General features: G+C 70.7%; 102 protein-coding genes, 1 tRNA gene and 1 riboswitch. Of the genes, 61 read left to right on the top strand and 42 right to left on the bottom strand.

Going from position 1 to position 109,955, the window contains the following annotated elements:
* A partial coding sequence (locus ABT057_RS35235) for an alpha/beta hydrolase family protein (RefSeq protein WP_352347935.1) occupies positions 1–1,147 on the bottom strand: 1,147 nt, incomplete at its 3' end.
* A gap of 270 nt (positions 1,148–1,417) precedes the next feature.
* A complete protein-coding gene (locus ABT057_RS35230) occupies positions 1,418–1,804 on the bottom strand; it encodes a hypothetical protein (protein ID WP_352347934.1) in 387 nt (128 codons plus the stop codon).
* Between the two features lie 125 nt (positions 1,805–1,929).
* Between ABT057_RS35230 and ABT057_RS35225 the strand changes: the two genes are divergently transcribed.
* Both ABT057_RS35225 and ABT057_RS35220 read left to right on the top strand, forming a co-directional pair.
* A complete protein-coding gene (locus ABT057_RS35225; protein WP_352347933.1) occupies positions 1,930–2,823 on the top strand; it encodes a helix-turn-helix domain-containing protein in 894 nt (297 codons plus the stop codon).
* Positions 2,780–2,908, top strand: a complete 129-nt coding sequence (locus tag ABT057_RS35220; RefSeq protein ID WP_352347944.1) for a DUF397 domain-containing protein — start codon at positions 2,780–2,782, stop codon at positions 2,906–2,908. The genes ABT057_RS35225 and ABT057_RS35220 overlap by 44 nt, the downstream gene beginning before the upstream one ends.
* Here the strand turns inward: ABT057_RS35220 and ABT057_RS35215 are convergent.
* A complete protein-coding gene (locus ABT057_RS35215; RefSeq protein WP_352347932.1) occupies positions 2,905–3,717 on the bottom strand; it encodes a hypothetical protein in 813 nt (270 codons plus the stop codon). The two genes, ABT057_RS35220 and ABT057_RS35215, sit on opposite strands and share 4 nt — an antisense overlap.
* Before the next feature lie 296 nt (positions 3,718–4,013).
* Positions 4,014–5,144: an FAD-dependent oxidoreductase gene (locus ABT057_RS35210; protein ID WP_352347931.1), complete on the bottom strand. Its 1,131-nt coding sequence runs from the start codon at positions 5,142–5,144 to the stop codon at positions 4,014–4,016.
* Between the two features lie 106 nt (positions 5,145–5,250).
* On the opposite strand from ABT057_RS35210, the gene ABT057_RS35205 reads away from it, so the two are divergent.
* Positions 5,251–5,856 (top strand): TetR/AcrR family transcriptional regulator, encoded by a 606-nt coding sequence (locus ABT057_RS35205; RefSeq protein ID WP_352347930.1) that lies wholly within the window; start codon positions 5,251–5,253, stop codon positions 5,854–5,856.
* On the opposite strand, the gene ABT057_RS35200 is transcribed toward ABT057_RS35205, so the two are convergent.
* Together ABT057_RS35200 and ABT057_RS35195 are read right to left on the bottom strand one after the other, a co-directional pair.
* Positions 5,853–7,259 carry a purine-cytosine permease family protein gene (locus tag ABT057_RS35200; RefSeq protein ID WP_352347929.1) on the bottom strand — a complete coding sequence of 469 codons (1,407 nt, stop codon included), beginning with the start codon at positions 7,257–7,259 and terminating at the stop codon, positions 5,853–5,855. The genes ABT057_RS35205 and ABT057_RS35200 overlap by 4 nt on opposite strands.
* A 90-nt stretch (positions 7,260–7,349) precedes the next feature.
* A complete protein-coding gene (locus ABT057_RS35195) occupies positions 7,350–7,721 on the bottom strand; it encodes a PLD nuclease N-terminal domain-containing protein (protein WP_352347928.1) in 372 nt (123 codons plus the stop codon).
* An 88-nt stretch (positions 7,722–7,809) separates the two neighbouring features.
* On the opposite strand from ABT057_RS35195, the gene ABT057_RS35190 reads away from it, so the two are divergent.
* The 9 genes from ABT057_RS35190 (at position 7,810) to ABT057_RS35150 (ending at position 14,954) form a co-directional block, all read left to right on the top strand.
* A complete protein-coding gene (locus ABT057_RS35190) occupies positions 7,810–9,261 on the top strand; it encodes a menaquinone biosynthesis decarboxylase (protein WP_352347927.1) in 1,452 nt (483 codons plus the stop codon).
* Complete coding sequence (gene mqnP / locus ABT057_RS35185; protein WP_352347926.1) at positions 9,258–10,160, top strand: menaquinone biosynthesis prenyltransferase MqnP; 903 nt, start codon at positions 9,258–9,260, stop codon at positions 10,158–10,160. The genes ABT057_RS35190 and mqnP overlap by 4 nt, the downstream gene beginning before the upstream one ends.
* A 116-nt stretch (positions 10,161–10,276) precedes the next feature.
* The gene (locus ABT057_RS35180; RefSeq protein WP_352347925.1) at positions 10,277–10,933 is read left to right on the top strand and encodes a UbiX family flavin prenyltransferase; all 657 of its coding nucleotides are present in this window, start codon (positions 10,277–10,279) and stop codon (positions 10,931–10,933) included.
* 68 nt (positions 10,934–11,001) lie between these two features.
* Complete coding sequence (locus ABT057_RS35175; protein WP_352347924.1) at positions 11,002–11,457, top strand: Lrp/AsnC family transcriptional regulator; 456 nt, start codon at positions 11,002–11,004, stop codon at positions 11,455–11,457.
* A gap of 44 nt (positions 11,458–11,501) precedes the next feature.
* Positions 11,502–12,665 (top strand): aminofutalosine synthase MqnE, encoded by a 1,164-nt coding sequence (gene mqnE, locus ABT057_RS35170; RefSeq protein WP_352347923.1) that lies wholly within the window; start codon positions 11,502–11,504, stop codon positions 12,663–12,665.
* Positions 12,666–12,708: 43 nt separating this feature from the next.
* Entirely contained in the window at positions 12,709–13,233 is a 525-nt protein-coding gene (locus tag ABT057_RS35165) for a GNAT family N-acetyltransferase (protein WP_352347922.1), read from the top strand.
* A 99-nt stretch (positions 13,234–13,332) separates the two neighbouring features.
* On the top strand, positions 13,333–13,638 hold the full coding sequence (locus tag ABT057_RS35160) for a DUF4229 domain-containing protein (protein ID WP_352347921.1): 306 nt from the start codon (positions 13,333–13,335) through the stop codon (positions 13,636–13,638).
* A gap of 238 nt (positions 13,639–13,876) precedes the next feature.
* Positions 13,877–14,530, top strand: a complete 654-nt coding sequence (locus tag ABT057_RS35155; protein ID WP_352347920.1) for a TetR/AcrR family transcriptional regulator — start codon at positions 13,877–13,879, stop codon at positions 14,528–14,530.
* A gap of 70 nt (positions 14,531–14,600) precedes the next feature.
* Positions 14,601–14,954, top strand: a complete 354-nt coding sequence (locus ABT057_RS35150) for a hypothetical protein (protein ID WP_352347919.1) — start codon at positions 14,601–14,603, stop codon at positions 14,952–14,954.
* A 21-nt stretch (positions 14,955–14,975) separates the two neighbouring features.
* Here ABT057_RS35150 and ABT057_RS35145 read toward each other — a convergent pair whose 3' ends face one another.
* The 3 genes from ABT057_RS35145 to ABT057_RS35135 form a co-directional block, all read right to left on the bottom strand.
* Entirely contained in the window at positions 14,976–16,289 is a 1,314-nt protein-coding gene (locus tag ABT057_RS35145; protein WP_352347918.1) for a DUF6716 putative glycosyltransferase, read from the bottom strand.
* A gap of 208 nt (positions 16,290–16,497) precedes the next feature.
* Entirely contained in the window at positions 16,498–17,334 is an 837-nt protein-coding gene (locus ABT057_RS35140; RefSeq protein WP_352347917.1) for a MaoC family dehydratase, read from the bottom strand.
* Positions 17,334–18,641 (bottom strand): 3-oxoacyl-ACP reductase, encoded by a 1,308-nt coding sequence (locus tag ABT057_RS35135; RefSeq protein ID WP_352347943.1) that lies wholly within the window; start codon positions 18,639–18,641, stop codon positions 17,334–17,336. Before ABT057_RS35135 ends, ABT057_RS35140 begins: the two co-directional genes overlap by 1 nt.
* Positions 18,642–18,742: 101 nt before the next feature.
* Between ABT057_RS35135 and ABT057_RS35130 the strand changes: the two genes are divergently transcribed.
* Positions 18,743–20,077, top strand: coding sequence for an acetyl-CoA C-acetyltransferase (locus ABT057_RS35130; RefSeq protein ID WP_352347916.1), 1,335 nt, complete (start codon positions 18,743–18,745; stop codon positions 20,075–20,077).
* A 243-nt stretch (positions 20,078–20,320) separates the two neighbouring features.
* Positions 20,321–22,249, top strand: a complete 1,929-nt coding sequence (locus ABT057_RS35125; RefSeq protein WP_352347915.1) for an AMP-dependent synthetase/ligase — start codon at positions 20,321–20,323, stop codon at positions 22,247–22,249.
* Positions 22,250–22,294: 45 nt separating this feature from the next.
* Here ABT057_RS35125 and ABT057_RS35120 read toward each other — a convergent pair whose 3' ends face one another.
* Together ABT057_RS35120 and ABT057_RS35115 are read right to left on the bottom strand one after the other, a co-directional pair.
* Entirely contained in the window at positions 22,295–23,248 is a 954-nt protein-coding gene (locus ABT057_RS35120) for an aminoglycoside phosphotransferase family protein (RefSeq protein WP_352347942.1), read from the bottom strand.
* Positions 23,245–24,855, bottom strand: a complete 1,611-nt coding sequence (locus ABT057_RS35115; RefSeq protein ID WP_352347914.1) for a PE-PGRS family protein — start codon at positions 24,853–24,855, stop codon at positions 23,245–23,247. The genes ABT057_RS35120 and ABT057_RS35115 overlap by 4 nt, the downstream gene beginning before the upstream one ends.
* Before the next feature lie 262 nt (positions 24,856–25,117).
* Between ABT057_RS35115 and ABT057_RS35110 the strand changes: the two genes are divergently transcribed.
* Both ABT057_RS35110 and ABT057_RS35105 read left to right on the top strand, forming a co-directional pair.
* Positions 25,118–25,678: a DUF6817 domain-containing protein gene (locus tag ABT057_RS35110; RefSeq protein WP_352347913.1), complete on the top strand. Its 561-nt coding sequence runs from the start codon at positions 25,118–25,120 to the stop codon at positions 25,676–25,678.
* 28 nt (positions 25,679–25,706) lie between these two features.
* The gene (locus ABT057_RS35105) at positions 25,707–26,198 is read left to right on the top strand and encodes a peptidylprolyl isomerase (RefSeq protein WP_352347912.1); all 492 of its coding nucleotides are present in this window, start codon (positions 25,707–25,709) and stop codon (positions 26,196–26,198) included.
* A gap of 207 nt (positions 26,199–26,405) precedes the next feature.
* Here the strand turns inward: ABT057_RS35105 and ABT057_RS35100 are convergent, their stop codons facing one another.
* Positions 26,406–26,609 (bottom strand): cold-shock protein, encoded by a 204-nt coding sequence (locus ABT057_RS35100; RefSeq protein WP_004984723.1) that lies wholly within the window; start codon positions 26,607–26,609, stop codon positions 26,406–26,408.
* A 284-nt stretch (positions 26,610–26,893) separates the two neighbouring features.
* Between ABT057_RS35100 and ABT057_RS35095 the strand changes: the two genes are divergently transcribed.
* Entirely contained in the window at positions 26,894–27,742 is an 849-nt protein-coding gene (locus ABT057_RS35095) for a menaquinone biosynthetic enzyme MqnA/MqnD family protein (protein ID WP_352347911.1), read from the top strand.
* A gap of 28 nt (positions 27,743–27,770) precedes the next feature.
* Here the strand turns inward: ABT057_RS35095 and ABT057_RS35090 are convergent, their stop codons facing one another.
* Entirely contained in the window at positions 27,771–28,904 is a 1,134-nt protein-coding gene (locus ABT057_RS35090) for a Kelch repeat-containing protein (RefSeq protein ID WP_352347910.1), read from the bottom strand.
* Positions 28,905–29,136: 232 nt separating this feature from the next.
* On the opposite strand from ABT057_RS35090, the gene ABT057_RS35085 reads away from it, so the two are divergent.
* The 4 genes from ABT057_RS35085 (at position 29,137) to ABT057_RS35070 (ending at position 33,488) form a co-directional block, all read left to right on the top strand.
* Positions 29,137–30,846, top strand: coding sequence for a serine/threonine-protein kinase (locus ABT057_RS35085; RefSeq protein WP_352347909.1), 1,710 nt, complete (start codon positions 29,137–29,139; stop codon positions 30,844–30,846).
* A gap of 55 nt (positions 30,847–30,901) precedes the next feature.
* Positions 30,902–31,708 (top strand): prepilin peptidase, encoded by an 807-nt coding sequence (locus tag ABT057_RS35080; protein ID WP_352347908.1) that lies wholly within the window; start codon positions 30,902–30,904, stop codon positions 31,706–31,708.
* 126 nt (positions 31,709–31,834) lie between these two features.
* Positions 31,835–33,034: a cyclic dehypoxanthinyl futalosine synthase gene (mqnC, locus tag ABT057_RS35075; protein ID WP_352347907.1), complete on the top strand. Its 1,200-nt coding sequence runs from the start codon at positions 31,835–31,837 to the stop codon at positions 33,032–33,034.
* Positions 33,035–33,041: 7 nt separating this feature from the next.
* Positions 33,042–33,488: an imidazolonepropionase-like domain-containing protein gene (locus ABT057_RS35070; RefSeq protein WP_352347906.1), complete on the top strand. Its 447-nt coding sequence runs from the start codon at positions 33,042–33,044 to the stop codon at positions 33,486–33,488.
* A gap of 28 nt (positions 33,489–33,516) precedes the next feature.
* On the opposite strand, the gene ABT057_RS35065 is transcribed toward ABT057_RS35070, so the two are convergent.
* Positions 33,517–34,551 (bottom strand): chitinase, encoded by a 1,035-nt coding sequence (locus ABT057_RS35065; RefSeq protein ID WP_352347905.1) that lies wholly within the window; start codon positions 34,549–34,551, stop codon positions 33,517–33,519.
* A 307-nt stretch (positions 34,552–34,858) separates the two neighbouring features.
* On the opposite strand from ABT057_RS35065, the gene ABT057_RS35060 reads away from it, so the two are divergent.
* Genes ABT057_RS35060 through ABT057_RS35045 form a run of 4 tightly spaced genes read left to right on the top strand, consistent with a single transcriptional unit; the run spans position 34,859 to position 39,731 of the window.
* Positions 34,859–35,251, top strand: a complete 393-nt coding sequence (locus ABT057_RS35060) for a hypothetical protein (RefSeq protein ID WP_352347904.1) — start codon at positions 34,859–34,861, stop codon at positions 35,249–35,251.
* A gap of 18 nt (positions 35,252–35,269) precedes the next feature.
* Complete coding sequence (locus ABT057_RS35055; RefSeq protein WP_352347903.1) at positions 35,270–37,654, top strand: bifunctional polysaccharide deacetylase/glycosyltransferase family 2 protein; 2,385 nt, start codon at positions 35,270–35,272, stop codon at positions 37,652–37,654.
* The gene (locus ABT057_RS35050) at positions 37,651–39,012 is read left to right on the top strand and encodes an acyltransferase family protein (protein WP_352347902.1); all 1,362 of its coding nucleotides are present in this window, start codon (positions 37,651–37,653) and stop codon (positions 39,010–39,012) included. Before ABT057_RS35055 ends, ABT057_RS35050 begins: the two co-directional genes overlap by 4 nt.
* 23 nt (positions 39,013–39,035) lie before the next feature.
* Complete coding sequence (locus ABT057_RS35045; RefSeq protein ID WP_352347901.1) at positions 39,036–39,731, top strand: demethylmenaquinone methyltransferase; 696 nt, start codon at positions 39,036–39,038, stop codon at positions 39,729–39,731.
* 135 nt (positions 39,732–39,866) lie between these two features.
* On the opposite strand, the gene ABT057_RS35040 is transcribed toward ABT057_RS35045, so the two are convergent.
* Positions 39,867–40,208, bottom strand: coding sequence for a PASTA domain-containing protein (locus ABT057_RS35040; protein WP_352347900.1), 342 nt, complete (start codon positions 40,206–40,208; stop codon positions 39,867–39,869).
* Between the two features lie 119 nt (positions 40,209–40,327).
* On the bottom strand, positions 40,328–40,870 hold the full coding sequence (locus ABT057_RS35035; protein ID WP_352347899.1) for a GNAT family N-acetyltransferase: 543 nt from the start codon (positions 40,868–40,870) through the stop codon (positions 40,328–40,330).
* Between the two features lie 70 nt (positions 40,871–40,940).
* On the opposite strand from ABT057_RS35035, the gene ABT057_RS35030 reads away from it, so the two are divergent.
* Positions 40,941–42,227 carry a geranylgeranyl reductase family protein gene (locus tag ABT057_RS35030; RefSeq protein WP_352347898.1) on the top strand — a complete coding sequence of 429 codons (1,287 nt, stop codon included), beginning with the start codon at positions 40,941–40,943 and terminating at the stop codon, positions 42,225–42,227.
* 229 nt (positions 42,228–42,456) lie between these two features.
* Here the strand turns inward: ABT057_RS35030 and ABT057_RS35025 are convergent, their stop codons facing one another.
* On the bottom strand, positions 42,457–43,263 hold the full coding sequence (locus ABT057_RS35025; RefSeq protein ID WP_352347897.1) for a C40 family peptidase: 807 nt from the start codon (positions 43,261–43,263) through the stop codon (positions 42,457–42,459).
* Positions 43,264–44,018: 755 nt separating this feature from the next.
* Between ABT057_RS35025 and ABT057_RS35020 the strand changes: the two genes are divergently transcribed.
* The 15 genes from ABT057_RS35020 (at position 44,019) to recQ (ending at position 62,293) form a co-directional block, all read left to right on the top strand.
* Positions 44,019–44,378, top strand: a complete 360-nt coding sequence (locus tag ABT057_RS35020) for an NADH-quinone oxidoreductase subunit A (RefSeq protein ID WP_007383963.1) — start codon at positions 44,019–44,021, stop codon at positions 44,376–44,378.
* A gap of 13 nt (positions 44,379–44,391) precedes the next feature.
* Positions 44,392–44,946: a NuoB/complex I 20 kDa subunit family protein gene (locus tag ABT057_RS35015; protein ID WP_055635348.1), complete on the top strand. Its 555-nt coding sequence runs from the start codon at positions 44,392–44,394 to the stop codon at positions 44,944–44,946.
* Positions 44,947–45,002: 56 nt separating this feature from the next.
* Positions 45,003–45,749 (top strand): NADH-quinone oxidoreductase subunit C, encoded by a 747-nt coding sequence (locus tag ABT057_RS35010; RefSeq protein WP_352347941.1) that lies wholly within the window; start codon positions 45,003–45,005, stop codon positions 45,747–45,749.
* Positions 45,746–47,068, top strand: a complete 1,323-nt coding sequence (locus ABT057_RS35005; protein WP_352347896.1) for an NADH-quinone oxidoreductase subunit D — start codon at positions 45,746–45,748, stop codon at positions 47,066–47,068. Before ABT057_RS35010 ends, ABT057_RS35005 begins: the two co-directional genes overlap by 4 nt.
* A complete protein-coding gene (gene nuoE, locus ABT057_RS35000; protein WP_352347895.1) occupies positions 47,065–47,952 on the top strand; it encodes an NADH-quinone oxidoreductase subunit NuoE in 888 nt (295 codons plus the stop codon). Before ABT057_RS35005 ends, nuoE begins: the two co-directional genes overlap by 4 nt.
* Positions 47,949–49,298, top strand: a complete 1,350-nt coding sequence (nuoF, locus tag ABT057_RS34995) for an NADH-quinone oxidoreductase subunit NuoF (protein WP_352347894.1) — start codon at positions 47,949–47,951, stop codon at positions 49,296–49,298. Before nuoE ends, nuoF begins: the two co-directional genes overlap by 4 nt.
* A complete protein-coding gene (locus tag ABT057_RS34990; protein ID WP_352347893.1) occupies positions 49,295–51,799 on the top strand; it encodes an NADH-quinone oxidoreductase subunit G in 2,505 nt (834 codons plus the stop codon). Before nuoF ends, ABT057_RS34990 begins: the two co-directional genes overlap by 4 nt.
* Positions 51,796–53,157 carry an NADH-quinone oxidoreductase subunit NuoH gene (nuoH, locus tag ABT057_RS34985; RefSeq protein WP_352347892.1) on the top strand — a complete coding sequence of 454 codons (1,362 nt, stop codon included), beginning with the start codon at positions 51,796–51,798 and terminating at the stop codon, positions 53,155–53,157. Before ABT057_RS34990 ends, nuoH begins: the two co-directional genes overlap by 4 nt.
* Positions 53,150–53,761 carry an NADH-quinone oxidoreductase subunit NuoI gene (gene nuoI / locus ABT057_RS34980; protein WP_352347891.1) on the top strand — a complete coding sequence of 204 codons (612 nt, stop codon included), beginning with the start codon at positions 53,150–53,152 and terminating at the stop codon, positions 53,759–53,761. Before nuoH ends, nuoI begins: the two co-directional genes overlap by 8 nt.
* The gene (locus tag ABT057_RS34975) at positions 53,758–54,609 is read left to right on the top strand and encodes an NADH-quinone oxidoreductase subunit J (protein WP_352347890.1); all 852 of its coding nucleotides are present in this window, start codon (positions 53,758–53,760) and stop codon (positions 54,607–54,609) included. The genes nuoI and ABT057_RS34975 overlap by 4 nt, the downstream gene beginning before the upstream one ends.
* The gene (nuoK, locus tag ABT057_RS34970) at positions 54,606–54,905 is read left to right on the top strand and encodes an NADH-quinone oxidoreductase subunit NuoK (RefSeq protein WP_003974374.1); all 300 of its coding nucleotides are present in this window, start codon (positions 54,606–54,608) and stop codon (positions 54,903–54,905) included. The genes ABT057_RS34975 and nuoK (ABT057_RS34970) overlap by 4 nt, the downstream gene beginning before the upstream one ends.
* A gap of 15 nt (positions 54,906–54,920) precedes the next feature.
* The gene (gene nuoL, locus ABT057_RS34965; protein WP_352347889.1) at positions 54,921–56,834 is read left to right on the top strand and encodes an NADH-quinone oxidoreductase subunit L; all 1,914 of its coding nucleotides are present in this window, start codon (positions 54,921–54,923) and stop codon (positions 56,832–56,834) included.
* A 5-nt stretch (positions 56,835–56,839) separates the two neighbouring features.
* The gene (locus tag ABT057_RS34960) at positions 56,840–58,411 is read left to right on the top strand and encodes an NADH-quinone oxidoreductase subunit M (protein WP_352347888.1); all 1,572 of its coding nucleotides are present in this window, start codon (positions 56,840–56,842) and stop codon (positions 58,409–58,411) included.
* A complete protein-coding gene (gene nuoN / locus ABT057_RS34955) occupies positions 58,408–60,057 on the top strand; it encodes an NADH-quinone oxidoreductase subunit NuoN (RefSeq protein WP_352347887.1) in 1,650 nt (549 codons plus the stop codon). Before ABT057_RS34960 ends, nuoN begins: the two co-directional genes overlap by 4 nt.
* Positions 60,058–60,256: 199 nt before the next feature.
* Positions 60,257–62,293: a DNA helicase RecQ gene (gene recQ / locus ABT057_RS34950; protein ID WP_352347886.1), complete on the top strand. Its 2,037-nt coding sequence runs from the start codon at positions 60,257–60,259 to the stop codon at positions 62,291–62,293.
* A 69-nt stretch (positions 62,294–62,362) separates the two neighbouring features.
* Here the strand turns inward: recQ and ABT057_RS34945 are convergent, their stop codons facing one another.
* The 8 genes from ABT057_RS34945 to fahA all read right to left on the bottom strand — a co-directional run bounded on the left by ABT057_RS34945 (position 62,363) and on the right by fahA (position 71,734).
* Positions 62,363–65,122, bottom strand: a complete 2,760-nt coding sequence (locus ABT057_RS34945) for a fumarate reductase/succinate dehydrogenase flavoprotein subunit (protein ID WP_352347884.1) — start codon at positions 65,120–65,122, stop codon at positions 62,363–62,365.
* Between the two features lie 26 nt (positions 65,123–65,148).
* On the bottom strand, positions 65,149–65,916 hold the full coding sequence (locus tag ABT057_RS34940; protein ID WP_352347882.1) for an ABC transporter ATP-binding protein: 768 nt from the start codon (positions 65,914–65,916) through the stop codon (positions 65,149–65,151).
* Positions 65,900–66,763, bottom strand: a complete 864-nt coding sequence (locus ABT057_RS34935) for an ABC transporter permease (RefSeq protein WP_352347880.1) — start codon at positions 66,761–66,763, stop codon at positions 65,900–65,902. Before ABT057_RS34935 ends, ABT057_RS34940 begins: the two co-directional genes overlap by 17 nt.
* Entirely contained in the window at positions 66,760–68,103 is a 1,344-nt protein-coding gene (locus ABT057_RS34930) for an ABC transporter substrate-binding protein (protein WP_352347878.1), read from the bottom strand. Before ABT057_RS34930 ends, ABT057_RS34935 begins: the two co-directional genes overlap by 4 nt.
* Before the next feature lie 15 nt (positions 68,104–68,118).
* Positions 68,119–68,346 carry a 4Fe-4S dicluster domain-containing protein gene (locus ABT057_RS34925; protein ID WP_352347876.1) on the bottom strand — a complete coding sequence of 76 codons (228 nt, stop codon included), beginning with the start codon at positions 68,344–68,346 and terminating at the stop codon, positions 68,119–68,121.
* 118 nt (positions 68,347–68,464) lie between these two features.
* Positions 68,465–69,253 carry a GntR family transcriptional regulator gene (locus ABT057_RS34920; RefSeq protein WP_352347874.1) on the bottom strand — a complete coding sequence of 263 codons (789 nt, stop codon included), beginning with the start codon at positions 69,251–69,253 and terminating at the stop codon, positions 68,465–68,467.
* A gap of 206 nt (positions 69,254–69,459) precedes the next feature.
* Entirely contained in the window at positions 69,460–70,398 is a 939-nt protein-coding gene (locus ABT057_RS34915; protein WP_352347872.1) for a M56 family metallopeptidase, read from the bottom strand.
* Between the two features lie 121 nt (positions 70,399–70,519).
* The gene (gene fahA, locus ABT057_RS34910) at positions 70,520–71,734 is read right to left on the bottom strand and encodes a fumarylacetoacetase (RefSeq protein WP_352347940.1); all 1,215 of its coding nucleotides are present in this window, start codon (positions 71,732–71,734) and stop codon (positions 70,520–70,522) included.
* 577 nt (positions 71,735–72,311) lie between these two features.
* On the opposite strand from fahA, the gene ABT057_RS34905 reads away from it, so the two are divergent.
* Positions 72,312–73,148 carry an HAD family hydrolase gene (locus ABT057_RS34905; protein WP_352347870.1) on the top strand — a complete coding sequence of 279 codons (837 nt, stop codon included), beginning with the start codon at positions 72,312–72,314 and terminating at the stop codon, positions 73,146–73,148.
* Positions 73,149–73,171: 23 nt separating this feature from the next.
* Here ABT057_RS34905 and ABT057_RS34900 read toward each other — a convergent pair whose 3' ends face one another.
* Positions 73,172–73,651, bottom strand: coding sequence for a transglycosylase SLT domain-containing protein (locus ABT057_RS34900; protein ID WP_352347868.1), 480 nt, complete (start codon positions 73,649–73,651; stop codon positions 73,172–73,174).
* A gap of 21 nt (positions 73,652–73,672) precedes the next feature.
* Positions 73,673–73,801, bottom strand: a riboswitch (cyclic di-AMP (ydaO/yuaA leader).
* 518 nt (positions 73,802–74,319) lie between these two features.
* Between ABT057_RS34900 and ABT057_RS34895 the strand changes: the two genes are divergently transcribed.
* The 4 genes from ABT057_RS34895 to ABT057_RS34880 all read left to right on the top strand — a co-directional run bounded on the left by ABT057_RS34895 (position 74,320) and on the right by ABT057_RS34880 (position 78,835).
* Complete coding sequence (locus ABT057_RS34895) at positions 74,320–75,330, top strand: polyprenyl synthetase family protein (RefSeq protein ID WP_352347866.1); 1,011 nt, start codon at positions 74,320–74,322, stop codon at positions 75,328–75,330.
* Between the two features lie 256 nt (positions 75,331–75,586).
* The gene (locus tag ABT057_RS34890; RefSeq protein ID WP_352347864.1) at positions 75,587–76,855 is read left to right on the top strand and encodes a LolA family protein; all 1,269 of its coding nucleotides are present in this window, start codon (positions 75,587–75,589) and stop codon (positions 76,853–76,855) included.
* A gap of 89 nt (positions 76,856–76,944) precedes the next feature.
* Entirely contained in the window at positions 76,945–77,913 is a 969-nt protein-coding gene (locus ABT057_RS34885) for an ABC transporter ATP-binding protein (RefSeq protein ID WP_352347939.1), read from the top strand.
* Positions 77,900–78,835 (top strand): ABC transporter permease, encoded by a 936-nt coding sequence (locus ABT057_RS34880; RefSeq protein WP_352347862.1) that lies wholly within the window; start codon positions 77,900–77,902, stop codon positions 78,833–78,835. The genes ABT057_RS34885 and ABT057_RS34880 overlap by 14 nt, the downstream gene beginning before the upstream one ends.
* Here ABT057_RS34880 and ABT057_RS34875 read toward each other — a convergent pair.
* Both ABT057_RS34875 and ABT057_RS34870 read right to left on the bottom strand, forming a co-directional pair.
* Positions 78,825–80,027 (bottom strand): amidase family protein, encoded by a 1,203-nt coding sequence (locus ABT057_RS34875; protein WP_352347860.1) that lies wholly within the window; start codon positions 80,025–80,027, stop codon positions 78,825–78,827. The two genes, ABT057_RS34880 and ABT057_RS34875, sit on opposite strands and share 11 nt — an antisense overlap.
* Positions 80,028–80,098: 71 nt before the next feature.
* Entirely contained in the window at positions 80,099–80,623 is a 525-nt protein-coding gene (locus ABT057_RS34870; protein WP_352347858.1) for a DUF6668 family protein, read from the bottom strand.
* Positions 80,624–80,821: 198 nt separating this feature from the next.
* On the opposite strand from ABT057_RS34870, the gene ABT057_RS34865 reads away from it, so the two are divergent.
* Positions 80,822–82,054, top strand: coding sequence for a tetratricopeptide repeat protein (locus tag ABT057_RS34865; protein WP_352347856.1), 1,233 nt, complete (start codon positions 80,822–80,824; stop codon positions 82,052–82,054).
* A gap of 11 nt (positions 82,055–82,065) precedes the next feature.
* On the opposite strand, the gene ABT057_RS34860 is transcribed toward ABT057_RS34865, so the two are convergent.
* The 9 genes from ABT057_RS34860 to ABT057_RS34820 form a co-directional block, all read right to left on the bottom strand.
* Positions 82,066–82,953: a M28 family metallopeptidase gene (locus ABT057_RS34860; RefSeq protein WP_352347854.1), complete on the bottom strand. Its 888-nt coding sequence runs from the start codon at positions 82,951–82,953 to the stop codon at positions 82,066–82,068.
* A gap of 308 nt (positions 82,954–83,261) precedes the next feature.
* Positions 83,262–83,738 carry a VOC family protein gene (locus ABT057_RS34855; RefSeq protein WP_352347852.1) on the bottom strand — a complete coding sequence of 159 codons (477 nt, stop codon included), beginning with the start codon at positions 83,736–83,738 and terminating at the stop codon, positions 83,262–83,264.
* 77 nt (positions 83,739–83,815) lie between these two features.
* Positions 83,816–84,766, bottom strand: coding sequence for an EamA family transporter RarD (rarD, locus tag ABT057_RS34850; RefSeq protein ID WP_352347850.1), 951 nt, complete (start codon positions 84,764–84,766; stop codon positions 83,816–83,818).
* A gap of 168 nt (positions 84,767–84,934) precedes the next feature.
* Positions 84,935–85,789, bottom strand: a complete 855-nt coding sequence (locus tag ABT057_RS34845; protein WP_352347848.1) for an SDR family oxidoreductase — start codon at positions 85,787–85,789, stop codon at positions 84,935–84,937.
* Between the two features lie 234 nt (positions 85,790–86,023).
* Complete coding sequence (locus tag ABT057_RS34840) at positions 86,024–87,085, bottom strand: 2-oxoacid:ferredoxin oxidoreductase subunit beta (RefSeq protein WP_352347846.1); 1,062 nt, start codon at positions 87,083–87,085, stop codon at positions 86,024–86,026.
* On the bottom strand, positions 87,078–89,027 hold the full coding sequence (locus ABT057_RS34835; RefSeq protein ID WP_352347844.1) for a 2-oxoacid:acceptor oxidoreductase subunit alpha: 1,950 nt from the start codon (positions 89,025–89,027) through the stop codon (positions 87,078–87,080). The genes ABT057_RS34840 and ABT057_RS34835 overlap by 8 nt, the downstream gene beginning before the upstream one ends.
* A gap of 342 nt (positions 89,028–89,369) precedes the next feature.
* Positions 89,370–90,029, bottom strand: coding sequence for a LuxR C-terminal-related transcriptional regulator (locus ABT057_RS34830; RefSeq protein ID WP_502974015.1), 660 nt, complete (start codon positions 90,027–90,029; stop codon positions 89,370–89,372).
* Positions 90,030–90,302: 273 nt separating this feature from the next.
* Positions 90,303–91,700, bottom strand: a complete 1,398-nt coding sequence (locus tag ABT057_RS34825; RefSeq protein ID WP_352347842.1) for a sensor histidine kinase — start codon at positions 91,698–91,700, stop codon at positions 90,303–90,305.
* A 168-nt stretch (positions 91,701–91,868) separates the two neighbouring features.
* On the bottom strand, positions 91,869–93,017 hold the full coding sequence (locus ABT057_RS34820) for a sensor histidine kinase (protein WP_352347937.1): 1,149 nt from the start codon (positions 93,015–93,017) through the stop codon (positions 91,869–91,871).
* A gap of 318 nt (positions 93,018–93,335) precedes the next feature.
* On the opposite strand from ABT057_RS34820, the gene ABT057_RS34815 reads away from it, so the two are divergent.
* The 11 genes from ABT057_RS34815 to htpX all read left to right on the top strand — a co-directional run bounded on the left by ABT057_RS34815 (position 93,336) and on the right by htpX (position 104,617).
* Positions 93,336–93,770 carry an NADH-quinone oxidoreductase subunit A gene (locus ABT057_RS34815; RefSeq protein WP_352347840.1) on the top strand — a complete coding sequence of 145 codons (435 nt, stop codon included), beginning with the start codon at positions 93,336–93,338 and terminating at the stop codon, positions 93,768–93,770.
* Entirely contained in the window at positions 93,761–94,363 is a 603-nt protein-coding gene (locus tag ABT057_RS34810) for an NADH-quinone oxidoreductase subunit B (protein WP_352347838.1), read from the top strand. Before ABT057_RS34815 ends, ABT057_RS34810 begins: the two co-directional genes overlap by 10 nt.
* Positions 94,360–95,718, top strand: coding sequence for an NADH-quinone oxidoreductase subunit C (locus ABT057_RS34805; protein ID WP_352347836.1), 1,359 nt, complete (start codon positions 94,360–94,362; stop codon positions 95,716–95,718). Before ABT057_RS34810 ends, ABT057_RS34805 begins: the two co-directional genes overlap by 4 nt.
* Positions 95,715–96,683 carry a complex I subunit 1/NuoH family protein gene (locus ABT057_RS34800; RefSeq protein WP_352347834.1) on the top strand — a complete coding sequence of 323 codons (969 nt, stop codon included), beginning with the start codon at positions 95,715–95,717 and terminating at the stop codon, positions 96,681–96,683. Before ABT057_RS34805 ends, ABT057_RS34800 begins: the two co-directional genes overlap by 4 nt.
* A 2-nt stretch (positions 96,684–96,685) precedes the next feature.
* Positions 96,686–97,339, top strand: a complete 654-nt coding sequence (locus tag ABT057_RS34795; RefSeq protein WP_352347832.1) for a NuoI/complex I 23 kDa subunit family protein — start codon at positions 96,686–96,688, stop codon at positions 97,337–97,339.
* Positions 97,336–98,034 carry an NADH-quinone oxidoreductase subunit J family protein gene (locus ABT057_RS34790; RefSeq protein ID WP_352347830.1) on the top strand — a complete coding sequence of 233 codons (699 nt, stop codon included), beginning with the start codon at positions 97,336–97,338 and terminating at the stop codon, positions 98,032–98,034. The genes ABT057_RS34795 and ABT057_RS34790 overlap by 4 nt, the downstream gene beginning before the upstream one ends.
* Positions 98,034–98,447, top strand: a complete 414-nt coding sequence (nuoK, locus tag ABT057_RS34785) for an NADH-quinone oxidoreductase subunit NuoK (RefSeq protein ID WP_352347828.1) — start codon at positions 98,034–98,036, stop codon at positions 98,445–98,447. The genes ABT057_RS34790 and nuoK (ABT057_RS34785) overlap by 1 nt, the downstream gene beginning before the upstream one ends.
* Positions 98,444–100,438 (top strand): NADH-quinone oxidoreductase subunit 5 family protein, encoded by a 1,995-nt coding sequence (locus ABT057_RS34780; protein WP_352347826.1) that lies wholly within the window; start codon positions 98,444–98,446, stop codon positions 100,436–100,438. The genes nuoK (ABT057_RS34785) and ABT057_RS34780 overlap by 4 nt, the downstream gene beginning before the upstream one ends.
* 6 nt (positions 100,439–100,444) lie before the next feature.
* A complete protein-coding gene (locus ABT057_RS34775) occupies positions 100,445–102,019 on the top strand; it encodes a complex I subunit 4 family protein (RefSeq protein ID WP_352347824.1) in 1,575 nt (524 codons plus the stop codon).
* Positions 102,016–103,539 carry an NADH-quinone oxidoreductase subunit N gene (locus ABT057_RS34770; RefSeq protein ID WP_352347822.1) on the top strand — a complete coding sequence of 508 codons (1,524 nt, stop codon included), beginning with the start codon at positions 102,016–102,018 and terminating at the stop codon, positions 103,537–103,539. Before ABT057_RS34775 ends, ABT057_RS34770 begins: the two co-directional genes overlap by 4 nt.
* Positions 103,540–103,753: 214 nt before the next feature.
* The gene (gene htpX, locus ABT057_RS34765) at positions 103,754–104,617 is read left to right on the top strand and encodes a zinc metalloprotease HtpX (RefSeq protein WP_352347820.1); all 864 of its coding nucleotides are present in this window, start codon (positions 103,754–103,756) and stop codon (positions 104,615–104,617) included.
* A gap of 159 nt (positions 104,618–104,776) precedes the next feature.
* Here the strand turns inward: htpX and ABT057_RS34760 are convergent, their stop codons facing one another.
* Together ABT057_RS34760 and ABT057_RS34755 are read right to left on the bottom strand one after the other, a co-directional pair.
* On the bottom strand, positions 104,777–105,178 hold the full coding sequence (locus tag ABT057_RS34760) for a YccF domain-containing protein (protein WP_352347818.1): 402 nt from the start codon (positions 105,176–105,178) through the stop codon (positions 104,777–104,779).
* A 534-nt stretch (positions 105,179–105,712) separates the two neighbouring features.
* On the bottom strand, positions 105,713–106,966 hold the full coding sequence (locus tag ABT057_RS34755; protein ID WP_352347816.1) for an APC family permease: 1,254 nt from the start codon (positions 106,964–106,966) through the stop codon (positions 105,713–105,715).
* Between the two features lie 189 nt (positions 106,967–107,155).
* Here ABT057_RS34755 and ABT057_RS34750 point away from each other — a divergent pair, with 189 nt between their 5' ends.
* Positions 107,156–107,422: a GlsB/YeaQ/YmgE family stress response membrane protein gene (locus ABT057_RS34750; protein ID WP_352347814.1), complete on the top strand. Its 267-nt coding sequence runs from the start codon at positions 107,156–107,158 to the stop codon at positions 107,420–107,422.
* Between the two features lie 131 nt (positions 107,423–107,553).
* On the opposite strand, the gene ABT057_RS34745 is transcribed toward ABT057_RS34750, so the two are convergent.
* Positions 107,554–108,042, bottom strand: a complete 489-nt coding sequence (locus tag ABT057_RS34745; protein WP_352347812.1) for a YajQ family cyclic di-GMP-binding protein — start codon at positions 108,040–108,042, stop codon at positions 107,554–107,556.
* A gap of 223 nt (positions 108,043–108,265) precedes the next feature.
* On the opposite strand from ABT057_RS34745, the gene ABT057_RS34740 reads away from it, so the two are divergent.
* Positions 108,266–108,347: transfer RNA gene (locus tag ABT057_RS34740), tRNA-Tyr, on the top strand.
* Between the two features lie 87 nt (positions 108,348–108,434).
* Here the strand turns inward: ABT057_RS34740 and ABT057_RS34735 are convergent.
* Positions 108,435–108,707, bottom strand: a complete 273-nt coding sequence (locus tag ABT057_RS34735; RefSeq protein ID WP_352347810.1) for a hypothetical protein — start codon at positions 108,705–108,707, stop codon at positions 108,435–108,437.
* A gap of 107 nt (positions 108,708–108,814) precedes the next feature.
* On the opposite strand from ABT057_RS34735, the gene ABT057_RS34730 reads away from it, so the two are divergent.
* Positions 108,815–109,027, top strand: coding sequence for a hypothetical protein (locus ABT057_RS34730; RefSeq protein ID WP_352347936.1), 213 nt, complete (start codon positions 108,815–108,817; stop codon positions 109,025–109,027).
* 36 nt (positions 109,028–109,063) lie between these two features.
* Here the strand turns inward: ABT057_RS34730 and ABT057_RS34725 are convergent, their stop codons facing one another.
* Positions 109,064–109,720: an SDR family oxidoreductase gene (locus ABT057_RS34725; RefSeq protein ID WP_352347809.1), complete on the bottom strand. Its 657-nt coding sequence runs from the start codon at positions 109,718–109,720 to the stop codon at positions 109,064–109,066.
* Between the last annotated feature and the right edge of the window lie 235 nt (positions 109,721–109,955).

Below are 109,955 nucleotides of genomic sequence, written 5' to 3'. Positions count from 1 at the left end.
CCTCGTACTGGACGTACTTGGGCTTGTGCCCGGTGCGCCGAGAGTGCGTGCCGGGCGTCGCGACGGGGCGAACGTTGCCTGCCGCGGCACTAGGACCTTTCACCGGCTCGACCACGCGCGTGGTCGAGGCCACCCCCGGCAGGGCGCGCTCTCCCGTGAGGACGCCCTCGCCGCCGCCGTCGCCCTTGAGGTGCTTCTCGAAGAACGCGGTGGCGTACGCGGTGAGCGCGTTCTGCTGGGTCGCGGGGGCCAGTTCGCGGTCGGGGCAGGTGCTGTCGTCCTCGCCCAGCGCGGCGGGCGGGGTCCACCGCGTGTTGAAGTAGTTGTGGTTCGCGTCGCGCAGCGAGACCGAGTACGCCGGCTCGGTCGTGCGCCCCTCGGCGTCGTCCAGGTACTCCTGGCCCGCCTCCCCGACGGCGCCGTCACAGCCGGAGGTCACCACGGCGACCGGCGTCCGTGTGACGAGCGTGTCGCTGTCGTCCCCCTCCGGGTCGTCGAACTTCACCGGCGCCAGCGCCAGGACGGCCCCGACCCGGACACCGGCGGGGACCTCGCCGCGGTGCTTGTCCGACGCCTGCCACATCACCGCCTTGCCGCCCCGGGAGTGCCCGAGGGTCCCGACGCGCCGCATGTCCACGTGCCCGCGCAGTTCGGGGAGCCGCTTGGCGAGGACGCCGCCGCCGTTCGCCAGCTGCCGCCACAGCCGCAGGTGTTCGTTGATCAGCCGGGCGCGGTCCCCGTAGTCGAACGACGTCATGTTGATGCCGTCCGCGCTCAGCGACACGACGACGAAGCCGCGCTCGGCGAGGCTCTCCGCCAGGTACTCGTAGCCCCGGTGGCTGGGGTACGGCTCGCCCTTGTCGCAGGGCCAGGCCTCGGCCGACGGATCGGTGCAGGCGTACCAGGAGCCGTGCGACAACACCACCAGCGGCAGTCGGCCGCTCATTCGCGCGGGGCGGTGGACGACCGCGCGGACCTCGCTGACCGTGCCCGTCTCCGGGTCGGTGAACGCGGAGTCCCCCAGGTCGTAGGCCTCGGTCACGGCGGGCGCGGCGCCGCTGTCCGCGGCGACGGCTCCGTCCGTGCCGGTCAGGGCCGCCCCCAGCAGCAGGGCGGTGACGAGGGCCGCGCGCGTCGTGCCCCTCATGCGCTTCAAGTGCTTCATGCCCTGGAGACGCCGCAGGGGGCACATCGGTTGGGACCGGTTGTGCGGAGGCTAGTGCCGCGGCAGGCAACGTTTGCCCGGCAAGGAGCGGCGTCCGGCGCGTGCTCTCGGCGTGCCGGGTGCAAGCCCTCGTACTGGACGTACTTGGGCTTGTGCCCGGTGCGGCGGTGGGGGCCCCTCCCGCTCGAGCGAAGTCGAGAGTGGGGGAGCGTGCCGGGCGTCGCGACGGGGCGAACGTTGCCTGCCGCGGCACTAGTCCTCGAGGCCAAGCAAAGCCGTGTGGTAACGGCGTTGATGGCGGCGGAGCAGGACGTTCGCGTCGGTCTCGGCGCTGCGGTCGTGGCGGGCGCGGGCCTGCTCGCGGAGGGCGGCGAGATCCGTACAGGCCCCGCAGTCCCGGACGGGGGCGGGAGGGCCTTGCAGGGAACGGTCGTTGGCCGCGCGCACGCTCGCGGTGAGGCGTTCGCCGGGCGTGGCGGGGCGGAGCGACTCCGGCGGGGCCTCCCACTCCCGGCCGCCGCCGAGGGGCCGGATCAGGGCGTAGGGCCCGGACTTGCCCTGGTACTCGCCGACCTTGTCCGAGGCGGGGTCGTAGACGACCGTTCCCGTTTCGAACTGGCTCGCGGTGTGCTCTTTCATGCCCCGTCCGTTTCCTCTCCGTACCGACTTCGTCACTCTGGGTGTGTCCAGCGTGACGTGCGGGCACGGTGCGTATCAATGCCCGACGCGTGCCACTGGGCGCCTGTCACGGAAGGGAACGACCTGTGACCACCAACGCCGTGCTGTTCGGTGAGCTGTTACGCCATTTCCGCGAGGGCGCGCTGCTGACGCAGGAGGCGCTGGCGAGGGCGATCCCCTGCGACCGGTCGCTGGTGGCGCGCGTGGAGGCGGGGACACGGGTCCCGCAGGAGCCGTTCGCGAAGAAGTGCGACGAAGTGCTGTGCACGGGTGGGGCGTTGGGGCGGCTGTGGGGCCGGGTGGACTGGTATCCGCAGGTCGAGCATCCGGACTGGTTCGAGCGCAGGGCGAAGATGGATGCGGAGGCAGTGGCTCTGCGGGCGTACCAGACGCAGGTGATGCCAGGCTTGTTGCAGACTCCCGACTATGCCGCCGCGCTGTTCGCCCGTCGTCTGCCGCACCCCGTGGACGTGGAGGAGCGTGTCCGTGCCCGGCTCAGCCGCCAGCAGCGCTTCTACGCCGAGGGCGGCCCCTACTACGTCGTTGTGCTGGACGAGACCTGCCTACGGCACATGGTGGGAGGCCCCGAGATCATGCGAGGCCAGTGCGCGCACCTGCTGAGGGTCGGGAAGCTCCCCAACATCCGTGTACAGGTTGTCCCGTTGGACCAACCCGGAGTCGACCGTCCCGACACGTCACTGTCGTTGATCAGGCTGCCCGACGGGCACGAGTGGGTCTACTCCGAGTCACTGGACCGTGGCCACTTCAGCGATGATCCGTCCGTCTTCCTGGCTCACAGTCAGACCTATGATGTGCTCAGGGCCGACGCGCTGTCAGCCGCCGACTCCGCTGCCCTGATCAGCGACGTGATGGAAGGGTACGGGCATGACGACCTGGATCAAGAGCAGCTACAGCGGAGCCAACGGCGGCGACTGCATCGAAGTAAGCCCCGATTTCCCCGCCGTCGTCCCCGTCCGTGACAGCAAGACCCCGGACGGCCCGGTGATCGTTGTTCACCGGGCCGCCTGGGGGGCGTTCGTCGCGGCCGTCCGCGCCGGAGGCTAGTGGTCCTCGGCGATACGGGTGGCGATGCCGTCCTTGAGGGTGACCTCGGCGGTCAGGCTGCCCGCCTTCGCGGCCGTCTCCAGCTCGTCCTCCGTGCACGTCGTGGCGCTCTGCCCCTCCGCGTCGCCGCACATGCCGCCCGCGCCCAGGATCTCGGTGTCCTCCGACAGCCAGAACTGCTGCTCAGGCTTGTCGGTCCCGTCCGACACCTGGTACTTGCCCGGCGCCAGGTACGTCACCGCTCCCAGCCAGGTCCCGCTCACACCGTCGGACGAACCGCTCGAGGACGACGAGCCGCCGGTGACGGAGGAGTCGGAGGACGAACCGCCGGTGGAGGAGGAGCCGGAGGACGAGTCGGAGGACGAGCCGCCGGTGGCGTCGGTCGTGCCGGAGCCGGAGTCGGCGTGGCGTTCGGTGACGGTCACGGCTATGCCGTCCTTCATCACCACGTCCGCCGGCACCGCACCGCTCTTCGCGGCCTTCTCCAGGTCCGCCTGGGTGCACGCTTCGACGGCCTGCCCCTCGGCGTCGCCGCAGACCCCGCCGGAGCCCCAGATCTTCGTGTCCTCCGCAAGCCAGAACGCCTGGGTCTTGCCGTTGGTGGTGACCGTGTACTTGCCCGGCGCCAGGTAGTCGACCGTGCCGTTCGCGAACGTGCCGCTCACTCCGCCCTTGTTCGCGGCCGCCGTCGCCGCGGTGTCCGCGACATTGCCCTGGGCGATGTCGTCATTCTGGCAGGCCGTCATCAGCAGCGTGCCGGCGACGGCGGTGGCGGCGATCAGGACGGTGCGGAGGCGCAGAGAAGACATGGCGAATCAACCTTTTCAGGACTGGTGAGGCGAGTGATTCAGTCGGCAACCTGTGAGCCGCTGTGGTTGAACCATGCCTCAGCCCAGAACGCGATCACCAGACCAGTCCTTGATCCACGACGCTGCCGTGACAGAACGCGGACACAGCAACGTCGGTGTTTTACAAGGCAGTTGTCACCGGCGCGCCGGTTGGACAACGCCGACCGTCGCGGGAGGCGCGGAGCCCGTGTCTCGGCCTCGGGAGTAGACCTCGTCCGGGGTGCGGTCGACGGCCATGGTTCCGCTCCTCGCGGTCGTCACCGGGGTTCCCCGCCTTCGGCGAAGTCGGGGACCTCGGTGGACAGCAGGAACTCGGCGCCGTGCTCGAGGGTCTTGGCGATCTCGACGGAGCGGGGCAGCATGATCGACTCGTAGGCCTGGACGGCCTCGTCGACGGTCGCGGAGCCGGCGAGCGCGAGGGCGAGGTCGCAGGCGTCGAGCATGGCCAGGTTGACGCCGACGCCCAACGGAGGCATGAGGTGGGCCGCGTCGCCGAGCAGGGTCACGGTCGGCATGTGCTCCCAGGTGTGCGGTACGGGCAGGGCGAACAGCGGGCGGTCGACGTAGGGGCCGTCGTTGTCGCTGATCACCTGGCGCCAGCGGGGCGACCAGTCGGCGTACTCGTCGAGCAGACGGGCACGGATCCGCGCGGTGTCCCCGATGGTCAGGCCACTCGTGGCGAGCCAGTCGGCCGGGACCCGGCGTATGAGGTAGACGCGGATGTGGTTTCCGCTGTTGCGCTGCGCGAACATCCCGCGGTTGCCGTCGGCCGCAGCGGCACTCCCCTGGCCGACCAGTTCGGCGAGGTCGGGGTGCCGGGCTTCGGCGTCGTCGAACCAGGCTTCCAGGAAGCTCACCCCCGTGTACGCCGGCACGACGGGGGACACCGCGGGCCGCACCCGGGAGAAGGCACCGTCGGCCCCGATGACCAGGTCGGTCTCGACGGTCTCGCCGCCTGCGAAGTGCAGCCGCCGCGGCCCGTCCGCGGGCCCGCTGATCGTGTCGAGGGCGTACCCCCACCGCACGGTTCCCGGTAACAGCGAGCCGAGCAGCATTTCACGGAGTTGACCGCGGTCGATCTCCGGCTTGAACAGGTCGTCGGCCTCGGGCGTGTGGTGGAAGAGGGTCTTGCCGCTGGGGTCCGTCTGGCGCATCTCCTGCCCCTCCGGACGCGCCAGCCTGAAGAACTCCTCGAGCAGGCCTGCCTCGCGCAGGGCGATCTGGCCGTCGTCGGCGCGCAGGTCGAGGGTGCCTCCCTGGTTGCGCGCGTCCGCGCTCGGATCCCGGTCGTAGACGGTCACCTGGATGCCGTGCCGCTGCAGGATGCGCGCGCAGGTCAGGCCGCCGGGGCCGGCGCCGATGACGCTGATTCTGGCGTGGGTGCGCATGTCTCTTCCTTTCGTCGGGCTTGCCGCACGCCAGAAAAGCAGACTCGGTGCAAAAGTGCAACGAGTCAACTTACTGCCCGATGCCACTGTCGGATATGCTCACCTCATGACGCAGCCCGTCCTCGGCCGGCGCGAACGCAAGAAGGCCGCCACCCGGCAGGCCATCGCCGACGCCGCGCTCCGCCTCTTCCTCGAGCGCGGCTACGACCAGGTGAGTGTCCGCGACATCGCCGACGCGGCCGACGTCTCGACCACCACGCTGTTCAAGCACTTTCCCGGCAAGGAAGCGCTGGTCTTCGACGAGGACGAGGGCCAGGAGGCCCAGCTGATCGCCGTGGTCCGTCGGCGTCCCGCGGGCCAGGGCATCGTCGACGCCCTGCGCGAGCACGTCCTCACCACGTGGCTCCCTCTCGCGGAGCACCCTCAACTGGCCGACTTCACCGACCTCGTCAACTCCACGCCGGCGCTGCGCCGATACGCCGAACGCATGTGGATCCGGCACACCGACGCCCTCAGCCGAGCGATCGCCGACGAAGCGGGCGTGGCGCACGACGACCTGGCGTGCGTCACGCTCGCCAGGTTCGTCCTGGAGATCCCCACGCTCGCCCGGGACAGACCGAACCGCCGCGCCGCCGTCGAGACGATCTTCGGCATCCTCGAACACGGCTGGACGGAGCCGAGCCCGCCGAGCCCGGGAACCGCCTCCGGCTAGACCGACTGGCCGCGCGTCGCCGTACGGCCCCGCAGTGCCGCGTACACCCCCGCGCTCACCAGGAACCCCACCAGCGGGGTGATGTCGCCGAAGGACGGCCAGTGTTCGGGGACGTAGCCGACGTACTTCTCCTGGTTGGAGAAGAGGGGGACCGACACCGCCACGCCGATCAACAGGGAGGCGACACCGGGCCAGTTGGTGAAGGTGCGGTCGGCCAGGCGGGCCGACAGCGCCTCGTCCGTGGCCGTGCGGGACTGCAGCCACCGCTCCACCAGCACGACCCCGAGCCACGGCGCCACCCAGTACGCGATGATCAGCAGGAACGCCTCGTACGCCGACCCCGCGTCCGACAGCGACGCCCACGCCGCCGCCGTACCGGCGATCCCGGACACCACGACCAGCACGCTGCGGCTCAGCCAGGCGGGGAGCTTCAGGCCGAAGGAGGTGATGGAGATCGCGCCGGAGTAGATGTTGAGCGCGTTCGCGGAGATGGCGCCGAGGATGATGGCGAGGAGGACGAGGTCGCCGAGCCAGCCGGGGAGGTGGCCGGTGAAGGCCGCCGTGGGGGTGGCGTCCTTCGGGGCCACGATGGTCGCCGAGGCCGCGCCGATGATCGCCACGAGAGCGACGGACACGAACAGGCCGACGGCCGGGTAGAGGACCGTCCTGAACTTGTTCGCGGTGCGCGGCAGGTAGCGGGAGTAGTCCGTGGCATACGGGTTCCAGCCGGCCGCGTAGCCCCAGGCCGCGCTGAACGCCAGCAGGAACCCGCCGATGCCGCCGCCCGAGCCGCCCCCGCCGAGGTCGGCGTCCTTGAAGGTCCACACGCCCGCCAGCAGGAAGATCACCGCGAGGGCCGGGAAGGCGTACTTCTCAAAGGTGTGAACGAAGTTGTGGCCGATGAAGCCGATCAGGATCTCGGCGACCACGACGAGGAGCAGGGAGGGCAGCGGCCGCAGTCCGGTGAGCGTGTTCAGGGCGAAGGCCGCGCTCACGCTGTTCACCGCGAACCAGCCCACGCCCGCGATCAGGCCGTTGGCCGCGGCGGGCAGGATGTTGCCGAAGAAGCCGAAGGAGAACCGGCCGATCACCATCTGGGGGACGCCGAAGCGCGGGCCGTCCAGGGACAGCACACCCTGGGTGATCGCGCCGACGGCGGTGCCGAGGACGATGGCGGCGGCCGCCTCCCAGAAGCTCAGCCCGAAGAACAGGACCGATATGACGCCGATGAAGACGGTCGCGAACTCGATGTTCGGGGAGGCCCAGGTCCACAGGAGCTGGAGCGGGGAACCGTGGCGTTCCGCGTCGGGGATCGGTTCCGAGCCCGCTGTCTCGACGGCGATGACCTTGTCACCGTAAGCGGGGGCGAGGGTGCCGGCGGAGTCGGCGGGTGCAGTCGTCATGCGAGGTAAGTGTCCGGCTCCCGGTGGGTCCGGCCCAGGGGCGCATTGTCCGCTTCGGGGGGCTCGACGGCGTACAAGCTGTAGGGCGGCTCAGCCCTCCTTGGGGTCCTCGCCCGACTCGCGGCGCTTGAGCTCCTCCTCGCGGCGGCGCAGGTCGTTCTCCCAGTTCTTGAGGAGCTGCTCGTCGGACCTGGCCTTGTCGTCCTTCAGGGACTTGAGGAACTCGGGGTTGTCGTCGGGCGCGACCCACCGCGCCGGGCCGCCCGCCGCCGCGGACCGCCGGGGCCGGCCCGCGACCAGCCAGGCGACCGGCCCGATCAGCACCTCGCCGAACAGCAGGATGACGAACACCCACGCCAGCTTCGGCAGCCCGCGCACCTCCTCCTCGGGCGTGTTCAGGCAGTCGATGAAGGCATAGATCCACAGCGCCAGGACCAGCAGGAACGGCAGATACCTGAGCATGGTGGTGGGATCTCCCAGAAGACGGCGGCAGGACGAGGGACCGCCCCGGTGACGGGGCCAGGGTAGCGGGTGGCCGATACTGGGACACATGGCTTACGACGATCTTCGTTCCCTGCTCAGGGCACTGGAACGCGAAGGCGACCTCAAGCGCGTCAAGGCCGAGGTCGATCCGTATCTGGAGGTCGGGGAGATCGTCGACCGGGTGCAGAAGGCACAGGGCCCCGCGCTTCTCTTCGAGAACGTGAAGGGGTCGAGCATGCCCCTCGCGATGAACGTCTTCGGCACCGACCGGCGGCTGCTGAAGGCGCTGGGGCTGAAGTCGTACGGCGAGATCAGCGAGAAGATCGGCGGCCTGCTGCGGCCCGAGCTGCCGCACGGCTTCGTGGGCGTGCGCGAGGCGTTCGGGAAGCTCGGCGCGATGACGCACGTACCGCCGAAGAAGGTGAAGGAGGCGCCCGTGCAGGAGGTCGTCCTGCACGGCGACGACGTCGACCTCGACGCCCTCCCCGCCCTCTTCACCTGGCCGCAGGACGGCGGCTCCTTCTTCAACCTGGGGCTCACCCACACCAAGGACCCGGAGAGCGGCATCCGCAACCTCGGGCTGTACCGCCTCCAGCGCCACGACAGGCGCACGATCGGCATGCACTGGCAGATCCACAAGGACAGCCGCAACCACTACCAGGTGGCGGCGAGGAAGGGCGAGCGGCTGCCGGTCGCCATCGCCTTCGGCTGCCCGCCCGCCGTCACCTACGCCTCAACCGCCCCGCTCCCCGGTGACATCGACGAGTACCTGTTCGCCGGCTTCATCGCGGGCAGGCGGATCGAGATGGTCGACTGCAGGACGGTGCCGCTGCAGGTACCGGCGCAGGCGGAGGTCGTGCTGGAAGGGTGGCTGGAGCCGGGGGAGATGCTGCCGGAGGGCCCGTTCGGCGACCACACCGGCTTCTACACCCCGCAGGAGCCGTTCCCGGCACTGAAGATCGACTGCGTGACGATGCGGAAGCGCCCGCTGCTCCAGTCGATCGTGGTCGGCCGCCCGCCGACGGAGGACGGGCCGCTGGGCCGGGCCACGGAGAGGTTCTTCCTGCCGCTGCTGAAGATCATCGTCCCGGACATCGTGGACTACCACCTGCCCGAGGCCGGCGGCTTCCACAACTGTGCGATCGTCTCGATCGACAAGAAGTACCCCAAGCACGCGCAGAAGGTCATGCACGCGGTCTGGGGCGCCCACATGATGTCCCTGACCAAGCTGATCGTGGTCGTCGACTCCGACTGTGACGTCCACGACCTGCACGAGGTCGCCTGGCGGGCCCTCGGCAACACGGACTACTCCCGTGACCTCACGGTCGTCGAAGGCCCGGTCGACCACCTCGACCACGCCTCCTACCAGCAGTTCTGGGGCGGCAAGGCGGGCATCGACGCGACGAGGAAGTGGCCCGAGGAGGGCTACACGCGCGACGGGGGGTGGCCCGACATGGTCCTCTCCGACCCGGAGACGGCGGCGAAGGTCGACCGCCGGTGGAAGGAGTACGGCCTGTGAGTTCCGCATCCGCAGCGCTCCCGCAGCCGGGACGCACCAAGGCCTTCCTCCGCCTGGTGATGATCGAGCACTCGGTCTTCGCGCTGCCCTTCGCCTACATCGCCGCGCTGACGGCGATGTTCCAGCTCGACAGGAACATCCACTGGGGGCGGCTGCTCCTGGTGACCGTCTGCATGGTCGGCCTGCGTACCTTCGCCATGGCGGTCAACCGGATCATCGACCGCGAGATCGACGCCCGCAACCCGCGCACGGCCCACCGCGAGCTGGTCACCGGCGCGATGTCGGTGAAGCACGCCTGGACCGGCGCGCTGATCGCCGTCGCCGTCTTCCTCGGCTCGGCGGCGATGCTCAACCCGCTCTGCCTGGCCCTGGCACCCGTCGCCGTCATCCCGATGGTGGTCTACCCCTACGGCAAGCGGTTCACCAACTTCCCGCAGGCCATCCTCGGGCTCGCCCAGGCGATGGGCCCCGTCGGCGGCTGGCTGGCGATCACCGGGGAATGGTCCTGGGACGCGGTGATCCTCGGCCTCGCGGTGGGCGTCTGGATCGGCGGCTTCGACCTGATCTACGCCTGCCAGGACGTCGAGACCGACCGCGAGATCGGCGTGATGTCGGTCCCCGCCCGGTTCGGCATCCCGGCGGCGGTCCGGGCCGCGCGGGCCTGCCACGCGGTGACGACCGCCCTGTTCGTCTGGTACGCGATCGCCACCGGCGCCGGCGCGTTCCTCTGGCTGGGCCTGCTGATCGTCTCCGCCGCCTTCGTCTACGAGCACTCGATCGTGCGACCCCACGACCTGTCCCGACTCAACAGGGCGTTCTTCTCGGTCAACGGCTTCATCGGGATTGCCCTGTTCGGGTGCGCGCTGCTGGATCTCCTGGCCCGGGGTCTGAGCGTCTGAGTACGGTCCGGTCCATGGACCGCCTGCCGTTGACGGCCACCTGATGCCCCACCCGTCCTGAAGACCTCCCCTCCCCCCGGTACGCTCAAGGTGTGAACGCAGGAGAAACGCAGCGTGTGCCTTGGATCGTGGGGGTGTCCGGGGCGTCCGGTACGCCGTATGCCGCCGCTGTGCTGCGGGCGCTGCTCGCCGGGGGCGAGAGCGTCGACCTGGTGGTCAGCCGCGCCTCCCGCCTCACCCTGCTGGACGAGACCGGGATCTCCTTCCGGGACGCGCACTGGCGGGACGACCTGCGGGAATGGCTGGCAAGGGGCGCCGACGGGAAGCCGGGCACCTTCGACGCCGACACCGGCCGGGTGCGGTACTGGGGTGCCGGGGACCTCGCCGCGGGACCGTCCTCCGGGTCGTATCCCACGAAGGGGATGCTGATCGTGCCGGCCTCCACCGCCTGCGTCGCCGGTGTCGCCCTGGGGCTCTCCAAGGACCTCCTCCAGCGGGCCGCGAGCGTCACGCTCAAGGAGCGCCGGCCGCTCGTCGTCGCCGTACGGGAGACCCCGCTGAACGGTCGGACCCTGCGGCACCTCGTCGCCCTCGACGACGCCGGCGCGAGCGTCGTGCCCGCCTCCCCCGCCTTCTACGCGGGCGCCACCCACATCCAGGACCTGGTCGACTTCGTCGCCGGGCGGGTCCTCGACGCGGCGGGTGTCACGCACGGGCTCTACCGCCGGTGGGACGGCGAGTTGGGCGGCGCGTCCGGAACCCGGGCCACATGAGCGCCATCTGAGCATGTCGCAGTACCTCTCATCTCTTCAGGAACTTTGATCGGAAGGCTTCGATTCGCATGGACGCGGTGGACAGGCAGCTCATCCAGGCCCTGCGGGAGAACGGCCGGGCCTCCTACGCGGAGCTGGGGCGCCTCGTCGGTCTGTCGGGACCCAGCGTCACCGACCGCATCAACCGGCTGGAGGCGGCGGGGGTCATCACCGGCTACCGCGCCACGGTGAACGCCGCCCAGCTCGGCCTCGGCGTCACCGCCCTCATCGGCATCTCCCTCTCCGACGCCGCCGACCACGAGGAAGTGGCGACCCGGCTGAAGGAGTTCGGCGAGATCGAGGACTGCTGGTTCATCGCCGGCGACGACTCGTTCATGCTCAAGGTGCGGGCGAACGACGTGGACGGGCTGGAGAAGATGATCCGGCGGCTGTCCGGGACCAAGGGGGTCTCCCGGACCCGTACCACCATCGTGCTCTCCACGAAGTGGGAGAACCGGGTCGGGGAGCTGCCGGAAGAGGTGTAGACGTACGGTGGGGAAGTCGTCGTAGGAAGTCGAGAGGTGTGGGTATGGACGTCGGGCTCAAGCGCGAGCTGGAGGAGAAGGTCAGGGCCGGTGAGCGGCTGACCCGTGAGGACGGCATCGCGCTGTACGAGTCGGACGACCTGGCCTGGCTGGGCGGCCTCGCGCACGAGGTGCGCACGCGCAGGAACGGCGACGTCGTGCACTTCAACGTCAACCGGCACCTCAACATGACCAACGTGTGCACGGCGTCCTGCGCCTACTGCTCCTTCCAGCGCAAGCCGGGAGAGAAGGACGCGTACACGATGCGCATCGAGGAGGCGGTGAAGCTCGCCAAGGCGATGGAGGGCGAGAACCTCACCGAGCTGCACATCGTGAACGGCCTGCACCCGAACCTTCCCTGGCGCTACTACCCGCGCTCGCTGCGGGAGTTGAAGGCCGCCCTGCCGGACGTGTCCCTGAAGGCCTTCACCGCCACGGAGATCCACCACTTCGAGACGATCTCCGGGCTGTCGGCCTCGGAGATCCTCGACGAGCTGATCGACGCGGGCCTCGAGTCCCTCACCGGCGGCGGCGCCGAGATCTTCGACTGGGAGGTCCGGCAGCACATCGTGGACCACCGGACCCACTGGGAGGACTGGTCCCGGATCCACCGCCTCGCGCACGAGAAGGGTCTGAAGACCCCGTGCACGATGCTCTACGGCCACATCGAGGAACCGCGGCACAGGGTCGACCATGTGCTGCGGCTCCGTGAGCTCCAGGACGAGACGAACGGCTTCCAGGTCTTCATCCCGCTGCGCTACCAGCACGACTTCGTCGACATGAAGGACGGCAAGGTCCGCAACCGCCTCCAGGCCCGGACCCAGATGGCCACCGGCGCGGAGGCCCTCAAGACCTTCGCGGTCTCCCGGCTGCTCTTCGACAACGTTCCGCACGTCAAGGTCTTCTGGGTCATGCACGGCGTCCAGACCGCGCAGCTCGCCCTCCAGCACGGCGCCGACGACATGGACGGCTCGGTCGTCGAGTACAAGATCACGCACGACGCCGACAACTACGGCACCCCGAACAAGCTGACCCGCGACGACCTGCTCGACCTCATCCGGGACGCCGGCTTCCGCCCGGTCGAGCGCAACACGCGGTACGAGATCATCCGCGAGTACGACGGCCCGGACCCGGCCCGCCGGGAGTCGCCGCAGCCGATGCGGGTGTGAATCCTGGTTGAGGCGATCGTCGGGTAATGGCTAGCCTGCCGTCATGTCCCTTACCTTCACCCTCGACCCCGCCGTCACCCCCGCCCTCCGCGACGGTGTCCTCGACCTCTGGACGGACGTCTCCAACGCGGGCGGGGCCGTCGGTTTCGTGCCGCCGGTGGAGCGGGAGACGGTCCGGCCGGAGCTGGTCAGGCACCTCGTGGCGATGGCCGAGGGCCGGCACCGGCTGCTCGTCGGGCAGGACACGGCGGGCGAGGTCGCCGCGACCGCCTTCTTCTCCTTCAACACGCACCGACTGCAGACCCACTGGGTCTGGCTCTACACGGTGATGGTGCACCCCCGCCACCAGGGCCAGGGGTACGGCCGCGACCTGCTGGCGGCCGCCGCCGACGCGGCCCGCGGCTTCGAGGGCATCGACGCGATCCGCCTCTCCTGCCGCGGCGGCCTCGGCCTCGAGCGCTTCTACGGCTCCTGCGGCTACAAGGAGGTCGGCCGGATCCCCGACGCCATCCGGGTCGCCCCCGGCGACGACCGCGACGACGTCATCATGCTGCTGCCACTGGCGTGACGGCCGCGGGGGCGGCTGCAAGATCGGGGATCCGGCGTGCTTCACTGGACGGCGGCCCCTTTCGGAACAGAAGAGTCGGAAACGGAAGAGTGGATTGACATGCTCCGCTACACACTGATGCGCCTCGGCGTCCTCGCCGGCTGCCTCGTGGTCGTCTGGGGCCTGGTCTACTCGGGCGTGCTGCCCCGTGGTCTCGGCGACTCCAACGGCATGTGGATCATTCTGCTCGCGCTGGTGATCTCCGGACCGATCAGCTTCGTGGTCCTGCGCAAGGAGCGCGACCGCGCCTCGGTGACCGTCGTCCAGCGCGTGGACCGGATGAAGGCCAACCTCGAGGCCAACCGCTCCCAGGAGGACGAGGCGGTCGACGCCGCCCACCCCCAGAGCCAGGCCGGCACCTCCTGACGGAGTCACGTCCGGGGCGGCCAACTAGTGCCGCGGCAGGCAACGTTCGCCCAGTCGCGACGCCCGGCACGCTCCCCCACTCTCGACTTCGCTCGAGCGGGAGGGGCCCCCACCGCCGCACCGGGCACAAGCCCAAGTACATCCAGTACGAGGGCTTGCACCCGGCACGCCGAGAGCACGCGCCGGACCCCGCTCCTCGACGGGCGAACGTTGCCTGCCGCGGCACTAGGCTGGCCCCATGGGTGCCGTGAAGACCAAGCGGATGCCGCGTGCGGTCCGTGAACAGCAGATGCTGGACGCCGCCGTGGAGATCTTCGGGCAGCGGGGGTACATGGCCGCGTCCATGGACGAGATCGCCGAACTGGCGGGCGTGTCCAAGCCGTTGGTGTACCTCTACCTGAACTCCAAGGAAGACCTCTTCATCGCCTGCATCCGGCGGGAGGCCGGAGCGCTGGTCGACGCGGTCCGGACCGGGGTGCGTACCGACCTGCCCGCCGACCGCCAACTCTGGGACGGCCTGCTGGCGTTCTTCGCGCACACCGCCGCCCACCCGCACGCCTGGTCCGTCGTGCACCTCCAGGCCCGTACCCATGGCGAGACCTTCGCCGCGGAGGCCGCCGCGATGCGCGAGGAGATCGTCGCCTTCGTGACCCAGCTGATCGCGGTCGGGGCCAGGGAGGCCCACCGTGACCCCGACCTGCCGGAGCGCGAGGTCGCAGGGCTCGCCGAGGCCCTCGTCGGCGCCGCCGAGTCCCTCGCCGTCTGGGCCAACGCCACCGAGGGCGTCACGGCCCGCCAGGCGACGACGACCCTGATGAACTTCGCCTGGGCGGGCCTGGGCGACCTGATGGAGGGCCGCTCCTGGACCCCGCCCGCCCCGGCCGGCGCATGACGGTTGTCATGCCCGACGGTGGACACCGGACACTGGGGCGCCCCCGCCCGCCACGTCTACCGTCTTCCCCATGACCAAGCCCGGCAAGGACCAGACGCAGAAGACGGACATCCAGATCGCCCTGATCGGCGGTCACCGGCTGCACGGGGCCACGCTTCACGAGCGAACCCTCACCGTCTCCCTCGTCGGCGGCGCCGACGTCGACCTGACCGACGTGGAGATCCCGGACGGCGCGGAGCTGCGCATCACCAAGCTGAGCCTCATCGGCGGCGTCTCCCTGAAGGTCCGCCCCGACGTCCGGGCGGACGTCCGGGGTCTGCGCCTGGGCGGCGTACAGGACACCGGCCCCACCGAGCCGGGCGGTCCGACGGTCCGCATCGACGCCTGGGGCCTGCTGGGCGGCGTCACGGTCCGCCGGGGGTGACCCCGCGCACGAGAAAGGGCCCTACGCCGCGCCCCACCTCCGCAGGGTGGGGGCCACCTTCTGGTGGCCCATGCGGTACAGCTTCCGGGCGCCCCGGCCCGCCACCTTCCGGACGGCCCGCCCGGCGCGGCCCGACCCGGCGGCGGGCAGGGGAAGGGGGCGGCCCTGCTCGTCCAGGCCGTGGCGCCCGAGGATCGGGCCGAGGTAGGCGCCGGCCGTGCGCGGGGTGTAGTACGGGCGCAGGGGCGGCAGAGGCCCGGCCGCGCGCAGGCGGGCGAGGCGGTGGCGGGCGGCGGCGTACGGGTCCGGCTTGCCGATGCCCTGCACGGCCGCCCACTCCGGCAGCGGCCGGGGCAGCGCGCCCGCGTCGAGGTCGTCCCAGGACGCGAGGCACCCCGAGTGCAGGAAGTAGTGGTTGCCGTGCGCCTCGCGGACCCCGAGGTCGGTGAGGATCGCCGTCGGGATGCCCCGGTGCATGGACTCCAGGGCCGCAGTCGAGCTGACCGTCACCAGCAGGTCGGTGCGGTCGAGGACCTCGGCCATGTTGCCGTGGACGAGCCGGAGGTTGCCCGGGGCGGGCTGCGGCAGCTCCTCGACGAGCACCTGGTAGGGGTTGGCCTCGACATGGGTGGTCTGCTCGCCGGGCAGGCTGCGCAGCTTGACGAGCACCTCCCGTTCCGGATGCAGGCGGGCGTGCGCCGCGGCCCGCCCGAGCAGGTGCAGCCGTGCGTCCCGGTCCTTGGGCACCGACGGCTGCACGGCGAAGGTGAGGGTGAACGGCCGGTCGGGGGAGGGGCGGTGGGGCTCGCCGCCGAGGAAGGGCAGCGCGCACTCCACGACCGACTCCGGGTCCACCCCGACGGAGGCGAAGGCGCGGGCGAACCGCTCGGCGTCGTACGCGGAGTTGGCGAGGACGATGTCCGTGCCGGCCCTGGTCATCAGGCCGTCCACCATCTTCTCGTAGACGACCCCGACGTAACCGCTGACGGTCACCGGGCGCCGCCGGCGACCCTCCCAGGCCAGGCCCAGGGCGTGGGCGAGCGCCAGGACCGTACCGCCCGACACCGCCAGGACGACGACGTCGGCGGCCGCCAGCTCCTCGTCGTCCACGAGTTCGGCCGCGGCGGCCTCGCGCCGCCGGTCCGGCACGATCCCGACCTCGGCGAGCTGCCGCTCGGTCGGGGTGGACCGGCCGCGCAGGAAGACGGCGTCCAGGGTGTGGTTCGGGGCGAGTTCCCGGGCCACCGAGGCACCCCACTTCCAGCGGGTGTCCGAGTCGGCGACCACGGCGACACGTCTGGAGGCCGGGGTGAACAGGGCGGAGGAGGGTGACATGGCGCAGGGCCTTCCTGGCGGGGTGCAGCGGGGTGCGCCGAGGCTAGGGAGACCGGCTGAGGGTGGGATGAGCCGTTTCTGAATGCGGGCTGGGAGCGCTGAGAGCATCCTGTGGATGTCCTGACAACCCCCGTACGGGCGGGGTGGGTTGCCGGGAATGAACCACTTACAGGTCGACGACTGTTTGTGCGATGTTCATCTGTGTTTCTCAGTCTGTGAGCCGGTCGACCCTCCCGCTCACATGCACCCGCGACGCCCCCTCCCCGCCGCCGCGCAGCTCGAACCGGGCGCTGTCCGAGGCGAACAGCACCGTGCCCGGCAGCAGCACCGGCGCCCGGAACTCCGCCCGCGCCCGCACGGCGGGCGGGGTGCCGTGGGCCGCCAGGCAGCGGGCGACGGTCCACATCCCGTGCGCGATGGCCCGCGGGAAGCCGAACAGGCGGGCGGTGAGCGGATGCAGGTGGATGGGGTTGCGGTCGCCGGAGACGGCCCCGTAGCGCCGGCCCACGTCGGCCCCGAGCCGCCACTCGTCCAGCACCGGGAGAGGAGTCTCCTCGGCCGTGTGGGCCGCGGCGGGCCACGGATCCGTCCGGTGCCGGGAGAGATACGTGCTCGTCGACTCCCACACCACCTCCCCGCCCTCGCGCAGCTCCGTCACCACGAACGCCTCCGTCCCGCGCCGGTGCGGCGCCAGCCGGTCGACGCGCACGGCGAGTTCGTACGGCACCGCGGCCGCGAGCGCGCGCCGCCGGGTGATCTCGATCGAGGTGTGGACCAGGCCGAGCAGCGGAAGCGGGAAGTCGCGGCCGCTCATGATGCTCATGGCCGACGGGAAGCCCAGCACGTGCGGATAGGTGAGCGGCAGGCCGTCGTCGCCGGTGGCGAAGCCGCAGACCCGCTCGTAGGCGGCCAGCCGGTCGAGGCCGACCCGCAGACCGGGCAGCACGAGCGGTTCGCCGGCGAAGGCGACGCCCGGCTGCGGCCGTTTGAAGGGGGAGCGCAGCGCCCCGCGGGCGAGCGAGTGTCCCAGGGAGACCGCGGCCATCACGCCCCCAGCAGGCTCTGGCCGCACACCCGCACGACCTGCCCGTTGACGGCGCCGGAGGCGGGATGCGCGAGCCAGGCGGTCGTCTCGGCGACGTCGACGGGCAGCCCTCCTTGCGCGAGGGAGTTCATCCGGCGGCCCGCCTCCCGGATGAACAGCGGCACGGCGGCCGTCATCCGCGTCTCGATGAAGCCGGGCGCGACCGCGTTCAGGGTCACCCCGTGCTCGGCGAGCGCGCGCGGCGCGAGGGCGCGCACCAGCCCGGCCACGCCCGCCTTGCTCGCCCCGTAGTTCGTCTGCCCCGCGTTGCCCGCGAGCCCCGCGATGGAGGCGGTCGCCACGATCCGCCCGCCCGGCCGCAGCGTGCCCTTGGCGAGCAGCGCGTCGGTGGTGCGCAGCACGCTCGCGAGGTTCACCTCCAGCACCGGACCCCAGCGGTCGGCGGGCATGTTGACCAGCCGCCGGTCCCGGGTGATCCCCGCGTTGTGGACCAGCACGTCGAGTCCGTCGGGGAGTTCGGCGGCGATCCGCTCACCCGCGTCGGCGGCCGTGATGTCGAGCGCGAGGGCCCGCCCGCCGAGCCGCTCGGCGACCCGCCGGGCGTCCGTCTCCGCCTGCGGCACGTCGAGTACGACGACCCGGGCGCCGTCCCTGGCCAGGGTCTCGGCGACGGCCTCGCCGATGCCGCGCGCGCCGCCGGTGACGAGGGCGGTGCGGCCGGCGAGGGGGCGGTCCCGGTCGCCGGGTTCGTCCGGCGGCTGCGCGCCCACGCCGATCACCTGGCCGCTGACGTAGGCCGACCTGGGGGAGAGGAGGAAGCGGAGGGTGGACTCGGCGGCGGCCGCGTCGGTCAGCCGGACCAGGTTCACGGTCCGGCCGCGCCCGATCTCCTTGCCGAGCGAGCGCACGAACCCCTCCAGGGCATGCTGGACGGCCGCCCGGTGGTGGTCGTCGTCGGCGTCGAGCGGCGAGCCGAGCACCACGATCCGGCCGCTCGCCGCGACCGACCGCACCACCGGGTGCAGGGCGGCGTGCACCTCGGCGAGCGTGTCGACGTCACGGACGCCGGTCGCGTCGAGGACGACGGCGGCGGGGTCGGCGGCGCCGAGCGGCAGCCCGGTGCGGGAGAGGACGGCCACGAGATCGCCGACGGTGGACTTACCGGCCGTAAGGTGAAGCAAGTTGCCTGTGAGGGAAGTGTGTTCGGGCGACCAGCGGCTGAGCGCCGCCGGCTGCGGGAGCCCGAGTCGCCGGGTGAGGAAGCGGCCGGGTGCGGTGGCGGTGAAGCTCAGATAGCGGTCGGCCATGTGCGTCTCGTCTCCCACGGGCTCGGCACAGCGGAAATATGCTTACTCCGGAGTAAGGTTACCGGGGGTAAGTCTAGGTCAAGGGTGAGGAGCAGGTCGAGATGAGTCCCACGGAGCCGTCGAACGTGAGCTATCTGAGAGGTGCGCGCAAGAGCGCTGTCCAGCCACCGAGCGCCCGCCGCGTGGCGATCGTCGGCGGCACCCGCGTCCCCTTCGCCCGCTCCGACGGCCCCTACGCCACCGCCTCCAACCAGGAGATGCTGACGGCCGCCGTCAACGGCCTCGCCGCCCGCTACGGCCTCGACGTGCCCGGGGTCGTCGGCGAGGTCGTCGCCGGCGCCGTCCTCAAGCACAGCCGCGACTTCAACCTCGCCCGCGAGACCGTCCTCGGCTCCAAACTCGACGCGCGGACCCCGGCGTACGACATCCAGCAGGCCTGCGGGACGGGCCTGCAGGCCGTCATCGCCGCCGCCAACAAGATCGCACTCGGCCAGACCGAGTCCGCGATCGCCGGCGGCGCCGACACCGCCAGCGACGCCCCGCTCGGCGTCAACGACCGGCTCCGCCGCATCCTGCTGGAGGCCCGCCGCGCCGGCTCGACCGGCGCCCGCCTCAAGGCCCTCGCCCAGATCCGGCCCGGCCACCTGATCCCCGACATCCCGCGCAACGCCGAACCGCGCACCGGGCTGTCCATGGGCGAGCACGCGGCGGTCACCGCCCGCGCCTGGGGCGTAGGGCGCGAGGACCAGGACGAACTGGCGGCGACCAGCCACCAGCGCCTGGCGGCCGCCTACGAACGCGGCTTCTTCAGCGACCTGGTCGTCCCCTTCCGCGACCTGGCCCGCGATCAGAACCTGCGCCCCGACTCCACCGTGGAGAAACTGGCCTCCCTGAAACCGGTGTTCGGCACCGACGGACCCGACCCGACCATGACGGCGGGCAATTCGACCCCTCTGACCGACGGCGCCGCGGTCGTCCTCCTCGCCTCCGAGGAGTGGGCCGAGACCCGGGGCCTGGAACCGCTCGCGTATCTGACCGCCTACGAGACGGCGGCCGTCGACTTCGTGCACGGCGACGCGGCCGGCGGCGAGGACGGGCTGCTCATGGCACCCGCGTACGCCGTCCCGCGCATGCTGGAGCGGACCGGTTTCGGCATCGAGGACTTCGACCTGGTGGAGATCCACGAGGCCTTCGCCTCCCAGGTGCTGGCCACGCTCGCCGCCTGGGAGAAGCAGGGGCTCGCACCGGTGGACCGGGACCGGCTCAACGTCGCCGGCTCCTCCCTCGCCACCGGCCATCCGTTCGCCGCGACCGGCGCCCGGATCGTGGCCACCCTCGCGAAACTGCTGGCCGAACGGGGCGGCCCCGGACGCGGGTTGATCTCGATCTGCGCGGCCGGCGGACAGGGCGTGACGGCGGTGCTGGAGCGCGAGTGAGCACCGGATTTCCCGGCCGGCGAAGGAAACTGAACGGCCCTCACATAAACCCCGAGGTTGCACAGCCCTGACCCCGGATCATCCCCGAACACCCACAAGCCCCCCACGCGAACCCCGTACGATCCCCTACCTAACCGGAGGTAACCCCTTTCTTGGGGCCATCCCGGTGAACGCCTCCATAGCCGAGGCACGTACGTCATGCAGCAAGCAGTTCTTTCTCGCTGCACGCCCAGGGAGCCGCCCGTGTCCACGCCCTACGCCACCGCCACCGACTTCGAGGTCGCTCCCCCCGTCCTCGTGGAACCCGAGACCCGACGGCTGGACGGCGCCGTACGGGAGGCGTCCGTGCCGGCGCTCGCCGTGCCGGTCACCTACGGCTCGCTCGCCGACCTGCCCTACGACAACGCCTCCACGGCCCCCCAGGCGATCGTCCTCAGCCGCCGGGAACGGGAGGGCGGCACCTGGACCGACATCACGGCGGAACGCTTCGCCGCCCAGGTGCACGCCGTCGCCAAGGGGCTGATCGCGGAGGGGCTGGTCCCGGGCGACCGGATCGCCATCATGGCCCGGACGACGTACGAGTGGACGCTCCTGGACTTCGCCGCGTGGGCGGCAGGCCTGGTCACCGTCCCCGTCTACCCCACCTCCTCCGTCTTCCAGACCCGCTGGATCCTGCACGACTCCGGCGCGGTCGCCCTGGTCACCGAGACGCTCGCGCAGGCCGCCGCCCTCGGCCCCGAGCGCGACCGGCTGCCCGACCTCCAGCACCTGTGGGTCATGGACAAAGGGCACGTGGACCGCCTCGCGGAGGCCGGCGAACACGTCCCCGACGGCGAAGTGGCCGTACGCCGGGGCGTACTCGGCCCCGACACCCTCGCCACCCTCATCTACACCTCCGGCACCACCGGCCGCCCCAAGGGCTGCGCGCTCACCCACGGCAACTTCTTCGCCGAGGTCGACAACGCGATCGAACTCCTCTACCCCGTCTTCAAGTCGAAGGGGAACACGAAGGGAGAGGACCTCTCCGTCCTCCTCTTCCTCCCCATGTCCCATGTGTTCGGCCGGATGGTGGCCATCGCCTGCATCCGCGCCAGGGTCCGCCTCGGCCACGCGCCGAGCCTGAAGTCCGAGGACCTCCTGCCGGACCTCGCGGCCTTCAGACCGACCTGTCTGCTGGCCATCCCCTACATGCTGGAGAAGGTCTTCAACACCGCCCGCGCCAAGGCCGAGGCCGGCGGCCGTCTCTCCACCTTCGACCGCGCGGTGAACGTGGCCCGCCGCTACGGCGAGGCCGTCGAGGCCCACAAGACCGGCACCGGCTCCGGCCCCGGCGCCACCCTCCGCGCCGCCCGCACCTTCTACGACCCGCTCGTCTACCGCCGCATCCGGGCCGCCATGGGCGGCCGCGTCCGCCACGCCATCTGCGGCGGCTCCCCGCTCGGCCGCCGGCTGTCCTCCTTCTACCTGGGCGCGGGCATCGAGATCTACGAGGGCTACGGCCTGACGGAGACGACCGGAGCGTCCACGGTGACGCCGCCCCTGAAGCCCCGCCTGGGCACGGTGGGCTGGCCGCTGCCCGGCACGAAGATCCGCATAGCCGCCGACGGCGAGATCCTGATCGCCGGCGGCCACGTCCTGCGCGGCTACTGGGACCCGGGGGCGGGCGGGGTCGTCCCGGCCGCCCCCGACGGCTGGCTGCCGACCGGGGACATCGGCGAACTCGACGACGAGGGCTACCTGACCATCACCGGCCGCAAGAAGGAAATGATCATCACGGCCGGAGGCAAGAGCGTCGCCCCCGCCCCCCTGGAGAACTGGCTGCGCTCCCACCCCCTGATCTCCCAGGCCATGGTCCTGGGCGACGACCGCCCCTACGTGTCCGTCCTGCTCACCCTCGACCCCGACGGCCTCACCCACTGGCGCAACATGAACGGCAAGCACCCCGTCCCGGCGGAACTGCTGATCGGCGACGAGGAACTGAACGCCGTCCTCCAACGCGCGATCGACGAGGCCAACAAACTCGTCTCCCGCCCGGAGTCCATCCGCCGCTTTGCCGTCCTGCCGGCCGACTTCACCGAGACGGCGGGCCATCTGACCCCCTCGATGAAACTCCGCCGCGAAACGATCCTCCGCGACTTCGCGGACCAGGTGGAGGCGCTGTACACACAGTGACCCGCTCGTGAGGGCGCGGGCTCGGGCCGCGGACCGGGATCGGGTTCACGAGGGTTCGGGGACGCCCGGGGTGAGTGCCTGCGCCAGGCCGTCCGCGAAGCGGGTGATGCGGTCCAGCTCCGCGCCCTTTCGAGCAACCCGGAACCCGTGCCGCCGCCCCCAGAAACAGGCCTGCACGATCTGCAAGTGCGCCCAGCGTCCGACCCGCCCGCGATCCAGCCCGGCGGCCTCCGAGAACAGGTCGAGGATCCGGTGGGCGGCCCCGCGCACCTCGCCGGGGTCGTCGAGGTGGAGGAGCCGGACGGAGAGCGCCTTGAGGAGCGTGCCCGCGTCGTACGCGGGATCCCCCACCCAGCCCTTGGGATCGACGGCGAGCCACGGCTCACGATCGGCGCGCAGGATGTTCCGGGCGTGGAGATCGCCGTGGACGAGGACGTCCGGCTGGGACCGGCCCAGTTCCCGTACGGTGGCCAGCGCCGCGTCGAGGGCCGGGGCGCTGAGCCGATGGTCCAGCTCGCGTGCGTCGGCGACGAGTTGCCGCTCCCACGTGTCGGCCATGTCCCGCAGCCGGGGCAGCCCGTCCGGCGCGGGCACCGCGAGCCGCCGGCTGACCCGTCCGCCGACGACGGCGATCTCGTCGAGGTCCGCGACCTCGGCGAGCGAGTCCCCGTACGCCCGCTCCAGCAGCATCGCGTACCGTGCGTCGTCCCGCTCGTGCAGCCGTACGGCCCCCCGCCCGCCCCACGCGGCGAACGCGTCGGGTTCGTGGACGTTGCCGGGGTGCGGGAAGGACACCTTGACCACGGCGGGGGCCCCGTCCCGCCGCCGCACCGGCACGACGATCCCGACCCCGCCGTGCCTGACGTCACCGTCCGCAGAACAGCCCCACCGGTCCGTCAACTCGGCGACGAGGGAGGGAAGACCGGCGAGCCAGCGGGCGGCGCCCTCCCCCTCCCGCTCGACCGTGCCGCGGCGGAAGGCCTCGGGGACCTCGATCAGTGCACCCGCGGGCCGGCCAGCTCCTCGTACAGCTTCCGCTTCTCCTCGGGGCTCCGGGCCCCCGCCAGTCTGTCCGCCCACCCGCTCTTGATCTCCTCGAGGAAGGTGTGCCAGTCCTTGCCGCCGCCCATCTTCCCCAACTCCACCAACCGCTGGTTGGCCTTCATCTTCCCGTCGCCGATCTTGTCCTGTTTGTGGCCGTGCAGCGCGGACTCGGGATTGGCGGTCGCCTCCGTGGACCTGAGGCCGTGGTGGTAGCTGACCGGGCTGTAGGCGTGCGGCCCGATCGTCTCGATGCCGACCAGCAGGGAGCCGTCCTTCTGGGCGGTCGGCGCGGTGAACACCAGGAGCATGTGGCCGTAGGAGCCGTTCGGGAGGATCACGTCGCCGTTCCAGTCCTTGGTCCCGAAGCCGCCGACCGCGGGGTTGACCCCCAGCATCTGCGGGGTGGCCACACCCGGGACGACCGTCGAGACCATGTTCGTCAGCGACGCCCCGACTCCGCCCTTCTCCTCGAAACGGCCCGGCTCGTCGCCCTTGTTGCTGCCGATGGAGGAGCGGTGCGTGGCGAAGCCGCGGTGCACGGAGTGCTCGTGCGGGACGCCGTTCTTGGTGGCACCGAGGAAGTCGAGCAGCTGGTGCGGGCTCTGGCCGGGGCGGAGCGCGGGGATGCGGATGTTGACGCGCCCGCCGTGGGCGAGGGCCCGGACGACGTCGCCGTCCTTGTAGTCGACGTGCTGCTTCCCCTTCGTGAACTGGAGGCCGTGCTGCAGGACGAGCAGGACATTGGTGAGGACGTCCCGGGCGAAGGCGTCCTTGGCCAGGTTCGTCGCCGTCGCATGCCTGGCGGCGTCCTCGTGCTTCCGGTCCTCCCGCACGCCCTCCGGGAACAGGGTGTCGACGGTCGTGTCCCGGATCTGCCTGTCCCTCTCCTGCTCGAGCTCCAGACGCTCGGGATCGTCCTCGGCCAGCCCCTGGGTCCGCATGAAACGGCCCAGCGTGTAGGCGGGGTTGATCGGCGTGGGGACGCCCGGGGCGGGCCGCTGGGTCCTGAACGCGAGCGTCGCGGCGAGGATGCGGCGCCCAGGGGTGAGCTTCAGCCAGTCCGAGTAGTCGGGGTGCTTCTGCTCCGTGGCCTTGCCCTTGCCCTTCCCCTTCCGGGCGTCCTCGGCCTGTGCGTCCTTCCGGCCGGCGGCGATCCGCTCGCCCTCCGCCTTGGTGCCGATGCCCACACTGTTCAGCCACGCGGGCCGTTTCTCCGAGAGGATCTCGATGTCCCTGAGCTCCTCGTCCCGGAAGATCTCACCGCGCACCAGCCGCCGTTCCAGGACCCACTGGACCTGGTACTTGTCCAGCAGCCAGTCCTCGGGCCACTTCTTGTGCGGCTCCCAGATGTTGAACTTCCGCGTCTTCTGGAGCGCGTGCGAGTCGAGGGACCGGGACAGCCGGACGATCACCGTGTCCGGGTCGGTGGACGTCCGCAGCGCCGCCTCGTCGGCGGGCGGGCCTCCCGACGTCTCCTCCTTCAGCACCCGCTGGACCGTCGCCGTCACCGCCCGGTTGCCGGCGGCGCGCTGGAGCGCCAGTAGGCCGGTGGGGTCGTCCACGGTCCGCGGCGGGGTCCTCGGTTGCCTCTGAGAGATGTTCCGGGTCTGCTGCCGCTGTGCGTGCATCCCCCCAGCCTGACGCCCGCCCGGCCGCGGCGGGAGAGCCGCGGGTGCGCCTGCCGGGGCAGAGCCGTTGCCCTCGCGTTCACCTGTCGTACGTGAGGGGTTCGCCCGGGGGCGAGGGGAGCGGGCGGACGGCCACCGGCCGCCGCACAACTCGACGTGATTGACGGGGAGTTCTCGACGCACGACGATTTTCCTCGTGACGGACGACGACGTACGCATCGCCCGGGCCGAGGCCCTGCTGACGGACCTGGGCGCCGCGGACTCACCCCACCCCGGCGGCACCCTCCTCGCCCACCTGCGCCGGGTCCGCTCGCGCCTCGCCGACTGGGGCGCCGGCTCCGACCTCCAGCTGACGGGCCTCTGCCACGCCGCCTACGGCACGGACGGCTTCCCGCGGCCGCTGCTGCCGCTGGACCGGCGCGGCGAACTCGCCGCGGTGATCGGCGACGCCGCCGAGGCGGGCGTGTACCTCTACGCCGCCTGCGACCGCGGCGCCACCTATCCGACGCTGACCGGGCCGGGCGCCCCCTTCCGCGACCGTTTCACCGGCGCCACCCTCGCCCCCGGGCCGCTCGCGCTCGCCGGCTTCGCCGAGCTCAGCGCGGCGAACGAGATCGACCTCGCGGTGGACGATCCCGCCTTCCGGGACCGGTGGGGGACGCAGCTCCTGGCCCTGTTCACCCGCTTCGGCCCGCTGCTGAGCCGGGCGGCCCGGGAGGACTGCCGGGCGGTGCTGGGGGGTGCCGATTACCGGTAGGCGGCCGAAGCGAGGAATTATGGGCCCCATGAGCGACAACGTTTACTTCGACATCACCATCAACGACGAGCCCGCCGGGCGTATCGTCTTCAAGCTGTTCGACGACGTCGTGCCCAAGACCGCCCGCAACTTCCGCGAGCTGGCCACCGGCGAGCACGGCTTCGGCTACGCCGGTTCCTCCTTCCACCGTGTCATCCCGGACTTCATGCTCCAGGGCGGTGACTTCACCCGCGGCGACGGAACCGGCGGCAAGAGCATCTACGGCGAGAAGTTCGAGGACGAGAACTTCCAGCTGAAGCACACCAAGCCGGGCCAGCTCAGCATGGCCAACGCGGGCCGCAACACCAACGGCTCGCAGTTCTTCATCACCACCATCGTGACCAACTGGCTGGACGGCAAGCACGTCGTCTTCGGCGAGGTCGTCGAGGGCATGGACCTCGTGAAGAAGATCGAGAGCCTGGGCAGCCAGTCCGGCCGCACGTCCGCGAAGATCACCATCTCGGCGTCCGGCACCGTCTGACCACCCCCGCTGCGGCGGGCGCGGCCCCGGTTCCCCCTGGTCCGCGCCCGCCGGCCCCGGAGAAGCGGTCCTGGAGAAGGATCACTCCAATGGCGTGGCGGGCGGGTGAACGCGGGGGAAGGTCCGTGAAAAGGCAGGAGCCCCACGCCGGCCGGCGCGGGGCTCCTTGGGTACTGCTTTCAGACTGCGATCACAGGGCTGAGATCGTCACACGGGGGTGACGTTCTCCGCCTGCGGACCCTTCGGGCCCTGCGTCACATCGAAGGAGACCTGCTGGTTCTCCTCGAGGGAACGGAAACCCGTGGCGTTGATCGCGGAGTAGTGGACGAAGACGTCGGGGCCGCCGCCTTCCTGGGCGATGAAGCCAAAGCCCTTTTCGGCGTTGAACCACTTCACGGTTCCGGTAGCCATAAGCCCTCCTTGGGCTCAAAGGGTTGCCCTGCTCCAGAACCTGCAAGTGTGAAAGCAGTGCCGCACAATGCATACGTCTGAAAATGTCAAGAGCCCGCGGTTACATGCTCCGCAGGCTCTGTACTGCAAGGGAAACCAAACTGCAACTTGCGGCGAGCCTAGCATGCAGGCAGCCGAAAGCAACAGAGCTCAAGATCACGTCACCCGGATGTTTGAAGATCCCTTGGGACGGTTGACCCGGGGGCGGAGTTCGAAGGGTACTCCAGCGGGTCTAGTCTCGCGATGTGGACAAATCTCGCACCCGGCCGCGCGTCGGCCACATCCAGTTCCTGAACTGCCTGCCCCTGTATTGGGGGCTCGCGAGAACGGGCACACTCCTCGACTTCGAGCTCACCAAGGACACCCCGGAGAAGCTCAGCGAGAAGCTGGTGCAGGGAGACCTCGACATCGGGCCCATCACCCTGGTCGAGTTCCTCAGGAACGCCGACGACCTGGTCGCCTTCCCCGACATCGCCGTCGGCTGCGACGGTCCGGTCATGTCCTGCGTGATCGTCTCGCAGGTCCCCCTGGAGAAGCTCGACGGAGCCCGCGTCGCCCTCGGCTCCACCTCCCGCACCTCCGTACGCCTGGCACAGCTGCTCCTCGCCGAGCGCTACGGCGTACGGCCCGACTACTACACGTGCCCGCCCGACCTCAGCCTGATGATGCAGGAGGCCGAGGCGGCCGTACTGATCGGCGACGCGGCCCTGCGGGCCAACCTGCTCGACGGGCCGCGTTTCGGGCTCCAGGTGCACGATCTGGGCGCGCTCTGGAAGGAATGGACGGGGCTGCCGTTCGTCTTCGCGGTCTGGGCCGCCCGCCGGGACTACCTGGAGCGGCAGCCGGTGATCACCCGCGAGGTCCACCAGGCCTTCCTGGCCTCCCGCAACCTCTCCCTGGACGAGGTCGGCAAGGTCGCCGAGCAGGCGGCCCGCTGGGAGGCGTTCGACGAGCGGGTGCTGGAGCAGTACTTCACCACCCTCGACTTCCGCTTCGGCGGGCCGCAGCTGAGCGCGGTCGCGGAGTTCGCCCGCCGGGTCGGCCCGACGACGGGCTTCCCGGCGGACGTGAAGGTGGAACTGCTCCGGCCGTGACCGCCCGGAGGGGCCACGGCCGGAGGGGTCACTGGTCGATGTCGAAGGCCTCCACCGTCGCCAGTCGTGTGCCGTCCTCGCCGCCGATCGCGTAGACGCAGTGGCGGCGCAGGTCGTCGGGGCACGGCGCGGACGTCGCGGCCAGCTCGGTGCGCCGAGTGGGCAGCTGTGGCAGCGTCCCCCAGATGTTGGCCGCCGGGTTGTACGTCTCCGTCGCGTCGAGCGGATTGCCGGCGGCGTTGGCGCCGCCGACCGCGTAGACGCAGCTCACGTCCTTCTGCGTGGGGCAGGGAGCGCCCGCTGCGGCGAGCTCGCTCCGCGGGGTGGGCAGGTCGGGCAGGGTCGCCCATACGCCGGCCACGGGGAGGAAGACCTCCACCCGGCGGCGCTCGGCGTTGGTCGTGCCACCGCCGACGGCGTACACGCAGAGCTCCTTCCGTCCGACGACGGCGGCGGGGCACAGAGCGGTGGCCGCGGCCAGGCCGCTGCGGATCGTCGGCAGGTCAGGCAGGTACTCCCACCGGTTCGTCTCCGGACTGTAGGCCTCGACCGTACGGTCCGCGGTGGTGGTGCCGCCGATCGCGTACACGCAGATGCCCTTGAGGCCCGTGACGTTCCTCGGGCAAGGGGCGGCCGCGCCGGCGAGATCGGTGCGCGCGGTGTTCAGCGGCGCGACGGGGGTCCAGACGTTGGTGGTGGGGTCGTAGGCCTCGACCGTGGTCAGCGGGATGCTGCCGTCGGTGCCGCCGAACGCGTACACGCAGGTACTGCGGTGGTCGCCGGTGCTTCCGTGGTCGTCGGTGCTTCCGTGGCCCCCGGCAGTGCCGTGTTCGCCGGTGCTCTCCTTTTCGCCGCCGCTGCCGGGGCAGGGCGCGGTGGCGGCCGCCAGGTCGCGGCGCTTGGTGTCGGGCGAGGCGACATTGATCCAGGTGTTGGTGGCGGGGTTGTAGGCCTGGACCGTGTTCACCACATTGGCGCCGGTGGTGGTGCCGTCGATCGCGTACACACAGGCGTCCGTGTCCTTGTCCTTGTGGCCCGGCGCGCCGGGGCAGGGCGCGGTCGCCGCCGCCAGGTGGGAACGACCGGTGTCCAGTGACGGCAGCGTCAGCCACGCCCCCTGCGCGCTCGCGAGCGTGGGGGGCAGGGCGAAGAGGGGGGTCATGACGGCGACCAGGAGCCGGTGCCTGTGTGAACGCCCCGTCGGGGCGGGTCTTCTCAGGATTTTCACGGTTGCTCTGTCCTTCCGTACCGGCGACTGTCCGTCAGGATCAGTGCCAGCATTGCCCCGGGTGTTGTCAGAGCACGACGATGAATCGCTTATACGACCTAATGCTTATATGCGATTGATGGGATCAGTGGGATCGATGGCGCAATTCGGGGGAGAGGGGAACGTCATGCACCCGCTCGGAGCCGATGAACCCACGGCCGTCGGGCCCTACCGGCTGCTCGGCCGGCTCGGTTCCGGCGGGATGGGCCGGGTGTACCTCGGCCGCAGCGCCGGAGGCCGCACGCTCGCCGTGAAGATCGTGCACCCGCACCTCGCGCTCGACGAGGAGTTCCGCGCCCGGTTCCGGCGCGAGGTCGAGGCCGCGCGCCGGGTGGGCGGCGCCTGGACCGCGCCGGTGCTGGACGCCGACCCGGAGGCACCGGTGCCGTGGGTGGCGACCGCGTACGCCGCCGGTCCCTCCCTGGCCTCGGCGGTCACCGCGGCCGGCGGGCCGCTGCCCGAACACACCGCACGGGTGCTGGGGGCGGGGCTCGCGGAGGCGCTGGCGGCCGTGCACGCGCTGGGCCTCGTGCACCGGGACGTCAAGCCGTCCAACGTGCTGCTGACGGTGGACGGCCCACTGCTCATCGACTTCGGCATCGCCCGCGCGACGGACGGCACGGCCTCGCTCACCTCCACCGGCGTCTCCGTCGGCTCGCCCGGCTACATGGCCCCCGAACAGATCCTCGGCAAGGGAGTGTCCGGCGCGGCCGACGTCTTCTCCCTCGGCGCGGTGCTGGCGTACGCGGCCACCGGCGAACCGCCCTTCCCCGGCGACTCGTCCGCCGCGCTGCTCTACAAGGTCGTGCACGAGGAGCCGGTGCTGGGGAAGTTGGGGGAGGGAGCGCTGCGGGAGGTCGTCGAGGCCTGCCTGGCCAAGGACCCGTCCGCCCGGCCGGCACCCGACGAGGTGGCCGGGCGGCTCGCACCCGACGGCGCGGCCCGGCTGGTGGCGGGCGGGTGGCTGCCGGGTGCGCTGGTGGAGCAGGTGGGGCGCAGCGCCGTACAGCTGCTCAACCTGGAGGCGGCGGGCGCGGAAGTCGTGGCGGCGTCGGGGCCGGTGGGGTTCAGCAGTGCGTCGGTGGGAGCGGGGGAGCCGGTGGCGGTGGAGGAGCCGGTGACCGTGGGGGAGTTCGGGCCGCCACCGGTGATGGACACGCCGGTGCGGACCTCTGGGACGTCCGGGGTGCCGGGGCCCCGGGACGCCGTGCCGGAGCGGCGGCACGAGGGGACCGAGCGGCCCGGGAAGGTGTCCCTCACCGTGTCGGCCGCGGCGGCGCCCGGGGAGGGCGGGCGCGTCCGGCGGGTCAGCTGCACGCTCGCGCTGGCGGTCGCGGGGGCGCTGGCCGCGGTGACGGTCGGCTCCGTGTTCGTCTTCGACCTGCTGCCGGGCGGCGGCGACCGCGGCGGCGCGGACAGCGCGAGCAGTGCCGAGTCGTCCGCCGCGTCCTCCGCCGCGCCCTCCGTCCCGGCCGCCGGTTCGGGCGGGCTCCCGGCGCGCTATGTCGGTGTCTGGGAGGGCGAGGGCAGCGGCCTCGGCGGCACCCTCCCCATGGGCACCTTCCGGGTCACGCTCCGGCAGACGACCGTGGGAGGGAAGCTGGGCGAACTGCGCCAGACCGACGTGCTCGGCGGGGTCTGCGTCGACGAGCTGACGCTGAAGCAGGTGACGGGGAAGGAGGTCGTCGCCACCTCGGTGGGCGCGAAGAGCAACCACGCGGGCTGCAACCCGGACCCCCACACCATCCGCTTCACCCCGACCGGCGACGACCTGACGTACAGCTCGGACAGCTCCGCGGAGGGCAACCCCGAGGCCCGCATGTCCAAGGTGGGATGACCCGTGTCACCGATGATCCCTAGCATGGCTCGCGTGATCCCCAGCATGGCTCGCGATGCTTACGCCGCCCGGTGACCTCGTGCTGATCGTCCTCGCCGCGCTGTGGGGCGCGACGGCGGGGGCGCTGCTGCCGAGGGCGGCGTACCGCTTCTCCGTACCCGTGGAGGAGGCGGACGGCGGCTGGCGGATGTCCTGCCCGACGGGGCATCCGGTACGGGGGTGGCTCGGGTGGGCGCGGTGCCGTCCGTGCGCCGCGTCCGGTGGGCCGGTGGCCGCGGCGGACGCCGGCCGCCTCGCGGCCACGGCCGCCACACCGTCGTACGGTCCCGGCGGTCTGCTCCTCCCCACCGTCACCGCGCTCGTCTGCGCGGCCCTCACCGCGGCCACGGGCACCCGGCCGGAGCTGGCGGTGTGGCTGCTGCTCGCGCCCGCCGGGGTGCTGCTGGCCGTCGTCGACCTGCGGGTGCAGAGGCTGCCCGACCCGCTCACCCTCCCCCTCGCGGCCGCCGCGCTCGCCCTCCTCGGCCCGGTAGCCCTGCTGCCCGAGCACGCCGGGAGCTGGACGACGGCCCTGCTGGGCGCGTCGGCCCTGGGCGCCGGTCATCTGCTCCTCCATCTGATCAACCCGGCCGGTCTCGCCTTCGGCGACGTGAAACTGGCCCTCGGGACGGGCGCCGTCCTCGGCTGGTACGGCTGGCCGACCCTCATGCTGGGTACCCTCGCCGCGTTCCTGCTGGGCGCGGTGTACGGGGGTGTGCTCGTCGTGCTGGGCCGGGCCGGGCGGGGGACGGCGATCGCGTTCGGGCCGTTCATGCTGGCGGGAACGCTCGCCGGGCTGCTGATCGGCGCGTACACGGCCTGAGGCGAGCCGGGCGAAAACGCTGGCGTAGGCTGGCTTTGTCCGCCCGCCCGTCTCCCACCACCACCCCTGTTTCGAAGGCGCTTCGCGCCCTGTTCTCATCAACCCTTGACGAAAGGGACGCTCCCGGTGACCGAGAAGGCCGACCTTCAGTCCGTCCTCGACCGCGCCGCCGCCGGTGGGCGGATCACCCCCGAGGAGGCGCTCGACCTCTACCGGGACGCGCCCCTGCACGCGCTGGGCGCCGCCGCCGACGCCGTACGCCGCCGTAAGTACGCCGGGATCGAGCACATCGCGACGTACATCATCGAGCGGAACATCAACTACACGAACGTGTGTGTCACGGCGTGCAAGTTCTGCGCCTTCTACTCGGCGCCGAAGGACACGGCCAAGGGCTGGACCCGCGACCTGGACGACATCCTGCGCCGGTGCGCCGAGACCGTCGAACTCGGCGGCACCCAGATCATGTTCCAGGGCGGCCACCACCCGGACTACGGCGTGGAGTACTACGAGAAGCACTTCGCCGCCATCAAGAAGGAGTTCCCGCAGCTCGTCATCCACAGCCTGGGGGCGAGCGAGGTCGAGCACATGGCCCGGATCTCGAAGGTGTCGGTCGAGGAGGCCATCACCCGGATCCACGCGGCCGGTCTCGACTCCTTCGCCGGCGCCGGCGCCGAACTCCTCCCCGAGCGGCCCCGCAAGGCCATCGCGCCGCTCAAGGAGAGCGGCGAGCGCTGGCTGGAGATCATGGAGACCGCGCATCGGCTGGGCGTCGAGTCGACGTCCACCATGCTGATGGGCACCGGCGAGACCAACGCCGAGCGCATCGAGCACCTGCGGATGATCCGTGACGTACAGGACCGGACGGGCGGCTTCCGCGCCTTCATTCCGTACACCTACCAGCCCGAGAACAACCACCTGAAGGGCCGCACCCAGGCGACCCTCTTCGAGTACCTGCGGATGATCGCCATCGCGCGGCTGTTCATGGACAACGTGCAGCACATCCAGGGCTCCTGGCTGACCACGGGCAAGGAGGTCGGCCAACTCTCCCTGCACTACGGCGCCGACGACCTCGGCTCGATCATGCTCGAGGAGAACGTCGTGTCGTCGGCCGGTGCCAGGCACCGTTCCAACCGGCTGGAGATCATCGACCTGATCCGCAAGGCGGGCCGGGTCCCCGCCCAGCGCGCGACGACCTACGAGCACCTCGTCGTCCACGACGACCCGGCGAACGACCCCGTCGACGAGCGGGTCGCCTCCCACATCTCCTCCACCGCCATCGAGGGCGGCACGGCCCACCCCGAGTTGAAGCTGCTGGCTTCCAACTAGGCCCGCGTTGCTGACGATCCACACGGCCGGCGAGGTCCGGCGCGCCTGGGACGACGAGCCCCTCGAGGAAGGCGCCGTCGTCGTCGAGGGCGCCCAAGTCGTCGCCGTGGGCCCGCTGGCGGAGGTCCGGGAGCGTTTCCCGGGCGCACGGGTGCGGAGCTGGCCGGGTGTGCTCGGGCCCGCCCGGGTCCACGAGGGGCCGCTCCCGGAGGCGCCGAGCCCCCGCGAACGCATCCACGCGGTACTGAAGTCCGGTGCGGTGGCGGTGCTTGCCGAGCACACCGGATCGGCGGACCTGCGAGCGGCGGCCGCCCGCAACGACGTCACCGTGCTGTCCGCGCCCCGCCCCACCGCCATCACCGACCTCGGCCGCGCCGACCTCGCCGTGTTCGACGAGGCCGGCACATGCGTCGCGACGGTCTGCGCGGGACGGCTCGTACACCGGCGGCGCTAGCGCCGTGACCGGGCAGGCCCGGGGGCCGTCAGCTGAACGCCTTCGCGAACGCACCCGAACTCTGGTCCACGCCGCTGCAGTTGGTGAGCGCGTCGTCGGTGGAGGTGCCGTCCGCGCACTGCTGGTCGCGGAAGGTCGCCCACATCGACACCCACGCGATCGACTTCTCCTCGGCGAACGCCCGCACCTCGGCCGCGTCGGCCAGCGAGAACGTCTCGTTGTCGACGTCGTTCGTGCCGATCATCGAGGTGAGCGCCATGGCCTTCCACGCGGTCTCGTCCGCCGTCCCGAACACCTCCCTCAACTGTGCCTGCGCGGCCTTCGCCGAGGTGATGGCGTACGTGCCCATGTCGCCGGTGTACGACTCCCCGTAGTTCATCGTCATGATGTTGACGGTGGAGACCTGCACGTCGTACTTGTTCGCCGACTCCAGCAGCGCGAGGCTGTCGTCGTCCAGCCCGGACGGCATCACCGGGAGGGTGAAGGAGACCTCCAGGTCGGGGCGGTCCTCCTGGAGCAGGGCGATCGCCTTGGAACGCAGGGCGACCGAGTCGGAGTCGGTCAGGGTGTCCCCCTCGATGTCGAAGTCGGCCTGGGCGGAACCGGCCGCGTCCAGCGCCTCGCCGTACGCCTTCGCCAGCGCGGAGGCGCTGTCACAGGTCGTCGCCAGCTCCTTGCCGGAGGCCCCGCCGAAGGAGACCCGGACCGTGGCCCCCGAGTCCGTCAGCGCCGTGACGCGGGACTTGACCGTCGAGTCGTCCACCGCGCTCGTCCCGTTCCACTTCGGCGTACAGCTGCTGCCGCCGGAGATGACGAAGGCCAGGTTGTACGTGGTGGGGGAGCCGGCGGAGTCGTTGTCGGAGGCCTCGGTCGCGCTGACGTACGGCGCGTAGGCGGTGGCCGAGGAGGCCGCCTCCGAGGCCGTCGCGGAAGGGGACGCCGAGCTCTTTCCGGGCGGCCCGGGTGCAGCGTCCGTACTGCCGTCGGACCCCGCGGAGCACCCCGCCGTGGCCAGGGCAAACAGGCAACCGAGCCCCGCCATCGGCTTCAGGAAACTCCTCATTAAACATGCACCCGCTCTCGTGATTTCTATCCAAGCGTGAAAAGGGAGTACGTATTCCAAGCGAAAATGTCTCACATGAAGCCGCACAAATTTTGAACAGGGAACGTACAGGTACGTCATGGACACTGCACTGTAAAAACGGACAATCACTCCCACAAAAGGGGCAATCAACGCTGCCTTATCGGGGCCCGTCTCCGCAGGCGTTCTGGGAAACTCTCAGGAAAGTGACAGATTAAGGAGTTTCTCATGGGTCTCTCACATGTGTTTCTGAGTTCCTGACACATAAAGCTTCACTAATATCCGGAGAATGCAATCCGAGTCATCCGAGCCTTCCCTCGACAGTCGTGACGCCGTTCGCGGTCGCCGTCGCAAACGCGGCGACGACTCCGCCGAGGGGCCCGTGTTCGTCGACAACTCCGGACGCCGGTCCAAGCTGCTGCGCCGGTTCGGCATCCTCGTCGGCGTCGGCTGCCTCGCCTACGCGGCCGTCCTCGGTGCCGCCTTCATGGGCTGGGGCACCTCGCTGACACCGTCCTCGCTGCTGCCGTTCGGCGGAAACGGCCAGAACCGACAAGGACCCGGGGGCGGCATCCGCCCCAACGGCGGTGTCGGCTACCAGGTGGGCGTGCCCGGCGGCGGCGGCCCGACCGCGGTGCCCACGGACATCGCCTCCCCGTCCGCCTCCGCCTCCGCCAACTGACGGGAACGCCCCACCGCCATGACGACGACCACGACCCCATCCCGCGGCCGCCGCCGCGCCCCCACCCGGATGAAACGGGCGGCGGGCAAGGCCGCGGCGCTGCAGAAACCCCGTGTCATCCTCGCCCTGCTGCTCCTGCTCGCGCTGACCAGCGTGATGCTGCTCGACGGCTATCTGCGCGCCGAAGTCGGCGGCGACGAGCGGGTGCGCACCGGCGCCAGCTCCAGCAAGGTCCCGGACAAGGTGCTCAACGGCGGCCCGATCCTCACCTTCCGCGGCGGCCAGGCCACCACGGTCTCCGTACCGGACAAGACGATCGCGCTCACCTTCGACGACGGTCCGAACCCGACCTGGACCCCGCAGGTGCTGAAGATCCTCGAGGAGTACGACGTCCCCGGCACGTTCTTCGTGGTGGGCTCGATGGTCTCGCGCTACCCGGGCATCGTGAAGGACATGGTCGACGAGGGGAACGAGGTGGGCATCCACACCTTCACCCACGTCGACCTCTCCTACCAGAGCGACGCCCGCGTCTCCCGCGAGATGACCCAGACACAGCTCGCGCTCGCGGGCGCGGCCGGCATCACGACCACGCTCTTCCGCGCCCCGTACTCCTCCGAGACGGACGCCATCGACAACTACAGCTGGCCCGTCTACCAGGAGCTCGGCAAGGACGGCTACACCAGCGTCTTCGTCGACACCGACAGCAACGACTGGAAGAAGCCCGGCGTCTCGAAGATCGTCAGCCAGGCCACTCCGGAAGACGGCAAGGGCGCGTCGGTGCTCTTCCACGACGCGGGCGGCGAGCGCTCGCAGACGATCAAGGCGCTGCCCAAGTACATCAAGAAGATGAAGGCGGCGGGGTACAGCTTCACCACCGTCAGCGGCGTGCTGCAGAAGCGGAACGGCGGGCAGGGCGCGAGCGCGCAGAACACGGCCGGTCAGCAGAACACGGCCGGCCGGCAGGCTTCCGGGGCCCCCGTCTCCGGGGAACAGCCCGGGGGCGTGCCCAACGCCGAGGGCGGTCTCGGCGGCGGCAACGGGTACGGCAACGGTACGGGCACGGGCACGGGCGTGGGGAACACACGCGATCCCCTCCAGGCCGCCCACCGCGACGCCACCGGTGTGACCCTCTACGAGGGCAAGGCCCTCATCGCGGCGGTCGCACTGGCCGAGTGGACCGTCCCGGCGCTCTCGGTCGGGCTGATGATCGTCGGCGTGGCCGTCATGGGCCGCTTCGGGATGATGCTCATCCTGGCCCGCCGCCACAACAGACTCCGCAACAAGCGCCGCTTCAGCTGGGGACCGACGGTCACCCGCCCGGTCACCGTGATCGTCCCGGCGTACAACGAGAAGGAGTGCATCGCCAACACGCTCCAGTCGCTGGCGCAGAGCACCCACCCGATCGAGATCATCGTGGTCGACGACGGGTCCACGGACGGCACGTCCGAGATCTCGCGCGAGGCGGCGATGTCCCTCGGCATGACGAACGTCCGGGTCATCCGGCAGGAGAACGCGGGCAAGCCGGCCGCCCTCAACAACGGTGTCCGCAACGCCAGTTACGACATCGTCATCATGATGGACGGCGACACCGTCTTCGAGCCGGACGCCGTGCACCAGCTCGTGCAGCCCTTCGCCGACCCGAAGGTCGGCGCGGTCGCCGGCAACGCCAAGGTCGGCAACCGCAACACGATCATCGGCGCCTGGCAGCACATCGAGTACGTGATGGGCTTCAACCTCGACCGCCGGATGTACGACCTGCTGCGCTGCATGCCGACCATCCCCGGCGCGATCGGCGCGTTCCGCCGGGACGCCGTGCTGGAGGTCGGCGGCATGAGCGAGGACACCCTCGCCGAGGACACCGACATCACCATCGCCATGCACCGGGCGGGCTGGCAGGTCGTGTACCAGGAGCACGCAAAGGCCTGGACGGAGGCGCCCGGCTCCCTGAAACAGCTGTGGTCCCAGCGCTACCGCTGGTCGTACGGCACCATGCAGGCCCTGTGGAAGCACCGCAAGTCCCTCACGGACAAGGGTCCTTCGGGCCGCTTCGGCCGCGTGGGCATGCCGCTGGTGGTCCTCTTCCAGATCATCACGCCGGTCTTCGCCCCGCTCATCGACGTCTTCACCGTCTACTCGATGATCTTCATCGACTTCCAGGCGGCCCTGCTGGCCTGGCTGGCGGTCCTGGGCGTCCAGCTCGGCTGCGCGGCGTACGCCTTCCACCTGGACAAGGAGAAGTACCGCTACCTGCTGATGATGCCTCTGCAGCAACTGGCCTACCGCCAGATGATGTACCTCGTCCTCATCCACTCCTGCATCACGGCCCTCACAGGTGGCCGTCTGCGCTGGCAGAAACTGAAGCGGACCGGCGAGGTCGGCACTCCGGCGGGAGCGAGCGGATGAGCTGGGAACAGCAGGGCTACGGGCCTCAGCAGGGGCACGTGTCCCAACAGGGCTACGCGCCTCAGCAGGGCTACGGGCCCCAGCAGCCCTATCCGCAGGGGTACGACTACGGCCAGCAGCAGTACGCGCAGCAGCCGTATCCCCAGGAGTACGGGGCGTACGGGGAGTTCGGGGAGTACGGGCAGGGCGTCGCCGTCGAGGAGACGGCACCCCTGCCGGTGGTGGAGCCGGAGCCGGAGTCGGAACCGGCAGCCGAGGTGACGGACGCCAAGGAGGCCAAGGAGGCCAAGGAGGCCAAGGAGGCCAAGGAGGCCGAGCCGGTACCGCCGCAGCGGGACCGCTACTTCGACACCCTTCGTGCCCTCGCCCTCATCCGCGTCGTCACCTACCACACCTTCGGCTGGGCCTGGGCCGGCATGGTCTTCCCCTCCATGGGCATCATGTTCGGCCTGGCCGGCACCCTGATGGCGAAGTCCCTGGAGCGCCCCGCGCTCAAGGTCGTCAAGAGCCGGTTCCGTCGACTCCTGCCACCCTTCTGGTTCTGGGGCGTCTTCGTCGTCCTCGCGATGCTGATCCACGACTGGATGCCGAACTGGGAGATCGTCTACTGGATCGTCCCGCTGGGCGACCCCCCGGGCAACGCCTGGGGCGAGCAGGCCTGGGAGATCCTCTGGTACCTGCGCACCTACCTCTGGTTCGTCCTGCTGTCCCCCCTTCTCCTGCGTGCGTTCCGCCTGGCGCCCCTCCCGGTGCTCGGCCTCTCGCTCGCCCCGATCCTCGTCCTGAACTTCGTCTGGTCGGGCCCGGACAACCGGCTCGGCACCGCGATGTGGGACCTGTCGACGTACCTCTTCTGCTGGATGCTCGGCTTCGCGCACCGCGACGGCGTGCTGCAGCGGCTCAAGCCTGCCGTCGTCGTCGTGCTCTCGCTCGCGGCGATCGGTTTCGGCGGCTGGTACGCCTTCTCGCACCAGGCCGACTTCGGCACCTACGACCTGGACGAGGACCCGCTCGCGCAGGCCTTCTGGTCGGCCGGTTTCGTGCTGCTGCTGATGTGGGCGAAGGCGTACTTCGGGATCGACTTCGCCTGGCTGACCCGCCTGCGCCGGACGAACCGGATCGTCACCGTCTTCAACGCCCGCGCGGTCACGATCTACCTCTGGCACCAGATCGCCCTGATCCTCGCCGTCCCGCTGATCGACCGGTTCTGGGACGTGCCCGCCTTCGAGAAGTACCTCCCGCTGGAGAGCCAGTGGTTCATGTTCGGCATCAGCTGGGTGCTGATCGGCGGCTTCGTGCTGGCATGCGGGTGGGTGGAGGACGTGGCGGCGAAGAAGAAGCCGAGACTTCTCCCGTGAGGACGTGCTGTAAGAATGACGAGGTGACCCGCGCCTCCCTGAACAAGCAGCCCCATGAAGTCGCCTCGATGTTCGACCGCGTGGCGGAACGGTACGACCTGACGAACGACGTGCTGTCGCTCGGCCAGGACCGGAGGTGGCGCAAGGAGGTGGCGAGGGCGGTCGACGCCCGCCCGGCGCAGAAGGTTCTGGACCTCGCCGCGGGCACGGCGACCTCCTCCCTCCCCTTCGCGCAGACCGGTGCCTACGTCGTCCCCTGCGACTTCTCCCTCGGCATGCTCCAGGTCGGCAAGCAGAAGCACACCTGGCTGCCCTTCACGGCCGGCGACGCGACCCGGCTGCCCTTCAAGGACGACACCTTCGACGCCGTCACGATCTCCTTCGGCCTGCGCAACGTGCAGGACTTCGACGCGGCCCTGCGCGAGATGTACCGGGTGACGAGGCCGGGCGGGCGGGTCGTGATCTGCGAGTTCTCCCATCCGACCTGGGCGCCCTTCCGTACCGTCTACACCGAGTACCTGATGCGGGCCCTGCCCCCGGTCGCGCGCGCGGTCTCCTCCAACCCCGACGCGTACGTCTACCTCGCCGAGTCCATCCGCGCCTGGCCCGACCAGGCCGCACTGGCCGAGCACCTGCGCAAGGCCGGCTGGTCCAAGGTCGCCTGGCGCAACCTCACCGGCGGCGTGGTGACCCTGCACCGCGGCTTCAAGCAGCCCTGAACCACCTGGCGTCCCTGGGCCACCTGGCGTCCCTGAGGGCCCCGTGGTCCCCGAGAGGCCTGTCGGCTCTGATCGGGCCTCTCGGCTCTGGTCGGGCCCGTCGGCCCCGATCGGGCTTCGGCCGTCTGCCGGCCCTTACATGGCGATCGGTTCGAAGGGGTCCGGTCGGCGGTCCAGCTCGCGCTGCAGCCCGCCTCCGCCCGGTCTCGGTACGCGCGGCTCGCGGACTCCCGCGCCTCCGCCGCCCTCGCCCTCGGCGAAGTCGAACCACACGGTGACGACGGCCCCGCGCGGCACCTCCACCCCGGGCGGTGGGTACTGCCGTACGACGTAGTCGACGACGGCGCGGTGGAAGTCGGGCCGGTCGGGTGCGGCCAGCAGCACGCCTTGCGCCATGGCCGTCTCGCGCGCGTCCACGGCCATCAGACCGACGAACCGCGGCACGCGCACTTCGGGTGTTTTGGGCGGTATGAGCACAGATGTCACCCCCAGCGGTACTGGAAGGGTAACCGCCTGGGGGTGCCGTTCGGAAGCGCTGAGTGTTGATCCGTGACTTTTTGCTACTCAGCGTAATCAAATCTGGGGTGTGGAGCGGCTTACGAGGCCTGGAGGTCCAGCCGGTAGCAGTGCCCCTCCCGTCCCGACTCCGGGGTCCTGAAGACCTCCGCGAGCCGCATGCCCAGACGCTGGGTCACCGCGATCGACCGGGCATTCGTGGACTGCACCATCGCCACCACGCTCGGCACCCCGGCCGCCCGCACCCGCTCGATCGTCATCCGCGCGGCCGCCGTGGCATACCCCTGCCCCCAGTGTTCCCGGCCGAGCCGCCACCCGATCTCGATCTCGCCGGCCGGCCCCCACGTCTGCTCCCACGGCTGCGCGCCGGTGAACCCGACGACCCGGTCCTCCCCGTCCAGCATGGTCCACAGGCAGAAGCCGCGCTCCGCGTCGTGCCGGCGCTGGCGGGCGGTGAGCTCCTCGTAGACCGAGAGCTCCGCGGGCCGGCCGCCGTGGAACTCCATGACGTCCGGGTGGCCGAAGATCCGGTGCCAGGCGACCGCGTCCTCGTCCGTGGGGACACGCAGCCGTACTACGGGGAGAGCTCGGTTCACGGGGCAGCCCTTCAGCCGGGTGATCAATTCTGCTGAATAGACTGCCCATGTCCAGTGCCGGTCGGCACGCAGATTCCGAACTTGGGGAGATCCCGCCGTGACCGAGCCCCTCTCCGAAAACACCGCCGATGTGATCGTCGTCGGCGCGGGGCCAGCCGGCTCCACGACCGCCTACTACCTCGCCAAGGCCGGACTCGACGTACTCCTGCTGGAGAAGACCGAGTTCCCGCGGGAGAAGGTCTGCGGCGACGGCCTCACCCCGCGCGCCACCAAGCAGCTCGTGGCCATGGGCATCGACATCTCCGAGGAGGCCGGCTGGCTGCGCAACAAGGGGCTGCGCATCATCGGCGGCGGGGTCCGCCTCCAGCTGGACTGGCCGGATCTCGCCTCCTTCCCGGACTACGGCCTCGTCCGCAAGCGCGACGACTTCGACGAGCAGCTCGCCCGCCAGGCCCAGAAGGCCGGCGCCCGTCTCTACGAGCGCTGCAACGTCGGCGCCCCGATCGTCGACGACCGCACCGGCCGGATCACCGGTGTGCACGCCAAGCTCGGCGAGGAGAAGCGCGAAGTCACCTTCCACGCCCCCTTGGTGGTGGCCGCCGACGGCAACTCGACCCGGCTGTCGCTCGCGATGGGCCTGCACCGCCGCGAGGACCGCCCGATGGGCGTCGCGGTCCGCACCTACTTCACCTCCCCGCGCCACGAGGACGACTACCTGGAGTCCTGGCTGGAGCTGTGGGACCGCCGGGGGCCGGGCGAGGACCGGCTGCTGCCCGGCTACGGCTGGATCTTCGGCATGGGCGACGGTACTTCGAACGTCGGCCTCGGGGTTCTGAACACCTCCGCCTCCTTCAAGGAGCTCGACTGGCGCGAGGTCCTCAAGGCGTGGTGCGCGTCCATGCCGGAGGACTGGGGCTACACCCCCGAAAACATGACCGGCCCGATCCGCGGCGCCGCCCTGCCCATGGCCTTCAACCGCAAGCCGCACTACACCAAGGGCCTCCTGCTGGTCGGTGACGCCGGCGGCCTGGTGAACCCGTTCAACGGCGAGGGCATCGCCTACGCCATGGAGTCCGGCCAGATCGCCGCCGAGGTCATCGTCCAGGCCCACGCGCGTGCCACCCCCGCCCAGCGCGAACTGGCCCTGCGCCGCTACCCGCAGATCCTCGCGGACACCTACGGCGGCTACTACACGCTGGGCCGCGCCTTCGTGAAGCTCATCGGCAACCCGAAGGTCATGAAGATCGCCGCTCAGCGCGGTCTCACCCACCCGCTGTTGATGAAGTTCACGCTGAAGATGCTCGCCAACCTGACCGACCCGACGGGCGGCGACGCGATGGACCGCATCATCAACGGGCTGAGCAAGGTGGCCCCGAAGGCCTGAGACGGAGCCGTGGGCCCACGGTCCCAGGCCGCATCGGCCGTGAGCGAAGCCGCCTTGGCGGCCCGGCGCGCGAACACCTCGTCCCGCCGGTCCGCCATCTGCCGCGGTGCGTCGCTCCGGCTCCGTCGGCGTCCCCTGGACGCACACACACGGCTGGTTGAAGGCAGCGCGAAGGGCCGCTGCCCCCGAGTGGCTGCGGCCCTTACGCGCGAGAGTCGCGGGGGTGCTGTCAGAGCACCCGCACCGCGCCGCTCGGCGGGTCGTACGAGAGAGGCTTCTCGACCACACCGGTGGACGGGTTCTGCGCGCCGACGAACATGCCGTCGCCGACGTAGATCGCCACGTGGTACGCGCTGCCCGCGCTTCCCCAGTACAGGATGTCGCCCGGCTGCAGGTTGTCCAGCGAGACCTGGGTACCGAAGGTCGACTGGTCCTGCGAGACGCGCGGCAGGTCGACGCCGACCTGCTTGAAGGCGGTCTGCATGAGACCCGAGCAGTCCCAGGAGTTGGGGCCCGTGCCGCCGGAGACGTAGGCGTCGCCGATCTGAGCCTTGGCGAAGGCGATGACGGCCGCGGCCGACCCGGTCGCCGTGGAGCTGCTCGTGCTGGTGGAGCTGCTGCTGCTCGCCGTGGAGCTGAGCGTGGTCCGCTCGGCGGAGCGCGTGGCCCGCTCGGCGGCGGCCTTGCGGGCGGCCTCGGCCTTCTTCTTCGCCTCGGCCTTCTTGGCGTCGGCGAGGTCCTTCTTGGCCTCCTTGGCGGCGGCAGCGGCGGCCGCGTCACGCTCGGCGTTGAGCTGGTAGTTCGCGGCAGCCTGCTGCGTGGCCTGTGCGGACTGCGCCACCTGGGCGGCCAGGTCGCCGGTGAACACGGGCAGTTCGAGCGTCTGTGTCACCGGCTCGGCGGCGTTGGCCGAACCGGCCGCCGTGGCGACGGCCAGCGTGCCGAGTACACCACTGGCGACTCCGGTCCGCATCGCGATCGTCGACGCGCTGCGGCGGGGTTTCCGGTGGCTGCGTATGTGAGCGGTGTGGGACATGAGTCCAACCGGTATCAGGGGCTCCTCCATACCTACAAGAAACGTGTGCTGCGCCACATTTGTTCAACGCGACCCCCGAACGCCGTTCACGCCGCTCTTTATTGACGCCGTAACGGACATTGCAGACACGGGTGATCAGGCCTGTGATCAAGGCCTTTCACTGTTACGTCCGAATTGCCCTCGGCCTACCATCGGTTGGGATCGTTGGCCAACCCCGGTTCTCATGGGTCTCTCATCGATGTGGCGGAGGTCACGGAAAGGTCACCGGCAGGGGTGCGTCACGCGCGTAGATCGACTGGTCGCGGGAGTCCCCGTCCGCTCGTGAATGTGTGCACGTGTCCACATCCGGCTTACGCCTCCCTCTGATGTGTGAACGCGGGCCACTATCAGCCCATGATGTCCATCGCCAATTTGCATGCAAGGGAACTCTCTTGATATTGAGACGCCCCTCTCGGCCTGCGGCGACGAGCGCAAATGTCACTTCTTGTGATCACTCTGACGCTTCGAGTACGAAGATCACCGCTGATATGACTTCATGATCCTTCGTCAGGTGGTGGAGATCACAAAGCTTGTGCAATACCCCGTGTCGCAGATCACAGAGTGGCGGGCATAGGATGCGAGGCAGTTGGGCTTGTGACCTGCTTCACATGTTCGCGATCTTCGTCGGGACGGGCGAGGTTCGTGGGGCCGGTGAGGCTGGTGTGAGTCCGATGCCATCGCCAGCAGTCAGTGCCGACTGAGAGGAGCGAGGAGCGGTGAACGCGTATGCGCCCATCCTCGTACTGGGAGCCCTCGGGGCAGGCTTTGCGATCTTCTCCGTGGTCATGGCCACGCTGATCGGGCCGAAGCGGTACAACCGCGCCAAGCTCGAGGCCTATGAGTGCGGTATCGAGCCGACCCCCACGCCGGCCGGCGGCGGGCGCTTCCCCATCAAGTACTACCTGACGGCGATGCTCTTCATCGTCTTCGACATCGAGATCGTCTTCCTCTACCCCTGGGCCGTCACCTTCGACGCCCTGGGTGTTTTCGGGCTCGTGGAGATGCTGCTCTTCGTGCTCACCGTCTTCGTCGCGTACGCGTACGTATGGCGGCGCGGCGGCCTGGAATGGGACTGAGGGGCCTTTAGTCATGGGACTCGAAGAAAAACTGCCGAGCGGCTTCCTGCTGACCACCGTCGAACAGGCCGCGGGCTGGGTGCGCAAGGCATCCGTCTTCCCCGCCACCTTCGGCCTCGCCTGCTGCGCCATCGAGATGATGACCACCGGCGCAGGCCGCTACGACCTGGCGCGCTTCGGCATGGAGGTCTTCCGTGGATCACCGCGCCAGGCCGACCTGATGATCGTGGCCGGCCGGGTGAGCCAGAAGATGGCGCCGGTGCTGCGGCAGGTCTACGACCAGATGCCGAACCCGAAGTGGGTCATCTCCATGGGCGTGTGCGCGTCCTCGGGCGGCATGTTCAACAACTACGCGATCGTCCAGGGCGTCGACCACATCGTCCCCGTCGACATCTACCTCCCCGGCTGCCCCCCGCGCCCCGAGATGCTGATGGACGCGATCCTCAAGCTGCATCACAAGATCCAGAACTCCAAGCTGGGCGTGAACGCCGAGGAAGCGGCCCGTGAGGCGGAGGAAGCGGCCCTCAAGGCCCTGCCCACGATCGAGATGAAGGGGCTGCTGCGGTGAGCGACGCGAACAACGCCGGCGCATCGGCGAACGGCGTGAACGGCTCCTCGAACGGGGTGAACGGCTCCTCGGGCGGGGCGAACGGCGTGAACCCCGAGAGGGACCTCTCCGTCGAGAACCTTCCGGGCCAGCGTGGCCAGGGCGGCGAGGAGGTCCGCGTGCAGCGCGGGATGTTCGGCGCCGACAACGGCGGCGACACCTCCGGCTACGGCGGCCTGGTCCGCTCGGTCCGCCTCCCCGGCCCGGCCGCCCGGCCCTATGGAGGCTGGTTCGACGAGGTCGCCGACGAACTGGAAGGCGCGCTGGAGGAGCAGGGCCTGCTTCCCGGGAACGCCATCGAGAAGACGGTCGTCGACCGCGGCGAGCTCACCTTCCACATCGAGCGCGAACACCTGCACCGCGTCGCCCGCACCCTGCGCGACGACCCGGCCCTGCGCTTCGAGCTCTGCATGGGGGTGAGCGGAGTCCACTACCTCGGCGACAAGGGCCGCGAGCTGCACGCCGTCTACCACCTGCGCTCGATCACCCACAACCGGCAGATCCGCCTCGAGGTCAGTGCGCCGGACGCCGACCCGCACATCCCGTCCCTGGTCGGCGTGTACCCGACGAACGACTGGCACGAGCGCGAGACCTACGACTTCTTCGGGATCGTCTTCGACGGTCACCCGGCCCTGACGCGGATCATGATGCCGGACGACTGGCAGGGCCATCCGCAGCGCAAGGACTACCCCCTCGGCGGCATCCCCGTCGAGTACAAGGGCGCCCAGATCCCGGCTCCGGACCAGCGGAGGTCGTACTCGTGAGCACACAGTCAGCATCCGCCCGGGAAACCACCGAGGGCACCGTATACACGGTCACCGGCGGTGACTGGGACGAGGTCGTCCAGTCCGCGGCCCGCGCCGACGACGAGCGCATCGTCGTCAACATGGGCCCCCAGCACCCCTCCACCCACGGCGTGCTCCGCCTGATCCTGGAGATCGAGGGAGAGACGGTCACCGAGGCCCGCTGCGGCATCGGCTACCTCCACACCGGTATCGAGAAGAACCTCGAGTTCCGCACGTGGACGCAGGGCACCACGTTCGTGACGCGCATGGATTACCTGACGTCCTTCTTCAACGAGACCGCCTACTGTCTCGCCGTCGAGAAACTCCTCGGCATCGAGGACCAGATCCCCGAGCGTGCCAAGATCATCCGGGTGCTCCTGATGGAGCTGAACCGGATGTCCTCCCACCTGGTGTGCATCGCCACCGGCGGCATGGAGCTCGGCGCCACCACGATCATGATCTACGGCTTCCGTGACCGGGAGATGATCCTCGACATCTACGAGCTCATCACGGGCCTGCGGATGAACCACGCGTACATCCGCCCCGGCGGACTCGCCCAGGACCTGCCGCCCGGCGCGGTGGACCACATCCGCGAGTTCGTGAAGAAGATGAAGAAGAACCTTCCCGAGTACGACAAGCTCGCCACCGGGAACCCCATCTTCAAGGCCCGTATGCAGGACGTCGGCTACCTCGACCTGGCGGGCTGCATGGCCCTCGGCGCCACCGGCCCCATCCTGCGCTCCACCGGTCTCCCGCACGACCTGCGCAAGGCCCAGCCGTACTGCGACTACGAGACGTACGACTTCGACGTCCCCACGGCCGACACCTGCGATTCCTACGGCCGCTTCCTGATCCGGCTGGAGGAGATGCGCCAGTCGCTCCGCATCGTCGAACAGTGCCTGGACCGGCTCCAGCCCGGCCCGGTCATGGTCGGCGACAAGAAGATCGCCTGGCCGGCCCAGCTCGCCCTGGGACCGGACGGACTGGGCAACTCCCTCGACCACATCAAGAAGATCATGGGCACCTCCATGGAGGCCCTGATCCACCACTTCAAGCTGGTGACCGAGGGTTTCCGCGTCCCGCCGGGACAGGCGTACGCGGCGGTCGAGTCGCCCAAGGGCGAACTCGGGGTGCACGCCGTTTCCGACGGAGGCACCCGCCCCTACCGGGTCCACTTCCGCGACCCGTCCTTCACCAACCTGCAGGCCATGGCGGCGATGTGCGAGGGCGGCCAGGTCGCCGACGTCATCGTCGCCGTCGCGTCCATCGACCCCGTGATGGGAGGCGTCGACCGGTGACCACCTCTTCTTCCGAGCGGGGCGTCAGCCTGGGCATGCCCGAACTGCCCGCGCCCGCCTACCCGGACGACGTCCGGGCCAGGCTGGAGGCGGACGCGCGCGACGTCGTCGCCCGCTACCCCGACTCCCGGTCCGCGCTCCTGCCGTTGCTGCATCTCGTGCAGTCGGAGGAGGGCCACGTCACGCGCACCGGGATGCAGTTCTGCGCGGACGTGCTCGGCCTGACCACGGCCGAGGTCACCGCGGTCGCCACCTTCTACACCATGTACCGGCGCCGGCCGAGCGGTGACTACCAGGTGGGCGTCTGCACCAACACCCTGTGCGCGGTGATGGGCGGCGACGCGATCTTCGAGTCGCTTCAGGAGTACCTCGGCGTCGGCAACGGCGAGACCACCGACGACGGAAAGATCACCCTGGAGCACATCGAGTGCAACGCGGCCTGCGACTTCGCGCCGGTCGTGATGGTCAACTGGGAGTTCTTCGACAACCAGACCGTGCAGAGCGCGAAGCGCCTGGTGGACGACCTGCGGGGCGGACACGAGGTGTCGCCCACGCGCGGGGCGCCGCTGTGCACCTTCAAGGAGACCGCCCGGATCCTGGCCGGATTCCCCGACGCACGGGACGGCGCCGTCGAGGCGGGCGGCAGCGCGGGACCGGCGTCGCTGGTGGGCCTCCGCCTGGCCAGGGGAGAGACCCCGTCCGCGCGCGTGGTCCACCCGCGGGACGGCGGGCCGCACGACGAACCGCAGGACAGGGCGCCGGGCGACGCGACAGCGCACCAGCCGTCGCCGGCCGAGCACCTCAGTTCACATGACGCGCCGCAGGACACATCGGCCTCCGACCCCGCCCATCCGGCAGGGCCCGCCGCCGAGGAGGGGGAGTGATGACCTTGGCACCCGAGCTGAAAGGCAGCAGCCCCGAGAAGCTGCTCGCACCCGTGCTGTCGGCCTTCTGGGACGAGGAGAGGTCCTGGTCGCTGGACGTCTACCGAAGGCACGAGGGATACGAGGGACTCCGCAAGGCGCTCGCCATGTCCCCCGACGAAGTGATCGCGTACGTCAAGGAATCCGGTCTGCGCGGGCGCGGCGGCGCGGGGTTCCCGACGGGAATGAAATGGCAGTTCATTCCCCAGGGTGATGGAAAGCCGCACTATCTAGTTGTCAACGCCGACGAATCGGAGCCGGGCACCTGCAAGGACATCCCGCTCCTCTTCGCGAACCCGCATAGCCTCATCGAGGGCATTGTGATCGCGTGTTATGCCATCAGGTCTTCGCATGCCTTCATCTATCTGCGCGGTGAAGTCGTCCCTGTTCTGCGGCGGTTGCACGAGGCCGTGCGTGAGGCCTACGCGGCGGGCTACCTCGGCGAGAACGTCCTCGGCAGCGGACTCGACCTGGAACTCACCGTGCACGCCGGCGCGGGGGCGTACATCTGCGGTGAGGAGACCGCGCTGCTGGACTCCCTCGAAGGCCGCCGTGGTCAACCGCGGCTGCGTCCCCCCTTTCCTGCGGTCGCAGGCCTCTATGCCTGCCCGACTGTTGTGAACAACGTCGAGTCCATCGCGTCGGTTCCCGCCATCCTGAAAAACGGGAAAGAATGGTTCAGGTCGATGGGCAGCGAGAAGTCCCCGGGCTTCACGCTCTACTCGCTCAGCGGCCATGTCGCCAGCCCCGGCCAGTACGAGGCCCCGCTCGGCATCACCCTCCGCCAGCTCCTCGAGATGAGCGGTGGCATGCGACCGGGCCACCGCCTGAAGTTCTGGACGCCGGGCGGCTCCTCGACCCCGATGTTCACCGACGAGCACCTCGACGTCCCGCTCGACTACGAAGGAGTGGGCGCCGCGGGTTCCATGCTCGGCACGAAAGCACTCCAGTGCTTCGACGAGACGACCTGTGTGGTGCGCGCCGTCACCCGGTGGACCGAGTTCTACGCCCACGAGTCCTGCGGCAAGTGCACACCCTGCCGCGAAGGCACCTACTGGCTCGTGCAGTTGCTGCGCGACATCGAGGCCGGCAAGGGCGTGATGTCCGACCTCGACAAGCTGAACGACATCGCCGACAACATCAACGGCAAGTCGTTCTGCGCCCTCGGTGACGGCGCCGCCTCGCCGATCTTCTCCTCGCTCAAGTACTTCCGTGCGGAGTACGAGGAGCACATCACGGGCCGGGGCTGCCCCTTCGACCCGGCGAAGTCGACGGCCTGGGCCGACCGCCCGGAGGTGAACGCATGACAGTGACCACCAGCGCTCCCTCGGGAGGGGGAGAGGCGGCGGTCCCGCCGGAGGACCTCGTGACGCTGACGATCGACGGCGCGGAGATCAGTGTGCCCAAGGGCACTCTGGTCATCCGGGCCGCCGAGCAGCTCGGCATCGAGATCCCCCGCTTCTGCGACCATCCCCTCCTCGACCCGGCCGGCGCCTGCCGCCAGTGCATCGTCGAGGTCGAGGGCCAGCGCAAGCCGATGGCGTCCTGCACGATCACGTGCACGGACGGGATGGTGGTGAAGACCCACCTCACCTCGCCGGTCGCCGAGAAGGCGCAGCACGGTGTGATGGAGCTGCTCCTCATCAACCACCCGCTGGACTGCCCGGTCTGCGACAAGGGCGGCGAGTGCCCCCTGCAGAACCAGGCGATGTCGCACGGACAGGCCGAGTCCCGCTTCGAGGGCCGCAAGCGCACGTACGAGAAGCCCGTCCCGATCTCCACGCAGGTCCTGCTCGACCGTGAGCGGTGCGTGCTGTGCGCCCGCTGCACCCGGTTCTCCAACCAGGTCGCGGGCGACCCGATGATCGAGCTGATCGAGCGGGGCGCGCTGCAGCAGGTCGGTACCGGTGAGGGCGACCCGTTCGAGTCGTACTTCTCCGGCAACACCATCCAGATCTGCCCGGTCGGCGCGCTGACCTCGGCGGCGTACCGATTCCGCTCCCGCCCCTTCGACCTGGTCTCCACGCCCTCGGTGTGCGAGCACTGCTCCGGCGGCTGCGCCACGCGCACCGACCACCGGCGCGGCAAGATCATGCGGCGCCTGGCGGCGAACGACCCCGAGGTCAACGAGGAGTGGATCTGCGACAAGGGGCGTTTCGGGTTCCGCTACGCGCAACAGCGCGACCGGCTTCAGACGCCCCTGGTGCGCAACGCCGAGGGCGAGCTCGAACCGGCGTCCTGGCCGGAGGCGCTGCAGATCGCCGCACAGGGACTGCTCGCCTCGCGCGGCCGGACCGGCGTCCTGACCGGCGGCCGGCTCACCATCGAGGACGCGTACGCGTACAGCAAGTTCGCGCGCGTGGCGCTCGACACCAACGACATCGACTTCCGCGCGCGCGTGCACAGCGGAGAGGAGGCCGACTTCCTGGCGGCACGGGTGGCGGGCCGCGGCCGTGACCTCGACGGTGCGGGCGTCACGTACACCTCGCTGGAGAAGGCGCCCGCCGTCCTGCTGGTCGGCTTCGAGTCCGAGGAGGAGGCGCCCGGCGTCTTCCTGCGGCTGCGCAAGGCCTGGCGGAGGCACGGGCAGCGGGTGTTCTCGCTCGCCACGTACGCCACTCGTGGCCTGGATAAGGCGGGCGGCACGCTGCTGCCGGCCGCCCCGGGCACCGAGACCGAGTGGCTGGACGCGCTCGCCGGCGGTGTCGGGCTGGAGGAATCCGGCCACAGGGCCGCCGAGGCGCTGCGGACCGAGGGTGCGGTGATCGTCGTCGGAGAGCGGCTGGCCGGGGTGGCCGGCGGGCTCACCGCGGCCGTACGCGCCGCGAACGCCACCGGCGCGGGGCTGGTGTGGATTCCGCGCCGGGCGGGGGAGCGGGGCGCGATCGAGGCGGGCGCGCTGCCGTCGTTGCTGCCGGGCGGACGTCCGGCCACCGACCCGCGCGCGCGGGAGGAGGTCGCGGCCGCCTGGGGTGTCGCCGAACTCCCGGACCGCTACGGCCGGGACACCGGACAGATCGTCGAGGCCGCCGCGGCCGGTGAGCTGCAGGCGCTGCTCGTCGCGGGGGTGGAGGTCGCCGACCTGCCCGACCCGGCACGCGCGCGTGCGGCGCTCGCCGAGGCGGGCTTCGTGGTGTCGCTGGAGCTGCGGCCCAGCGAGGTCTCGCGGCACGCGGACGTCGTCCTGCCTGTCGCGGCGGTCGCCGAGAAGGCGGGTGCCTTCCTCAACTGGGAGGGCCGGGTCCGCTTCTTCGAGGCCGCCCTCAAGCCCGAGCAGATGACCCGCCGCCTGGCGCCGTCCGACGCGCGCGTGCTGCAGATGCTCGCCGACGCCATGGACGTCCACCTCGGCCTGCCGGACCTGCGCACCGCGCGTGCGGAGCTCGACCGGCTCGGCGCCTGGGACGGTCCGCGGGGCACCGAGCCCCTGGAGACGGGCGGTGTCCTGCCCAGGCCCGCCGCCGGGGAAGCCGTCCTGGCCGGGCACCGGCTGCTGCTCGACCAAGGCCTCCTCCAGGAGGGCGACGAGGCGCTCGCCGGCACCCGGCACGCCGCACACGCGCGCGTGTCCGCCGCCACGGCCGCCGAAGCGGGCGTCGAGGACGGTGCCGTACTCGCCGTGACCGGCACCACCGGGACGGTCGAACTACCCCTCAGGATCACCGAGATGCCCGACCGCGTGGTCTGGCTCCCACTGAACTCCACCGGCGGCGGCGTCGCCTCCGACTCCGGGGCCACCCCCGGCTCCCTCGTCCGCATCGGCCCGGCGACGCCCGCCACCGACGCACCGAAGGAGGTGGAGGAATGAGCCCGTACCTCGCCGCCGAAGACCTCTCGATGTTCGGCCGCGACCCCTGGTGGCTGGTCGTCGTCAAGGCGGTCTTCTGCTTCGCCTTCCTGATGGTGACCGTGCTGTTCTCCATCGTCTGGGAGCGCAAGGTCGTCGCCTGGATGCAGTTGCGCGTCGGCCCCAACCGGCACGGCCCCTGGGGCATGCTCCAGTCTCTCGCCGACGGCATCAAGCTGATGCTGAAGGAAGACCTGATCGTCAAACGCGCCGACAAGGTGGTGTACGTCCTCGCGCCGATCGTGGCGGCCATCCCGGCCTTCATGGCGATCGCGGTGATCCCCTTCGGCCCGGCCGACAACGAGATCTCCATCTTCGGCACGCGCACGACGATGCAGCTCACGGACCTGCCGATCGCGATGCTCTACATCCTCGCGGTCGCCTCGGTCGGCATCTACGGCATCGTCCTCGCGGGCTGGAGCTCAGGGTCGACGTACCCGCTCCTCGGTGGTCTGCGCTCCTGCGCGCAGATGATCTCGTACGAGATCGCCATGGGCGCCGCGTTCGCCTCGGTGTTCCTCTACTCGGGGTCCATGTCGACGTCGACGATCGTCGAACAGCAGCACGATCGCTGGTACATCATCCTGCTGCCGGTCTCGTTCCTCCTCTACATCGTCACGATGGTCGGCGAGACCAACCGCGCGCCCTTCGACATGCCGGAGTCCGAGGGCGACCTGGTCGGTGGCTTCAACACCGAGTACTCGTCGATCAAGTTCGCGATGTTCATGCTCGCCGAGTACGTCAACATGGTGACGGTCTCGGCCGTGTCCACCACGCTCTTCCTCGGCGGCTGGCGGGCCCCCTGGCCGGTCAGCGGCTTCTGGGAGGGCGCGAACCACGGCTGGTGGCCGATGCTCTGGTTCGTGATCAAGGTCCAGCTGCTGCTGTTCTTCTTCATCTGGCTGCGCGGCACGCTTCCCCGCGTCCGCTACGACCAGCTGATGAAGCTCGGCTGGAAGGTCCTCATCCCGGTGTCGGTGACCTGGCTCATGCTCGTCGCGACCGTACGGACCCTGCGCAACGAGAACTACGGCTTCGCCGACATCGCCCTCTACGTCGCCGGCGGTGTCCTGGTCCTGCTGCTGCTCTCCTTCGTCGTGGACATGTTCCGCAGCAGCGCCAAGGAGGCCGAGGCCCCCGCCGAACCCGCCGGCTTCGACCCGATGGCGGGCGGATTCCCCGTACCGCCGCTGCCCGGACAGGAGCTCGCGCCGGTACCGAGGCGCAGCCCGCGCCGGGAGCGGGAGCTGATTGTCAGTGGCGGACCCGACACTGTCAGTGACGGATCGCTGGATGGAAAGGAGGCGTCCGATGGCTGAGGAGCCGAAGGAGACCGGGCAGTCGAAGCCTGGCTTCCAGAACCCCGTGGCCGGCTTCGGCGTGACCTTCAAGGCCATGTTCAAGAAGCGGCTGACCGAGCAGTACCCGGAGCAGAAGAAGACCACGGCCCCGCGGTTCCACGGACGGCACCAGCTCAACCGTCATCCGGACGGCCTGGAGAAGTGCGTCGGCTGCGAGCTGTGCGCCTGGGCCTGCCCCGCCGACGCCATCTACGTCGAGGGCGCGGACAACACCGACGAGGAGCGCTACTCGCCGGGCGAGCGGTACGGCCGGGTGTACCAGATCAACTACGCCCGCTGCATCCTGTGCGGTCTGTGCATCGAGGCCTGTCCCACCCGAGCGCTGACGATGACCAACGAGTTCGAGCTCGCGGACAGCAGCCGCGCCAACCTGATCTACACCAAGGAGCAGCTGCTGGCCGGCCTCGAGGACGGCATGGTCGACTCGCCGCACGCGATCTACCCGGGGACGGACGAGCAGGACTACTACCGGGGCCTGGTCACCGAGGCCGCGCCCGGTACCGAGCGCCAGGTGGCCGTCTCCAAGGGCGAGGAGCCCTCCCCGGAGGAGGTGGAGGCATGAGCCAGCTCGCCGCCTACTCCACCTCCACCGGAGAGGCCTTCCAGTTCTGGGTCCTCGGCACCGTCGCCGTGATCGGCGCCCTGTGCACCGTCTTCATGAAGAGGGCCGTACACAGCGCGCTCTGCCTGGCCGGCACCATGATCATCCTGGCGGTGTTCTACCTCGCCAACGGCGCCTACTTCCTGGGCATCGTGCAGATCGTCGTCTACACCGGCGCGATCATGATGCTGTTCCTGTTCGTGGTGATGCTCGTCGGCGTCACCGCGGCGGACTCCCTGAAGGAGACCATCAAGGGCCAGCGCTGGCTGGCCCTGGTGTGCGGTCTCGGCTTCGGTGTGCTGCTGTTCGCCGGCATCGGCAACGCCTCCCTGACGGAGTTCGACGGCCTCTCGCAGGCGAACGCGAACGGCAACGTGGAGGGCCTCGCCGCCCTCATCTTCACCAAGTACGTCTTCGCCTTCGAAATCACCGGCGCCCTGCTGATCACGGCCGCCGTCGGCGCCATGGTGCTCACCCACCGCGAGCGCACCGAGCGCGCCAGGACCCAGCGCGAGATGGCCGAACAGCGCGTCCGCGAGGGCAGGCACGTACCGCCGCTGCCCGCGCCGGGTGTGTACGCGCGGCACAACGCGGTGGACATCGCGGGTCTGCTGCCCGACGGCACCCCCTCGGAGCTCACGGTCAGCAGCACCCTGCGCGAGCGCGGCCAGATCCGTGACGTGTCCGCCGAGGCGCTGAGCGACCTCAAAGCGCTGGAGCAGCGCGCCGAGGACCGCTTGGAGCGGTCCGCCATCGAGCCGCCGCACCTGGGGCCGAACTCCAGGCGGACCGAGGAGGCGTCGAAGTGAACCCCGTCAACTACCTCTACCTCGCGGCCCTGCTGTTCACGATCGGTGCGACCGGCGTGCTGATCAGGCGCAACGCGATCGTCGTGTTCATGTGCATCGAGCTGATGCTCAACGCCTGCAACCTCGCGTTCGTCGCCTTCTCCCGGATGCACGGCAATCTCGACGGCCAGATCATCGCCTTCTTCACGATGGTCGTCGCCGCCGCGGAGGTCGTGGTGGGACTCGCGATCATCGTGTCGCTGTTCCGTTCCCGCCACTCGGCCTCGGTCGACGACGCCAGCCTGATGAAGCTGTAAGGGGTCGGAAGAATCGTGGAGAACCTGATCGCGCTGCTGATCGCGGCGCCCCTGCTCGGAGCGGCCGTCCTCCTGGTCGGCGGCCGCCGGCTCGACGCCGTCGGCCACTGGATCGGCACGCTCCTCGCGGCCGTCTCCTTCGTGTTCGGCGTCGTCCTCTTCGGTGACCTGCTCAGCAGGAGCGCCGACGACCGGACGCTCACCCAGCACCTGTTCAGCTGGATCCCCGTAGAGGGCTTCCAGGCGGACGTCGCCTTCCGCCTGGACCAGCTGTCCGTGACGTTCGTCCTGCTGATCACGGGCGTCGGCTCGCTGATCCACCTGTACTCCATCGGGTACATGGAGCACGACGAGCGCCGCCGCCGCTTCTTCGGCTACCTCAACCTGTTCCTCGCGGCGATGCTCCTGCTCGTCCTCGCCGACAACTATCTGCTGCTGTACGTCGGCTGGGAGGGCGTCGGTCTCGCCTCCTACCTGCTGATCGGCTTCTGGCAGCACAAGCCCAGCGCCGCCACCGCCGCGAAGAAGGCCTTCCTGGTCAACCGTGTCGGCGACATGGGCCTGTCGATCGCCATCATGCTGATGTTCACCACCTTCGGGACCTTCGCCTTCGGACCGCTGCTCGGGACGGAGGGAGAACCCGGAATCGCCGGGGACGCGACCGAGGGCAAGCTCACCGCGATCGCCCTGATGCTGCTGCTCGCCGCCTGCGGCAAGTCCGCCCAGGTGCCGCTGCAGTCCTGGCTCGGGGACGCGATGGAGGGCCCGACCCCGGTCTCCGCCCTCATCCACGCGGCGACGATGGTGACCGCCGGCGTCTACCTCATCGTCCGCTCGGCGGCCATCTTCAACGGCGCGCCGGACGCTCAACTCGTCGTCACGGTCGTCGGAGCCGTCACGCTCCTCTTCGGTGCGATCGTCGGTTGCGCGAAGGACGACATCAAGAAGGCGCTGGCCGGCTCGACCATGTCGCAGATCGGCTACATGGTGCTGGCCGCGGGTCTCGGCCCGATCGGCTACGTCTTCGCGATCATGCACCTGGTGACGCACGGCTTCTTCAAGGCCGGGCTGTTCCTCGGCGCCGGCTCGGTCATGCACGGCATGAACGACGAGGTCGACATGCGCAAGTACGGCGGCCTGCGGAAGTACATGCCGATCACCTTCGTCACCTTCGGCCTCGGCTACCTCGCCATCATCGGCTTCCCGGGTCTGTCCGGCTTCTTCTCCAAGGACAAGATCATCGAGGCGGCGTTCGCCAAGGGCGGCACCGAGGGCTGGATCCTCGGCGGGTGTGCCCTGCTCGGCGCGGCCATCACCGCCTTCTACATGACGCGCGTGATGCTGATGACGTTCTTCGGCGAGAAGCGCTGGCAGCCCGACGCCGAGGGGCACGATCCGCATCCGCACGAGTCCCCCAAGTCCATGACGATCCCGATGATCGTGCTGGCGTTCGGGTCGGTCTTCGCCGGCGGGTTCTTCAGTATCGGCGACCGTTTCCTGCACTGGCTCGAGCCGGTCACCGGACACAGTGAGGGCGACTCCCCGCTCAGCGTGGCGACCGTCACCGGAGCGACCATGGTCTGCCTGCTCATCGGCGTGGCCATCGCCTGGGCCCAGTACGGCCGCCGCCCGGTCCCGGTCGTCGCCCCGCGCGGGTCGCTGCTCACCCGGGCCGCCCGCCGCGACCTGCTCCAGGACGACTTCAACCACGTGGTCCTGGTCCGCGGCGGCGAGCACCTCACACGCTCCCTGGTCTACGTCGACCACACCCTGGTCGACGGTGTCGTCAACGGCACGGCGGCCTCGGTCGGCGGCCTCTCCGGGCGCATGCGCAAGCTCCAGAACGGCTTCGCGCGGTCGTACGCGGTCTCGATGTTCGGGGGTGCGGCGCTCCTCATCGCCGCGACCCTGCTGATGAGGGCGGTCTGATACCGATGTCCTTTCCTCTGCTGACAGCGACGGCCGCGCTCCCGGCGATCGGGGCGGTGGCCACGGCCGCCGTCCCGGCCGCCCGGCGCAACTCCGCCAAGTCGCTGGCCCTGCTCGTCTCCCTGGGCACCCTGGCCCTGGCGATCGTCATCCTGGTCCGCTTCGACCCGGACGGCAGCCGCTACCAACTCACCGAATCCCACTCCTGGATCAAGGACTTCGGGGTCCGCTACGAACTGGGGGTGGACGGCATCGCGGTGGCGCTCATCGCGCTGACCGCCCTGCTGATCCCCTTCATCATCCTGGCGGGCTGGCACGACGCCGACCCGCTGGAGACCGGCAGCAGGCGCTGGCGGCCCACCCAGGGCTTCTTCGCCCTGATCCTGGCCGTCGAGGCGATGGTGATCATCTCTTTCGAGGCCACCGACGTCTTCGTCTTCTACATCTTCTTCGAAGCCATGCTCATCCCGATGTACTTCCTCATCGGCGGCTTCGGGGACCATGCCCACGAGCACGGCGAGGAGGCGGCCTCCACGCAGCGGTCGTACGCGGCCGTGAAGTTCCTGCTCTACAACCTGGTCGGCGGGCTGATCATGCTGGCCGCGGTGATCGGGTTGTACGTGGTCGCCGGGAACTTCAGCCTTCAGGAGATCGCGGAGGCCCGGGCCAACGGCTCGCTGGACATGGCGACGAACACCGAACGCTGGCTGTTCCTCGGCTTCTTCTTCGCCTTCGCGGTGAAGGCGCCCCTGTGGCCGCTGCACACCTGGCTGCCCAACGCCATGCAGGAGTCCACCACCCCGGTCGCGGTGCTCATCACGGCGGTCGTCGACAAGGTCGGCACCTTCGCGATGCTCCGCTTCTGCCTCCAGCTGTTCCCGGAGGCCAGCAAGTGGGCGACGCCTGCCATCCTCGTCCTGGCGCTGATCAGCATCATCTACGGCGCGCTGCTCGCCGTGGGGCAGCGCGACATCAAGCGGCTGGTGGCGTACGCGTCGATCTCGCACTTCGGGTTCATCATCCTGGGCATCTTCGCGATGACCAGCCAGGGCCAGTCCGGCGCGACGCTCTACATGGTCAACCACGGCATCTCGACGGCAGCCCTGATGCTGGTCGCCGGCTTCCTGATCTCCCGGCGCGGCTCGCGGCTCATCGCCGACTACGGCGGGGTCCAGAAGGTCGCCCCGGTGCTGGCCGGCACGTTCCTGATCGGCGGCCTGGCGACCCTGTCGCTGCCCGGACTCGCACCCTTCGTGAGCGAGTTCCTGGTCCTGGTCGGCACCTTCGCGCGCTATCCGGCGATCGGCATCATCGCCACCTTCGGCATCGTGCTCGCCGCGCTCTACACCCTCGTCCTCTACCAGCGGACGATGACCGGACCGGTGAAGCCCGAGGTCTCGGCGATGCCCGACCTCCGCGCGCGTGAGCTCGCGGTCGTCGCCCCGCTGATCGTGCTGCTGATCTTCCTGGGCGTCTACCCGAAGCCCGTCACGGACATCGTGAACCCGGCGGTCAAGCAGACCTTGTCCGACGTACACAAGAAGGACCCCCGGCCCGAGGTGGAGGCGGCCAAGTGAGCGCAACAGCCGTCCACAGCCTGTGGACAACCGCGGCCGAGCCGATCGCGAAGATCGACGCGCCGAAGATCGAATACGGGCAACTGTCGCCCACCCTGATCGTCGTAGGCGCGGCGATCGTCGGGGTGCTCGTCGAGGCGTTCGTGCCGCGCAAGTACCGCTACCACGTGCAGTTGTGGGCGTCCGCCGCCGCCCTCGTCGTCGCGTTCGTGGCGGTGGTCGTCCTCGCGACGCACGGCTACGGCACCACCAAGGCGCGCATCGCGGCCATGGGAGCCGTCGCCGTCGACGGACCGGCCCTCTTCCTTCAGGGCACGATCCTGCTGGCCGCCCTGGTCGGCCTGTTCACCTTCGCCGAACGCCGCCTCGACCCCGAGACGCACGGCAACCGGGTCGACTCCTTCGCCGCCCAGGCGGCCTCCGTGCCCGGCAGTGACAGCGAGAAAGCCGCGGTCAAGGCCGGTTTCACCACCACCGAGGTCTTCCCGCTGCTGCTGTTCGCGGTCGCCGGCATGCTGGTCTTCCCGGCGGCCAACGACCTGCTGACCCTGTTCGTCGCCCTGGAAGTCTTCTCACTGCCGCTGTACCTCCTGTGTGCCCTGGCCCGCCGCAAGCGGCTCATGTCACAGGAGGCCGCGGTCAAGTACTTCCTGCTCGGTGCGTTCGCCTCCGCCTTCACCCTGTTCGGCATCGCCCTGCTGTACGGCTACGCCGGTTCGGTGTCCTACGGGACGATCGCGCAGGTCGTGGACGGCACCGTGAAGAACGTCGACCCGGCCCTCGCCGACACCATGGGCAACGACGCACTGCTGCTCATCGGCACTGCCATGATCGTCATGGGCCTGCTGTTCAAGGTCGGCGCGGTGCCGTTCCACATGTGGACGCCGGACGTCTACCAGGGCGCTCCCACGCCGGTCACCGGCTTCATGGCGGCGGCGACCAAGGTGGCCGCCTTCGGCGCGCTGCTGCGCATCCTGTACGTCGTCCTGCCCGGCCTCCGCTGGGACTGGCGGCCGGTCATGTGGGGCGTCGCGATCATCACCATGCTGGGCGGCGCGATCGTCGCGATCACCCAGACCGACATCAAGCGGCTGCTGGCGTACTCGTCCATCGCGCACGCCGGATTCATCCTCGCCGGTGTCATCGCGACCACCCCCGACGGCGTCTCCTCCGTGCTCTTCTACCTGGCCGCGTACTCGTTCGTGACGATCGGCGCGTTCGCGGTGGTCACGCTGGTCCGCGACGCCGGTGGCGAGGCCACACACCTGTCCAAATGGGCCGGCCTCGGCCGGCGTTCGCCGCTGGTGGCGGCCGTCTTCGCCGTGTTCCTGCTGGCCTTCGCCGGCATCCCGCTCACCTCCGGGTTCGCCGGGAAGTTCGCCGTGTTCAAGGCGGCGGCGGAAGGCGGGGCAGCCCCGCTGGTCGTGGTCGGTGTGATCTCGTCGGCGATCGCCGCGTTCTTCTACATCCGGGTGATCGTGCTGATGTTCTTCAGCGAGCCGAGGCCCGAGGGCCCGACCGTCGCCGTCCCGTCGCCGCTGACGATGGTGGCGATCGGCGTGGGCGTCGCGGTCACCCTGGTGCTCGGTGTGGCGCCGCAGTACTTCCTGGACCTGGCGAACCAGGCCGGGGTGTTCGTGCGCTGAGCTGCGGTGCGCCGCCCGTGCGGTGGGCCCGGTTCCCTGACGGGGGCCGGGCCCACCCGCGTATGTACGGTCATGCGTTCGAGTTGGCCGTCCGGGTACACGGAGTCACCGCGTCGAGCCTGTGGATAACCCCGGCGCTGTCAGTCCGGACCCCTATCGTGGAGGCAGTGGTCGAAGGACGACGTACGGGGGACGAGCGATGGGCGGGACGGGCGGGATCGACGAGATGACAGGGATCACCGGGACACCGGGGCGGACCGACAGTGAGGCCCTGGCCACGCTGCACCGGGTCTTCGGATACGAGGCATTCCGCGGCGAGCAGGAAGCGGTCATCGACCATGTGGTGGCCGGAGGGGACGCGGTCGTCCTCATGCCGACCGGCGGCGGCAAGTCGCTGTGCTACCAGATCCCGGCGCTGGTCAGACCGGGCACGGGGGTGGTCGTCTCCCCGCTGATCGCGCTGATGCAGGACCAGGTGGACGCCCTGCGCGCGCTCGGCGTACGCGCCGGGTTCATGAACTCCACGCAGGACTTCGACGAACGGCGGGTCGTCGAGGCCGAGTTCCTCGCCGGCGAGCTGGACCTGCTGTACCTGGCGCCCGAGCGGCTGCGGCTGGACTCCGCGCTCGATCTGCTCTCCCGCGGCAAGATCTCGGTCTTCGCGATCGACGAGGCGCACTGCGTGTCCCAGTGGGGCCACGACTTCCGCCCCGACTACCTGACCCTCTCCCTGCTCGGCGAGCGCTGGCCCGACGTCCCGCGGATCGCGCTCACGGCGACGGCCACCCGGGCGACGCACCAGGAGATCACCCAGCGGCTGAACATGCCGGCGGCCCGGCATTTCGTCGCCAGCTTCGACCGGCCCAACATCCAGTACCGGATCGTGCCCAAGGCCGACCCCAAGAAGCAGCTGCTGCACTTCCTGCGTGAGGAGCACGCGGGCGACGCCGGCATCGTGTACTGCCTCTCGCGCAACTCCGTGGACAAGACCGCGGAGTTCCTCTCGAAGAACGGCGTCGAGGCCGTCCCGTACCACGCGGGCCTGGACGCGGGCACCCGCGCCGCGCACCAGTCCCGGTTCCTGCGCGAGGAAGGCCTCGTCGTCTGCGCGACCATCGCCTTCGGCATGGGCATCGACAAGCCGGACGTCCGCTTCGTCGCCCACCTCGACCTACCCAAGTCGATCGAGGGCTACTACCAGGAGACCGGCCGCGCGGGCCGCGACGGACTGCCGTCGACGGCCTGGATGGCCTACGGCCTGAACGACGTCATACAGCAGCGCAAGCTCATCCAGTCCGGCGAGGGCGACGAGGCCTTCCGCCGCCGGGCCGCCGCGCACCTCGACTCGATGCTGGCGCTGTGCGAGACCGCCCGCTGCCGCCGCGGTCAGCTCCTCGCCTACTTCGGCCAGGAGCCGGGCGCGACGGGCTGCGGCAACTGCGACACCTGCCTCACACCCCCCGAGACCTGGGACGGCACGGTCGCCGCGCAGAAGGTGCTGTCCACGGTGGTGCGGCTGCAGCGGGAGCGCGGACAGAAGTTCGGCGCCGTGCAGATCGTCGACATCCTGCTGGGCAGGCGCACGGCCAAGGTCATCCAGTTCGACCACGACCAGCTGTCCGTGTTCGGCATCGGCGAGGATCTCCCCGAGGGTGAATGGCGGGGCGTCGTCCGGCAGTTGCTGGCGCAGGGGCTGCTCGCCGTCGAGGGGGAGTACGGCACCCTGGTGCTGACCGAGGACAGCGGCGCGGTACTGCGGCGCGAGCGGGACGTGCCGCTGCGCAAGGAGCCGAAGAGGCCGGTGACCGCGAAGGCCTCCGGCTCGTCCGGGGGATCCTCCTCCGGCAAGGGCAAGCCCAGGGCGGCCGCGGCCGAGCTGCCGGAGGAACTGCTCCCCGCCTTCGAGGCCCTGCGCGCATGGCGCGCCGAACAGGCCCGCGAACAGGGCGTCCCGGCCTACGTCATCTTCCACGACGCGACGCTCAGGGAGATCGTCACCGCCTGGCCGACGTCGGTGCGGCAGCTCGGCGGCATCAGCGGCGTCGGCGACAAGAAGCTGGCCACGTACGGCGAGGGCGTCGTCGCGGTACTGGCGGAACTGAGCGGTGCGCCGGGCGCCGACCACGGTGAGAAGGACGCCGGCGGTGAGAAGGACGCCGCCCGGGATCCCGGCGCCGGGACCGACGACCACTGGCCCGAGATGGACGAGGAGCCGGAGCCGGACGACTGGATATAGACGTCCGGATACAGGCGTCCGGATGCAGAGGTCCGGATAAGGGGGCCGGACGGCAGTCCCGAGGCACGCTCACAGCGCCCGTGCCGCGTACGCCCTGACATCCGCGTCCGAGTCCGACGTCGCCGTGGCGAGGGCCGCGAGGGCGTCCTCGGCGCGGCGGTGGCGGGTCAGGGCCAGGACGGCGGCCTTGCGGACATCGGCGTTCGGGTCGGCGAGGACCTTGGCGAGAGCGGGCACCGCGATGTCGGACGCGGCGGCGGAGAGCGCCGTCGCGGCCCCGGAGCGTACCTGCCAGGCCGGATCGGCCAGGGCGGCCACGGCGCGGGCGGCGAGCGGGCCCGGGCAGCCGGTGGTGCCCAGCGCGGCGTAGGCGGCGCCCCGGACCAGGGCGTCGGCGTCCTCGGTGAGCCGGTCGAGGATGGCGGTGACGGGGTTCTCCGGTGTCACGGCGACGCCCGCCAGCGCCTTGGCCACCGTGACGCGGACCTCCCGGGAGGGGTCGTCCGCGGCCCGGGACAGCGGGGCGACCGCGTCCACCGAGACGAGGGCGCGCACGGCCTCGATCCTGACCGCGATGTCCGGGTCGGCCAGTACGCCGGCGAACAGTTCGGGGCCGCCGAGGCGCAGTGCCCGCAAGACGTCGAGCGCCGCGGCGCGGACGACGGGGTCGGGTTCGGCGAGCGCGGCGGTGAGGCCGTCGCGCAGGGCCGGCTCGGGCGGCAGCGTCTCGACCAGTTCACGCAGCGAGGCGGCCGCGGTGGCGCGGACCTCGCCGTCCGGGTCGCCGAGGGCACCGGCCAGCGCCCGCCCGGTGCCGGGCGGCACGGACTCGGTGAGAACGGAGACGGCAGTCCGGCGCACCGCGGGATCGGGGTCGGCCAAGTAGGGCTCGACGGCGGCCAGTTCGGGTTGTTCTTCGGCCAGCACCAGCAGGTCGAGGAGCCGGGGCGAGGCCGCTCCGTGCAGGCCGCCACGGTCCACGGACCCGGCGGCCCGGGCGGACGTCGGCCCCGCGGCCACCGGGGCCACGTCCCGTGAGCCGGCCGTGGCCACGTGCTCGGGGTGGACCTCGCCGAGCAGCCGGGACGGACCGCCGACGGGGCTGAACTCGTCGACCGGAACCAGATAGGGAGCCACGGGCCGGGCCGTGAACTCCATCGCACCGGAGGGGGACTTGTGCAGATCGAGATGGTGGAACCAGGACGCGTCGTCGCGCCCCGGATGGTCGAGGCGGTCGTGGTACAGGCCCCAGCGCGACTCCGTGCGGGCCAGGGAGGCACGCGCGGCCATCTCCGCGCAGTCGCGGATGAAGGTCACCTCGGCGCAGCGCATCAGCTCGTGCGCGGTGCGGGCACCCATCGCGGCGATGTCGGTGCGCATCCGCTCGAAGGCCTCCAGGGCCAGCGACAGCCGCGCACCCGATTTCGGCGGGGCCACGTAGTCGTTCACGAAGCGGCGCAGCTTGTACTCGACCTGGGTCTGCGGCGGGCCGTCGGGGTTGCGCAGCGGGCGGTAGACCAGCTCGTGCGCCTCCCTGAGCTGATCGGCCGGCAACTCCCCTCCGTACGGCGTGTACCGGGCCGCGTCGGCACCCGCGAGCTCGCCGAAGACGAACGCGCCGATCATGTAGTTGTGCGGTACGCAGGCCAGGTCTCCTGCCGCGTACAGCCGGGGGACGGTCGTACGGGCGTGGTCGTCGACCCGCACGCCCGAGGCCGAATGGCCGCCGCACAGGCCGATCTCGGAGATGTGCATCTCGATGTCATGGGTGCGGTAGTCGTGGCCCCGGCCGGCGTGGAAGGTGCCGCGGGTCGGCCGCTCGGTGGAGTGCAGGATCGACTCGAGGGCGGAGACCGACTCCTCCGGGAGGTGGCTGAGCTTCAGGTACACCGGTCCGCGGTCGCTCGCGACCTCCGCCGCGAACTCGGCCATCATCTGGCCCGACCAGTAGTCGGAGTCGACGAAGCGCTCACCGTGCCGGTTGACCTGGTAACCGCCGAAGGGGTTGGCGACGTAGGCGCAGGCGGGGCCGTTGTAGTCCTTGATCAGCGGATTGATCTGGAAGCACTCGATGCCGGTCAGCTCGGCGCCCGCGTGGTACGCCATGGCGTAGCCGTCACCCGCGTTGGTCGGGTTCTCGTAGGTGCCGTAGAGGTATCCGGAGGCGGGCAGGCCGAGGCGGCCGCAGGCACCGGTGGCGAGGATCACGGCGCCCGCTCGGACGGTGACGAACCGCCCGGTGCGGGTGTTGAAGCCCGCCGCGCCCACGGCGCGTCCCCCGGCGGTCAGGACCCGCACCGGCATCACCCGGTTCTCGATCCGGATCCGTTCCCGCATCTCGCGTCGCCGCAACTGCCGGTACAGCACCTTCTTGACGTCCTTGCCCTCCGGCATCGGCAGCACGTAGGAGCCGGAGCGGTGGACCTGACGGACGGCGTACTCGCCGTGCTCGTCCTTCTCGAACTTCACGCCGTACGACTCCAGGCGCTGCACCATGGCGAAGCCGCGGGTGGCGGTCTGGCGGACGGTGGACTGGTCGACGATGCCGTCGTTGGCGCGGGTGATCTCGGCGACGTAGTCGTCGGGCTCCGCACGGCCCGGGACGACCGCGTTGTTGACGCCGTCCATGCCCATGGCGAGCGCGCCGGAGTGCCGGACGTGTGCCTTCTCCAGGAGAAGGACGTCCGCGCCGTGCTCGGCGGCGGTCAGCGCGGCCATGGTGCCGGCGGTGCCGCCACCGATGACGAGGACGTCGCAGGCCAGCTCTTCGGCGTCGGTGAGCGCGGGTATCTGCAGAGGGGTGTCCACCGGGGTGCCTTTCGGATGCATCGGACGCTTCGGATCCTCCGCGAGGATCAGAGGCTCGGTGAGGAGAGGACGTCGTGCCGCAGGGCCAGGCGCGCCGGGTCGTCGCGGGCGGCGCGGTCGCGGGGGCGCGGCACGTCCCGTACGGCGGTGAGCCGGCCCGCGCCGAGGAGGGCCACGCGGTCGCCGAGGAACAGCGCCTCGTCCACGTCGTGGGTGACGAAGACGACGGTCGCGCCCGTGCCCTGCAACACCTCCACCAGCAGGTCCTGCATGCCGGCGCGGGTCTGGGCGTCGAGGGCGCCGAACGGCTCGTCCATGAGGACGGCGCGGGGCGCCCCCGCGAGGGCACGGGCCAGCTGGGCGCGCTGGCGCTGCCCGCCGGAGACGCGGTGGGGCAGCCGGCGGGCGTGCTCGGTGAGCCCGACCCCGGCCAGCCACGCTTCGGCCTGCGTACGGCGCTCGGCGCGCGGCACGCCGCGAATCGCCAGCGGGAGCTCGACGTTGGCGCGCAGGGTGCGCCAGGGCAGGAGGGCGTCCTCCTGGAAGACCAGGGCGCGGTCGGCGGCGGGGCCGGTCAGCGGACGTGTGTCCTGGGTGACCTCGCCCGCGAGCGGCGACAGAAGCCCGGCCAGGGTGCGCAGCAGGGTCGACTTGCCGCAGCCGGACGGCCCGACGACGGTGAGGATCTCGCCGGGCGCGATGTCGAGGTCGACCCCGTCCAGGACGGGTGCGCCGGGGCGGCCGAGGGTGACACCGCGCAGGGCGAGCGCCGCGCCCGCGCGGGAGCCGGGGCGGACGTCAGACGAGCTGGTCATGGGGCACGTCCTTCTCGGTGCGGGGCCCGGCGGGTACGGGGGTGACGGCGCGGGGCGGCTGCCTCGGGGGACGCGCCCCGGGGTCGTAGGACGTGCGCGGCAGCCAGCGGGTGAGGCGGCGGCCGAGGAGTTCCACCGCGGTGGAGGTGGCCCAGCCGAGCACCCCGATCGTGACCATGCCGACGAACACCCCCGGGTAGTCGACGACGGTGTAGTCCTGCCAGGTGCGGTAGCCGACGCCGTACTGGCCGGAGATCATCTCGGCCGAGATCACGCAGATCCACGACACGCCGATGCCGACGGACAGTCCGCCGAAGATTCCGGGCAGCGCGCCGGGCAGGACGACCGAGCCGAGGATCCGCCACCGGCCGCCGCCCATGGTGCGCACCGCCTCCTCCCACACGGGGGTCAGCGCGCGGACCGCGTGCCGGGTGGACACCAGGACAGGGAAGAAGGCGGCGGTGAAGGTGATGAAGACGATGCCCTGCTCGTTGGAGGGGAACAGGAGGATCGACACGGGCACGAGCGCGATGGCCGGAATGGGCCGGACGACTTCCAGGAGCGGGCCGAGCAGGTCCTCGGCGAGCCGCGAGCGCGCAACGAGCACACCCGTGGCCACGCCCAGCGCGGCGGCCAGCAGGAAGCCGGTGAGGATACGGGTGAGGCTGTCGGTGAGGTCGGTCCAGTAGTCGCCGCCGGCCAGCCGGTCGGCGAACGTCCGGGCCACGTCGGCGACCGTCGGGAACTGCGAGAACCGCAGCCACAGGTCGACGTTCAGGCTGGTCAGCAGCTGCCACAGGCCGAGGGCGGCCGCCACCGACGCCACCCGCAGCGCATACCGCCTCACGACGCCCGCCCCAGCGCGTCGGTGTACGTGACCACGCGTGCCCCGCCGTGTGCGCCGACGTAGGCCTGTGCGGTCGCCGGAGCGACGAACGGCAGCAGGGTCCCGCCGTCGGTGACCCAGACCGCCTTGTCGGCGAACCAGAGGGTGCCGGTGGTGGCGTCGGGGACGTACGCGGCGCGGATGCCGTCCTTGTGCCGGGCGACGTAGGCCAGCAGGTCGGCCGGAGTTGTGAAGCTCCGGGTCTTCTCGGAGTCCTTGGGCCACACCTCGCTCGCGGCCGCCGGGGGCTTCGCGGCGAGCTGTTCGGCGTACGACGAGCCGAGCGCCCTCTTCACGTACTTGTCGTCGACGAAGGAGTCCACGTCGACGTCGCCGGTCAGTTTCGCCGCTTTCAGGACGGACACGTCCTTCTTCAGGGCGGACACCAGTTGCGGCTTGACGGCGGGGTCGAAGGTGGAGATGCCGTGGGCGCCGTTGTAGAGGTAGACCACTTCGGCGGGCAGGCCGGTGGCCTTCGCGACGCTCTCGGCGGCGGCCACGGGGTGCTTGTCGAGGTAGGCGGTGGCCTCCGCCTGGGCCTTCAGGAACGCCTCGAGAACGGCCGGGTGCTTCTTCGCGAAGTCCTCGCGGGCGGTGACGCCGTGGAAGGTGGGCAGGTCCAGCTGGGCGCCGTCGTAGAGGGCCTTCGCCTTGCCCTGGTAGGTGAGCAGGCCCGGCCAGGCGACGAACTGCGAGAGCGCGTCCGCGCTGCCGGCGGAGAGGGCCGACGCGCCGACCGCTGGCTGCTGGTTGAGCTTCTCGATGCCCTTGTCCGGGTCGATGCCGGCCCGCTGCAGAGCGCGTACGAGGGTGCCGTCGGCGGCGGAGCCCACGCTCGTGGAGACCTTCCTGCCCTTGAGGTCCTCGAGGGAGTTGAGCTTGGAGTCCGGCGCGGTGACGATGGTGTTGAGGCCGCCGCGGAGGTTGTAGCCGGTGACCGAGACAAGGTGCGTGGGCTTGCCCAGCTGCTTGCCCCGGGCCGCGTTGATGAGCAGCGGGAAGTCGCCCATCGAACCGATGTCGATCTTCCCGGCGGTCATCTGGGCGGTGATGGGGGCGCCGGTGGCGTAGTCCTGCCAGTCGACCTTGTAGGTGTGGCCGTCGTGGAGCGAGTTCAGCTGCTTCTCGAAGGAGCCGAGGGAGCGCAGCAGGGTTCCGGCGGTGACCGTGTTGATGGTCTTGGACTGGTAGCCGACGGTGACGGTGACCGTGGAGCCGTCACCGGCCTCGGCGCTGCCGCCGCAGGCGGTGAGCGGAAGGAGAAGGAGGGCGGCGGACGCGGCGACCGCTTTGGGTTTCATCGGGGGTTCTGCCTTTCACCGGAGCAGGTAGGGCATGTTGACCGTGACGGCTCCGGTGGGACAGCGGGCCGCGCACGGGCCGCAGTACCAGCACTCGTCGACGTGCATGTACGCCTTGCCGTTGCTCTCGTCGATGGCGAGGGAGTCCAGCGGGCACATGTCCACACAGAGCGTGCAGCCGTCGATGCACTTCGACTCGTCGATGGTCACGGGCACGTCGGCCCGCTGGGGCGTCAGCGGCATGGCGGTCTCCAGAAAAATCCTGAGAAACGGAGAGAAATCCTGCGCGGCAGTGAACCGATGGGGCCCTGCCGAACGATGAAGGGGTGAAGGGCGCGGGGAGAGGAGGGGGAAAGGCGGGTCAGCGGGAGCGGTGCAGCAGGCCGCTCATTGAGATGCGGTCGCCGCGGAAGCGGATGAACTCCAGGTCGACCGGGCGCCCGTCGGCGAGATGCGTGAGGCGTTCCAGCATCAGGACGGCGGCGCCGCGCGGGGCCTCCAGTACGGCGGCGGAGTTGGCGTCCGCGTTCACCGCCTCGAGGGTGATCTCGGCGTGGCCGAGGCGCTGGCCGGTGATGGCTTCCAGGAGGCGGAAGACGTCGGTGTTCTCCAGGTCGGCGCCGAGCAGGGCGGTGCCGATGTCGAGCGGGATGTAGGTGAGGTCCAGAGAGAGGGGGAGCCCGTTGAGACGGCGCAGTCGTTCGATGTACAGCACGTCGGCGCCCGGTGGTACCCGGAGGCGGTCGGCGACCGGGGCGGGCGCGGCGACGGGGCCCATGGTGCGGACCTCGTTGGTGACGCGTCCGTGTTCGTGCAGGGTTTCGGCCAGACCCATCAGCCGGTCCAGGCCGTGCGGGTACTTCTGGGCGACGACCACGGTGCCGACGCCCGGCAGTCGTTCCACCAGTCCTTCGGCGCGCAGTAGATCGAGGGCCTGGCGCACGGTGTTGCGGGAGGCCCGGTATTCGGTGGCAAGGGTCGACTCGTGCGGAAGCGAACCGTCCGGGAACGCGTCGCTCAGCAGTTGGCGGCGGAGCAGGTCGGCGAGCTGGCGGGCCCGGTCGGCACGCAGTCGACGGCGCGCGCGGTGGGCGGCGACGGTGGTCGCGCCTTGTCCGGCGTGGTCGCGGATGCGGTCGGTGGGCGGCATGTCGGGAACCATAGCTATCCGGTCGGGATAGTGGTGTTGCGGCAGTGTTGCGCCAGTCTCCGAACCGTCAGATACCGCGCTGACCTGCGGTTCCTCTGAACGGGCAGCAAGATCTGCCACCGTCCTGCCGACTGGCGGACCGACAGCTGTGCCGTCCCGTGGCTCCAGGTGCTCCGGCATGACCGGCGATGCCTAGTGCCGCGGCACTAGGAGAGCGCCGACAGGCCGGGCGCGAAGGCGATCAGCAGCGGGAGCAGAGGGACCAGGCCGGCGACGGCCGTGGTCAGGGCACGGTGCCTGCGGCCCAGACGGGGCGGCGGCTCGAGGAGACGGTCGACGCGTTCGCCCAGGAGGCGGTGGCTGGAGGCGCAGGACAGGACGCCCCGGTGCTGGTTCAGCTCGATCAGGGCCAGGGCGGTGGTCAGGTGGCCGCAGCGGCGCGAGGCGCTGTCGTCGGCGGCGAGTTCGACCAGGCGGTGGGTCTGGTCGCAGAAATGGGAGAAGAGCGGAATGCGGGGGAATCCGGTGGCCAGGGCGGTCGAGAGGTGCAGGAGCCAGTCGTGGTGGGCGCGGGCGTGGCCGCGCTCATGGGTGAGGACGGCGTCCAATTGGTGGGCGGTGAGGCGGTGCAGGGCCCCGGTGGTGACGATCAGCTGGGGCGGGTGGCCCGGCAGCCACCAGGCGTCGGGGTACTCGTCCTCCAGCACCAGCAGCGGGCCGCGCGCCGAGGGCAGGCCGGCGGGCAGGTCCGGAGCGCGTTCCCGCAGGTGGGCGCGGGCTTGGCCGCGGCGTCGGCGGGCGTCGACGAGTTCGCGGGCCAGCATGGCGGTGGTCCAGGCGGCCCCGCAGGCCAGCAGCAGGGTCAGGGCGGTCGCCCAGGGTGGAGCGGCGGAGAGGTCGTACGCCTCGGTGACCTCGGTCGGTGCGGGAGCGAAGACCTGGGTGCGGACGGTGTGGAAGACGGCGGCGGCACCGAGCGTCAGCGCCGTCAGGCAGCACAGCAGGACCGTGGCGACCAGGCACTGCCACACCCACAGTGCCACCACCGGCTCCCGCTCGGGCCACTCGGCCCGGGTGAGCGCACGCGGGACCGGCACGGCGGCCGTCACGGCGACGGCGCTCAGCAGGAGCAGGCAGACAGTCATGCCACGGGTTCCCGGATCGTGGTCGGAGGCGGCGCATCGGGGGCGGGACGGGTCAGGAACCCGAACCGTCCGTCGCCGCCAGTATGACGGCGACGGACGTGGAAGTCAGGGCTCGCGCCGGTCAGCTTCCCGCGACCACACGTCCCCGCACCTCCCCGAGCCCCACTCGCAGGCCGTCCGGACCGGGCGCCCACGCCGACAGGGTGACCTCGTCGCCGTCCTCGAGGAAAGTCCGCTTGCCGCCAGGGAGGTCCAGCGGGTCGCGGCCGTTCCAGGTCAGTTCCAGGAGGGAGCCGCGCTGGTGCTCGGCGGGGCCGCTGACCGTGCCCGAGCCGTACAGGTCGCCGGTCCGCAGAGAGGCGCCGTTGACGGTCAGGTGGGCGAGCTGCTGGGCGGCGGTCCAGTACATGGTGGAGAAGGGCGGCTCGGCGACGACCTGGCCGTTGAGGGCGACGGAGATGCGCAGGTCGTAGCCGGCGGGCTCGGTGGCGGAGTCGTCCAGGTAGGGCAGCAGGGGGTGGGTGCGCCGCGGAGGTGCCACCCGGGCTTCCTCCAGGGCTTCCAGCGGGGTGATCCAGGCCGAGACGGAGGTGGCGAAGGACTTGGCCAGGAAGGGGCCGAGGGGGACGTACTCCCAGGCCTGGATGTCGCGGGCCGACCAGTCGTTGAGCAGGCACAGCCCGAAGACGTGTTCGCGGAAGTCGGCCAGCGCGACCGGGTGGCCGTGCCGCGAGGGAGCGCCCACCACGAAGCCGACCTCGGCCTCGATGTCGAGTCGCGCGGACGGGCCGAAGACCGGGGCGGGGTCGGCGGGGGTCTTGCGCTGGCCCGAGGGGCGGACGACGTCGGTGCCGGAGACGACGACCGTGCCGGCCCGGCCGTGGTAGCCGATGGGCAGGTGCTTCCAGTTGGGCAGAAGGGTGTCCCCGGCGTCGGGGCGGAAGATCGAGCCCGCGTTCCGGGCGTGGTGCTCGGAGGAGTAGAAGTCGACGTAGTCGGCGACCTCGAAGGGGAGGTGCAGGGCCACCGAGGGGAGCGGGTGGAGGAGCGGTTCGAGGGTGGTGCGGTGGGCGGGGTCGGTGACCGCGTCCGTGAGCGTGCGGCGGACCTCCGACCAGGTGGTGCGGCCCGCGGCCAGCAGGGGGTTGAGGGTCGGCCGGGCGAGCAGGGCGGCGTGCGGCGAGCCGAGCGCCTGGGCCGCGGCACCGGCGTCCAGGACCTGGTCGCCGAGCCGGACGCCGACGGTGCGGTCCGCCGAGCCGGGGAGCGAGAAGACGCCGTACGGAAGGTTGTGCGGACCGAAGGGATCGCCCTCGGGGATGTCGAAGGGGGGCATGGGGTGCTGCCTCGCTTTCGTACGCTCGGTCGTGCGTTCTGTCATCTGCTCGGTCCCGCGCTCGGCCACCTGCCCGGGCATGCGTTCGGTCGCGCGTTCGGTCATGTGCTCGGTCGTGTGCTCGGGCGGGCGGTCTCTCGTGCTCGCCGGGCACACGCCTGGACCCTGCCGACGGCGCGGGGGACCGCGGCACACGTTACGGCTGACCTGGCCGGAGCGGCACGGCACAGGCCGGGGCGGCTCAGTTCGGCCGCTGTTCTCCGCTTCCGCCCGTCACCGGAAGATGCCACCGGTCAACGACGACGTGATCTTCTTCGTGGTGTTCGCGGCAGGCCGCAGGCCCGTGCCGAACGGGGCGTTCGGTGGGCGGCGGAGCATATGGTCGCCAACCGGTGCAGAGGCCTTCAACCGGTCTGCACCCGGCGATGCGGCGGAAAACTGTTTCTCGAACCTCTGGTCAACCCTGTTCAACAGCGATCGGTCAACAAAAGAAGGGGAGTTGGCAGAAGAGGACCGGACTCCGTCCTGGTCCGGTTCACGTCGAGTCCGGCGGGTGCGGGATCCGTATTCTCTGATCATGGCCGCACCCACCGCATATGCCGAGCGCACCCCGTACGCCGTCCCGTACTCCCTCATCGCCACCGACCTGGACGGAACGCTGCTCCGCGGCGACGACACCTTCTCCGACCGGTCGCTCGACGCGCTCGCGCGGGTGGCGTACGCCGGTGCGCGCCACCTCGTGGTGACGGGCCGGCCGGCCCCACGGGTACGGCCGCTGCTCGACCGCCTGCACAGCAGGGGGCTCGCGGTGTGCGGACAGGGCGCGCAGTTGTACGACGCCGGCGCGGACCGTCTGCTGTGGTCGGTCACCCTGGACCGGGAACTCGCGGAGACCGCCCTCGGCAAGATCGAGGCCGAGGTCGGGCAGCTGTACGCGGCCGTCGACCAGGACGGAGTCGACGGGCTGACGCTCATCGAGCCCGGCTACCGGATGCCGCATCCGACGCTGCCCGCGCTGCGCGTCGAGCGGCGCGACGACCTGTGGTGCGAGCCGATCAGCAAGGTGCTGTTGCGTCACCCCACCCTCTCCGACGACGAGCTGGCGTCGACGGCCCGCGCGGTGGTCGGTTCGCTGGCCACGGTCACCATGTCGGGGCCGGGCACGGTGGAGCTGCAGCCGTGCGGGGTCACCAAGGCGACGGGGCTGGCCCTGGCCGCCGAGCATCTGGGCCTCAGGCCCGAGGACACCATGGCCTTCGGGGACATGCCCAACGACATCCCGATGTTCGACTGGGCCGCCCACGGGGTCGCGATGGCCAACGCGCATCCGGAGCTGAAGGCGGTGGCCGACGAGGTGACGACGTCGAACGAGGACGACGGCGTGGCCGTCGTCCTCGAACGTCTCTGTCCGTGAGTCCGGATCCTGAGCCGGGCCGGTCAGTACGCGCCGAAGACGTTGTCGATCGAGCCGTACCGGGCGGCCGCGTAGTTGCAGGCGGCGGTGATGTTCGCGACCGGGTCGTAGGGGTCCCACGACGTGCCGTCCACGTGGTAGGCCCGGAAGGTCGGGTCGATGACCTGGAGCAGGCCCTTGGAGGGGGTGCCGGCGGCCGCGTTCGAGTCCCACAGGTTGATGGCGTTCGGGTTGCCGGACGACTCCCGTATGACATTGCGGTAGATGCCGTTGTAGGTGCCCGGAATCCCCTTCTGGGCCATGATCGCGAGGGACTCGCGGATCCAGCCGTCGAGGTTGTTGGCGTACCCGGCGGTCGTGGTGGCCGCCGCGGTCGCCGGCGTGGCGGAGGCGGTGGTGGCGCCGATGAGCGGGAGGGCGAGCACGGCGGCGCCGGTGGCGGCGACGGCGAGCGTGCGGGCGAGGCGGCGGGGGGTGCGGCCGGGCTGACCGGCAGCGGACATGGAAGGCATGGCAGGCATGGCGAAGTTCCTCTCCGTCGCCTGCGAGGTGAGCTGTCGGGTTCGGGCGGGAGCTGCCCGGCCGCGTCCGTGAGGACGCGACTTCACCCCGAGCCGCCCCGGACGTCGTCAGACGTCCGGCACGGCGACTTACCTGGTTCCCCCGCTCCTGCCGTGGCGTTCTCGGTGGGTGTCCGGGCGGCGGCAGGATTCGGCGTTCCGCTGGACAGGCCGGGAACGTATGCGAGAGCACATGTCCGGAACAAGTAGCAGATTCATAGATCAACCCTATTGACCTTGGTCTGTGAACTATGGGGTACTTGATCCTTTGTGGATGCAAAGCCTTCAACTCGCTTGAGAGGGGCGAGGGATCGGGTAGGGGTTCGGGTGGCGCCGAGGTCGAACCCGTGAGGCGTGGGAAGTGAGCCAACTCACCGGCTTCCGCAAGACGGGTGAATCGGGCAATGGTCGCAAGAAGTAATTAAAAGGGTGTGTTTTGTTCGTATGGGCCGATCAGGAAAACGCGCCCGTTGATCCGATACCGCCCGGGCTGTAACCGTGGGGGCTCGCGGTGATCGAAAGGTGACCGGATACGCTGACTTGAGTGAGCGCAGAGACCTATCGACAAACCGCGTAATCGCCAGTAGACACCAGCAGACAGGAGACCCCTCGTGACCGTCGTCGAGCCGTTCGGGCTGAGCGTGCGGGACCAGGCTCTGGAAGCCGATGTCCAGGCCGGATTGGCGGCTGTCGAGGAAGGCTTGCTCGAGGCCACCAAGAGTGAGGTGCCGTTCATCACCGAGGCCGCCCAGCACCTGCTGCGGGCCGGCGGGAAGCGGTTCAGGCCGCTGCTCGTGATGCTCGCGGCGCGCTTCGGTGACCCGTACGCGCCGGGGGTCGTGCCGTCGGCGGTCGTCGTGGAGCTCACCCATCTGGCGACCCTCTACCACGACGACGTGATGGACGAGGCGGCCGTGCGGCGCGGGGTGCCCAGTGCGAACGCCCGCTGGGGCAACTCGCTCGCGGTACTCACCGGCGACTTCCTCTTCGCGCGCGCCTCGCACATCCTCGCCGACCTCGGTCCGGAGGCGGTGCGGGTCCAGGCGGAGGCGTTCGAGCGGCTGGTCACGGGTCAGATCCTGGAGACGGCGGGCCCGGTCGACGGCCGCGACCCGGTCGACCACTACCTCGACGTCCTCGGCGGCAAGACCGGCTCGCTGGTGGCGGTGTCCTGCCGTTTCGGCGCGATGATGTCGGGCGCCGACGAGACGGTGGTGGACGTGCTCACCCAGTACGGCGAGCGGCTCGGCGTCGCCTTCCAGCTGGCGGACGACGTCCTCGACATCGCCTCCGACTCCCACGAGTCGGGCAAGACGCCCGGGACCGACCTGCGCGAGGGGGTCCCCACGCTTCCGGTGCTGCGACTCCGTGAGCGGGCGGCGCAGCAGTCGCTGCCCGAGGACATCGCGCTGTGCGAACTGCTGGACTCCGACCTCAGCGACGACGCGAAGCTCGCGGAGGCGGTCGCCGCGCTGCGCACCCACCCCGCGCTGGAACAGGCCCGCCGGGACACGGTGCGGTACGCCCAGGAGGCGCGCGCCGCGCTGGCGCCGCTGACGGAGTGTGACGCGAAGTCGGCGCTGATGGGCCTCTGCGACGCGGTGGTCCACCGGGCAGGCTGATCCACCCCGACCTCCGACCCCAACCCCTGCCACCCCGGACCCCTACGGGTTCGGCCGCGGCCGGTGTCACCCGTGTCATACCGCAGGTGTATGCGGAGTTGGCCCTTCGGGCTGACGTTTCCTGACGGGCATTTTGGTCAGATGGGAAGCACGGAAAGAGACCACTCCTCACCGATTCGGGTGAGAATGGCGGCTCGGGGTGGGGACGTTCAGCGGGAGATGACCAGCCGCCGCCGACGACGGAGGTAAGGCACACATGGCACCGAACGTATCCGACGACAGCATGACCGCCGGGGAGACAGACGACCTGCGCGTCGGGCGGCGCAAAGCTATGCGGTACGTCGTCCCGGTCACCGTGATCGGCGTCGCCGCCGCGACGATCGGCCTGGTTCCGGCGCTCGCCGACTCCGGCGACCCCGACCTGCCGAAGATCACCGCACAGCAGCTCCTCGACAAGATCGCCGCCTCGGACGTGCAGCAGCTGTCCGGCACGGTGAAGATCAGCACCGACCTCGGCCTCCCCGACCTCGGCGGCCTGGAGAGCGGCCTGCTCTCGGGGGCCGCGGGCAAGGGTGGTGACGGTTCGTCCGCCGACCCCTCTGCCAAGCTCACCGAGCTCGCCTCCGGCACGCACACCCTGCGCGTCGCCGCCGACGGCCCCGACCGGCAGAAGCTCTCCCTCCTGGAGAACGCCGCCGAATACAGCCTCATCCACAACGGCAAGGACGTCTGGGGCTACGACAGCTCCTCCAACGAGGTCTACCACTCCACCACCGACGAGAGCACGGACGGCGCCGGCGAACCTCCCGCGACGCCCAAGGACCTCACCGAGGACGCCCTCAAGGCGGTCGACGACACGACCTCCGTCACGGTCGACGGCACCGTGCACGTCGCGGGCCGTGACGCGTACAAGCTGCTGGTCAAGCCGAAGCAGTCCGGTTCCACGGTCGGCGCGATCAGCGTGGCCGTGGACGCCAAGACCGGTCTGCCCCTGAAGTTCACGCTGACCCCGGCCAGCGGCGGCGCCGCCGTCGTCGACGCGGGCTTCACCCAGGTGACGTTCGCCAAGCCGGCCGCCTCGACGTTCGACTTCACCCCGCCCAAGGGCGCCAAGGTCACCGAGGAGGACCCGGAGACCGCGAAGGACGGCACCGACGCGCCCGAGCACTTCGGGGACGGATCCGGCAGCACCGACGGCACCGACGGCATCGATGGCATCGAAGGCACCGACGCCGCCGACGGCTTCGACGTCCTCGGCAAGGGCTGGACCTCCGTCGCCGTCCTCGAAACCGGCGGCAAGGGCGTCCCCTCGGACTCGGAGCTGGGCTCCGAACTCGGCTCCGACGCCGGCGGCGCGCTGAGCGGCTTCCTCGGCTCCTTCGGCGACAAGGTGACCGGCAAGTTCGGCTCCGGCACGGTCTTCTCCACCAGGCTGATCAACGCCCTGGTCACGGACGACGGCAAGGTCTACGTCGGCGCGGTCACCAAGGACGCCCTCGTGAAGGCCGCCGACTCGGCCAAGTAGGCAGCGGTACCGTACGAAGCCGGAGGACCGCGGAGGAGGAGCCCATGGATGACGGCCCCACGAGGGACGCCCCCGCGGGGGACGCGCCCATGGGGGAGGCACGTGCGGGGGACGCCTCCGCGGGGGACGCACCCGTCATCCACACGCAGGCCCTCACCAAGCGCTACCGCGGCGGCCAGCTCGCCGTGGACCGCCTGGACCTCACCGTCCCGGCGGGCAGCGTCTTCGGCTTCCTCGGTCCGAACGGCTCCGGCAAGACCACCACGATCCGCATGCTGATGGGGCTCATCGAGCCCACGTCCGGCACCGCGCGCGTCCTGGGGCAGTCCATGCCCCGGGCCGCGCGCTCCGTGCTTCCCCAGGTCGGCGCCCTGATCGAGGGCCCCGCCCTCTACGGCTTCCTCTCCGGCCGGGACAACCTCCTGCGCTACGACGCCGCCGACCCGACCGCCGACCCGCGCACCCGGCGTACCCGGGTCGGTGCGGCGCTGGAGCGGGTGGGACTGAGAGCCGCGGCCGGCAAGAAGGCGAAGGCGTACTCGCTCGGCATGAAACAGCGACTGGGTCTCGCCGCCGCCCTCCTCCAGCCCCGTCGTCTCCTCGTCCTCGACGAGCCGACCAACGGCCTCGACCCGCAGGGCATGCGGGAGATCCGCTCCCTGGTGCGGGAGCTGGCCTCGGACGGCACCACCGTCTTCCTCTCCTCCCACCTCCTCGACGAGATCGAACAGGTGTGCACGCATGCCGCGGTGATGGCCCAGGGCCGCCTGATCACCCAGGGTGCGGTGGCGGACCTCGCGGCCGGTGCGCGCGGTCGCCTGGTCGTGACCACGCCCGACACCGGCGACGCGGCGCGGGTACTGAAGGAACAGGGAGCGGCGGACGTCGCCCTCGCCGAGGACAGGGTCACCGCCGAGCCCCCCGACCGGGACCTGGCGGAGGTGACCGCCGCGCTGGTCACGGCCGGGGTCCGCGTCCGGGGCCTCACCGTCGAACGGGCCTCCCTGGAGGACGCGTTCATGGCACTCACGGGGGAGGGCTTCGATGTCGCAGGCTGAGACGGACCCGCAGCCACCGGCAGAGGCGACCCGGTCGGTCACGGCCGAAGCCGCCCGCCGGCCGAGACCCAACCCCTTGTGGTCCTTCGGCCTCCTCCGCAACGAGCTGCTCACCACCTTCCGCCGCTGGCGCACCCTCGCGCTGCTGGGCGTCCTGGCGGCCGTCCCCGTCCTGGTGGGCATCGCCGTGAAGATCGAGACGAGCGACGGTTCGCGCACCGGCCCCGGCGGCGGCCCGGGAGGGGACGGCGGGCCGGCCTTCATCGCCCAGGTCACCAACAACGGCCTGTTCCTGGTCTTCACCGCGCTGGCCGCGACGCTGCCGTTCTTCCTGCCCATGGCGATCGGCGTGGTCGCGGGTGACGCGATCGCCGGCGAGGCGAACGCCGGCACCCTGCGCTACCTCCTCGTCGCCCCCGCCGGCCGCACCCGCCTCCTGCTCACCAAGTACGCGACCGTGCTGGCCTTCTGTCTGGTGGCCACGTTCGTGGTCGCCCTCTCGGCGCTGACGGTGGGGTTCCTGCTCTTCCCGCTCGGTGACCTCACCACCATCTCCGGTACGACGATCAGCTTCACCGACGGCCTGGGCAGGGCCCTGCTGATCGCCCTGGTCGTCGCCGCGTCACTGACCGGCGTCGCGGCGCTCGGCCTGTTCGTCTCCACCCTGACCGGCAGCGGCATCGCGGCGATGGCGACCACGGTGGGCCTGCTGATCACGGTCCAGATCCTCGACCAGATCCCCCAACTGCACGCGATCCAGCCCTACCTGTTCTCCCACTACTGGCTGTCCTTCGCCGACCTCGTGCGCGACCCCGTCTACTGGGACGACCTGGTGAAGAACCTCGGCCTGCAGGCCCTGTACGTGGCGGTGTTCGGCTCGGCGGCCTGGGCGCGGTTCACGGCGAAGGACATCACCGCGTGACTCGTCCGACGATCCGCGGAAGGGCAGCCGCCTCGGCGGCCCGCGCCACCGCCAGCAGCAGGTCCTCCCGTCCGTGCGCCGCGACGATCTGCAACCCCACCGGGCACCCGTCCGCGCCGACCCCCGCCGGGACGCTCGCCGCCGGATGCCCGCTCAGGTTGAACGCCCAGGTGAGCGCGGTCGAATACCGCTCGCCCGGGCCTTCGTGACCGTGCGCGGCGTGCGGGGTCGTCGGCGTCAGCAGCAGGTCGGCCCGGGCGAAGAGCGCGGCCAGCCGCAGATCGTTCACCTTCCGGATCGACGGGACCGGGCGCTCGCCCCCACCCGCCGGGCCGCCGTCCGTCACCGGCCGGCGCAGAGCGAGCCACGCCGGCGCCGGATCCTCCAGCCGCACCGGAGCGGAGTCGGGCAGCAGCCGTACGACACCGGCGTCCGCGAGACGTGAGGCGGCGGCCCGGGCGAGGGCCAGGGGCTCGGGGTCGGGCGAGGCGAAGCCGAGATCGGGCGAGAAGACGGCACCGGGCACCGAAGGAACGACCCTCGCACTCCCTGCCACCCCCACCTTCACCTCCCTTTCCGCACTCGCACCCGCCCCCGCCCGCATCACCCGCCAGTACGCCGCCGCGTCCGCCGCGTGCCGTACGAGCACGCCGGGTGCCGCGAGGCCCGTGCGGTCGGCGGACGGCAGCCGTCCGTTCGTCGTCTTCAGACCGGTCACCCCGCACCAGGCCGCCGGGATCCGTACCGAGCCGGCGCCGTCGCTGCCGGTGGCCAGCGGTACCAGCCCCGCCGCCACCGCCACGGCGGACCCGGCCGAGGACCCGCCCGGCGTACGGTCCGCCCGCCAGGGGTTGACGGTGCGGCCATGGGCACCGAGGCCCCAGGTCTGCCACGCCGTACCCGGCCCCGGTACGGCGGTCGCCCCCACGGGCACACAGCCCGCGGCGAGCAGCGGCCCCGCGGCCCGCAGCCCGTGCCGTCCCTTGACCGCGATCGGCACCCCCGCCAGCGGCAGCGGTTCACCCGCGCCGATCCGCACGTCCACCTCACGCGCCCGCTCGACCGCCGCCGCCTCCCACACCTCGGCGAAGGCGCACAGGACGGGATCGATCCGCGCGATCCGTTCCAGCGCCTCACCGACCACGTCAACGGCCCGCAACCGCCCACCCCGCACGCCCGAGGCGATCTCCACGGCAGAGGGGATCTCCACCGCCGAGGGGAGTTCGGCATCGGCGCCGGGGCCGGCGCTGTGCCCTTCCCCGCTCAGCGCCTCACCCCGGTGAGCCGGGCCAGCGCCTCCGTCTCCCTCGGCGGCCCTCCGCCCAGCTCACCGAGACGCCACTCGTTCACCCACGGAACGCGGTACACGTCCACGACCGCCTCCACGGCCCGCATCCGCTGCACCAGCGGGCGGGGCAGCCGTCCCGGCGCGTCGGCGACCAGGACCACCGCGTCCAGGTCGAGCCCCTGCGGTACCTCCCCGCGCCGGAACACCTCCAGGAACCGCAGCGCGGACTCCAGACCGCTCGCGTGCGTCCGCGCCACGAGGAGGACCGACGGGGGATCGGCGGGGCCGGGCCAGTTGCGTCCGCAGTCATGACCGCCGTAGACCGCCGCGAGCGTGGAGGCGCCGGCTCCGCCGTGCGCGGCCATCCAGGAAAAGCGCCGGGGGGCGGCGACGGCGGGCACCCCGTACCCTTCCGGGAGCCGCGCGTGCGCCGCCTCCGGTACGGGCACCGGCCCGCGGATCCAGATCTCCGGTCCCGGCCGCCCCTCCGTCGTCCGCATGCCCCGTACCCTTCCTCCTGGTCCGCTGCCCGAAGCCTCTCCGAGTCCGCCCTCGGGGAACCGGACACGGGTCCTGGAACGAGGCTGTGACGTCCTGGTGACGCGCTGCCGAGAGCGAACGGAGAGACTCAACAGTACGTGTACGCGTACGCGCACCTGGACGACCGGAGCGTGACGACGCATCCGAGTGAGGAACCGATGTCTCGACTCAGCCGCGAGAAGAAGCGCGAACAGCGGGAACAGAAGGGCGCCGGCCGCCCGGCCGCTGTGGCCCTGCCGCTCGACGTCCATGTCCGCGCGAGCGGCAGCCCGGCGACCATAGGCGGTGTTCCGGTCACGGTGTCGGACGGTACGGAGATCCAGCACGCCGTGCTCGGCCATCTCCATCGCATCGCCCTCGCCACCGGACATCCCGTCCTCGCCAGGGTCCACGACGAACGCATCGGCTACGTCGTTCCCCTGCGTGTCGACCCGGACGGCTCCAGCCACTTCACGGCCGAGCCCCTGCGCACCCCGCCCCCGCAGCCGGACCGCTCCCAGAACGCGTCGGCCCCGGAGCCCCACAGCGACAGGCCCACCCATGTCCTGCGGCAACTGCAGGACTCGCCACCGGAGCAGCCGCCGGCACCGGCCCAGGAGCCGGGCTCGCTCCCCGGCACGGCCGTGGCCCCCATGGGAGTCTTCGGCCCGCCCCCGGCGATGAACCGACACCCGGACCCCGAGACGACCCACGAGACGGCCCCGGCGACAGACCCCGAATCGGCCCGCACCTCTGCCCCCGAGCCCGAGGCCCCCAGGCCGCTGCCCACCCGGCAGACCCCCGCGGCCTCCAAGCCCCTCGTCCCAGCGCACCCCACCTCACACCTCGAACACGATCCCGATCCCAAGCCCACCCCGGCCCGGGGGTTCGACGCCGTGGCGGAAGCGGTGCTCGGTGACGACCCCCGGACCCTTCCCGGCGAGGGCGGTGCCCCCGCCCTCCTCGGGGAGCCGGTCGCGCGGATCAACGAGGCCGTGCGGGCCGGGCGGATCGACGCAGCCGCGGGGCTCGCCGAGCAGACCGTGCTGGAGGCCTCCGCGACGCTGGGACCGGAGCACCCCGAGGTGCTCCGGCTGCGCGAACTCAGCGCGTACATCGCCTACCTGGCGGGGGACCCGCTCCGCGCCTTCCACGTCTCGCTCGACCTGGCCCGGATCTGCCGCCGTGCCCGGGACGGCGAGGCCGCGTACGGCAACGTCCAGAGCGCGGCGTCGGCCTGGCGTGCCGTACGCGACCCGTTGCAGGGCCTGAACCTGGGGACCGAACTCCTCGGCCTGTGGACGGAGCTGGCGACGGAGGACGGACCGGCCGCCGACGACGTCGAGGAGCTTGAGTCGGCCCGTGCCCGCATGGTCCGCCTGGCCGAACGGGCCCGCGACGCGGGCCGGTAGGACCTCTCCGGTCAGGAGGACAACGTCCACACCGCGTACGCCAGCGCGTCCGCGTTGCGGTCCAGCGCGGTGTCGTTGATGTTGGCGGTGGTGTCGCAGGAGGAGTGGTAGCAGCGGTCGAAGGCCTGTCCGGCCGTACCGCCCCACTTGGCCGCCTGCGCCGCCGTCTTGACGTAGTCGGCACCGCTGAACAGCCCGCCGACCGGAACGCCCGCGTTCTTGAAGGGGGCGTGGTCGGAGCGGCCGTCGCCCTCGGTCTCGATCTCCGTCGGGACGCCGAGGCCGGCGAAGTAGCCCTTGAAGGTGGTCTCGATGGCGGGGTCGTCGTCGTAGACGAAGTAGCCGGGGTTCGGCGAGCCGATCATGTCGAGGTTGAGATAGCCGCTGATGCGGGCGCGGTTGGCCGAGGAGAGGTTGTTGACGTAGTACCGCGACCCGACCAGGCCGAGTTCCTCGGCGCCCCACCAGGCGAACCGCAGATGGCCGGTGGGCTGGTAGCCGGCCCGGGCGACGGCGAGCGCGGTCTCCAGGACGGCGGCGGACCCCGAGCCGTTGTCGTTGATGCCCGCGCCGGACGTGACGCTGTCCAGGTGGGACCCGGCCATGACGACCTCGTCGGTGTTGCCGCCGGGCCAGTCGGCGATCAGGTTGTAGCCGGTGCTGCCGGAGGAGGTGAACTGCTGGATGGTGGTGGTGTATCCGGCGGCGTCCAGTTTGGCCTTCACGTAGTCGAGCGAGGCTTTGTAGCCGCTCCGTCCGTGGGCGCGGTTGCCGCTGTTGGCGGTGGCGATGGACTGCAACTGCGTCAGATGGGCCTTGACGTTCGCCAGGGGGATGTCGGGCGCGGCGGCCACGGGTGCGGGCGCCGCGCCCGCTATCGATCCTCCAGTCAGGAGCATGACAACAGTGCGGCGCAGGCACCGGCCGCACGCCGGGAAACGGGGAGCTTCATGTGGGGGGCTCCGAAGTCTCGGGAACCGCCGGATCACAGCGGTCCCACAGCGAATGGGGTCCCAGGATGGTGAACTCGCCCCTGACCGCGCGTCAAGAGCGTCAACCGGACACGGGATTCGGCTACCGGACGGGGGCCGGATCTGCCGGGGGATGGGACCCATCTGCCGGAGAGGGGCGCATCTGCCGGGCACGTGACGCGTCTGTCGGACGCGGGTTTCACCTGCCGGTCACCGGGCCTCTTTTCGCCCTGCCCCTAGTGGACGCAGAACTCGTTCCCCTCGGGGTCCGTCATCACCACCCACGCCCCGGACGGCTCCTGCACCTCCCTCAGGACCTTCGCCCCCAGCACCGTCAGCCGCTCGACCTCCGCGGCCCGCAGCCCCGCCCCGGGGTGCAGATCGAGATGGAGCCGGTTCTTGACGGTCTTCGCCTCCGGCACCCGCTGGAAGAGCAGCCGCCGTCCGAGCCCGGTCCCGCTCTCCGGGTCGTACGGGTCCTGCGGATGCCGTACGGCGATCAGGTCCCGGAAGGCGGCCCGGCCGTGGAACTCCACGGTCGCCGCTCCCGGCAGCGCGCCGGCCGCCAGCAGCCGTTCGACGAGCCCGCTGTTGTCCTCCACCGTGTAATGCAGCGCACCGGCCCAGAAGTCGGCCTGCGCATGCGGATCGGCGGCGTCGATCACGAGCTTCCAGTGGACGGGGGAGGGTGAGGGGGCGGGGGTCTGTGTCATACGCCCCACTCAACCAGCCGTCGGTGACATTCGGGCGGAGCCGGGCACCGTCGGCCCGTCTGTTGACAGAGCCCCGGTCAGACGTCCACCGCGGCGGACCCCAGCTGAGAAGCGCGCGGTACCTCGACCGCCCCCTTCGGACGGCGTGCGGAGCGCCACGCGTCCCCCGTCAGCAGCACCAGCGCAAGCCACACCAGCCCGAACCCGGCCCACCGCTCGGCCGGCATGTCCTCACCGAAGTAGACGACCCCGAGCAGGAACTGGAACACCGGCGCCAGGTACTGCAGCAGCCCCAGGGTGGACAGCGGCACCCGGATCGCCGCCGCCCCGAAGCACACCAGGGGCAGCGCGGTGACGATGCCGGTCGAGGCGAGCAGGGCCGCGTGCCCGGTGCCCTCATCCGTGAACGTGGAGCCGCCGTGCGCCGACAGCCACAGCAGATAGCCCAGCGCGGGCAGGAACTGGATCGCCGTCTCGGCGGCCAGCGACTCGACCCCGCCGAGGTTGACCTTCTTCTTCACCAGGCCGTAGGTGGCGAAGGAGAAGGCGAGGCAGAGGGAGATCCACGGCGGCCGGCCGTACCCGACCGTCAGGACGAGAACCGCCGCGAACCCGATGCCGACCGCCGCCCACTGCGCGGGCCGCAGCCGCTCCTTCAGGAGCAGCACGCCCATCGCGATGGTGACGAGGGGGTTGATGAAGTACCCGAGCGAGGCCTCCACCACGTGCCCCGAGTTCACGGCCCAGATGTAGATGCCCCAGTTCACGGTGATGACGGCGGCGGCGACCGTCACCAGGGCGAGCCTGCGCGGCTGCCGCAGCAACTCCCCGGCCCAGGCCCAGCGCCGTACGACGACCAGCGCGGCGGCCACGAAGACGAGGGACCACACCATGCGGTGGGCGAGGATCTCCCCGGCCGCGGCCGGCTTGAGCAGCGGCCAGTACAGGGGGACCAGCCCCCACATGCCGTACGCCGCGAAGCCGTTCAGCAGGCCTGTCCGGCCCTCACTCCTCGACGACCCGGCCACGGGCGCCCCTCCCTCTCAGGTTTCACGCGCCTTCACACACGCGTGCATGAAGGTAACGCCGACCGCCCCCGCCTGTCATGCACGTATCGGCATACGGTCATGACAGGGCGGGGGTGAGGGGACGCGAGGTTCCGGGACGGAGACTCGAGGGTGCCCTTGGGGACGGGGTCAGCCCTTGAGCGCCACCGTGATCGCCTCAGCGATCGGCGTGGTCGGGCGGCCCGCCAGCCGGGACAGGTCGCCGCTGGAGACCACCAGCTCGTCCTTCTCGATCGACGCGTCGACGCCGGCGATGATCGCGGCCAGCGGCTCGGGCAGCCCCGCGCCGGTCAGGATGCCGGTGAGCACCTCCACGGGCACCGAGTTGTAGGCGATCTCCTTGCCGGTCTGCTTGCTCAGCTCGGCCGCGTACTCGGCGAAGCTCCACGCCACGTCGCCGCCCAGCTCGTACGTCTTGTTCTCGTGGCCCTCGCCGGTCAGTACGGCGACCGCGGCGGCCGCGTAGTCGGCGCGGGAGGCGGAGGAGACCCGGCCTGCCCCGGCGGCCGCGACGACGGCGTTGTGCTCGAGGACCGGGGCGAGGTTCTCGGTGTAGTTCTCGTGGTACCAGCCGTTGCGCAGCAGGGTGTACGGCACGCCCGAGGTGGTCAGCGCCTGCTCGGTGGTCCGGTGGTCGTCGGCCAGCGCGGCGGTCAGCGTGCCCGGCGCGCTGGTGTACGCCAGCAGCGCGACGCCCGCCGCCTTCGCGGCGTCTATGACGACCTGGTGCTGGGCCGGACGGCCCTTGTCGAACTCGTTGCCCGAGATCAGCAGCACCTTGTCGCCGGCCGCGAACAGGCCGTCGAAGGTCTCGGGGGAGTTGTAGTCGGCGATCGCGAGCTTCACTCCGCGGGCCGCGAAGTCGGCGGCCTTGGCCTCGTCGCGTACGACGGCCGTGATCCGGTCCGCGGGGACCTTCTCCAGCAGTTGCTCCACGACGTGGCGGCCGAGATGTCCGGTGGCTCCGGTGACGACGATGCTCATGGTTCAGGAACTCCTCGTGGGGGTTGCGGGTCTGCCGCTAACCCTAGGGATAGCGCTAACTCAAGGAAAGTACCCACTTTGAAGTAAGTTACTGGTGTCGAGGTAAGTATCCTGGGAGTGCACCCTTCCGCCCGCGAGACCGGCATCCGCGAAAACGACGGCGAGGCCCCGGGATCGCGTGTCCGGGGCCTCGCCGCACAGAGGACTGCTTGTCGTTCACCGACGATGTCGCCGTTACCCGACGACCGTCCAGGTGTCGCCGCCGGCCAGCAGGGCGGCCAGATCGCCCTTGCCGTGCTGTTCGACGGCCGTGTCGAGCTGTTCGGCGAGCTGGGTGTCGTACACGGGCCGTTCGACGGAGCGGAAGACACCGATGGGAGTGTTGTGCAGGGTGTCGGGGTCGGCGAGCCGGGAGAGGGCGAAGGCGGTCGTCGGGGAGGAGGAGTGCGCGTCGTGGACCAGGACCGCCGCCTCGTTCTCCGGCGTCACCGCCACGACCCTCAGGTCCCCGGTGGCCGCGTCCCGCACCACGCCCTTCTCGCCGTCCGTGCCGAAGCGGATCGGCTGCCCGTGCTCCAGCCGGATCACCGCCTCCTCGGCCGACGCCCGGTCCTTGAGCGCATCGAAGGCGCCGTCGTTGAAGATGTTGCAGTTCTGGTAGATCTCGACCAGCGCGGTGCCGGGGTGGGCGGCGGCCTGACGGAGCACCTCCGTCAGATGTCTGCGGTCGGAGTCGACGGTACGGGCGACGAAACTCGCCTCCGCGCCGAGCGCCAGCGAGACGGGGTTGAACGGCGCGTCCAGGGACCCCATCGGCGTCGACTTGGTGATCTTGCCGACCTCGGAGGTCGGGGAGTACTGGCCCTTCGTGAGGCCGTAGATGCGGTTGTTGAAGAGGAGGATCTTGAGGTTGACGTTGCGGCGCAGGGCGTGGATCAGATGGTTCCCGCCGATGGACAGGGCGTCGCCGTCACCCGTGACCACCCACACGGAGAGGTCCCGTCTGCTCGCCGCCAGCCCGGTGGCGATGGCGGGGGCACGTCCGTGGATGGAGTGCATGCCGTAGGTGTTCATGTAGTACGGGAAGCGCGAGGAGCAGCCGATGCCGGAGACGAAGACGATGTTCTCCTTCGCCAGACCGAGTTCCGGCATGAAGCCCTGCACGGCGGCCAGGATCGCGTAGTCACCGCAGCCCGGGCACCAGCGCACCTCCTGGTCCGACTTGAAGTCCTTCATGGACTGCCTGGCCTCGGCCTTGGGCACCAGCTGGAGCAGACCGTTGGAGATGTCAGTCATCGATGGCCTCCTTCAGCGCCGCGGCGAGCTGCTCCGCCTTGAACGGCATACCGTTGACCTGGTTGTAGGAGTGGGCGTCGACCAGGTACTTCGCCCGTACGAGGGTGGCGAGCTGCCCCAGGTTCATCTCGGGGATGACGACCTTGTCGTAGGCCTTCAACACGGTGCCGAGATTGCGCGGGAAGGGGTTGAGGTGACGCAGGTGGGCCTGCGCGATCGGCTCGCCGGCCGTCCGCAGCCGCCGTACCGCCGCGGTGATGGGCCCATAGGTGGACCCCCAGCCCAGCACCAGGGTCCTCGCCCGGTCCGGGTCGTCCACCTCCAGATCGGGGACGTCGATGCCGTCGATCTTGGCCTGGCGGGTGCGGACCATGAAGTCGTGGTTGGCGGGCGCGTACGAGATGTTCCCCGTCCCGTCCTCCTTCTCGATGCCGCCGATGCGGTGCTCCAGCCCCGGCGTGCCCGGAATCGCCCACGGTCTGGCGAGGGTCTGCGGGTCGCGTTTGTAGGGCCAGAAGACCTCGGTGCCGTCCGCCAGGGTGTGGTTCGGCCCCTGCGCGAACCGCACCCGCAGATCCGGCAGCTCGTCCAGCTCCGGGATCCGCCAGGGTTCGGAGCCGTTGGCGAGGTAGCCGTCGGAGAGCAGCATCACCGGGGTGCGGTAGGTGAGGGCGATCCGCGCGGCCTCCAGGGCCGCGTCGAAACAGTCGGCGGGCGTGCGCGGGGCGACGATCGGGACGGGGGCCTCGCCGTTGCGCCCGTACATGGCCTGGAGCAGGTCGGCCTGCTCGGTCTTGGTCGGCAGCCCGGTGGAGGGCCCGCCGCGCTGGATGTCCACCACCAGCAGCGGCAGCTCCAGCGAGACGGCGAGCCCGATGGTCTCCGACTTCAGCGCCACACCCGGACCGGACGTGGTGGTGACGGCCAGCGACCCCCCGAAAGCCGCTCCCAGCGCCGCGCCGATGCCGGCGATCTCGTCCTCGGCCTGGAAGGTGCGCACGCCGAAGTTCTTGTGCCGGCTGAGTTCGTGGAGGATGTCGGAGGCCGGGGTGATGGGGTACGAGCCCAGGAACAGCGGCAGATCGGCCTGCCGGGAGGCGCTGATCAGGCCGTAGGCCAGGGCCAGGTTCCCGGAGATGTTGCGGTAGGTCCCCGTCGGGAACGCCTGTGCGGCCGGGGCGACCTCGTAGGAGACGGCGAAGTCCTCCGTCGTCTCGCCGAAGTTCCAGCCCGCGCGGAAAGCGGCGAGGTTCGCCTCGGCGATCTCCGGTTTCTTCGCGAACTTCGCCCGGAGGAACTTCTCCGTGCCCTCGGTGGGCCGGTGGTACATCCATGACAGAAGGCCGAGCGCGAACATGTTCTTGCTGCGCTCGGCCTCCTTGCGGGTGAGGTCGAATTCCTTGAGTGCCTCGACGGTCAGGGTGGTCAGGGGGACCGGGTGGAGCTGGTAACCGTCGAGGGAGCCGTCCTCCAGCGGCGAGGCCGCATACCCCACCTTCTGCATCGCCCGCTTGGTGAACTCGTCCGTGTTGACGATGATCTCCGCGCCGCGCGGGACGTCACCGATGTTCGCCTTCAGCGCGGCCGGGTTCATCGCGACCAGCACGTTGGGCGCGTCACCCGGCGTGAGGATGTCGTGGTCGGCGAAGTGCAGCTGGAACGAGGAGACGCCGGGCAGGGTCCCGGCGGGTGCGCGGATCTCGGCGGGGAAGTTCGGCAGAGTGGACAGGTCGTTGCCGAACGACGCAGTCTCCGAGGTGAAACGGTCACCGGTGAGCTGCATGCCGTCACCCGAGTCCCCCGCGAACCTGATGATCACCCGGTCGAGACGGCGTACGTCCTTCGCCGCCGCGCCGGATTGGCGCTGCTCTCCCACGACGGTCCCGTCGGCCTGCTCTGCCGGCCCGGTCTCTCCCGTTGCGCTGCTGACCCGACTGGTCACTGAACTGGACCTCCCTCGAGGTGGCTGTCCCGGAGGGGCCTTCCCGAAGGCCCTCCTGGATCAACCCTACGTCTGTAAGGGTCACCTTCCCTCGGCCTTTCGTAGGACGATCGCAGCGACCGGCATCGTCACTGCGACGGTTGACTGCCCCCGAGACGGCCCGGCACCCGTCCTGCCATTCCTGCCAGTCCTGCTTTTCTGGCATTCCTGCTGTTCCCGCACTTCCCGCCCATGATTTCCCGCCCACGGCCGTCGCCCCGGCAGACGCACCGAGCGGGCGACCACCTGACCGAACCGGTTCGTGAACCACTTCACGAACCGGATCACGAGAGTGCCACTCCGTCATGAATTGAGATAGGTGAGCACCGCAAGAACGCGACGGTGATCCCCGTCACTCGGCGACAGTCCGAGCTTCAGAAAAATATTGCTGACGTGCTTCTCCACGGCCCCGTCGCTCACCACCAGCTGCTTGGCGATCGCCGAGTTCGTCCGCCCCTCGGCCATCAGCCCCAGCACCTCCCTCTCGCGCGGGGTAAGCCCGGCGAGCACGTCCTGCTTGCGGCTGCGCCCGAGCAACTGCGCCACGACCTCCGGATCGAGCGCGGTACCCCCGGACGCCACCCGCACCACGGCATCCACGAACTCCCGCACCTCGGCCACCCGGTCCTTGAGCAGATACCCCACCCCGTGACTCGAACCGGCCAAAAGTTCGGTGGCGTACCTCTCCTCCACGTACTGCGACAACACCAGCACCCCGAGCCCCGGATGCGTCTTGCGCAGCAGCACGGCGGCCCGCACCCCCTCGTCCGTGTGCGTGGGCGGCATCCGCACATCGGCGACGACGACGTCCGGCAGCGCCCCCTCCTCATCGAGCTCGGTGATCGTCTTGACGAGCGCGTCGGCGTCCCCCACCCCCGCCACGACCTCGTGCCCCCGGTCCGTGAGCAACCGGGTCAGCCCCTCCCGCAACAGCACCGAATCCTCGGCGATGACCACCCGCACCCTGTCCTCCACGCTCCCGGCCCCCCAGCCGTCCACCCACCCGGTCAACACCCCAAGCATCCCAGCAACGACCCCGTCCTCGCCCGGCAAACGAGCACGCGGGAGGGAAGACGACGGGAAGTCGACGCAGGTGGGCGGGAGGAATGGGGAGGGGAGGGGCACATCTCCCGGACGGCGGGCCTGCCGGGGAGGGGAAAGGGGCGGCGGGGGCGAAGGAGAACCCGCCCCGCACCGCCCCGGAGCGCGACGCGTCCACGCGCCGCCCGCAGCCGCTCAACCCCGCCAGGGCAACTCCGCGGTGATCCGAGTCGGCCCGCCCGCCGGCGAGTCCACCACCAGAATCCCGTCCACCGCGTCCAACCGCTCCGCCAGCCCCGCCAGCCCCGCCAACCCCGACCCCGCGGCGGCATCCGCGCCCCCGACCCCGTCATCCACCACCTGCAACATCAACCGGTTCTCCACCCGCCACACATCGACCGACGCCGACCGGGCCCCACTGTGCTTGCTGACGTTCTGCAGCAGCTCGGACACCGTGAAATAGGCGATGCCCTCGATCGCCGCCACCGGCCGCGACGCCAGGTCGACCTCCACCCGCACCGGCACGGTGCACCGCGAGGCCACCGACGACAGCGCCGCGTCCAGCCCACGGTCGGTGAGGACGGCCGGATGGATCCCCCGCGCCAGATCCCGCAGCTCCTGCAACGCCGTCTTCACCTCACCGTGCGCCTCGTCCACCATCCGCGCCGCCGTCCGCGGATCCTCCCGCAGCTTCTCCTTCGCCAGCCCCAGATCCATCGCCAGCGCCACCAGCCGTGCCTGCGCCCCGTCGTGCAGATCCCGCTCGATCCGCCGCAGATCCGCCGCCGCCGTGTCCACGACCACCCCCCGGTCCGACTCCAGCTCCACCACCCGCGACACCAGCCGCGACGGCCCGAGCAGCCCATGCACCAGCAACCGGTCCACCGTGGTCAGCGCCCGCACGATCCACGGCATGGCCACCGTGACGAGCAGCCCCACCAACGCCGTGACGGTGATCTCGAAGGGGTTGTCCAGATACACCCGGTGCTGCTCGTCGCCGTACCACTGCAGTCCGCCCTGACCGCCGTACATCGGGAACAGCCAGAACCACAGCGGATACGTCAGCAGCGTCCAGCCGAACGAGAACAGCGTGACGGTGACGCAGAACGAGAACACCGCCCACGGGAACTGCACCAGCACGAACAGCACGTGCCGCCACGACGCCCCGCTCTTCAGCACGGCGCCCATCCACGCCGCCACGCCGCCCGGACGGCCGTCCTTCCCCCGCACCCGCAACGGCTCCGGGCGAGCCACCTCCAGCCCCAGCAGCCCCCGCGCCCGCTCCCGCTCCAGCGTCCCGAAGCCCCGGCACGCCGCCAGCCCCGCCGCCAGCACCGGGATCCCGAGGAAGGTCACCAGCAGACCCGCCCCCACCGACAGCATGGACACCGTGAACACGAAGAACACGACACTGAGCGGAAAACCGAGCAGCACATAGGCGAGCTCACGCCAGTGACGCCCGCTGACCGGCTCCCGCAGCACGGTCGGCAGCCGACGACGCGGTCGCCCCTCGTGCCCGTACTCGTCGTACCGCTCGTCGTACCGCTCGTCATGCAGCCCGTACTGGTCGTACCGCCCGTACTGCGTGGCCATCGGCGCCGTCCGTTCTACTCGTCTCCACACGCCCCGCTCATCGCGCAGCTGTTCTGCCCTACCTCCACCCTCCTCGGCGCCCCGCCGACGGAACATGCGGCCCGTCGGCCTCTTGAAAGGGGGGTTTTCCCTACCCCGGCCTTCCTCCGACCTCTGTCCGGCCGGCCGTCACCGCTGGTCGCCACTCCGCTCCCGCCAGGGCAACTCCGCCGTCACCGTCGTGGGACCCCCCTCGGGAGACTCCACGACGAACAGCCCGTCGACCGCGTCCAGCCGCTCCGCCAGCCCCCGCATCCCCGTCCCCGCGTCGACCCGCGCTCCGCCCCGGCCGTCGTCCCACACCTGGACGAGCAGCCGGTTCTGCGCCCGCCACACATCCACCGACGCCGACCGGGCCCCACTGTGCTTGCTGACGTTCTGCAGCAGCTCGGACACCGTGAAGTAGGCGATGCCCTCGATGGCCGCCGCCGGCCTGGACTCCAGATCCGCCGTCACCTTCACCGGCACGGTGCACCGCGAGGCCACCGACGACAGCGCCGCGTCCAGCCCACGGTCGGTGAGGACGGCCGGATGGATCCCCCGCGCCAGATCCCGCAGCTCCTGAAGCGCCAGCTTCACCTCGCCGTGCGCCTCCTCCACCATCGCCGCGACGGCGTCGTCGGCCTGCCCGTCCAGGAGCTTCTCCTTCGCCAGCCCCAGCCCCATCGCCAGATTGACCAGCCGTGCCTGCGCCCCGTCGTGCAGGTCCCGCTCGATCCGCCGCAGATCCGCCGCCGCCGTGTCCACGACCACCCCCCGGTCCGACTCCAGCTCCGCGATCCGCCGCTCGAGCTCGTCGGAAGGCGACAGCAGCGCCCGCACCATCGCCCGGTCCGCGTTGGTCAGCACCCGCGCCACATACGGCAGCACCGGCCACAGCAGGAACAGCGAAGGCAGGACGACGGTGAAGGTGGCGATCCCCCACGGAAGCCGCATGAAGTCGTAGAGCACCGTGCGCCAGGCCACCGGGTCCTTCAACGCCAGCCACATCCGGGCGAGCGGCCCGCCCGCCCGGCGCATCGGCAACGGGCTGGGCTCCTCGATCCGCAGCCCCAGCAGCAGCCGCGCCCGAGCCCGCTCGAACCGGCCCGAGAGCCGCGCGCCCGCCAGCCCGAGGGCCAGCAGGGGCAGCCCGACCACCGTGAGGGTCAGCGAGGCGCCGGTGACCATCACCGTCATCACATACATGAAGCCGAACAGCGACATCGGGAGGTTCGCCAGGAGATACGCGATCTCCTTCCACGTCTGTGCGTCGAGAGCGGGCCGGACCGGCGGCAGAACGGCGTCGTCGGACCGCCGGTGGTCGTCGGATCGCGGATGGTCGGTGGACCGCCGGTGGTCGTCGGATCGCGGGTGGTCGGTGGACCGGTGGCGGTCCTCGGGCTGATGGTGGTAGGGCTGATGGGAAGTGGTCACACGGGCTAGCCTGCCGCGCCGAGCGCCACCGCGCCATGAGGTTCGCACCGCCCGCCGACGGGGGAAAGCCCCCCACCCGCGGTCCTAGGTATGACGGGCTGCTTACCGTCCCTTTATCAGGGCCTAGACTCCGTGCGTACAGATCGTCGAAGAGGCGTCGAGCGGCCCGAGTGACCGAAGATGCCGAAGAGACTGAGGTCAGGGAGCGAGGGGACGGACGTGCGGGAACCGACCGTCGAGATCGCGGCGGACTACTTCCGGTCCTATTCGGTCGTCGGACTGCTCGCCGTCGTCGGCGTGCTCTTCGTCGCCGTCGCCTTCGGCGCCGGACGTCTGCTGCGCCCGGTGGTGCCGACGCCGGAGAAGCTCCTGACGTACGAGTGCGGCGTCGACCCCGTCGGCGAGGGCTGGGCCCACACCCAGGTCCGCTACTACGTCTACTCCTTCCTCTACGTCATCTTCGCCGTCGACTCGATCTTCCTGTTCCCCTGGGCGACGGTCTTCGCCGCCCCCGGCTACGGCGCGACGACCCTCGTGGAGATGTTCATCTTCCTCGGCTTCCTCGCCGTCGGGCTGCTGTACGCATACAAGAAGGGCGTCCTGACATGGACGTGACCCCGCCTCCTTCCACCCAGCCGGTGCCGCTCCCCGAGCCGGGGCGCCTGGGGGCCCTCGCCCGCCTCGCGCCCGAGCCGATGAAGGTCGTCCTCAACTGGGGCCGCCGCTACTCGCTCTGGGTCTTCAACTTCGGCCTCGCCTGCTGCGCGATCGAGTTCATCGCCGCGTCGATGGCCCGCCACGACTTCATCCGCCTCGGCGTCATCCCCTTCGCGCCGGGCCCCCGCCAGGCCGACCTGATGGTGGTCTCGGGCACCGTCACGGACAAGATGGCCCCTGCCGTGAAGCGCCTCTACGAGCAGATGCCCGAGCCGAAGTACGTCATCTCCTTCGGCGCCTGCAGCAACTGCGGCGGCCCCTACTGGGACTCCTACTCCGTGACCAAGGGCGTCGACCAGATCATCCCCGTCGACGTCTACGTCCCCGGCTGCCCGCCCCGCCCCGAGGCGCTCCTCCAAGGCATCCTCAAACTCCAGGAGAAGATCGCCCGCGAGTCCCTCAGCGAGCGCTACGGCACCTCCCGCCCGTCGGCCGCCGCCCTGCAGAGCGGCCTGGTGAAGCCGCCGACCGCCCCGGAGGGCCCGCGATGACCCACGTCGGCTGGCTGCCCGCCCCGGCCGGGGAACTCTTCGGCCCGGACGCCACGGCCGAGGAGTCGTACGAGGTCCTGACCGTCGACGTCCCCCCGGCGTCCTGGCTCACCGCCCTCCGCGTCGCCCGCGACGAACTCTCCTGCACCTATTTCGACTGGCTGAGCGCGGTCGACGAACCGGCCGCGGGCTTCCACGTCACGGCGCACGTCGTGGCCCTCACTCCCGTTCGCCGGCTCCTCCTGCGCACGACGGTCCCGCACGAGGCCCCGACGCTCGCCTCCGCAGTCGACGTCTACGCGGGAGCCGCCTGGCACGAACGCGAGACCCACGAAATGTTCGGCGTCACCTTTGAGGGCCACCCTTCTCTGGACCACCTCCTGCTCCCCGAGACCTTCGAAGGCCACCCCCTCCGCAAGGACTTCGTCCTCGCGGCCCGCGTCGCCAAGGCCTGGCCCGGAGCCAAGGAACCGGGAGAATCCGAGCACGGAGGCCCCAGGCGCCGCCAGATGCTGCCCCCCGGCGTCCCCGACCCGAACGAATGGGGCCCCCTCAAGGGCCAGCTCCCACCCGCCCCGGCCCGCCCGGCCCGCGGCGCGGCGGCGGCCCGCGCCGCCGGAGACCGCCCGCCCCGCGCAGCGGCCGGCGACCGCCCGGCCCGCCGCGCCCGCACGGCGGCAGAGGGCTCGGCCAGCCAGACCGCACCGGAGACCCCGGCGGCCTCGTCGCCCCCTTCGCCCTCGACGCCTTCCGCAGGGACGTCGTCGCCGTCCGGCCCACGCCGGGCGAGGGGCGCCGGCGGAGGCTCGGCATCACAACGAGCCGAGGCAACCGAGCCCACCACAGACACCACGAGCCCCACCGACACGGGCCCCACGGGTGCCTCAACGGCACCGGGTTCCGCAGGAGCCTCAGAGGCACCCGGCGACACAGCAGCCGCCGCTGAGACGCCTCCGGCGACCAGCCGCACCCCCTCCGCCGGTCCGCGCCGTTCCCGCAGCGCCTCCCAGGGCTCGGCATCGCAACGCCCGCAGCCCCCGAGCCCGACCCCCGGCACCCCCGGCCGCCCCATGACGGCTCCCCGCAGTTCCGACGCCCCGTGGCACCACGCCCGCCCGGCCTTCGACGAGCCGCAGCCGGACTCGGCACCGTCCGACCCACAGGCTGCGGCTCCTCAGCAGCCGACTCCGGAGCAGCCGACTCCGGAGAAGCCGGTTCCGGAGCGGTCGGCCCCTGAGTCGGACACGGACGAGGACCCGTCGCCGACCGGCGACAGTTCCACCGGCGGCCCTTCCTCCTCCACCGACGCCACCGAACCCCCCACCCCTGAAACCCCGCCAGGAGGCCCGCAGTGAACGACGCACTCGACGTCGCCCTGCGACTCCTGCTCGTCTTCGTCGTCTTCCTCACCTTCCCTCTGATCGTCGGTCAGACCGAGCACAAGGTGATGGCCCACATGCAGGGCCGACTCGGCCCGATGTACGCCGGCGGCTTCCACGGCTGGGCCCAACTGATCGCCGACGGTGTGAAGTTCGCGCAGAAGGAGGACGTGGTCCCGGCGGGTGCCGACCGCCGTATCTTCCAGCTCGCACCGGCCGTAGCCCTCCTTCCGTACCTTCTCGTCCTGCTCGCCATCCCGATCGGCCCCGGCGAGGGCGCCGTCGGCCAGGTCCTGGACGCGGGTGTCTTCTTCGTCCTCGCCGTGATGGGCGTCGGTGTGCTCGGCTCCCTCATGGCCGGATGGGCCAGCGCCAACAAGTTCTCCCTCCTCGGCGGTCTGCGCACCGCCGCCCAGCTCCTCGCCTACGAACTCCCGATGCTGCTCACCGCCGCCTCGGTGGCGATGGCGGCCGGAACGGTCTCACTGCCCGGCATCGTCGACGCCTTCGAGTGGTGGTGGCTGCCCTGGCAGATCGTCGGCGCGATCGTCTTCTTCGTCGCCGGTCTCGCCGAACTCCAGCGCCCGCCCTTCGACATGCCCGTCGCCGACTCGGAGATCATCTTCGGTGCCTACACCGAGTACACCGGTCTGCGTTTCGCTCTCTTCCTCCTCGCCGAGTACGCCGGAATCGTCGTCCTGTGCGGCCTGACCACCGTCCTCTTCCTGGGCGGCTGGCACGGCCCCTGGGGCGCCGACGGCCTCGGCTGGGTCTGGACCCTGCTGAAGACGGCCGTCCTCGCCTTCGTCGTCATCTGGCTGCGCGTCACCTATCCGCGTCTGCGCGAGGACCAGCTCCAGAAGCTGTCCTGGACCCTTCTCGTTCCCCTCTCCCTCGCTCAGATCGCCCTCACCGGCGTCGTGAAGGTGGTGATCCAGTAACCATGGCTGCGTCTCTCCCACCCACCCGGCCCCGCATTCCCGGCTCCGGTCTGGCCAAGGGCCTGGCCGTCACCCTCCGCACGATGACGCGGAAGTCCGTCACCGAGCAGTACCCGGACGCCCAGCCGGAGCTTCCGCCCCGCACCCGGGGCGTGATCGGCCTGTTCGAGGAGAACTGCACGGTCTGCATGCTGTGCGCCCGCGAGTGCCCCGACTGGTGCATCTACATCGACTCCCACAAGGAGACGGTCCCGCCCGCCGCCCCGGGCGGTCGTGAGCGCAGCCGCAACGTCCTCGACCGCTTCGCCATCGACTTCTCGCTGTGCATGTACTGCGGCATCTGTATCGAGGTCTGTCCTTTCGACGCCCTTTTCTGGTCCCCGGAGTTCGAGTACGCCGAGACCGACATCCGCGAGCTCACCCACGAGCGCGACAAGCTCCGCGAGTGGATGTGGACCGTCCCGGCCCCGCCCGCCCTCGACCCGGCGGCGGAGGAGCCGAAGGAGATCGCCGCCGCCCGCAAGACGGCGGAGAAACTCGCCGCCGCCCAGGCCGCACCCGACCCCACGGAGCCCACCGAGTCCACGGGGTCGACCGACTCCACCGAGTCCACGGGGCAGACCGGGACCGCCGGCCGGCAGGAAGGAGAGTCGTGACCCTCGCCGAAGCGCCGCACGGTTTCCTCTCCCCGACCGGAGTCGAGATCGCCTTCGTCCTCGTCGGTCTGGCCACCTTCGGCGCCGCCCTGGTCACCGTCACCACCCGGCAGCTGGTACACGCCGCCCTGTGGCTGGTGGTCGCCCTCGGCGGCCTCGCCGTCGAATACCTCCTGCTCACCGCCGAGTTCATCGCCTGGGTGCAGGTCCTCATCTATGTCGGTTCCGTGGTCGTCCTCCTTCTCTTCGGTCTGATGCTCACCAAGGCCCCCATCGGCCGCTCGCCCGACGCCGACTCGGGCAACCGCTGGGCCGCTCTCACGGTCGCCGTCGCATCGGCCGCCGCTCTGGTCTGGGTGGTCGTCGACGCCTTCCGCACCACCTGGATCGACCTGGACGGGCCCGCCGCCGGCTCCACCGAGGTCACCGGAGCGAGCCTCTTCCAGAACTGGGTCCTCCCCTTCGAGGCCCTCTCCGTCCTCCTCCTCGCGGCTCTGGTCGGCGCGATCGTCCTGTCCCGCAAGGCGGGGGCGGAGTCGAGCTCTCCCCCTGTGAACTCCCGAACCGTCACCAAGAGTTCCCGATCCATCACAGAGAGTTCCGAAAAATCCGCGGAGAGTTCCGGCAGGTCCTCATCGGCCTCCGACGCTCCGGAAGCTCCGGACGGCCCGTCCGAGCAGGAAGGCGCCCGCTGATGCACCTCGCCTATCCCGCCGTCCTCGCCGCCCTCCTCTTCTGCACCGGTCTGTACGGCGTCCTCGCCCGCCGCAACGCGATCCTCGTCCTGATGTCCGTCGAGCTGATGCTCAATGCCGTCAACCTCAACCTTGTCGCCTTCGACGTCTGGCTCAGCAGGGCCGCCGAGGACACCCTGCACTCCGGTCAGGCACTGACCCTGTTCACCATCGCGATCGCCGCCGCCGAGATCGGCATAGGCCTGGCGATCGTGCTCGCCGTGTACCGAAACCGCGGCACCTCGGACATCGACAAGCTCCGCGACACCGCCGAGGGCCACGGCACTTCCGAGGGCCACGGCACTTCCGAGGGCAACGACACCGACACCCCCGAGACCGAGCCGGGCGCCGAGAAGGCTGAGGCCACCGCGTGACCACGACCACCCTCGCCGTCCTCGTCCCCCTCCTTCCCTTCCTGGGCGCGATCACCGGACTGCTCCTCGGTCGCACCGCCCCCGGATTCGTCCGCCCCCTCGCCGTCCTGCCGACGCTCACCTCCCTGGTCCTGGCCGTCCTCGTCGCCGTACGCCAGGGCGGCGACGCGGCCGTCAACGCCGTCACCGAACTCACCCCCACCGGCTCGGTCCCGATCGAACTCGCCCTGTACATCGACGGGTTCGCCGCCCTGGTCGCCGTCGTCGTCGGCACCGTCGCCACCTGTGTGCAGATCTACTCGACCAGCTACCTCCGCGAGGACCCGCGCTACCCGTCGTACGCGGCGCTCGTCTCCCTGTTCACGTCCGCGATGTTCCTGGTCGTCTACTCCGGCGACCTGATCGTGCTGCTGGTCGGCTGGGAAGTCATGGGCATCTGCTCCTACTTCCTCGTCGGCCACTACTGGGAGACCCCGGAGGCCCGCGCCGCCTCCATCAAGGCCTTCCTCGTCACCAAGCTCGGTGACGTCCCCTTCCTCATCGGCCTGTTCGCCCTCGGCACGCAGGCCGGTTCCTTCCGCATCACGAAGGTCCTCGCCACCGTCACACACGGCGGTCTCGACCACCCGACGCTCATCGCCCTGCTGCTCCTGGCGGGTGTGGCCGGCAAGTCGGCGCAGTTCCCGCTGCACACCTGGCTTCCCGACGCGATGGCGGGCCCCACCCCTGTCTCCGCGCTGATCCATGCCGCGACGATGGTCGCCGCCGGTGTCTACTTCATCGCCCGTCTCCTCCCGGTCTTCGAGGCCTCCGCGGCCGCGATGGTCGTCCTCGCCGTGATGGCGGCGGTCACGATGGTCGGCTCGGGTCTCGCCGCGCTCGCCCAGGACGACATCAAGCGCGTCCTCGCCTACTCGACCATCGGCCAACTCGGCTACATGACCGGTGCGCTCGCTGTCGGCGACCGCTCGGCCGCCGTCTTCCACCTCCTGTCGCACGGCGCCTTCAAAGCCCTGCTGTTCCTCGCCGCGGGTGTGGTCATCCATGCCGCCGGCACCAACTCGCTCGCGGCCATGTCCCGCATGAGTCACCTGCGCGACCGCATCCCCGACGCCTACTGGACGATGACCGTGGCGCTCCTCGCGCTCGCCGCGATCCCGCCGTTCAGCGGCTTCTTCTCCAAGGAGTCCGTCCTCGGCGCCGCCGAACACGTCACCACCGGTCACACCGCGCACGCACCCGGCGCGGCCGGCTGGCTCGTCCTCGTCGCCGGGCTGCTCACCGCCCTCCTCACCGCCGCCTACGCGACCCGGCTGTGGCTGCTGGCCTTCTACGGCCGGGGTACCGAAGCCGCCGACCACGGCCGCCAGCCCCTGACCATGACCGTCGTGCTGTGGGTCCTCGCGGTGCCGTCCCTCGCCCTCGGCGCGTTCGCCTACCGCACGCTCCCCGACTGGTTCGACGGCGCCGACCTCGCCCCGGCCCTCACCACGTCCGTGATCGGCACGGGCGTGGCCCTGGCCGGCGCGCTCGTCACCTATGCCGCCTGGCGCCACCTCACCGCCCTCGCCGCGCGCGTCCCGATCGGTGCGGTCGCCGCCCACCCCGAGGGCGACGCGGCCCAGGTCGAGGCCGAGGCCATCGCGACGCACGCGCCCGCCTACGGAGACGTGGCCTCCGCTCCCGACCCGGCGGACCCGGGGCGGCTCCTGCTCGGCCCGTTGCACCGCCACGCGGCAGTCGGCTTCCACCTCGACGCCGTCTACCAGGCGCTGTTCGTCCGCCCCGTGCAGGGCGCCGCGAGCCTCGTGCGGTTCCTCGACCGCGAGGTCGTCGACACCTACGTACGCGGCGCGGGCACCCTGCCCCGCTGGCTCGGTACCGCCGTACGGCGTGCCCAGACCGGCAACGTCCAGACCTATGTGAGCGCGCTGCTCGCCGGCACCGTCGTCCTGGCGGTCGCCGCCCTTCTCGTCGCCTCGGGAGCGTGAGCAGGCGTGATCGATATCAACGAGTCCGTGATGCAGCTTCTTCTGGCGTTGATCGTCGTCGGCCCGCTCCTCGGCGCCGCCGCCGCGCTTCTGCCCGCCCCGCCCGGACTGAAGGGGAAGTCACCCGACCAGGCCGTCCTGCGGCACGGCGTCACGGTCACCGGCGTGGTCCTCATCGCCGCGATCGTCCTCGCGCTCGGCTTCGACCACGACCATCCGTCGAAGATGCAGGCCGGCACGGACATCAGCTGGATCCCCGCACTCGACGTGCGCATCCACCTCGGCATCGACGGCATCTCCCTCCCTCTTGTGGTGCTGACCGCGCTGCTGACCTTCCTCTGCGCGCTGTACTCCTACTTCAAGCCGCCCGCGGGCCCGACCCCGAAGGCCTTCGTCGCGCTCGTGCTCGTCCTCGAGTCCGGGACGCTCGCCACCTTCGCCGTCCTCGACCTGCTGCTGTTCTTCCTCGCCTTCGAGACGGTCCTGATCCCGATGTACTTCCTCATCGCCCGCTGGGGCGGCGAGGGCCGGACCCGGGCGGCCTGGAAGTTCATCCTCTTCACCCTGCTCGGATCCGTGGTCATGCTGCTCGGCCTGCTCCTGATCGGAATCAAGGCGGGCACGTTCGACATGGTCGCACTCGCCACTGACAACGGCCGGTCGCTGAGCACGTCCGTGCAGGTCATCGCCGTTCTGGCGATCGGGATCGGACTCGCCGTCAAGACCCCGATGTGGCCCCTGCACAGCTGGCTGCCCGATGCCCACACCGCAGCCCCGACCGTCGGCTCGGTCCTCCTGGCGGGCGTCCTGCTGAAGATGGGTACGTACGGGTTCGTCCGGATTCTTCTCCCGATCGCGCCCGACGGATTCCACACCTTCGCGCCCTACCTCGCCGCCTTCGCCGTCGTCGGGATCATCTACGGATCCCTGGCCTGTCTGGCCCTCGCCAAGCAGGGCGCGAAGGGTGACCTCAAACGCCTCATCGCCTATTCCTCCGTCGGCCACATGGGCTTCGTCCTGCTCGGCATCGCCTCCACCACCCCGGCCGGAGTGAACGGCGCCCTGTTCGCCAACATCGCCCACGGCCTCATCACCGGCCTCCTCTTCTTCCTGGTCGGCGCGCTGAAGGACCGCACGGGAACGACCGACCTCGACGCCCTCGCCGAACAGACCGGAGCCGCGCTGTACGGCAAGGCCCCCCGCCTCGGCGGACTGCTCGCCTTCGCGGCCGTAGCCTCCCTCGGTCTGCCGGGCCTCGCCGGGTTCTGGGGCGAAATGCTCGCGATGTTCGGCGCGTTCGACCCCGCCGCCGACCTCAGCCGCCCCGCCTTCCTCACCTTCACGGCGATCGCCGCCTTCGGCACCCTGCTCACCGCCGCCTACCTGCTCGTCGTGGTCCGCCGCGTCTGCATGGGCGCACTCCCGCAGGACGCGCCCAAGCTCGCCGACGTCCATACCTACGAGTTCGCGGCCTGGACCCCGCTCGTCGCCCTCACCGTCGTCGCAGGCCTGTGGCCCAAGGCCCTCCTCGGCCTGACCGACCCGGCCGTGCAGCAGCTCCTCGCAGGAGGCACCCGATGAGCTCCCCGGCCCAGCCCCTGGCCGAGTCCCTGGTCCAGTCCGTCGACTGGCTCGCGATCGCCCCGCCCACCGTGGCGGCGGTCGTCGCCCTGGTCGTCCTGGTCGCGGACCTGTTCGTACCGGACGACCGCAAGTCCCTCCTCGGGTGGCTCTCGGTCGCCGGCCTCGCCGCCTGCACGGCCCTGCTGCTGCCCCTCCTGGACGGCGACCGCTCCACCTTCTGCCTGACCGGCGGGCCGAGCGCCTGCAGCTACACGGCCGACCGCTTCACCCTCGTCATCCAGTTCCTCGTCCTGGGCGGTGCCCTGCTGGCCGCCCTCCTGTCGGTGACCGGCCTGAAGGACGCGCGCGGACGACTCCCCGCAGGGGAGTTCTGGTTCCTGCTGCTGTCCTCCGCCGCCGGGGCCGCCCTGCTGCCCGCCTCACGGGACCTCGCCACCCTCGTCGTCGCCCTGGAGGTCGCCTCCCTGCCCGCGTTCGCCCTCGTCGGCATCCGGCACGGCGACAGCAGGTCCTCCGAGGCGGCCCTGAAGTTCTTCCTGTCGTCGGTCACCGCGACCGCCGTCAGCCTGATGGGCATCAGCTTCGTCTACGCCACGACCGGCACCCTCTACCTCACCCAGGTCGCCGACCGCATCCAGCACGTCGACGGCCAACTGCACACCCTCGCCCGGACCGGAGTCGTCCTCACCCTGGTCGGCTTCGCCTTCAAGACGGCTGCCGTCCCCTTCCACTTCTGGGTCCCCGACACCTACGTCGGAGCCCCCCTCCCCATCGCCGCCTACCTGTCGGTCGTCGGCAAGGCGGTCGGCTTCTCCGGCCTCATCCTCGTCACCGTCATCGGGTTCCCCTCCTACGCCGACGTCTGGGGCCCCGCCCTGGCTGTGCTCGCCGCCCTCACCATGACCGTCGGCAATCTCGGCGCCCTCCGCCAGCAGTCCACGCGCGCGTACAGCGCCGTACGCCTGCTCGCCTGGTCCTCGGTCGGCCAGGCCGGCTACCTCCTCGTACCGATCGCCGCCGCCGCGTACACCGACGACGCCGAGCGCGCCATCGGCTCCACGGTCGCGTACGCCCTCATGTACGCCGCCGTGAACCTCGGAGCCTTCGCGGTGGCCGCCCTCGTGGGCCGTACGAGCGCGGAGAACCGCCTCACGGACTACCGGGGCCTGTACGCCAGGAACCCGCTCTCCGCGCTCCTCCTGGCCTTCTTCCTGCTCTGCCTTGCCGGGCTCCCGCCGGGCATCATCGGCCTCTTCGCCAAGGTCACCGTCTTCTCGGCGGCCGTCGACGCGGGCCTCGGCTGGCTCGCCGTCGTCATGGCCGTCAACGTCGTGATCGCCCTCTACTACTACCTCCAGTGGACGGCCCTGCTCTTCCGCGCCCCCGAGGGCGAAACTGTCAAGCACCGCGTGCCCGCCCCCCTCACGGCCGCGATCACCCTCACCGCGGCCCTCGGCATCGCCCTCTCCGGAGCCCCACAACTGGTCCTGCGCTTCACCGACACCGGCCTCTTCTGAACCCTTCGCCGACACCACATACGCGCGTACGTCCCCGCCCTCACCCGGGCGGCCCATACCCGTGCCCGCGTGCACAAGGGAACTAGTGCCTCCCGCCTGGCGTTGACCTGTACGGGAGGGTGCACTGGACGTGACATCACGGCACCGGTGGCACCGGAGACAGGCAAGATCCGCAAGCAGAGGGTTCCCCGCCGCACGACTTGGAGGGCGTACCGTGCACCGCCGGCACAACGGGCTCAGGACCGCAGTACTCCTCGGGGGACTGTCCGCACTCATCATCGTCATCGGCAGCTTCTTCGGCCGCGCGGGCCTCGTCGTCGCAGTGCTGATCGCGCTCGGGACGAACGCGTACGCGTACTGGAACAGCGACAAGCTCGCGCTACGCGCGATGCGCGCCCGCCCCGTCAGCGAGTTCGAGGCACCCGCGCTGTACCGGATGGTCCGCGAACTCTCCACCCAGGCCCGCCAGCCCATGCCCCGCCTGTACATCTCCCCGACCGAGGCCCCCAACGCCTTCGCCACCGGCCGCAACCCTCGCAACGCCGCCGTGTGCTGCACGGAAGGGATCCTGCGCATACTCGACGAGCGTGAACTGCGCGGCGTCATCGGCCACGAACTCAGCCACGTCTACAACCGCGACATCCTCATCTCGTCGGTGGCCGGCGCCCTCGCCTCCGTGATCATGTTTCTGGTCAACTTCGCCTGGCTGATCCCGATCGGCCGCTCCGACGACGACGACGGCCCCGGCCTCCTGGGCCTGCTCCTCATCATGATCCTGGGCCCGCTCGCGGCCAGCCTCATCCAGCTCGCCATCAGCCGCTCCCGGGAGTACGAGGCGGACGCGTCCGGAGCCCAGCTCACCGGCGACCCCCTCGCCCTCGCCGGGGCCCTGCGAAAACTGGAGGCGGGCACCAAGCAGCTCCCGCTGCCCCCCGAGCCCCGCATCGAGACCGCAAGCCACATGATGATCGCGAACCCCTTCCGCCCGGGCCAGGGGCTCTCCAAGGTGTTCTCGACCCACCCGCCGATGGCGGAACGAATCGCCCGGCTCGAGAAAATGGCAGGTCGTCACCAGTGAAGACCACCCTGAACGCCATCTGACTCTTCCTGAGCGGCTTCTGACCGTTCCTCGGCCACATCCTCGCGGGCCCGCGGCTCGGCACCACGGGCATCGGCCTTCCGGCATTCCCCTCGGGATCGGTCCTCCGCATTCGGCATCGCGGTCGGGCCGGCTCCGCTAACGACCGGCGAATCCCTGGTCCGTGGCGACGACCTCACGCCCCAACGGCATGAGCGAGATGGGGATCAGTTTCAGGTTGGCCCACCCGAACGGGATGCCGATGATCGACAGGAACAGCGGGATGCTCGTGACAAGGTGGGCAAGAGCGAGCCACCAACCCGCGAAGATCACCCAGATCACGTTCCCGATGAACGACCCGGCCCCGGCATCCGGCCGATCCACAGTGGTGCGGCCGAACGGCCAGAGGACGAATCCGGCGATGCGCAGGGACGCGATGCCGAAGGGGATGGTGACGATCAGGATGAAGCAGATCAGCGCGGCGATCACGTAGCCGATCGCCATCCAGATCCCGCAGAAGACGAGCCAGATGATGTTCAGCAGCAGGTTGAGCAGCTTCATGATCGACACCTTCCAGGTGGTCCGCCGGTACTGTCCTGCTACCACCAGTATCAGCAGGTCACGCGTTCAGGCAGAACCGGAGCGCCGTTGTGGCGTGATCGGGAACGCACGGAGACGATCCCCTTCGGTATCGGGGACTTCAACCTGGCTCCGGTCGTGCTGTTCCCGTCGGGCGGCGAAATCATGTCCACGAGACCAGCCGTTCGCGGCACGCTGACGGCATGCCGGTCCGACCTGCGAGATCCGCACGCGGATGGTTTTCCACAATCGGCCGGTTGTCCACAGGCCGGTCCGTATGTCGGTGGCGGGCGGCATCATGGACGCATGACCGAGAAAGAGCAGGCACCGGGAGCCCGAAGGCGGGAGTTCCGGATACGCGGCGCGGCCGCCGGGACGACGACGCCGTAGCTCCGAGCCGCCTCGGCCCCGAGCCACCGTACGGGGCCGCTGCCGTGTCCCCGCGCCGCCGTACGCTCCCGAGCCCGCCGCGCACTCGCTGATCACGGCGTCTGCCGGCGCCGCTCACCACACCCGTCAGCGTGCCCGCGTCGCCCACCGCCGTACCCCGTACGCGACCGCGCCCAGAGCGAGGACGGCCGCCCCCGCCGCCACCGACGCCCGCGGCAGGGCGAACGCCAGGGTCACACAGCCCAGGAGACCCACCGCCGGGACCGCCCGCGCCCGGAGGGAGGAGTCGAGGGTCCAGGCCGAGGCGTTGGCCACCGCGTAGTACGCCAGCACACCGAAGGAGGAGAAGCCGATCGCGCCCCGTACGTCCACCGTGGCGGCCAGTACCGCCACCACCGCCCCCACTGCCAGTTCGGCCCGATGGGGCACCCGGTAGCGCGGGTGCACGGCCGCCAGGGCGCCGGGCAGGTGGCCGTCGCGTGCCATGGCCAGCGTGGTGCGTGAGACGCCCAGCACCAGGGCGAGCAGCGACCCCAACGCGGCCACGGCGGCCCCCGCCCGGACCACCGGCACCAGCCCCGGCACCCCCGCCGCCCGCACCGCTTCGGCCAGCGGAGCCGTCGCCCGCCCGAGAGCACCCGCCCCCAGCACGGAAAGGACAGCCACCGCCACACACGCGTACACGGCCAGCGTGACGCCCAGCGCCAGCGGGATCGCGCGCGGGATGGTGCGCGCCGGATCCCGCACCTCCTCGCCGAGGGTCGCGATGCGCGCGTACCCCGCGAAGGCGAAGAACAGCAGACCGGCGGCCTGCAGCACACCACCCGCGCCGCCGGAGGCCCCGTCACCCAGCCGCCCGGCGTCGGACACCCCGGAGCCCAGGCACACCACGACCACGGAAGCGAGGATCGCCAGAACCACCGCCACGATCACCCGGGTCAGCCAGGCCGACTTCTGGATGCCGCCGTAGTTCACGGCGGTGAGCGCCACCACAGCCGCGACCGCCACCGCGTGCGCCTGTTCCGGCCAGACGTACGCCCCGACCGTCAACGCCATCGCCGCACAGGAGGCCGTCTTCCCGACCACGAACGACCAGCCGGCCAGGTAGCCCCAGAACGCTCCCAGCCGTTCGCGCCCGTACACGTAGGTGCCGCCCGAGGCCGGATAGCGGGCGGCGAGACGTGCGGACGACATGGCGTTGCAATAGGCGACCAGCGCGGCGAGCGCGAGGCCGATCAGCAGCCCGGAGCCCGCGGCGTGCGCGGCGGGAGCGAGGGCGGCGAAGACGCCCGCCCCGATCATCGAGCCGAGCCCGATGACCACGGCATCGCCGACGCCGAGCGTCCGCCGCAGCTCGGCGGGGGATCCGGACTGTGTCATGTGCCGCACCCTACTGATCGACGGAACCACCGGGTGCAGTCGTGACGTCGTCCAGAACAACACGTTCCCAACCCGCGTGCGACGCAGGACTCGGGGGAGGAGGGCGTGGGGAAGAGCGGCCCGTCCGGAGCGAGCGGGATCACAGTGCCCGGACAGTGCGGGCACAGCACGGAAGGGCAGGTTCAGGACATGGGCATCATCAGCTGGATCATCCTGGGACTGTTGGCCGGAGTCATCGCCAAGGTCCTGCTGCCGGGCCGAGACCCCGGCGGCTTCATCGGTACGACCCTCATCGGCATCGCGGGCGCGTTCGTCGGCGGCTGGATATCGGCCCGCTGGCTGGACCACCCCATCAGCAAGGACTTCTACGACGGCGCCACCTGGGCGGCGGCGATCGGCGGATCGCTCGTGCTCCTGATCATCTACCGCCTGTTGTTCGGCAACTCGCGGGACTGAGTTCGCGCTGAAGCGGGGGCCGGCAGGCGTGGCAGGGGAGAGGGGTCGGCACCCCGTGGTGCCCACCCCTCCTCGTCACCGGGGGCGCGCGTCCGGCGGATCGGCCACCGGCAAGACGTCGGTCGGCGGGCCTACCGGTAGTTCACGAACTGCAGCGCGAAGTCGAAGTCCTGACCCTTCAGCAGGGCGATGACGGCCTGCAGGTCGTCGCGGCTCTTGGAGCTGACACGCAGTTCGTCGCCCTGCACCTGGGCCTTCACGCCCTTGGGGCCCTCGTCGCGGATGAGCTTCGCGACCTTCTTCGCGTTGTCCTGGGAGATGCCCTCCTTGATCTCCGCGAAGAGCTTGTACTCCTTGCCGGAGAGCTGGGGCTCGCCCGCGTCCAGCGCCTTCAGCGAGATCCCGCGCTTGATCAGCTTCGACTGGAAGACGTCGAGGACGGCGTTCACCCGGTCCTCGGAGTTCGCCTCCATGAGGATCTTCTCACCGGACCACGAGATCGAGGCACCCACGCCCTTGAAGTCGTAGCGCTGCGAGATCTCCTTGGCGGCCTGGTTGAGGGCGTTGTCGACCTCCTGCCGCTCGACCTTCGAGACGATGTCGAAACTGGAGTCGGCCATGTCCTGTGGCTCCTTGTATCGGGGTGCGTGTGACGTGCGTATCGGCGTACGTGGGGCGGCCGCCGAACCCGGCGTGATCCCGGGCCGCATCCGCCCAAGCCTAGCCACCCGCGGTCCCCCCGGCGCAGATCAATCGGGTGGCGAAGCACCCCTCCCCATCGGGTATTGTTTACGTCGTTGCCAGGGAGCACCGCCGAAAAGCGGTTCGAAAGGCAGCAAACCCGGCGGTGTGCCCGAGCGGCCAAAGGGAGCAGACTGTAAATCTGCCGGCTCAGCCTTCCCAGGTTCGAATCCTGGCGCCGCCACACGGGACAAAGGGCCCGTGACCTGTGAGAAAAGCAGGTCACGGGCCCTTTGGTGTGTCCGGGGGTGCTGTTGCCGGGATGCGGGGGTCAGGCGTCGAAGGTCGTTGCCGTGCGCTTCACCTCCTCCTCCACGTCGTTGCGCGGTCTGCCCTCCGCCTTGGCGTGCTCGGTCACCGCGGCCTGGACGTCGCGGGCGAGGTCGCGCCAGGCCCGCCAGGCGGTCTCGTAGGTGTCGGTCTGGGTCTCCGACCAGGGCGTGGCCGTAGGAGGGCCGTACGCGTCCCGTAGCTGCTCGACCCTCGCGTGGGCCTCGTCGGCCAGCCGCTGCATCTGTACGAGTTCCTCGACGGTATGTGCCATATGTACGGATGCTAAGGAGAGGACGGGGGTTCCGCGCGGCGAGCGGGGCGTGTGCCGCGACCCGGTACCCGCGTGGCTCACTGGGGCACACTGACCTCATGTCCAGCGTGTCCAGCCGTCGCAGAACCTGCCCGGAATGCCGTCGCGAGATCGCCCTCGTCGCGGGACGGTTCGCGCGGCACGACCCGCCGGGGGCGCGGGAGAGCGCCGCGCTCGTCTCCTGCGCCGGTTCCCGCAGGATGGCTCAACTGGGGGCGGCGCAGCCGTCCTTGGACGGGTATGTCCTGCCGGACTTTCCCGGGCAGCTGCCGCTCTTCTGAGCAGCGGCCGAGTGCTTGAAGGGGACTGAGGGGGCCTCAGTTCCCCGCCACCGACTTCACCGCCACCGGTGCCGGCGTCGAACCGCCGATCAGCTCCAGCGTGAGGCCGGACGTCGCCGGGGTGTCCAGGAGTTCCGCGAGGACGGCGGCCACGTCGTCGCGTGTGACCGCGCCGCGGCCCGTGTGGGCCTCGAGGCGGACCAGGCCGGTGCCGGGGTCGTCAGTGAGCGCGCCGGGGCGCAGGACCGTCCAGTCGAGGGAGTCCAGACCTTGGACGTGGGCGTCCGCCTCGCCCTTGGCGCGCAGGTAGACGTCGAAGACCTCGTCGCCCTCGTGGCGGGGGTCAGCGCCCATCGACGACACGATCAGGAAGCGCCGGACGCCCGCCCGGACCGCCGCGTCCGCGAACAGCACGGCCGCGCCCTTGTCCACCGTGTCCTTGCGGGTGACGCCGCTGCCCGGGCCCGCGCCCGCCGCGAACACCGCCGCGTCCGCGCCCCGCAGCCGCTCGGCCACGGCCTCGACCGACGCCGACTCCAGGTCCAGGACGACCGGTTCGGCACCGGCCGCCAGCAGGTCGCCCGCCTGTTCGGACCTGCGGATGATCCCCGCTACCTCGTCCCCGCGCGCGGCGAGCAGCCGCTCCAGCCGCAGCGCGATCTGACCATGACCACCAGCGATGACAATGCGCATGTCTACGACCGTACGCCCGGCGCGCCCCGTCCGCCGTACGACTCCGGCCACGCCCCGTACGCACCCGTGCCGACCCTCGCGGGCCTAGGGCGTGTTTCGAAAGTCCCGCCTGCCTGGCGGCGTCTGGCACGCACGCTCGCCGCGTTGTCGGGCGCGCCCCGATACATCCAGTATCGGGGCGACCCTCCGCCTTGCGATCGCACGCACCAGACGCCGCCAGGCCTGCCCTTCGGGC

This window comes from Streptomyces sp. NPDC002588 (assembly GCF_040295925.1).
GTDB lineage: Bacteria > Actinomycetota > Actinomycetes > Streptomycetales > Streptomycetaceae > Streptomyces.
This window is presented reverse-complemented; position numbering and strand designations above follow the sequence as displayed.

What these genes read in the sequence shown, in the direction of transcription:
- ABT057_RS35145 (WP_352347918.1), bottom strand. Translation starts at nt 16,289, where the DNA reads ATGTCACCCTCCTCCGCCCTGTTCACCCCGGCCTCCAGACGTGTCGCC.
- ABT057_RS35130 (WP_352347916.1), top strand. Translation starts at nt 18,743, where the DNA reads ATGAGTCCCACGGAGCCGTCGAACGTGAGCTATCTGAGAGGTGCGCGC.
- ABT057_RS34745 (WP_352347812.1), bottom strand. Translation starts at nt 108,042, where the DNA reads ATGGCCGACTCCAGTTTCGACATCGTCTCGAAGGTCGAGCGGCAGGAG.
- ABT057_RS34880 (WP_352347862.1), top strand. Translation starts at nt 77,900, where the DNA reads ATGTCGCAGGCTGAGACGGACCCGCAGCCACCGGCAGAGGCGACCCGG.
- ABT057_RS34870 (WP_352347858.1), bottom strand. Translation starts at nt 80,623, where the DNA reads ATGCGGACGACGGAGGGGCGGCCGGGACCGGAGATCTGGATCCGCGGG.
- ABT057_RS34795 (WP_352347832.1), top strand. Translation starts at nt 96,686, where the DNA reads ATGGCTGCGTCTCTCCCACCCACCCGGCCCCGCATTCCCGGCTCCGGT.
- ABT057_RS35085 (WP_352347909.1), top strand. Translation starts at nt 29,137, where the DNA reads ATGCACCCGCTCGGAGCCGATGAACCCACGGCCGTCGGGCCCTACCGG.
- ABT057_RS35100 (WP_004984723.1), bottom strand. Translation starts at nt 26,609, where the DNA reads ATGGCTACCGGAACCGTGAAGTGGTTCAACGCCGAAAAGGGCTTTGGC.
- ABT057_RS35055 (WP_352347903.1), top strand. Translation starts at nt 35,270, where the DNA reads ATGACGACGACCACGACCCCATCCCGCGGCCGCCGCCGCGCCCCCACC.
- ABT057_RS34905 (WP_352347870.1), top strand. Translation starts at nt 72,312, where the DNA reads ATGGCCGCACCCACCGCATATGCCGAGCGCACCCCGTACGCCGTCCCG.
- nuoH (WP_352347892.1), top strand. Translation starts at nt 51,796, where the DNA reads ATGAGCCCGTACCTCGCCGCCGAAGACCTCTCGATGTTCGGCCGCGAC.
- ABT057_RS35160 (WP_352347921.1), top strand. Translation starts at nt 13,333, where the DNA reads ATGCTCCGCTACACACTGATGCGCCTCGGCGTCCTCGCCGGCTGCCTC.
- ABT057_RS35090 (WP_352347910.1), bottom strand. Translation starts at nt 28,904, where the DNA reads ATGACCCCCCTCTTCGCCCTGCCCCCCACGCTCGCGAGCGCGCAGGGG.
- nuoK (WP_352347828.1), top strand. Translation starts at nt 98,034, where the DNA reads ATGCACCTCGCCTATCCCGCCGTCCTCGCCGCCCTCCTCTTCTGCACC.
- ABT057_RS35135 (WP_352347943.1), bottom strand. Translation starts at nt 18,641, where the DNA reads ATGGCCGACCGCTATCTGAGCTTCACCGCCACCGCACCCGGCCGCTTC.
- ABT057_RS35165 (WP_352347922.1), top strand. Translation starts at nt 12,709, where the DNA reads ATGTCCCTTACCTTCACCCTCGACCCCGCCGTCACCCCCGCCCTCCGC.
- ABT057_RS35050 (WP_352347902.1), top strand. Translation starts at nt 37,651, where the DNA reads ATGAGCTGGGAACAGCAGGGCTACGGGCCTCAGCAGGGGCACGTGTCC.
- ABT057_RS34930 (WP_352347878.1), bottom strand. Translation starts at nt 68,103, where the DNA reads ATGAAACCCAAAGCGGTCGCCGCGTCCGCCGCCCTCCTTCTCCTTCCG.
- mqnE (WP_352347923.1), top strand. Translation starts at nt 11,502, where the DNA reads ATGGACGTCGGGCTCAAGCGCGAGCTGGAGGAGAAGGTCAGGGCCGGT.
- ABT057_RS34860 (WP_352347854.1), bottom strand. Translation starts at nt 82,953, where the DNA reads ATGCTCCTGACTGGAGGATCGATAGCGGGCGCGGCGCCCGCACCCGTG.
- ABT057_RS34940 (WP_352347882.1), bottom strand. Translation starts at nt 65,916, where the DNA reads ATGACCAGCTCGTCTGACGTCCGCCCCGGCTCCCGCGCGGGCGCGGCG.
- ABT057_RS34975 (WP_352347890.1), top strand. Translation starts at nt 53,758, where the DNA reads ATGAGCCAGCTCGCCGCCTACTCCACCTCCACCGGAGAGGCCTTCCAG.
- ABT057_RS35215 (WP_352347932.1), bottom strand. Translation starts at nt 3,717, where the DNA reads ATGTCTTCTCTGCGCCTCCGCACCGTCCTGATCGCCGCCACCGCCGTC.
- ABT057_RS34840 (WP_352347846.1), bottom strand. Translation starts at nt 87,085, where the DNA reads ATGACTGACATCTCCAACGGTCTGCTCCAGCTGGTGCCCAAGGCCGAG.
- ABT057_RS35105 (WP_352347912.1), top strand. Translation starts at nt 25,707, where the DNA reads ATGAGCGACAACGTTTACTTCGACATCACCATCAACGACGAGCCCGCC.
- ABT057_RS35080 (WP_352347908.1), top strand. Translation starts at nt 30,902, where the DNA reads ATGCTTACGCCGCCCGGTGACCTCGTGCTGATCGTCCTCGCCGCGCTG.
- nuoI (WP_352347891.1), top strand. Translation starts at nt 53,150, where the DNA reads ATGGCTGAGGAGCCGAAGGAGACCGGGCAGTCGAAGCCTGGCTTCCAG.
- ABT057_RS34755 (WP_352347816.1), bottom strand. Translation starts at nt 106,966, where the DNA reads ATGACACAGTCCGGATCCCCCGCCGAGCTGCGGCGGACGCTCGGCGTC.
- ABT057_RS34815 (WP_352347840.1), top strand. Translation starts at nt 93,336, where the DNA reads ATGCCGAAGAGACTGAGGTCAGGGAGCGAGGGGACGGACGTGCGGGAA.
- ABT057_RS35065 (WP_352347905.1), bottom strand. Translation starts at nt 34,551, where the DNA reads ATGAGGAGTTTCCTGAAGCCGATGGCGGGGCTCGGTTGCCTGTTTGCC.
- ABT057_RS35175 (WP_352347924.1), top strand. Translation starts at nt 11,002, where the DNA reads ATGGACGCGGTGGACAGGCAGCTCATCCAGGCCCTGCGGGAGAACGGC.
- ABT057_RS35060 (WP_352347904.1), top strand. Translation starts at nt 34,859, where the DNA reads ATGCAATCCGAGTCATCCGAGCCTTCCCTCGACAGTCGTGACGCCGTT.
- ABT057_RS34770 (WP_352347822.1), top strand. Translation starts at nt 102,016, where the DNA reads ATGAGCTCCCCGGCCCAGCCCCTGGCCGAGTCCCTGGTCCAGTCCGTC.
- ABT057_RS34920 (WP_352347874.1), bottom strand. Translation starts at nt 69,253, where the DNA reads ATGCCGCCCACCGACCGCATCCGCGACCACGCCGGACAAGGCGCGACC.
- ABT057_RS34810 (WP_352347838.1), top strand. Translation starts at nt 93,761, where the DNA reads ATGGACGTGACCCCGCCTCCTTCCACCCAGCCGGTGCCGCTCCCCGAG.
- ABT057_RS35150 (WP_352347919.1), top strand. Translation starts at nt 14,601, where the DNA reads ATGACCAAGCCCGGCAAGGACCAGACGCAGAAGACGGACATCCAGATC.
- ABT057_RS34915 (WP_352347872.1), bottom strand. Translation starts at nt 70,398, where the DNA reads ATGACTGTCTGCCTGCTCCTGCTGAGCGCCGTCGCCGTGACGGCCGCC.
- fahA (WP_352347940.1), bottom strand. Translation starts at nt 71,734, where the DNA reads ATGCCCCCCTTCGACATCCCCGAGGGCGATCCCTTCGGTCCGCACAAC.
- ABT057_RS35230 (WP_352347934.1), bottom strand. Translation starts at nt 1,804, where the DNA reads ATGAAAGAGCACACCGCGAGCCAGTTCGAAACGGGAACGGTCGTCTAC.
- ABT057_RS34855 (WP_352347852.1), bottom strand. Translation starts at nt 83,738, where the DNA reads ATGACACAGACCCCCGCCCCCTCACCCTCCCCCGTCCACTGGAAGCTC.
- ABT057_RS34865 (WP_352347856.1), top strand. Translation starts at nt 80,822, where the DNA reads ATGTCTCGACTCAGCCGCGAGAAGAAGCGCGAACAGCGGGAACAGAAG.
- ABT057_RS34945 (WP_352347884.1), bottom strand. Translation starts at nt 65,122, where the DNA reads ATGCATCCGAAAGGCACCCCGGTGGACACCCCTCTGCAGATACCCGCG.
- ABT057_RS34825 (WP_352347842.1), bottom strand. Translation starts at nt 91,700, where the DNA reads ATGGCCACGCAGTACGGGCGGTACGACCAGTACGGGCTGCATGACGAG.
- ABT057_RS35015 (WP_055635348.1), top strand. Translation starts at nt 44,392, where the DNA reads ATGGGACTCGAAGAAAAACTGCCGAGCGGCTTCCTGCTGACCACCGTC.
- ABT057_RS35205 (WP_352347930.1), top strand. Translation starts at nt 5,251, where the DNA reads ATGACGCAGCCCGTCCTCGGCCGGCGCGAACGCAAGAAGGCCGCCACC.
- ABT057_RS35210 (WP_352347931.1), bottom strand. Translation starts at nt 5,144, where the DNA reads ATGCGCACCCACGCCAGAATCAGCGTCATCGGCGCCGGCCCCGGCGGC.
- ABT057_RS35025 (WP_352347897.1), bottom strand. Translation starts at nt 43,263, where the DNA reads ATGTCCCACACCGCTCACATACGCAGCCACCGGAAACCCCGCCGCAGC.
- ABT057_RS34750 (WP_352347814.1), top strand. Translation starts at nt 107,156, where the DNA reads ATGGGCATCATCAGCTGGATCATCCTGGGACTGTTGGCCGGAGTCATC.
- ABT057_RS35155 (WP_352347920.1), top strand. Translation starts at nt 13,877, where the DNA reads ATGGGTGCCGTGAAGACCAAGCGGATGCCGCGTGCGGTCCGTGAACAG.
- ABT057_RS34890 (WP_352347864.1), top strand. Translation starts at nt 75,587, where the DNA reads ATGGCACCGAACGTATCCGACGACAGCATGACCGCCGGGGAGACAGAC.
- ABT057_RS34725 (WP_352347809.1), bottom strand. Translation starts at nt 109,720, where the DNA reads ATGCGCATTGTCATCGCTGGTGGTCATGGTCAGATCGCGCTGCGGCTG.
- ABT057_RS34760 (WP_352347818.1), bottom strand. Translation starts at nt 105,178, where the DNA reads ATGAAGCTGCTCAACCTGCTGCTGAACATCATCTGGCTCGTCTTCTGC.
- ABT057_RS34900 (WP_352347868.1), bottom strand. Translation starts at nt 73,651, where the DNA reads ATGTCCGCTGCCGGTCAGCCCGGCCGCACCCCCCGCCGCCTCGCCCGC.
- ABT057_RS34885 (WP_352347939.1), top strand. Translation starts at nt 76,945, where the DNA reads ATGGGGGAGGCACGTGCGGGGGACGCCTCCGCGGGGGACGCACCCGTC.
- ABT057_RS34990 (WP_352347893.1), top strand. Translation starts at nt 49,295, where the DNA reads ATGACAGTGACCACCAGCGCTCCCTCGGGAGGGGGAGAGGCGGCGGTC.
- ABT057_RS34960 (WP_352347888.1), top strand. Translation starts at nt 56,840, where the DNA reads ATGTCCTTTCCTCTGCTGACAGCGACGGCCGCGCTCCCGGCGATCGGG.
- ABT057_RS35200 (WP_352347929.1), bottom strand. Translation starts at nt 7,259, where the DNA reads ATGACGACTGCACCCGCCGACTCCGCCGGCACCCTCGCCCCCGCTTAC.
- ABT057_RS35190 (WP_352347927.1), top strand. Translation starts at nt 7,810, where the DNA reads ATGGCTTACGACGATCTTCGTTCCCTGCTCAGGGCACTGGAACGCGAA.
- ABT057_RS34845 (WP_352347848.1), bottom strand. Translation starts at nt 85,789, where the DNA reads ATGAGCATCGTCGTCACCGGAGCCACCGGACATCTCGGCCGCCACGTC.
- ABT057_RS34735 (WP_352347810.1), bottom strand. Translation starts at nt 108,707, where the DNA reads ATGGCACATACCGTCGAGGAACTCGTACAGATGCAGCGGCTGGCCGAC.
- ABT057_RS34805 (WP_352347836.1), top strand. Translation starts at nt 94,360, where the DNA reads ATGACCCACGTCGGCTGGCTGCCCGCCCCGGCCGGGGAACTCTTCGGC.
- ABT057_RS34925 (WP_352347876.1), bottom strand. Translation starts at nt 68,346, where the DNA reads ATGCCGCTGACGCCCCAGCGGGCCGACGTGCCCGTGACCATCGACGAG.
- ABT057_RS35195 (WP_352347928.1), bottom strand. Translation starts at nt 7,721, where the DNA reads ATGCTCAGGTATCTGCCGTTCCTGCTGGTCCTGGCGCTGTGGATCTAT.
- ABT057_RS35140 (WP_352347917.1), bottom strand. Translation starts at nt 17,334, where the DNA reads ATGGCCGCGGTCTCCCTGGGACACTCGCTCGCCCGCGGGGCGCTGCGC.
- recQ (WP_352347886.1), top strand. Translation starts at nt 60,257, where the DNA reads ATGGGCGGGACGGGCGGGATCGACGAGATGACAGGGATCACCGGGACA.